Here is a 115,343-nt window from a genome sequence, read left to right as displayed (position 1 = left end):
GCGCCCAGGGTCTCGGCGAGGACCTTGTCCAGGTCGACGCCGGTCAGGTCGCCGACGACCACGGCGGTGGCCGTGGCGGGCCGGACGTACGCCTCGTAGAAGGCGCGGACCGCGGCCGCGTCGATCGCCTTGACGGTCTTCTCGGTGCCCTGGCGCGGCCGCGAGATCCGCGACTCGGCCGGGAAGAGCTCCTTGGAGAGCTGCTTGGCGGCGCGACGGGCCGGATTGGCCGTCTCGTGCGGGATCTCGTCGAGCCGGTTGCGCACCAGGCGCTCGATCTCGGTGTCGAGGAACGCCGGGGCGATCAGGGCCTCGGAGAGCAGCCCGAGCGCCTTGGGCAGCCGGGAGACGGGAACCTCCAGGGAGACCCGTACGCCCGGGTGGTCGGCGTGCGCGTCGAGCGTGGCGCCGCAGCGCTCGAGGTCGGCGGCGAACTCCTCGGCGCTGCGCTGGTCCGTGCCCTCGGAGAGCGCGCGGGCCATGATGGTGGCGACGCCGTCGAGGCCGGCGGGCTCGGCGTCCAGCGGGGCCGGCAGGAACAGCTCCACGGCCACGACCTGCTGGCCGGGACGGTGGCTGGTCAGCAGCGTCAGACCGTTGTCCAGCTTCCCGCGGTCCGGGGCGGGGAAGGCCCAGGGCCTGGCGGCACCGGGCTCCGGCTGCGGGTGGAAGTCCATGCTCGTCAAAGACACGGCAGCGTCGGTCACTGGTCCGCTCCCTCTGCATCGTCATCGCCGTCGGCGGTGTCGTCGTCGCTCTGTTCGGTCGCCAGGGGCTCGTAGACGAGCACCGCGCGGTTGTCGGGGCGCAGCTTGGCCGCGGCGGCCGCCCGCACCTCGTCGGCGGTGATGTCCAGGACCCGGTCGACGGCCGTGAGGGCGAGCTGCGGGTCGCCGAACAGCACGGCGAACCGGCACAGTTCGTCGGCGCGGCCCGCGACGGTGCCGAGACGGTCGAGCCACTCGCGCTCCAACTGGGCCTGCGCGCGCTCCATCTCCTCCGGCGTGGGGCCGTCGGCGGCGAACCGGGCGAGCTCCTCGTCGACGGCCGCCTCGATCTGCGGGACCTCGACGCCGCCGGAGGTCTTGACGTCCAGCCAGCCGAGCGAGGGCGCTCCGGCGAGCCGCAGCAGGCCGAAGCCGGCGGCGACGGCCGTGCGGTCGCGGCGGACCAGACGGTTGTGCAGACGGGACGACTCGCCACCGCCGAGGACCGTCAGGGCCAGGTCGGCGGCGTCGCACTCGCGCGTGCCGTCGTGGGGCAGCCGGTAGGCGGCCATCAGCGCGCGGGCCGGGACCTCCTCCTCGACGACCTCACGGAGCTGCTCGCCGATGACCTCGGGCAGGTCGCCGGGGCGCGGTGCGGGCTTGCCGTCGTGGCCGGGGATGGAGCCGAAGTACTTCTCGACCCAGGCGAGGGTCTGCTCCGGGTCGATGTCGCCGACGACCGAGAGCACCGCGTTGTTCGGGGCGTAGTACGTGCGGAAGAAGTTCCGCGCGTCCTCCAGGGTGGCCGCGTCCAGGTCGGCCATGGAGCCGATCGGCGTGTGGTGGTACGGGTGGCCCTCCGGGTAGGCGAGGGCGGTCAGCTTCTCGAAGGCCGTGCCGTACGGCACGTTGTCGTAGCGCTGACGGCGCTCGTTCTTGACGACGTCCCGCTGGTTCTCCATGGACTCGTCGTCCAGTGCGGCGAGCAGCGAGCCCATGCGGTCGGCCTCCAGCCAGAGCGCGAGCTCCAGCTGGTGCGTGGGCATGGTCTCGAAGTAGTTGGTGCGCTCGAAGCTCGTCGTGCCGTTGAGCGAGCCACCCGCGCCCTGCACCAGCTCGAAGTGCCCGTTGCCGTGGACCTGCTTCGAGCCCTGGAACATCAGGTGCTCGAAGAGGTGGGCGAGGCCCGTGCGGCCCGGGACCTCGTGCCGCGAGCCGACGTCGTACCAGAGGCAGACCGCGGCGACCGGGGTCAGGTGGTCCTCCGAGAGCACCACCCGCAGCCCGTTCGCCAACCGGTGCTCGGTCGCTGTCAGGCCGCCGGAGCCGGCCTCGGCCGTGGCCGTGTGACCCATGGGCATGTACGTCCCTTCGATCGCGATGTGAAAAAGTCCTGCCACTGTATGCAAGCGCGCCGACACCTGGCGAAGTTCCCGCCCCCCGGAGATGTCCCTCTTCCGGGTCGCGGTCGGCGCTGTCGGTGGCACGGTCCACAATGGTCCGCGTCAGATCAACCTTGTTGGTGAAGGAGCCGCAGCCGCGATGGCCCGCCGCAGCACGAAGACACCGCCGCCGGACGACGCGTTCGAGGAGCGAATCCTCGACATCGACGTCGTCGACGAGATGCAGGGCTCCTTCCTCGAGTACGCGTACTCGGTGATCTACTCGCGTGCCCTCCCGGACGCCAGGGACGGCATGAAGCCCGTCCAGCGCCGCATCGTCTACCAGATGGGCGAGATGGGGCTCCGCCCCGACCGCGGCTTCGTCAAGTGCGCCCGCGTCGTCGGCGAGGTGATGGGCAAGCTGCACCCGCACGGCGACGCGTCCATCTACGACGCGATGGTCCGCATGGCGCAGCCGTTCTCCATGCGCCTCCCCCTCGTCGACGGCCACGGCAACTTCGGTTCCCTCGGCAACGACGACCCGCCGGCCGCCATGCGGTACACCGAGTCGCGGATGGCCCCGGCCGCGCTGCTCATGACCGAGTCCATCGACGAGGACACGGTCGACTTCACGCCGAACTACGACGGCCAGGAGCGGGAGCCGGTGGCGCTGCCGGCCGCGTACCCGAACCTGCTGGTCAACGGCGCGTCCGGCATCGCGGTCGGCATGGCGACCAACATGCCCCCGCACAACCTCGGCGAGGTCATCGCCGCCGCCCGCCATCTGATCCGCCACCCGGGCGCCGACCTCGAGACGCTGATGCGTTTCGTGCCCGGACCCGACCTGCCGACCGGCGGCCGGATCGTCGGCCTCTCCGGCATCAAGGACGCGTACGAATCGGGCCGCGGCTCGTTCAAGATCCGCGCCACGACGAGCGTGGAGACCGTGACGGCGCGCCGCAAGGGCATCGTCGTGACCGAGCTGCCCTTCACGGTCGGCCCCGAGAAGGTCATCTCCAAGATCAAGGACCTGGTCGGCTCCAAGAAGCTCCAGGGCATCGCGGACGTCAAGGACCTCACCGACCGCAACCACGGCCTCCGCCTGGTCATCGAGATCAAGAACGGCTTCGTGCCGGAGGCGGTCCTCGAGCAGCTCTACAAGCTGACGCCGATGGAGGAGTCCTTCGGCATCAACAACGTGGCGCTTGTCGACGGCCAGCCGCTCACCCTCGGCCTCAAGGAGCTCCTGGAGGTCTACCTCGACCATCGCTTCGAGGTGGTCCGCCGCCGTTCCGAGTTCCGCAGGACCAAGAAGCGCGACCGGCTCCACCTCGTGCTCGGCCTGCTCATCGCGCTGCTCGACATCGACGAGGTCATCGCCCTCATCCGGGAGAGCGACAACTCCGCGCAGGCCAAGGAGCGCCTGATGGAGCGCTTCTCCCTGAGCGAGATCCAGACGCAGTACATCCTGGACACCCCGCTGCGCCGCCTCACCAGGTTCGACCGGATTGAACTGGAGAGCGAGCGCGACCGGCTCAACGGCGAGATCGACGAGCTGACCGGGATCCTGGACTCCGACGCGGAACTGCGCAAGCTGGTCTCGGCGGAACTGGCCGCGGTCGCCAAGAAGTTCGCGACGGACCGGCGGACCGTGCTGCTCGAGTCGGCGGGCGCGCCCGTCGCGGCCGTGTCCCTGGAGGTCGCGGACGACCCGTGCCGGGTGCTGCTGTCCTCCACCGGGCTCCTCGCCCGTACGGCGACGGGCGAGGTGCCGGAGGCCGACCCGGACGCGAAGCGGGTCAAGCACGACGTGATCCTGTCGGCGGTGGCCGCCACGCAGCGCGGCGACATCGGCGCGGTGACCTCGGAGGGGCGGCTGCTGCGGATCGCGGTGATCGACCTGCCGCAGCTCCCGGACACCGCGAGCGCGCCGAACCTCGCGGGCGGCGCGCCCCTGTCCGAGTTCCTGTCCCTGGAGGACGACGAGACCGTGGTCTGCCTCACCACGCTCGACGAGTCCTCGCCGGGGCTCGCCCTCGGCACGCTCCAGGGCGTGGTGAAGCGCGTGGTGCCGGACTACCCGGCGAACAAGGAGGAGCTGGAGGTCATCACCCTCAAGGACGGTGACCGGATCGTCGGCGCGACCGAACTGCGGACGGGCGAGGAGGACCTGGTCTTCATCACCTCCGACGCCCAGCTGCTCCGCTACCCGGCCTCGCAGGTACGGCCCCAGGGCCGCCCGGCCGGCGGCATGGCGGGCGTCAAGCTGGCGGAGGGCGCCCGGGTGCTCTCGTTCACGGCCGTCGACCCGGCGGCGGACGCCGTCGTCTTCACCGTCGCGGGCTCCACGGGCACCCTGGACTCCTCGGCGGGTACGTCGGCGAAGCTGACGCCCTTCGACCAGTACCCGCGCAAGGGCCGGGCGACCGGCGGCGTGCGCTGCCAGCGCTTCCTGAGGGGCGAGGACGTCCTGATCCTGGCCTGGGCGGGCGCCTCTCCGGCCCACGCCGCCCAGAAGACCGGCACCCCGGTGGAGCTCCCGGAGGTGGACCCGCGCCGCGACGGCTCGGGCGTTCCGCTCCCCCGCCCGGTGGACGTGGTGGCGGGTCCGCCGAGCTAGGAGGCCTCCGGCTCTTCCTCCGTCTGCTGTACGTACCGCAGGACGCCCCACATGCTGTGCTCGTCGGGGGCGTCCTGCGGGCCGTTCTGCTCGCACTGCGCCAGTTCCTTGCGCAGGTTGGCCGGGTCGACGCCGGAACCGATCAGGACGAGCTGGGTGAGCCGCTCCTCGCCCTCGGGCCACCGCTCGGGGTAGAAGCGCAGGAAACGGCCGACCGCGTGGACGGTGTAGCGGTTGTCCGGGTCCGCGGCGCCGAAGTCGACGAAACCCTTGATCCGGTAGAGGCCCTCGGGCCTGGCGTCCAGGAAGGCCATCAGGCGGCGCGGGTGGAGCGGGGTCGTGGCCGTCAGGGACACGGTCTCGTAGGCGGTGTGCGGGTGGGCGTGCGGAGCACCGGCGTCTTCGTCGGCTCCGGCGTCTCCGTCCTCGCCGTACAGGATGTCCTCGATGGACATCTGCCCCTCGATCTCCCCCTCGGGGACCACCCGGTCGAAGAGCAGCTCCGGGTCGATCCGCCCGTGCGTGGCCTCGACCACGACGGCCTTCCCGGCCAGCCCGGCCACCGCCTCGCGGACGGCTCCCAGCTGGTCCCCGGTCACGCGGTCGGCCTTGTTCACGACCACGAGGTCGGCGATCGGCAGATGCCGGTCGGTCTCGGGGTGCCGCTGCCGGGTCGCGGAGAACTCGGCCGCGTCGACGACCTGGACGAGCCCTCCGTACACGATCCGCTCGTTCTCGCTGGCGAGCACCATACGGACGAGCTCCTGCGGCTCGGCGAGGCCGCTCGCCTCGATCACGATCACGTCGAGCCGGGACTCGGGGCGGGTGAGGACCTCCAGGTACTCGTCGAGCTCGCTCGCGTCGACCGCGCAGCAGAGGCAGCCGTTGCCGAGGGAGACGGTGGAGCCGACCTGCCCGGCGACGCTCATCGCGTCGATGCCGATGTCGCCGAAGTCGTTGACCATGACGCCGATACGGGTGCCCCGGGCGCTGCGCAGCAGGTGGTTGAGGAGCGTGGTCTTCCCGGCCCCGAGGAACCCGGCCAGGACGACGACGGGGATCTGCTGCGTGGTCAAGGGACGTGCCTCCGGTTTCCTTCGTGTCCCACGGCCGTGGGAAACCCCCAGGATAGGCACCCGCTCCGTCACCGTTTCCGGTCCCGGAGCGTGGCCCCGTACCTTTTCAGCATGAGCCCCGCACAGACCAGCCCCCCGCGCCCCCTGGCGCGCCGACGGCGGTTCGGTTGGCCCCAGCGGGTGTTCTCGCAGGTCCTGCTGATGCAGCTGGCCATCGCGACCGGTGTGACCGTCCTCGCCACAGGGCTCTTCCTCGCCCCGCTCAGCGCCCAGCTCGACGACCAGGCCATGCGGCGAGCCCTGGCCATCGCCGGGACCACCGCGTCACCTCGGCTGGCCGCGGACCTCACCACGACCCCGCCGACGGCGCGGGGCCCGGTGCAGGCGGAGGCCGAGCGGATCCGGATCTCGACGGGCGCCGAGTACGTGGTGGTCATGGACACGCGAGGGGTGCGCTGGTCGCACACCGATCCCGCCGAGATCGGCAGACGTGTCTCCACGGACCCGAGCACCGCCCTCGCCGGACGCGACGTGATGGAGATCGACAGCGGCACCCTGGGCCGCTCGGCCCGTGGGAAGACGCCGCTGCGAGACGCGGACGGGCGGATCGTCGGCGCGGTCTCGGTCGGCATCGAGTACGACAGCGTCCGCGACCGGCTCCTCGCCGCGATCCCGGGGCTGCTCGCCTACGCGGGCGGGGCGCTCGCGGCCGGGGCCCTCGCCGCGTACCTGATCTCCCGGCGCCTTCAGCGGCAGACCCATGACCTGGCCTTCTCCGACATCTCCGCGCTGCTCGCCGAACGCGAGGCCATGCTGCACGGCATTCGCGAGGGGGTCGTGGCCCTGGACCGCAACGGCTCCGTGCGGCTCATGAACGACGAGGCGCAGCGGCTTCTCGGTCTCGGCCCCGAGGCGGCGGGCCGGCCGCTCGACGAGGTCCTCGGCCGGGGCCGTACCGCCGACGTCCTCGCGGGCCGGGTGACCGGCGAGGACCTGGTCACCGTGCGGGGGCACCGGGTGCTGATCGCCAACCGGATGCCGACCGACGACGGCGGCGCCGTGGCGACCCTCCGCGACCGCACCGAGCTGGAGCGGCTCGGGCGCGAGCTGGACTCCACGCGGGGGCTGATCGACGCCCTCCGCGCCCAGGACCACGAGCACGCGAACCGGCTGCACACCCTCCTCGGGCTCCTGGAGCTGGAGATGCACGAGGAGGCGGTCGAGTTCGTCACCGAGGTGGTCGGCGTGCACCGGGCGACCGCCGAGCAGGTCATGGAGAAGGTCCACGATCCGCTGCTCGCCGCACTCCTGGTCGGCAAGGCCACGGTCGCCGCGGAGCGGGGCGTCTCGCTGCGGATCGCCCCCGCCTCGCTGCTGCCGGACCGGCTCGTCGACCCGCGTGAACTGGTCACCGTCGTCGGGAACCTGGTCGACAACGCCCTGGACGCCGTGGCGGGCACCCCCGGCGCCCGCATCGACGTCTCCTTCCGCGCCGAGGGCCGTACGGTCGTGCTGCGGGTCACGGACAGCGGCCCGGGGGTTCCGGAGGAGAGCCGCGAGCTGATCTTCACCGAGGGCTGGACGACGAAGGTGCTTCCGTCCCACGGAAAGCGTGGCATCGGACTCCCCCTCGTGCGCCGGCTCGCCGAGCGCCGCGGCGGCACCGCCCGCGTCGCCGGGGGTCCGGACGGGGGCGCCGAGTTCACCGTCGTCGTCCCGGACGCCCTGACCGAACCGGAACCCGACCCCGACCTGCCCTCCGCAGTATCCGAAGCACCTGAACCGGCCGAGGGGGCGCGATGATCGATGTCCTCGTCGTCGACGACGACGTGCGGGTGGCCCGGATCAACGCCGCGTACGTCGCCAAGGTGCCCGGCTTCCGGGTCACCGCCACCGCACACTCGACCGCCGAAGCACTCGCCGCCCTGGACGAGCACCCGGTGGATCTGATCCTCCTCGACCACTACCTCCCGGACGAGAACGGGCTCGCGGCCGTACGGGAGCTCCGCGCGCGTGGCCACCAGTGCGACGTGATCATGGTGACGGCCGCCCGGGACGTGGCCACGGTGCAGGCGGCGATGCGGCACGGCGCCCTCCAGTACCTGGTCAAGCCGTTCAACTTCGCCGGGCTGCGCGCGAGACTGGAGGCGTACGCGACGCTCCGCCGCACCCTGGAGAACGGCGGCGAGGCGGAACAGGCCGAGGTGGACCGTATCTTCGGGGCTCTGTCGGCCGGCTCGGTCACCCCCGACCTGCCCAAGGGGCACTCCCCCACCACGGCAGAACTGGTCCGCCAGGTCCTGCTCGCCGCCGATGCGCCGCTGTCCGCGCAGGAGATCGCGGAGCGGGCCGGGGTCAGCCGTCAGACGGCGCAGCGCTATCTCAAGCTTCTCGAACGCACCGGCCGCGTGCGTCTCTCGCTCCGGTACGGCGAGACGGGCCGCCCCGAACACCGCTACGCCTGGGTGAGCTCCCCACCCGGCTCCTGAGTGGCCCGGGGCAGCGGGGGCCGATCGGTTCCGTCGGGGCGGCCCAGGTCTGCCTCCGGCCCGTCAGGCGGCTCCCGCCCCGGTCAGCGCCCGCACCTCGGCCTCGGCGTGCCGCGCCTCGTCGGGCGGCTCGGTCGAGGTGACCGTCCCGATCCAGCCCGCGAGGAAGCCGAGCGGGATGGAGATCACCCCGGGGTTCTGCAGCGGGAAGAGGTGGAAGTCGACGCCGGGGAACAGCGCTTCGGGACTGCCGGACACGACCGGCGAGACCAGCACGAGCAGCACCGCGGGGAGCAGCCCGCCGTACACCGCCCAGACCGCGCCCCGGGTGGTGAACTTCCGCCAGAACAGCGAGTAGAGCAGCACCGGCAGGTTGGCGGAGGCCGCGACCGCGAAGGCGAGGCCGACGAGGAACGCCACATTGAGATCGCGGGCGAGCAGCCCCAGGCCGATCGCGGCCGCGCCGATCACCGCCGCGGCGATCCGCGCCACGGTCACCTCGCTGTACTGCTTCGCGTGCCGCCGGCGCAGCGAGGCGTACAGGTCGTGGGCGACGGAGGCCGAGGAGGCGAGGGTGATCCCGGCGACGACGGCGAGGATGGTCGCGAACGCGACGGCGGCGACGATCGCGAAGAGCACGGTGCCGCCCGTGGAACCCGCTCCCCCGCCGAGGTCGAGGGCGAGCAGCGGTACCGCGGTGTTCCCTGACGCGTTGGAGGAGCGGACCTCGTCGGGGCCGATCAGGGCCGCCGCGCCGAAGCCGAGCACGATGGTCATCAGGTAGAAGCTGCCGATGAGCCCGATGGCCCAGACGACGGAGCGACGTGCGGCCCTGGCGGTCGGCACGGTGTAGAAGCGCGACAGGATGTGGGGCAGTCCGGCGGTTCCGAGGACCAGGGCGAGGCCGAGGCTGATGAAGTCGAGGCGGGCCGTCCAGTCCCCGCCGTAGCGGAGTCCCGGGGCGAGGAATCCCAGTCCGTGGCCGCTGCGTTCGGCCGCGGTGGAGAGCAGGTTGTTCACATCGCCGTGGAAGCGGAGCAGGACGAGGACGGTGAGCGCGATCGTGCCCGCCATGAGCAGGACGGCCTTGACGATCTGGATCCAGGTGGTGGCCCGCATGCCGCCGAGCGAAACGTAGATCACCATCAGCGCGCCCACACCGATCACCGTCCACGAGCGGGCCGCCTCGCTGGTGCCGCCGAGCAGCAGGGCGACCAGGCTTCCGGCGCCCACCATCTGGGCGACGAGGTACAGCACGGAGACGGCCACCGAGGACGTTCCCGCGGCGATCCGCACGGGACGCTCGGCCATCCGCGCGGCCACGACGTCGGCCAGCGTGAACCTGCCGCAGTTGCGGACCAGTTCGGCCACGAGCAGCAGCACGACCAGCCAGGCGACCAGGAACCCCACGGAGTACAACATGCCGTCGTAGCCGTAGAGCGCGATCAGCCCGGAGATCCCGAGGAAGGAGGCCGCGGACATGTAGTCACCGGCGATGGCGAATCCGTTCTCCAGGGGCGAGAACAGCCTGCCTCCGGCGTAGAACTCCTCCGCCGACCCGTGCCGGTTGCGGCTCACCCAGGTGGTGATCCCCAGGGTGACGGCGATGAAGGCGCTGAACAGCAGGAGCGCCAGGGTCTGGTGGTCTCCCGTCACGGCTGCCCCACCCCTCGGGTCATCTCCTGGGTGTCCCAGCGCAGGTCCAGCGCGGCCCGGTCCCTGCGCAGCCGCGCATGGCGCGCGTAGGCCCAGGTCAGCAGGAAGGTGGTGAGGAACTGCCCGAGCCCCGCGACCATCGCCACGTTCACCACTCCGGCGACCGGCCGGGCCATGAGCCCCGGTGCGGCGGTCGCGGCCACGACATAGGCGAGGTACCAGAGGAGGAACGCGAGGGCGGCCGGGAAGACGAACCGGCGGTAGCGCCTGCGCACTTCCTGGAAGGCGGGGCTCCGCTGCACTTCCAGGTAGATCTCCGCCGCACTGTGGACCGCGGTGGGCGCGGCGGGTCGCTGCCGCGGCACCGCGTCAGGGCGGCCGTCGCCGGGCCCCCCGGTCTCGGCCCGCTCGTCGCGGCCGGAGGCCGTCGCGTCGTACCAGGGGTCGCCGACCGGCATCGCCGAAACGTCGAGCCCCTCCTGCTTGTCCACCTGCTCCACCGGCCAACTCTCCTTGTCAGCGAACCGTTTCGGCCGCGTGCCCAAGGATGGACAGAGCGGGAAGATCCCGGACTCTTCTCCTCCTTCTGTTCACCCCATCAGGTGACTCTCCTCCCAGGTGCCCTGACCAACCCGTGCCGATATGCGTACCGCACGGCCTGCGCCCGGTCGCGGCCCCCGTCTTGGCGAAGAGGTTGTTGATGTGGGTCTTCACCGTCGCCGTGGAGATCCGCAGCCGCCCGGCGATCTCCTGGTTCGAGAGCCCGTCGGCCACAAGCACGAGCGCCTCCGGGGCCCCCTCGGCTGGCGGTGGCGGCCCGGAGTCGCGTGTCTCCAGGGAGATCCCTTCGGCCTCGTAGGCGAACCGGATCCAGGTCCGGGCGCCCGGGGCGTGCTTGCGTACGTTCGTCAGGGCTTCCTGCGCGACCCGCCGCACCGCCTGGGACGCCTCGACGGGCAGGTGCCGACGTTCGCCGCTGACGTCGACCTCGGCACGGTCCTCCCGTGCCAGCTCCCGCAGATAGTCCTCGACGGGCAACATGTCGCCACGCAGCGCCGACAACGCGTGCCGGGTCTCGGCAAGTCCCTCTCTGGCCATGACCCTCCCCCTCCGTCATGACGATGCTACGGAGAGTCGGCGGCCATGTGATCGGCCCGTGGGTGAAGCGTCCTGCTCCACCCACGGGTGGAGTGCCTCAGGCGTCGATGCGCGAGCGGTCGAGGGTCGCCGCCGAGCCGGTGATGAACTCCTTGCGGGGAGCCACGTCATTGCCCATGAGGAGGTCGAAGACCTGCTCCGCCGCGTCCAGGTCGCCGATGTTGATCCGGCGCAGCGTGCGGTGACGCGGGTCCATCGTGGTCTCCGCGAGCTGGTCGGCGTCCATCTCGCCCAGACCCTTGTAGCGCTGGATGGCGTCCTTGTAGCGGATCCCCTTGCGCTGGTACTCCAGCAGGGTCTGCCGCAGCTCGTTGTCCGAGTACGTGTAGACGTACTTGTCCTGGCCCTTCTTGGGCTGGACGAGCTCGATCCGGTGCAGCGGCGGCACGGCCGCGAAGACCCGCCCCGCCTCCACCATGGGCCGCATGTAGCGCTGGAAGAGCGTCAGGAGCAGGCAGCGGATGTGCGCGCCGTCGACGTCGGCGTCGACGAGGAGGACGATCTTCCCGTAGCGGGCCGCGTCGATGTCGAAGGTACGGCCCGAGCCCGCTCCTATGACCTGGATGATCGCCCCGCACTCGGCGTTCTTCAGCATGTCCGACACGGACGACTTCTGGACGTTGAGGATCTTGCCGCGGATGGGCAGCAGGGCCTGGAACTCGCTGTTGCGGGCGAGCTTGGCCGTACCGAGGGCCGAGTCGCCCTCGACGATGAAGAGCTCGCTGCGCTCCACGTCGTCGCTGCGGCAGTCGGCCAGCTTGGCCGGCAGCGAGGAGGACTCGAGCGCGGTCTTCCGGCGCTGAGCCTCCTTGTGCTGCCGCGCGGCGATCCGGGTGCGGGCCGCGGCGACGGCCTTCTCCAGTACGGCGCGCGCCTGCGCCTTGTCGTCGCGCTTGGTTGAGGTGAGGAAGGCCTTGAGTTCCTTGGCGACCACGTTCGCGACGATCCGGCGCGCGGCGGACGTGCCGAGGACCTCCTTCGTCTGCCCCTCGAACTGCGGCTCGGCGAGGCGGACCGTCACGACGGCCGTGAGCCCTTCCAGGGCGTCGTCCTTGACGACGTCGTCCTCGGCGACGCGCAGCATCTTCGCCGAGCGCAGCACCTCGTTCACCGTCTTGGTGATGGCCTGCTCGAAGCCCGAGACGTGGGTGCCGCCCTTCGGCGTGGCGATGATGTTGACGAAGGACTTGACCAGGGAGTCGTAGCCGGTGCCCCAGCGCAGCGCGATGTCGACGGCGAGTTCGCGGGTGACCTCGGTCGGGGTCATGTGGCCGCGCTCGTCGAGGACGGGGACGGTCTCCTTGAAGGTGCCCTGGCCGGTGAGGCGCTGGATGTCGCAGACGGCCTTGTCCTGCGCGAGGTACTCGCAGAACTCGCTGATGCCGCCGTCGAAGCGGAAGGTCTCCTCGCTCTTTCCGATGCCCGCCAGGTCGCGCTCGTCGCGCACGACGATGGTGAGACCGGGCACGAGGAAGGCGGTCTGCCGGGCACGCTGGTGCAGCGTATCCAGGGAGAGCTTGGCGTCCTTGAGGAAGATCTGCCGGTCCGCCCAGTAGCGGACGCGGGTGCCGGTGCGGGTCTTGGGGACGCGCTTGCCCTTGAGGAGCCCGTTGGCCGGATCGAAGGGGCTGTCGGGGCCCTGCTCCGTGAAGATGCCCGGGACACCGCGGCGGAAGCTGATCGAGTGCGTGGCGCTGTTCCGGTCGACCTCGACGTCGAGGCGCGCCGACAGGGCGTTGACCACGGAGGCGCCGACGCCGTGGAGACCGCCGGACGCCGCGTACGAGCCGCCGCCGAACTTCCCGCCGGCGTGCAGCTTCGTCATGACGACCTCGACTCCGGAGAGTCCGGTCTTCGGTTCGACGTCGACCGGGATACCGCGGCCGTTGTCCCGGACCTCCACGGATCCGTCGTCGTGGAGGATGACTTCGATGTGGTCGCAGTAGCCACCGAGGGCCTCGTCGACCGAGTTGTCGATGATTTCCCAGATGCAGTGCATCAGGCCGCGGCTGTCGGTGGACCCGATGTACATACCGGGGCGCTTGCGGACCGCTTCGAGCCCTTCGAGTACGAGCAGGTGCCGCGCGGTGTAGTTGGAACCGTCACGGTCTGCGGTCAGCAGCGCACTGGACGGCACGGACGTTTCGGCGGTCACGCGGTTCGCTCCTCGCTGAATTTGAAATCTGGCCCGATGGGGTAAGGCCCGGCGTCGGTCACCGGTCAGAGGGTACCGATGCCTGGTAGAGCCGTTGTAACGCCACCCACCCCGTTTCCTCATGCTAGTCCAGAGTCGTATGGATGTTCGATCCCTCGATGGGGTGACGCGCACATCACGTTCCCTTCCAGGCATGAACCATTTAGGCTCCGGGCACGTCCTCATCAACAACCGGCAAGCACGCCGGGAGGACTGACCTACACAAGCAACGCGAAATCCGTAGAGCGAAGCAATACGGCTCATTCGCCGCCAACCGGCAGCAGACAGCCACCTTGGAAGAAGTTTCAAGAAAAAGCCACGAGCGGGAACGTTTTCGGCCTGGTTGGATGTTGACCCTGGTACGACAGCTCGTCGAGCTAGAGAAGAGGCGACGTGACTACTGTTCTGACCCCCGCGAGCCCCCTGACGGCCGCTGACCGCTGCGACCGCTGCGGCGCCCAGGCATACCTGCGTGTCGTCCTGACCAGCGGAGGTGACTTGCTCTTCTGCGCCCACCACGGACGCAAGTTCGAGCCGGAACTCAAGAAGATCGCCGTTGAGATACAGGATGAGACGGACCGGCTGACGGACGTGCCGGCCCGCACTGTGGGCGACGAGCACTGACGCTTCGCAACCACGACGAGCTCAGATCCGGCCATTGGCCGGACGGCGGGCGGCCACCCCGCGTTCCAAGGGGGGTGGCCGCCCGTTCTCGTATCCCAGCGAGTGTCAGATACGCGTCGGCAGCACCGCCGAGACCCGTGTGTAGACACCCGGGTTCTCCGCCTGCCCGCAGCCGCTGCCCCAGGACACGAGGCCGATGAGAAGCCCCTTGGCCACCAGCGGGCCGCCGCTGTCTCCCTGGCACGCGTCCCTGCCGCCCTGCGGGTCCCCCGCGCACAGCATCGTGTCGCCCCGGTACGGGACGCCGGGTACGCCCGGATACGCCTGCTCGCACGTGTTGTCGGGCAGCACCTGCACGCGCGCCGTCCGTAGCGTGGAAGCGTAGGACCCGTTGCCGGCCGTGTCGCCCCAGCCGTAGACGTCCGCCTCCGTGCCCGGTGTGTGCACCGCGTCGTCTGCGCCGGCGACGCCGATCACGTACGACTGCGGGAGCGCGCTCACCAGCGTCAGCACCGCCAGATCCCCCGAGTTGGTCGTGGGGTCGTAGTCGGGGTTGACCCAGGTGTCCGAGATCCGCACCTCCTGCCCGCCCTGCCCCCGCAGCGCGGCGCGGCCCGCGATGACGGCGAAGTCCCGCACTTCCCACGGCTCGCCGCCGAGCACCTCCCGCCCCAGACAATGGGCGGCCGTGAGGACCTTGGTCGGCGCGACCACCACGCCCCCGCAGAACTGCCCCGCACGCGTACCCCCGAACCGGTCACGGCTGGACAGCGCCACGACCCAGGGCGCGTCCCTGATCTGGGCGGGGCGCCCACCCACCACGACGCTGTCGGCGGCCGCGGGGGCGCCGGTGGCGACCTGCCCCGCCGTTGCGGCGATCAGGCCCAGAGCACCCGCCCATGCCCGGGTGAGAGAACCACGCATGAAGTCTCCTGACTCTCCGGTGATGTCGGTTCACCCAGCGTCCAGCACACGCGCGCGCCATGCACCCCCGCACAGCCGGAGGGCCCGGCTCCCTCTGGGGGAACCGGGCCCTTCCGTCTACTGCTCCGTGCCTCGTGTCCGTGGCGTGTACGGCTCAGTCGAGGTAGTCGCGCAGCACCTGCGAACGCGACGGGTGACGCAGCTTCGACATCGTCTTCGACTCGATCTGACGGATCCGCTCGCGGGTCACGCCGTAGACCTTGCCGATCTCGTCCAGCGTCTTCGGCTGGCCGTCGGTGAGACCGAAGCGCATCGAGACGACGCCCGCCTCACGCTCGGAGAGCGTGTCGAGGACGGAGTGCAGCTGCTCCTGGAGGAGCGTGAAGCTCACCGCGTCGGCCGGGACGACCGCCTCGGAGTCCTCGATCAGGTCGCCGAACTCGCTGTCGCCGTCCTCACCCAGCGGGGTGTGGAGGGAGATCGGCTCACGGCCGTACTTCTGGACCTCGATGACCTTCTCAGGGGTCATGTCGAGTTCCTTGGCCAGCTCCTCCGGGGTGGGCTCACGGCCCAGGTCCTGGAGCATCTGACGCTGCACGCGCGCGAGCTTGTTGATGACCTCGACCATGTGCACCGGGATACGGATGGTGCGGGCCTGGTCGGCCATGGCGCGGGTGATCGCCTGACGGATCCACCAGGTGGCGTACGTGGAGAACTTGTAGCCCTTGGTGTAGTCGAACTTCTCGACCGCGCGGATCAGACCGAGGTTGCCCTCCTGGATCAGGTCCAGGAAGAGCATGCCGCGGCCGGTGTAGCGCTTGGCCAGGGAGACCACCAGACGGAGGTTGGCCTCCAGGAGGTGGTTCTTGGCCCGACGGCCGTCCTCGGCGATGATCTCCAGCTCACGCTTGAGCTTCGGCGCGAGCTTGTCCGAGTTCGCCAGCTTGTCCTCGGCGAACAGGCCGGCCTCGATGCGCTTGGCGAGCTCGACCTCCTGCTCGGCGTTGAGCAGCGGGACCTTGCCGATCTGCTTCAGGTAGTCCTTGACCGGGTCGGCGGTGGCACCGGCGACGGCGACCTGCTGCGCCGGAGCGTCGTCCTCGTCGTCGTCCGACAGGACGAAGCCCTTGCTCTCGCCCTCGGTCTCCTCTTCCTCGCCCTTGCCGGGCGCGACGTCCTCGAGCAGCTCTTCGCCCTCGACGACCTCGTCGGCGTCCTTCTTGGACGTGGTCTTCTTTGCCGCCGTCTTCTTGGCGACGGTCTTCTTCGCCACCGCCTTCTTGGCGACGGTCTTCTTGGCGGCCGCCTTCTTGGCGACGGATCCGGCCTCGTCGGCCGGGTCAGTGCCCTCTGCCGCAGAGGCCGAGGCGGCCGTGACGCTGCTCTTCGTCACGGTCGTCCTGGCAGTGACGGTCTTGGTGGCGGTGCGCTTGGCCGGGCTCTTCGCTGCGACGCTCTTGCGGGCGCGCTTCGGCGACTCCGCTGCACTGACCATCAGCGTCACACCCTCTTCCTCGAGGATCTGATTGAGGCTGCGCAGAACATTCTTCCACTGGGTTGGCGGAATCTGGTCAGCCTCGAAGGCCCGACGCACGTCATCGCCGGCAATCTGCCCATCAGCCTTTCCCCGCTCGATGAGCGCCATCACAGACTCGGACTCGGCGATCTCCGGCGGGAGCGTACGGGATGTGCTGGCCGACACGAACAACCTCTCGGAACGATGGAAACGGCTTCCGGCCCCGCCCTGGATCAGGCTGGAGCCGACGACCGTCGACGGGGAATGTGCCGACGGCGCGGGCTGGACCGGGGAACTGCACAGCGCCTCGATCGGCTGCTGTATTCCTTCCTCGGCTGTCACCTCTTAGGTCATCGCACGGCTCGGAGGAGTGTTACGCCCAATCTTCGTGGCCCGAGTCACACCTCATGCACGACAAAGCGATACAAAGAGGTAGATCAGCGTACATCCGTCCCGCCCGAACCCTGGCGCCGCCCGGGGAATCCCTGCCGGATCCCCCGGGTGGCGCTCGGACCCGGCGGCATGCGATGCCGACGCCTGCGCCCTCCCGACCATGACCCGCGGGTCAGTGTTCGCGGGGGGCGGGGACGACGCGCTCCACCTCGGGGTGGACCATGAGCAGCTGTCGCATGGCCGACTCGGCGCCGAGCGCGTCCCCCTCCGCGAGCGCGTCCACGATCCGGGCGTGGTGCGCGAGGCAGGCCTCGCTCGGTCGGTCGCAGCCCGTGACGGGGCCGCCGGAGACATGGAGCGCGGCACCGACGATGCCGGAGAGGTGCTCCAGCATCCGGTTCCCGGCGAGCTGGATGAGCAGCGAGTGGAACTCGGTGTCGGCCCGGGAGAAGGTGATGCCGTCTCCCTGGGCGAACGCGTGGCCCATGATCTCGACCATGTCGGCGAGACGCTGCTGAACGTCCTCCCGACCGTGTCCGGCGGCGAGGCGGGCGGCCAGGGGCTCGATCGTCCAGCGGAGCTCGTTCAGCTCGCGACGCTGGTCGTCGCGCTGCGGGCCGTAGGCACGCCACTCGATGATGTCGGGGTCCAGGAGGTTCCAGTCACTGACGGGCCTGACCCGCGTGCCGACGTTGGGGCGGGCGCTGACGAGCCCCTTGGCCTCAAGCACGCGCAGCGACTCGCGTACCACCGTGCGCGAGACCTCGAACCGCTGGCCGATCTCTTCGGGGACGAGCGGACGGTCTGCCCCGAGATCGCCGGAGACGATCATCTGGCCGAGCTGCTGGACGAGCTGGCCGTGCAGCCCGCGGCCCCGGTTGCCGGCGCTCCGGCGGCCGACGCGGCCCAGGTCGGTATCCACGCCCTCCCAGGAGGACGGACCCGCGCGGCCGGCGGCGGGCGCCTCCGCGTAGGGGTAGCGGTCGAGATCGCCCGGGGCGCCGAGGCCGGAGTCGACGGAGCGGGCGGCGGTCATCATGGTGTGCGCAAGGGTACTCACGCATCCTTTGTCGGCGTTGCCTCCGTGACCCTTGAGGTCTTTGGTGAAAAGCACACGAAAGGGTGATCGGCGCCCCCTGCACAATTGACGATTTATCGGACATACGTGGCGGATTTCAAGGGAGTTGACCACAAACCGGAGCCATTCGGTCCGAAAGTGATCACCAACGGGCCTTACGGCGAAAGCCAGTGAGCACATAGGCGCAGAGCAACCCGGTCAACATCAGCGCGAGGGCCACCCCCGCAGGCTGCCCGACCACCCGCAGTCCCCCGGTCAACCAGCGGTCCACCGACGGAGACCACTGCGGACCGACGAACTCGCGCAACCGGGCCGGGAATCCGGCGGCCGACCGCACCGACGGCCCTGTCAGCACCTTCTGCAGCAGCGGGACGAAGGCGACCGGTACCGCGAGGACCGCCGCCACACCCGCCGCCGCGGCCCGGAACACCCCTGCGCCGAGCACTCCGGCCCAGGCGCAGCCGACGATCAGCCCGAGCCAACTCGCGCAGAGCGTGGGCCAGTTCTTCGGTACGTTGATCAACTCAGCGCCGTAGACGAACCTCAGGGCCTCCAGGTCGGCCGCGACGACGACCACCCCCAGCACGAGGGCGACAGCCGCCGCCACGGCGAGCTTCGCAAGGAGCAGACCGGGCCTGCGGGGCACAGCACCACGGCCGGAGGTGAGCGCGGGGTAGCGGTACTCCTCGCCGAAGGAGAAGGCACCGAGGAGTCCGGCCCCGAGGGCCGCGGGCGGCAGCGGGGAGATCGCCGGCCAGCCGGCCAGAACGGCGGGCACCGCGACACGGCCGCCTCGCCCGAGGAGCAGGGCGAGCGCCACGGAAGCGAGCAGGACGGCCGCCACGACGAGCGACGTGGACGGCACCCCCAGCAGCCGACGGATCTCGTACCGCAGCGGGCGCAGGGGCGAACGGGCCGGTCTACGGGCACCGCCCGTCGGGGCGCCGCCGCACGCCGCCCCGACGGGCGCCCGGGCAGCATCGGAGGCCGCCGCACCGGACGCCCCCGATCCATGGCTCTGCGGGGTACGCGAGGCAGAACCGATGTCGCCTGAACGGCCCTCCACGGTACGGGGGGCGGGCCCGACGTCGCCGGTCTCGGCGGCGAGCCGGTGGACAGGTACGCCGTGACGGAAGGCCGTGTCCCCGACGGCCGCGCAGTCGCTCCCGTAGACGGACAGGCGACTGCCGCCCTCTGCCACCACCTCGACCGGGCGGCGCGCGGCTCTGGCCTCCTGGGTCACGGCCTCGGCGAGCCTCGCGGCCTGCGGGGTACGGACGGCGACCCGGGGGCGCAGCCGGGTGCGGGAGAACTCGGCGGCGCCCTGGTCGGCGACGAGCCGGCCGCCGTCGAGGGTGACGACCCGGTCGGCGTTGCGGGCCGCGTCCTTGGGGTCCTCCGTGGTGTAGAGCACGGTTCCCCCGTCGGCCGCGTGCGCCCGCAGGAGCTCGTACAGCCATGCGCTCTCGGATACGGAGAGGCGGGCGCCCGGCTCGTCGAGCAGCAGGGTGTGGGGGGCACCCAACAGGGCGCAGGCGAGGCCGAGTCGGCGGTCCGCGCCGATCGGAAGGGTGCCGAGCCGTCGGCGCTCCAGCCCGGTGAGGCCCACGGTCCGCGTCAGGGCTTCGGCCCGCGAGGCGGGGGCCCCCGTGGCGGCGCAGAGCATGCGTAGTTGGCCCCGGAGCGTGCGGGAGGGGTGGCCGGGGACGTCACCGAGGAGGACACCGACCTCACGCGGGGGGTGGGCGATGCGGTGCAGTGGGCGGCCGCGGAAGTAGGTGATCCCCCGGCCCGGCTCGAGTTCGAGCATGAGCCGGAGTGCGGTGGTCTTGCCGGAGCCGGAGGAACCGAGGAGGGCGGTCACGGCGCCCGGCGGGGCCTCGAAGGTCAGATCGTCCACGGCCGGCGGGCGATCACGGCGGGGCATGCTGGTCAGTCCGATTGCCTGGAGCATCGCTTCTCTCGCGGTAGGTGACACCGCTCCGCGGCAGGGCGGCGCTATCGCAGCAAGATAACGCTACATTTCGGACTTTCAGTGCAGGGTTGGCGCCGTGGGGCGCCGGATGTACCGGGCTGTCAGACCTCGGGACGCAGCATCGGCGGATTGAGGAGAGTGGCCCCACCAGCTCTGAAGAGCTGGGCGGGGCGCCCGCCCTGACGGGTCGTGGTGCCGCCGGCGGGAACCAGGAAGCCGGGCGTGCCGGTGACCTTCCGGTGGAAGTTGCGCGGGTCCAGGGACACACCCCAGACGGCCTCGTACACCCGCCGCAGCTCTCCGACCGTGAACTCCGGCGGGCAGAAGGCCGTGGCCAGGGACGAGTACTCGATCTTGGAGCGGGCGCGCTCCACCCCGTCGGCGAGGATCCGGGCGTGATCGAAGGCGAGCGTCTCCGGGCCCCCGCCCTTCTCCTCGTCCTCAGCATCCCCGGCGTCCCCGGCGCTCCCGGCCGCATCCGCGCTCCCGGCCGCCCCGGCGATCACGTCCTCGCCGAGCAGCTCCTCGACGGGGGCCCAACGGGCGCTGTTCGCGTCGCCCCCGGCTCTCGGCGCGGGAAGGTCCGGAGCCAGCGCCAGATGCGCGACGCTGACCACCCGCATGCGCGGGTCGCGGTCGGGCGCTCCGTAGGTCGCGAGCTGCTCCAGGTGCGCGCCGTTGCTCGGCACCGGAGGCGGGGCCGCGGGGTCGTGGGCGCAGAGACCGGTCTCCTCGACCAGCTCGCGCGCGGCCGCGGCACCGAGGTCCTCCTCCGCGCGCACGAAGCCGCCGGGCAGCGCCCAACGCCCTTGGTACGGCGCTTCTCCCCGGCGTACGACCAAGGTGCACAACGCGTGACGGCGCACGGTGAGCACGACCAGATCGACGGTGACTGCGAAAGGCGGAAAGGCCGACGGGTCGTAGGGAGGCATGCCGCGATCATAGTCGTCTTCCTGACGATAAACACGCCCCTCGGGAGCATCGGCGACGACTTCCTCACCGTGCCGCGAAGCTTCCCTCGTGTCTGTGTCCGGCATCCCTCACACCCCCAGCTGAAGGCCCTCTGCGGCCTCCTCGACCATACCGAGACCGAGCCTGCCGACCCGCACGGCGAACGACTCACCGGCGACCACGAGCCCCGAGAACCGAATCGCTCCCAGCGGGGCCGACCTCAGGGGGTGTGTCGACACGGAGCGGCCCGGTGCGTCGGGCCGGATGCCGGCGAGGGCGAGCAGGGCGTGCACGGCTCCGGCGGCCGCGACGGCCGCCGGCCGACACGCTGCAGGGTGCGGCACCGGGAGCCCGCCCGCCGTGCGCTGTTCGCCGGCGTACATCTCGGGCAGCCGATGGTCGAAGGCCACCGACGCGTCCATCAGCCCGCGCAACAGAGCGGTGGCCTCCCTCTCGTGACCGAGGGCGGCGAGCCCGCCCACGGCGACCGCCGTCTCGTGCACCCGCACCGCGCCCGCCCGGTGACCGAACGGGTTGTATCCCGGCTCCTTGGCGCCCAAGCCGCGCAGCCCCCAGCCGGAGTCCAGGGCCGGGGTGCCCACCAGCCTCGCCACCTGCTCGGTCTCCGTCCTGTCCAGCAGGCCCCGCGCGTAGCGGCCGCCGCCGAGCAGCCCTGTGTCGAGCAGATGCGCGGCCCAGCCCCCCAGGTGGGGCAGGCTCCGACCGTCAGGTGTGCGTCCCACCACGGGGCGGCCCCCTGCCCGGTCGTCGAGCCAGAACTCCCGCCGGAAGCGCTCACGCAGAGTCCGTGCCGTTTCCCGCAGTGCGTCTCCCCCGGGCCTCCCGCAGTCGTCGAGGAGGTCCGCTCCGAGCAGGGCCGCGCGGTGGGCGTGCGCCTGCGTCTCGGCCCGCCAGGGTCCGGCGGGTCCCGGGTCCGGCACGAGGCCGTTTCCTCCCGCCGCCCTGCGCAGCCAGTCGAGACAGCGCTCCGCCACGGGAAGCAGCTCCTCCAGGTCCGCCGCCGGGAGCCCCCAGCGGCGGGCTTCGGCGAGAACGGCCGGGAAGGCGAGGGTGGCCTCGATGCCCGTGCAGCGGGGCGGCAGATGCGGGCCCGCGTCCCTGAGAGGGCCGGGGATGCGTCCGGACTCGGGTCCCGCACCGGAGATTTGGGTACGGCCGAGGGCACGCAGGGTGGTGGCGGCGAGCCGGGTGCCGAGGGGAAGAGCCATGCGGGCCGCCCAGAGCGCCTCGGCGGTGACGGGTCCGCAGCGCCAGGGGACGCCGGCCGCGAGATGTACGTCCGCCGGGTGCGCCGGGTCCCGCTGGAGCAGGGCGCGCAGGTCTTCGACCGCCGCACGCAGCAGTTCCCCCGGGCGCGGGTCGTCGCCCTCGGCCTGGGCGTCGGCGAGCACATGGCCTCCGGGCCGTCCGGCGCCCGCAGCCGGGGTGGCCGCGGGACGGGCGGGCGAGTCGTCCCGTACGCGCAGCTGGACCGTGAACGCGCCCCCGGGAGCCAGCTCCGCCTCCCAGCGCAGCACTCCGGCCGCCGCCAGGGAGTCCGTGGGCGGTGGGTCCGCGCTGACGGCGACGGACCGGCCGCCACCGGTCCAGCGCAGGCCCGTGCCGTGGACGCTCGCGGCGAGCTCGGGTCCGGACCGGCCGGACGCCACCGCCCCAAGCTCCGCGAGATCCGTCCCCAGAGCGATTTCCACGGGGAGCCGGAGGGGGCGGGGGGCGGCGCTGCGCAGGGTGATCCGCTCGGTACCGTCGGCGCTCCTCGTGCGTTCGACGGTGAGACCGGGATCGGGACCCATGTCACCCGGTACTCGGAGGACCCCGAGGAACACCGCCCGGTCGGCGGCCGCCATGCGCCCCTGGAGGGCGACGGGCTCCCGCCCCGCCACGCGTAGGACGCAGCGGGAGAGGAGTCGGCGACCCGCCGCGTACACGCCCTCGGGCCCCTCGCCGGTGAGCTGGCCGTGCTCTGCGCAGACGGCGAGGGCGGGCAGGGCCACGCAGAGGAGCGAGCCGTGCACCGAAGGAAGCTCCGCGGGTCGCGCCCTGCGCGGAGGAGACGCACCGGTGCCGGACGGGCGCCCGAGTGTGTGACCGGTCGGTGGGCCGGATGGGCGGCCGGGGGCCGGGGCGGGGCTGAGGGCCATGGCGGGTACGGGGTGCTCTCTCTGCGAACCGGGCAGCCGGCGGAATGACGTCGGGACGGCTCGGACGACTCCGCCAGAGAGCTGAACGCGCCTGTGGGCGGCCGGGTCACGGTCGTCATCCCCCGCTCCTGGAGCCGCGCTGTCCGCCGCGCCTCGGGGCACCGCTCCCCGGCTTCCCCGTGGCGGGCCCGCTGGGCCTGACTCCGGCCGTCGAGCGGCGTTCCACTCCGCCGGTCTGGCGCCCGGGCTTCCGGAGGGTCTGCCGGGTTCCCTGCGGGCGGGTGGTGCGCATCCGGACCCTGCGTGAGGTGGCGGGAACGGACGGTGTGGAAGCCGCGCGGGCGTCCCGCTCGCTCCTCAGACAGGAGCGGAGCGACTCGGGGTCGAGTCCTTCGTTGCACGCCTGGTGGAGCAGTCGGGCGAACACGTAATCGGGGTCGGCGTCGAGTGCGAGCCCGAGGGCGACTCGAGCGGTCGGCTCGTCGCCGGTGGACCAGGCGACCCAGCCGGCAAGGGTGAGGGGCGCGGCGGCGTGCTCCTGATAGGGACTCACGCAGCGTCGGGAGAGGACGCGCCAGAGCCGCAGGGCCGCTGTGCCCTCCCAGCCCTCCATCCATTCGGCGGCCCGGTCCCGGGTGACCCGGTCCTGGAGGCCGATGATCAGCGCGGCCGCTTCGTCCGTCCCGACGAGGGCGTCATCGGCCGCGTCGCCCTCGGTCGTTTCGGTGCCTGCCCCACCCCTGCTCGTCCGGCCTGTCCGGTCCGTCCGGTCCGTCCGGTCGATCCGGCTCTCCTGGCCGGGGCGCTTCGGGTTGACGAACCGGCGGAGGACGTCGCGGGCGAGCCGCAGCGTCGTCTCACGCACCTCCTTCCGTCCCTTGCCCTCGGCGCCTTCGAGGATCCGGGGGACGATCGCCGCGGCGGTCGCGTCGAGCGCCGTGCGCTGTTCTTCCTCCCCAGGGCCGCCGGACGGCTTGAACCGGCCTTCCATGTCCCGCAGGGAGCCCCGTACCTGGACCCCCGCGTACGCGGCGGTCGCCGCCATCACCGAGGTGCCGCTGAGCGCCAGCGGGGTGCCGTCGGGCGGGCAGCAGCGCGCGTCGGGGCAGCAGTAGGAGAAGTACAGGCCGTCGGAGATGCAGAGGGCTTCGTAGACGGGGATGTCGAGGGCACCGCAGGCGGTCCGCAGGTGTTGGGAGAAGGGGCGCAGCCGCTCCATGACCCCGCGTCCCGTCTCGCCTGCCAGGGGGTCCTGGCAGAGGAAGACGACGATGCCGTCCGGTCGGGTGCCGCCCCTGGCTCCCCCGTCGACGAGACACTCGGCGAGGTGGTCGGCGGTGGACTCCCATTCGCGGGGTGAGCGCGGGATGCCGAGCCTGACCCGGCCGCCGAAGCGGCCGCGCTCGCCGTGAAGGGCGACCAGGACGACGGAGTCGGTGGGGTGGAAGCCCAGCATGAACGGCAGGGCGTCGGCCAGTTCCGCCGGGCCTCGCAGGGTGATCTGCTGGGTACGGGTGAGTCCGCTGGATTCATGGTGATTCACGTTCATGGTCAGGACGGTCTCGTGATCTCCCGAAATCCGAAACCCCTGTGGATAACTCCTGGAACGGGGCATCCGCCACCCTTCGGGTTGTCCACAGATTCGGCGGCTCATTCGCGCGATGTCCGAGGCATCGGGTTGCATGGAGGCATGACCCACGCAGATCCACTGGAAGACCGCGCCGCACTGCGGACCGCCGCCGACGCCGTGCTCGCCCGTCTCGTATCGGACCCGACCGGCAGGGCGAGACTGCGCGAGGACCAGTGGCGGGCCATCGAGGCCCTGGTCGCCGACCGGCGCCGGGCCCTGGTGGTGCAGCGGACCGGCTGGGGGAAGTCGGCGGTGTACTTCGTGGCGACCTCGCTGCTCCGTGAGCGCGGAAGCGGCCCGACCGTGATCGTCTCCCCGCTGCTCGCGCTGATGCGCAACCAGGTGGAGGCGGCGGCTCGGGCGGGCATCCGCGCCCGGACGATCAACTCGTCGAACACGGAGGAGTGGGACACGGTCCAGGAGGAGGTGTCCGCCGGTGAGGTGGACGTGCTCCTCGTGAGCCCCGAGCGGCTCAACAATCCCGACTTCCGTGACCAGGTCCTTCCCCGGCTCGCGGCCGCCACCGGGCTGCTCGTGGTCGACGAGGCGCACTGCATCTCGGACTGGGGGCACGACTTCCGGCCTGACTACCGCAGGTTGCGCACGATGCTGGCCGACCTGCCGTCGGGAGTGCCGGTGCTCGCCACCACGGCTACGGCGAACGCCCGGGTGACGGCGGACGTGGCCGAGCAGCTCGGTACGGGCGCAGGCACGGACGCCCTCGTGCTGCGCGGGCCGCTGGACCGGGAGAGCCTGAGTCTGGGCGTGGTCAGACTGGCCGACGCTGCCCACCGGCTGGCCTGGCTGGCCGATCACCTCGGCGAGCTGCCCGGTTCCGGGATCATCTACACGCTGACGGTCGCCGCGGCCGACGAGGTGACGGCCTATCTGCGCCAGTGCGGGCACACGGTCTCGTCGTACACGGGCCGGACGGAGAACGCCGACCGGCAGCAGGCGGAGGACGATCTGCAGGCCAACCGGGTCAAGGCGTTGGTGGCGACGTCGGCGCTCGGTATGGGCTTCGACAAGCCGGACCTGGGGTTCGTGGTGCATCTGGGGTCGCCTTCCTCCCCGATCGCCTACTACCAGCAGGTCGGCAGGGCCGGGCGAGGGGTGGAGCACGCGGAGGTGCTGCTGCTGCCCGGGCAGGAGGACGAGGCGATCTGGCGTTACTTCGCGTCGGTCGCCTTCCCGCCCGAGGAGCAGGTGCGCCGGACGATCGATGTGCTCGCGCAGGCGGGCCGGCCGTTGTCCCTGCCCGCTCTGGAACCGTTGGTGGAGCTGCGCAGGACACGGCTCGAGACGATGCTCAAGGTCCTCGACGTGGACGGCGCGGTGCGGCGGGTGAAGGGCGGCTGGGAGAGCACGGGCCGGCCGTGGGTGTACGACACGGAGCGGTACGCCTGGGTGGCGCGGCAGCGGGCGACCGAGCAGCAGGCGATGCGCGACTACGCGGCGGCGACGGGATGCCGGATGGAGTTCCTTCGGCGCCAGCTGGACGACGAGGAGGCCGCTCCGTGCGGCCGCTGTGACAACTGCGCGGGAAACCGGTTCGACCCGAAGGTGTCGGACGCGGCTCTGGACGCCGCGAAGGGCGAGTTGGGGCGGCCGGGAGTGGAGGTGGAGCCCCGCAAGATGTGGCCGACGGGGCTCGCGGCGGTCGGGGTCGATCTGAAGGGCCGTATCCCGCCCGGCGAGCAGGCCTTCGGTGGCCGGGCCCTGGGGCGGCTTTCGGACATCGGCTGGGGCAACCGGTTGCGTCCGCTGCTGGCCGACACCGCTTCGGACGGGCCCGTGCCGGATGATGTCGTGCAGGCGGTGGTGCATGTCCTCGCCGACTGGGCGAAGGGGCCCGGTGGTTGGGCCTCCGGGGCGCCCGACGCGCCGACCCGGCCTGCCGGGGTGGTCACCGTCGCCTCCCATCGCCGGCCGCGCCTGGTGGGGTCGCTCGGTGAGCGCATCGCCGAGATCGGCAGAATGCCCCTGCTCGGTGCGGTGGAGTACACGCCCGAAGCGGATGGGCTGCGGCTGCCCCGGACCAACAGCGCCCAGCGGGTGGTGGGCTTGCAGCGGACCCTGACGGTCTCCGCCGAGCTGGGCGAGCGCCTGGCCTCGGCGGGTGGGCCGGTTCTTCTCGTGGACGATCTGTCCGACAGCGGCTGGACGTTGGCGGTCGCGGCGCGGCTCCTGCGGAAGGCCGGAGCGGAAGGGGTGTTTCCGCTGGTGCTCGCCGTCCAGGGGTGAAACAGGAGGGGAAACGGGGAGTGAACAATGGGCAACTGGGCAGGGATATGAGTGGCATACCAACTCATTCCCGTCAGCTGCCTCAATTGCTCGTTGCCGCTCGCGCACGGGCCAGCAAGAATTGGGAAACCGCCTCGCACGGCCCGTCAGCGGCCCGGAAGGACTGTGCCGTGGTGCGCCCTCACCCGACCTTGCCCGCCTCGCGGGCGCGTATCCGAAGGGAGGACCGTGACCCTCGGATTCGCTCCGCCCACAGCCGCCTCGCTCAGATCGTCGTCCGAGTCCGCCAGCCGCCTCGCTCGGATACTCGAACCGGCCGAGTGGTCAGCGGCGGGGATCCCGCTGCTGCGCAACCCCCGCGAGGTCGTCAGCGGCCTGCACTCCCGTCACACGCCCACGCCCTCGATGGCCGTCCTGGCGGTTCTGGACCACGAGGAACGGCTCGCCGCCAGCGCGTCGTTCGTCCGGCGCCCCTCCCCGGCGGACGGCTGGGACTTCCGCAACGCGCTCCTCGCGCATCTGCGGCGGGTCATTCCGCACGACCTGCGCAGGCGCACGCCCGTACGGACCGCGGTCCTGTTGTACTGCCGTGACGGCGACGAGCGCTGGACGGAGGAGGACGGAGCCTGGATGTGGGGGCTCCGGGACGCCTGCACCTTGCACGGGCTCCGCTGCGGCGCGTACATCACGCTGACCCGGGGAGGTTGGCAGGTACTCGGCGAAGGCCGGGGCGGTCGTCGTCCGAGCTCCGACTCCCTCCCCCTGCCCCTCGGCGACGGGCCGGCCGAACTCGGCCGGCTCACGCCGAGAACCGCGAGCGGCGCGACCGAGCCCCTACGCAGGGCGGCCGCGCGCTGACCGCACGGACGACGTCGACCTCCGCCGGCCCGGCCCAGTCCGAGCCGGTCCGGTCCGGCGGAGGGGTGGTCGGTCAGACGCCGGCGCCCGCTCCGAGCAGTGCCGAGACGCGCTGCGGGTCACCGCAGACGACGAGCAGCACGCTCGCGCGGGCCATCGCCGACGGCAGGGCCTTCGCGGCCGTCTCGTCGTCCCCGCCGTTGACGGCGACGATCACCACAGGACGGGACTTCGCCTGCTCCACGGCGGCGGCGTGCGCGAAGAACACGTCGTCACCGGCGTCCTGCTGGGCCCAGTAGGCGGCCTCGCCGAAGGACAGCTCGTGCGCGGTCCACGGATGCGGGTCGCCGGTGGTGAGCACGAGGACCTCGCCGGGTGCCCGCCCACTCTCCAGGAGCAGGTCCAGGGCCTCTTCGGCGGCGTCGAGCGCCCCGTCGACGGGGGCCGGGACCAGCTGGAGCTGCGGCGTGGATCGCTGGTCGGAACGATTCTCCGGGGTGTGCGCCGGAGACGGCCCGGCACCGGGGTGCGGACGCGGCGCCGGAGACGCGGGCCTGGCCGGCCCGGGAACGGGGCGTCCGGGCCGCGGAGAGGCGGCGGAACGCGGGCCGGGTACGGGGCGGGGGGTCGTCGCGGGGCGGCCGGCGGCCGCGGTGGCGCGGGGACCCTGGGCGCTCTCGTGAATCTGAGACTCCTCGGGGATGAGAGGCATGGCTGGATGTCTATCAAACGCCGCTGCACAAGGCATCGGCGGGTGGGCACACATGTGCACCCCGGCCGTTGGGGAGGCCCCTCGACAGGGTCCCGCGACCGGAAGTTCAGAAGTCGAAGCCGAGTTGGCCCCCGCTCTCCAGCGCGGCCGCCTCGGCGGAGAGGCGGACCTTCTTGAGGTGGCGCCACCTGGGCATCGCGTCCAGGTACGACCAGGACAGACGGTGGTGAGGGGTGGGCCCCAGCTCCGCGAGCGCCGCTTTGTGGACCGGCGAAGGGTAGCCCGCGTTGGCCCCGAAGGCATACGCCGCGTACTCCTCGGCTCCGGTCTGCAGCTCTGCCATGACGGCGTCCCGGCGGACCTTGGCGATGACGGAGGCGGCGGCCACGGAGATGCAGGACTGGTCGCCCTTGATCACCGTGCGGACCTGCCAGGGGCTTCCGAGGTAGTCGTGCTTGCCGTCGAGGATCACCGCGTCGGGCCGGACGGGGAGGCCTTCGAGGGCCCGGACCGCGGCGAGCCGAAGCGCCGCGGTCATCCCCAGCTCGTCGATCTCCTGCGCAGTGGCGTCGCCCAGCGCGTACGCCGTGACCCACCGCTCCAGTTCCACGGCGAGCGCGGTCCGGCGCTTCAGGGTGAGCAGTTTGGAGTCGGTGAGGCCTTCGGGCGCCCTGCGCAGGCCGGTGACGGCCGCGCACACCGTGACGGGGCCGGCCCAGGCCCCGCGCCCGACCTCGTCGACTCCGGCGACGATCTTGGCGCCGGTGGTGGCTCGGAGCGATCGCTCAACGGTGTGGGTGGGTGGTTCGTACGGCATGGCGCCTGACAGGTTACGCCGCCTGGTGCCCCGCGCGATACCCGGATTCCCCTCGGGCGCCCAAGGGGAATCCGCCCAGGGCCCCGAGACCGCACGAGCCACTTCCGGAAAGCAGCTCCCACCCGCGTCAGGGACGGAGCAGCGGCACCATGATCCTGTCGACCAGTTCGGCGATCTCAGAGTCCGACCATTCGCTCGCGCACACCTTGGATCGGTACATCATCATGGCAGGAATGACATCGAGCACCAGGTCGTCATTCGCGTCGGCCCGCACCTCGCCCCGTGCGATTCCCCGCATCAGGACGGTTCGGAAGAGTCGAGTCGAGGGTTCGACCACCCCTGTGACGATCACGCCATGGAATCTTTCGGCGGCCTCGGCGTCGCATTCGTGAAGCACGGCACGCAGAGCGAAGCCGGGCTTGGAGTACATGACGTCGCGCACTCGGCGGCACAGCTCGTACAGATCGTCACGCACGCCCCCGAGGTCCGGCGCCTCGTCGAGCGTCGGCAGTCCGGCCCGGAGTGCGTCCACGACGAGATCTTCCTTCGACGGCCAGCGCCGGTACACCGCGGCTTTGCCCGTCTGCGCGCCGACCGCGACACCCTCCATCGTCAGACCGTTCCAGCCGACACTTCCCAGCTGGTCGAGCGTGGCCTCCAGAATGGCCCGTTCGAGCACGGGGCCGCGGCGTCGCAGCGACGCCCCTCCCGGCCGGGCGGCGGCCGCGGAGCGCGAAGTAACCATCAGGATCTCTCCGTTGAGGCGATGTCTGTCGGCGGCAGCGCTCAGTGAACGGTTGCGTTCACTGAGGGGGACTCACTACCGTGGTGGACAGTGAACGGGTGCGTTCACTAATTCTTCCGTGGGGGATCCATAGTGACAACTTCTCCGGTGGACACACAGACCAAGGACGGACCTGCGCGCGCCGGAGGCCGGCCGGGTATCGCCCTGACCGTCATCGCCGCCTGTCAGCTGATGGTCGTCCTCGACGCCACCATCGTGAACATCGCGCTTCCGCACATCCAGGACGCGCTCTCCTTCTCGACCACCGACCTGTCGTGGGTGCTCAGCGCCTACACCCTGACCTTCGGCGGTCTGCTGCTCCTCGGCGGACGCGCGGGAGACATCCTGGGGCGCCGCCGGGTGTTCCTGGCCGGCATCCTGCTCTTCACCTTCGCCTCGCTGCTCGGAGGCTTCGCCCAGGAGCCCTGGCATCTCCTCGCCGCCCGGGCCCTGCAGGGAGTGGGCGGCGCCATCGCCTCACCCACCTCGCTCGCGCTGATCACCACGACGTTCCCCGAAGGGCCGGAACGCAACCGGGCGTTCGGCGTGTTCGCCGCGGTCTCCGCCGGTGGCGGCGCCATCGGTCTGCTCGCCGGTGGCATGCTCACGGAGTGGCTGGACTGGCGCTGGGTCCTCTTCGTCAACGTCCCCATCGGCCTGCTGATCGCCTTCCTGACCCCCCGCTACATCGCGGAGTCCGAGCGCCACCCCGGTCGGTTCGACATCGCGGGCGCCACGACGTCCACACTCGGCATGGCCGCTCTGGTCTACGGGTTCATCCGGGCGTCCGAGAAGGGCTGGAAGGACGCGCTGACCATCGGTTCCTTCGTCTCGGCGGTCATCCTCCTCGTGGCGTTCGCCCTCGTGGAGTCACGCGCCAAGGAGCCGATCACCCCGCTCCGGATGTTCGCGGACCGCAACCGCTCGGGCACCTACATCATCATGCTCAGCCTGTCGGCCGCCATGTTCGGCATGTTCTTCTTCATCGTGCTGTGGGTCCAGGGCGTGCTGGGGTACAGCCCGATCCAGTCCGGGCTCGCCTTCCTGCCGGTGACCGTCGCGATCGTCACCGGCGCGGGGCTCGCTCAGCGGCTGCTGCCGGTCCTCGGGCCCAAGCCGTTCATGGTGGCCGGTTCGGCGATCACGGGTGCCGGCCTCTTCTGGCTGACGTTCATCAGCTCGGACAGCAGCTACGCGAGCGGCGTCCTCGGCCCCATGGTCCTGTTCGGCTTCGGCATGGGCCTCAACTTCGTGACGCTCACGCTCACGGCCGTCTCCGGCGTGGCCCAGCACGAGGCGGGCGCCGCGTCGGGCCTGCTCAACGCCACCCAGCAGGTGGGCGGTTCGCTCGGCCTGTCCATTCTGGTCACGGTCTTCGGCACGGCCAGCCGGGAGGAGAGCGAGAAGCAGATGCCGGGCTTCCTGAAGGCCGCGACTCCCGAGCAGCAGGCCGAGGCCCTGAAGAATCAGGAGCTGCCGGCGCCCTGGGGCCACGAAGTGCTGACCTCCGGCATCTCCACGGCCTTCATGGCGGCCGTCGCGATGGTGCTGATCGCGCTGGTCACAGCCGTCCTGATGGTCAGGGTCCGCAAAAGCGATCTGGAAGCGCTCAGCGGCCGCGCGGAGGCCGCCGGACCGGTCGCCTGAGCACACCGACGCCCCCGGACCGGTCGCCTGAGCGCGCACCGATGCCCTGCGGGCCGGTCGCCTGAGCACACCGACGCCCCCCGGGCCCCTGGCTGGGGCTCAGGGGGCATCGCGCCGTTTCAGGCGGCCGTGACCGGAACCCACTCGGGAAGCGCCTCGGTCTGCCGCAGCCATTCCGCCGGCGGCGCACCGGTCGCCGCGGCGGCCACCACACCTCCGGCGATGGCGCAGGTCGTGTCGACGTCGCCCCCGACCTGCGCGGTCGTCCAGAACACCCGCTCGAAATCGCCCAGGCCACGTGCGGCCGACCACAGGGCGAACGGAACCGTGTCGTGCGCGCTCGTCCGCCGGCCGCTGCCGAGCACCGCGGCGACCGTGCCCGCGTCGCCGTAGTCGAGCATGTCGCGGGCCCGGCGCAGGCCGGCGCCGACCGCGCTGCGCGGTACGAGGGCGATGACCCCGTCGAGCAGCGCCTCGGGCGTGGGCGGCCCTGCGGGGTCGGCGGCCAGCGCGGCAGCGGCGGCGACGGCCATCGCGCCCACCACGGCCTCGCGGTGCTGGTGGGTCGTGTACGCGGAGATCTCGGCCTGGTGCGTCGCCTGCTCCGGGTCCTCCGCGTACCAGGCCCCGAGCGGGGCGATCCGCATCGCCGCCCCGTTGCCCCAGGAGCCCTGCCCCTGGAAGAGCGCGGCGGCCAGCTCCCGCCAGTCGCCCCCCTCCCGGATGAGCCGGAGCATCCGGTTGACGGCCGGTCCGTAGCCCCGGTCGAAGTCGTGGTGCTGGGCGAAGGACATGGCCAGGGCGTCCTGGTCGATCCGCTCGTGGCGGGCGAGGACGGCCAGGACGGAGCAGGCCATCTCGGTGTCGTCGGTCCACTGCCAGGGGCCGTCGGGCAGCTCGCGGCGCTTCAGCAGGGGGTAGTGGGCGGGTACGAAGAACTGGGAGCCCAGGGCGTCTCCCACGGACAGCCCGCGCAGGCTGGCCAGGGCGCGGTCGAAGCGCCGGTCGAATGAGGAGTCAGCGGTCATCGGTCTGCCACTCTATCCGGTAGGGCCGTACGGTTCCGGGGTACGCCAGCGTTCGAACGGCCGGTCCAGGCGGTATCTCCCGTCCTCACCGAGCAGGAGAACGCGGGTCTCGCCGTTGCCCGGATTGGAGAGCGACTCGAAGTCCGCGACCGTCCAGTGGAACCAGCGCATGCAGAACAGGCGCATGGTCAGGCCATGGGTCACCAGCAGGACGTTGGGCGGATGGTCGGGTGCCTCGAAGCTGCGGTAGAGGCTTTCCAGGAACGCCCCGACACGGTCGTAGACGTCCGCACCCGATTCCCCCTGCGCGAAGCGGTAGAAAAAGTGTCCGTACGCGTCCCGGTAGGCCTTCTGGAGACGTACGTCGTCCCGCTCCTGCCAGTTGCCCCAGTCCTGCTCCCGGAGGCGTGGCTCCTCCCGCACCCTGACCCTCTCCGAGGGCAGCCGGAAGGCGCGGAGGGTCTCGTGGGTGCGGCGGTACGGCGAGACGTAGACGCTCACCGTCTCGTCCCCGAAGAGCTCCCGCAGCCACTCCCCCGTCCGCTCCGCCTGCCGCAACCCGGCCGCGGTGAGCCGCAGCGCGTGGTCGGGCTCCCGTTCGTACACCGTGTCATCGGCATTGCCCTCGGACTCTCCGTGCCGTACGAGAACGATGCGCCGCGGTCGTGCCATACCCCGACCCTAGATCGCCGGTCGCGGGCGGGCTCAGCCGAGGGGGCGCCCGGAGTCCATCCGGCGTATGTGTCCGGTGAGCGCCCGGCCGGTGCCGTCGCTCGCGCCCAGGGCGGGGAGCCGCCTCAGACCGTCCAGGACGGTTCGAGCTTCACCACGTCCCCGGCCAGCGCCGCCACGTCGGCCGCGGTCCCGGCCCGAAGCCCGAGCCGCTCGATCCGCTCCACCCGGTACTTTCCGTGCTCCGCGGCGGACTTCCACATCGAGAGCACCAGGAACTCACTGCCGGGCGCCTCCCCGAACAGACCCCGCAGCATGCCGGGAGATCCGGCCATCGCCGGGTTCCACACCTTCTCCTGCATCAGTGCGAAGTGCTCGGCGCGGTCCTCATGGACACGACAGTGCGCCACGCGCGCGACGTCGGCGTCGGAGAACCGCGGCTCGAACCCCGTCTTCACGTCGAAACGGTGGTCGAACAGCTTGACCTGGCTGTCCTTGAACGTGCCGGCCTGCGTGGTCGCCAGACGATCGTGCGAGCGCGCCATGAACGAGTCGTAGAACGCCCGGCTCTCCCAGAACGCGAAAACGTGGGCGACGTCCGGCCGACCCCGGCTCCACCCGCCGCCCTGCCCCCGGAAACCCGGCTCACCGAGCAGCCCCGCCCATTTCCGCTGCCCCCGCTCGAACCCTCGACGGTCCACCACGGTGCAGCGAATCCACTTGACCAGCACCGCGCCATCGTACGGGCCCGGCGACCGCCCCGGCAGGCCCCTTCAGACTCTCGCCGGGTGCATTCGCTCCAGACCCGCGCGCTCCTCCTCGTCCAGTTCGATCCCGAATTCGGTCCTCAGGGTGGCTGTCAACTCGTCGGCGCTCACGATCCGTTCCTCGCCGACGCCGTCCGTCCGCACCGCCGAGAGCGTCTCGCGCACCAGCGCCTTGCGCACCTCCGCGCCCGGCCGCTGGGCCACGACCTGGCCGAGGAAACGGGACTGCGGATGGCTGGAGCTGTAGTGGTTCATGACGATGAAGTCACCGGGGTAGAGAGTCTGCGGGGCGAAGGCGTACAGGTCGGTCCAGCCCTGCGGCCGCAGGGAGCGCAGCACATGGATGCCCTCTTCCTCGACCCCGACCGCGAACGTCCAGCCGCTCTGCTCGACCCGCGCCCCGTCGCGCAGGGGCACCGGCTCCAGCGGCCCCTGCCAGCCGAAACCGACGTCGGCCAGCCACTGTTCGCCCTCGATCGTGACGACGAGAAGGGCGTGCGTGATCGGCGGCAGCACCGCACCCCTCGACCGGTTACGGGCTCCGCGCCCGGCCACCACGAAGCCGATCCGTTCGAGAACGGCCGCGAACAGGGAGTTCTGCTCGTAGCAGTAGCCTCCCCGCCGCCTCTCGACAAGCTTGTCCTGAAGGCTCTTCAGGTCCAGGGAAACCGGCTTCCCGAGGGCCACGTCGAGGTTTTCGAACGGTATGGCTCCGACGTGGGCCCGGTGCAGGTACGTCAATGTCCGCAGGTCGGGGACGAGTTCACCGTCCCGCTCAGGCTCGTATCCGATTCGAGCCAGATATGCGTCGAGATCCAGCTCCTCACCGCTCCACACACCGCTCTCCCCCCTCAACCCTCGGTCCACTGTCGTAGCCCCATGACACCATGAGTAATCGGCTTACGACCACGGGCTTTCGAGCGGGTCGACGGTACGACGCGAAGCGTGCGCGGGGGCGTACGCGGAGAGGGGAAGCACCATGAGCGGACTCAACAAGGGAGTGGGAAAGGTCGAGGTGACGCTCAGGTGGGACCCCGCCCCGACCGGCGCGCCGGCCCACGACCTCGATATCGTCGCCGGCGTCTTCGCGGCGGACGATCCGCACGGAGCGCCGGTCCATCTGGTGCACTTCGGCAGCCGTTCCCCCGACGGCACGATCACCCTGCACCGCGACAGCCGTACGGGCCAGGGATTCGGCTATGACGAGGCCATGACCCTGGAGCTGGACAGGCTGGCACCGCGGTACGCGCGCGTGGTCGTGGGCGTCGCCATACAGCAGGGCGGTGGGCGACGGACCTTCGCCGACATAGCGAACACGGGCGTACGGGTCCGCGAGGGCTACACGGACCTGCTGGTCCATGACTTCGCGGACGTGCCGGACGCCCTGTCGGCGACGGTCGTCGAGTTCACCCGCGACGGGGCCGAGGGCTGGACGTACCGCCCGCTCAGCCAGGGCTTCGACGCCGGTCCTCAGGACTTCGCCCAGCTGCTGGGCTCCGCTCGCCCCTGAGGCCGCGGACACGGCGAAGGGGACCGGCCCCAAGGCCGGCCCCCTTCGTGACGCGCTGGTGCGCTGGTCAGCCACCCGCTCGGTCCACGCCGGACATCACGTCCGGCGTGGACCCGTCGGGTGTCAGCTGCAGCCGCTGGTCGAGCCGCAGCCCTCACAGATGTAGCAGGAGCCGGCGCGCTGCATCTTCGTGCCGCAGGAGAAGCAGAGCGGCGCGTCGGCGCTGATGCCGAGCTGCATCTCGACGAGCTCCGCCGAGGTGTGGGGGGCCTGCTTCGGGGCCGGGACCTCGATCTTCGGGGCCGGAGGCGCGACGGCCTTCAGCTCCTGGGTGCGGGGCGCGGACTGGGCCAGGGCCTCGACGTCGACCTCGTCCTCTTCGGACTGCTCGTACGAGCCGGTGTCCAGGTGCCGCTGGCGCTCCTCGGCCGAGTGGATGCCGAGGGCGGAGCGGGTCTCGAAGGGCAGGAAGTCCAGGGCCAGGCGGCGGAAGATGTAGTCGACGATCGACTGCGCCATCCGCACGTCCGGGTCGTCCGTCATGCCGGCCGGCTCGAAGCGCATGTTGGTGAACTTCGAGACGTACGTCTCGAGCGGGACGCCGTACTGCAGACCGACGGAGACGGCGATGGAGAAGGCGTCCATCATGCCGGCGAGCGTCGAACCCTGCTTGGACATCTTGAGGAAGACCTCGCCGAGACCGTCGTCCGGGTAGGAGTTGGCGGTCATGTAGCCCTCGGCGCCACCGACGGTGAAGGAGGTGGTGATCCCCGGGCGGCCCTTGGGCAGACGCTTGCGGACCGGACGGTACTCGACGACCTTCTCGACGGCCTCGCGGATCGTCGCCTCGGACTTCGCGGTGACCTCGGCCTTCTCGCTCTCCTTCTTCTTGGCGGAGAGCGGCTGGCCGACCTTGCAGTTGTCGCGGTAGATCGCGAGCGCCTTGACGCCCATCTTCCAGGCCTCGAAGTAGACCTCCTCGACGTCCTCGACCGTGGCCGTCTCCGGCAGGTTCACGGTCTTGGAGAGGGCGCCCGAGATCCACGGCTGGATGGCGGCCATCATGCGGACGTGGCCCATGGCGGAGATGGAGCGCTCGCCCATGGCGCAGTCGAAGACCTCGTAGTGCTCGGTCTTCAGACCGGGGGCGTCGATCACATTGCCGTGCTCGGCGATGTGGGCGACGATCGCCTCGATCTGCTCCTCCTGGTAGCCCAGGCGACGCAGTGCCTGCGGGACGGTGCCGTTGACGATCTGCATCGAGCCGCCGCCGACGAGCTTCTTGAACTTGACCAGGGCGAGGTCGGGCTCGAGGCCGGTGGTGTCGCAGGACATCGCGAGACCGATGGTGCCGGTGGGGGCGATGACCGAGGCCTGGGCGTTACGGAAGCCGTTCTTGGCGCCGAGGCGGATCACGTCCTGCCAGGCCTCCGTGGCGGCGGCCCAGATCGGCGAGTCGAGGTCGTCCACGCGGACGGCCTTCGTGTTCTCGTCGGCGTGCTGCCGCATGACGCGCTGGTGCGGCTCGGCGTTGCGGGCGTAGCCGTCGTACGCGCCGACGACAGCGGCGAGCTCGGCGGAGCGCTTGTACGAGGTGCCGGTCATCAGGGAGGTGATGGCACCGGCGAGGGCGCGGCCGCCGTCGGAGTCGTACGCGTGGCCGGTCGCCATCAGCAGGGCGCCGAGGTTGGCGTAACCGATGCCGAGCTGGCGGTAGGCGCGGGTGTTCTCACCGATCTTCTGGGTGGGGAAGTCGGCGAAGCAGATGGAGATGTCCATCGCGGTGATGACGAGCTCGACGACCTTGGCGAAGCGCTCGACGTCGAAGGACTGGCTGCCCTTGCCGTCGTCCTTGAGGAACTTCATCAGGTTCAGCGAGGCGAGGTTGCAGGACGTGTTGTCCAGGTGCATGTACTCGCTGCACGGGTTCGAGCCGTTGATCCGGCCCGACTCGGGGCAGGTGTGCCAGTGGTTGATCGTGTCGTCGTACTGGATGCCCGGGTCGGCACAGGCCCACGCGGCCTCGGCCATCTTGCGGAAGAGCGCCTTGGCGTCGACCTCCTCGATGACCTCACCGGTCATGCGGGAGGTGAGCCCGAACTTCTCGCCGGCCTCGACGGCCTTCATGAAGGTGTCGTTCACACGGACGGAGTTGTTGGCGTTCTGGTACTGGACGGACGTGATGTCGTCGCCGCCCAGGTCCATGTCGAAGCCCGCGTCACGGAGGGCGCGGATCTTCTCCTCCTCCTTGACCTTGGTCTCGATGAAGTCCTCGATGTCGGGGTGGTCGACGTCGAGGATGACCATCTTGGCGGCGCGACGGGTCGCGCCACCCGACTTGATCGTTCCCGCGGAGGCGTCGGCACCGCGCATGAAGGAGACCGGGCCGGAGGCGTTGCCGCCGGAGGAGAGCAGCTCCTTGGAGGAGCGGATGCGGGAGAGGTTCAGGCCGGCGCCGGAGCCGCCCTTGAAGATCATGCCCTCTTCCTTGTACCAGTCGAGGATGGACTCCATGGAGTCGTCGACGGACAGGATGAAGCAGGCGGAGACCTGCTGGGGCTGCGGCGTGCCGACGTTGAACCAGACCGGCGAGTTGAAGCTGAAGATCTGGTGCAGGAGGGCGTAGGCCAGCTCGTGCTCGAAGATCTCGGCGTCGGCGGGCGAGGCGAAGTAGTCGTACTCCTCGCCTGCCTTCGTGTACGTCTTCACGATCCGGTCGATGAGCTGCTTGAGACCGGTCTCGCGCTGCGGGGTGCCGACGGCACCCCGGAAGTACTTGCTGGTGACGATGTTGACCGCGTTCACCGACCAGAAGTCGGGGAACTCGACGCCACGCTGCTCGAAGTTGATCGAGCCGTCGCGCCAGTTGGTCATGACGACGTCACGGCGCTCCCAGGCCACCTCGTCGTACGGATGCACGCCGGGGGTGGTGTGGATGCGCTCGATGCGCAGGCCCTTGCTCGTCGCCTTGGTTCCCTTGGAACGAGAACCACGTGCCGGACCGCTCGCCGTCTCTGTCATGCCGCCTCCCATATACGGGCAAAACACACTTTGGCGCCCAGATAGTCCCAGGGCACCGTCTTCTGTACGTCGTTGTTCTGTACTGCCGCCACGAACGTCACGGGGGATCGCTCGGGGCACGTCTGCCGGGCCGCGCGGCGGCCGGCTGCCGGGCGCTGCCGCCCGGACCGCCGGTCAGTCGGCGGCGGTGGCGGGAACGGGGACCCCAGGGGTCGCACCGGCCCCGCGGTTCTCAGCGGGAGGCCGCACGCGGAGTTCCACGATGGCGGCCTCGAAGTCTTCGAGGCTGTCGAAAGCCTTGTAAACGGACGCGAAGCGCAGGTACGCGACGAGGTCGAGCTCCTGCAACGGGCCGAGGATGGCCAGACCCACGTCATGGGTGGTCAGCTCGGCGCTGCCGGTGGCGCGCACCGCCTCCTCGACCCGCTGGCCGAGCTTGGCGAGGGCGTCCTCGGTGACCGGTCGCCCCTGGCACGCTTTGCGGACGCCGGAGATGACCTTGGTACGACTGAAGGGCTCGGTGACTCCGGAGCGCTTCACCACCATGAGCGAGCACGTCTCCACCGTCGTGAAACGACGGGAGCAGTCGGGGCACTGGCGCCGGCGCCGGATCGACGTCCCGTCGTCGGTGGTGCGACTGTCGACGACTCGGCTGTCGGGGTGCCTGCAGAAGGGGCAGTGCATTGGTTCCGACCCTCCCTCACGGCACGACTGGTGAACCTCGCCCGGCCCGGAAAGGCCCTGCGAAGCGACCACCAGCATAGGCGATGCGGGCGCCCCCGGAGGACCGGGGACCACTACCCCTGGGTGGCCGATGCCATCCAACCACTAGATCTTGGGTCGGGGGCGTTTTGAGGCCTCCGCGTGTCGCGGCGCGCCCGCTCCCGGGATTCGACCCCATCGGGTGCGACACTGAAGGGGAGTACCGGCTGCCCGCTGCCCAGCGGCGAAGGCTACCGTAGCGTTCGATTCGGACGGCGGCGCGAGTGCGCTCATACACCCGTATGCGAACAGACATAAGGCAATCTGCGAATTTTCACTCGAACGTGTGTTTGGCGCAACCTTTCGAAAGCCACTACCGTTGTGCCAGCCAGGGAGACCATTCGAGAGGGGCCGACGACGTGACCACCACCGCAGACAGTGCCACCATCACCGCCCAGGACCGCTCCCAGGGCCGACTCGAGCCGGTACACGCCATGAATGAAGTGAGCATGAACGGCGAGGACCCCGGGCGACCTGCCCGCGCCCTCCCCGGGCGACCTCCAGGCATCCGCGCCGACAGCTCCGGTCTCACCGACCGGCAGCGCAGGGTCATCGAAGTCATCCGCGACTCGGTCCAGCGGCGCGGCTACCCGCCGTCGATGCGTGAGATCGGGCAGGCGGTCGGCCTCTCCAGCACCTCTTCGGTGGCGCACCAGCTCATGGCGCTGGAGCGCAAGGGTTTCCTCCGCCGCGACCCGCACCGGCCTCGGGCGTACGAGGTTCGAGGCTCCGATCAGCCGAGCACCCAGCCGACGGACACGACGGGCAAGCCCGCCGCGTCGTACGTGCCTCTCGTCGGCCGGATCGCCGCCGGTGGCCCGATCCTGGCCGAGGAGTCCGTCGAGGACGTCTTCCCCCTCCCCCGGCAGCTGGTCGGTGACGGCGAACTGTTCGTCCTCAAGGTCGTCGGTGACTCGATGATCGAGGCCGCCATCTGTGACGGCGACTGGGTCACCGTGCGCCGCCAGCCCGTCGCGGAGAACGGCGACATCGTCGCCGCCATGCTGGACGGCGAGGCCACGGTCAAGCGCTTCAAGCGCGAGGACGGCCACGTCTGGCTGCTCCCGCACAACGCGGCGTACCAGCCGATCCCCGGCGACGAGGCCACCATCCTCGGCAAGGTCGTGGCGGTACTGCGGCGGGTGTGACACACCACGCCGGCTCTGACCGGGCCCCGGGACCTCCTGCGCCGGTCCCGGGGCCCTGCCGTGTCCGGCGGGGGCCCGGAAGCACGGCCCGAGCCCCGGTGGGGGTAAACGTCAGGTACCTGCGGCCTGCGACGCGGCGTCGATGGCCGCGAGCGACTTCCGGACCTGATTGCGGTCGGTCGTGTACCAGAAGTCCGGCAGCGAGGCCTTCAGATAGCTGCCGTACCTGGCCGTCGCCAGCCGTGGGTCGAGGACGGCCACCACACCCCGGTCTCCCGTCGCCCGCACCAGCCGGCCGGCGCCCTGAGCCATCAGCAGGGCCGCGTGGGTCGCCGCGACCGCCATGAAGCCGTTGCCACCGGCCTCCTCGACGGCCTTCTGACGGGCGCTCATCAGCGGGTCGTCCGGCCGCGGGAACGGGATCTTGTCCATCACGACCAGCTGACAGCTGGCTCCTGGGACGTCCACGCCCTGCCAGAGCGACAGCGTCCCGAACAGACATGTCTTGGGGTCGGCCGCGAAGTTCTTGATCAACTCGCCCAGTGTGTCCTCGCCCTGGAGCAGGATCGGCAGCTCCGGGATCCGGATCCGCAGCTCCTCCGCGGCCTGCTGCGCCGCGCGCATGGACGAGAACAGTCCGAGGGTCCGTCCGCCGGCCGACTGCATCAGCTCGGTCAGCTCGTCCAGCATGTCGCCGCGGTCCCCGTCGCGGGCGGGACGGGAGAGGTGCTTCGCGACGTAGAGAATGCCCTGCTTGGGGTAGTCGAACGGGGAGCCGACGTCGATGCCCTTCCAGACGGGCAGGTCGTCGCCCTTGGTGCCCTCGGGAGAAAGCCCGAGAGAGGCGCCGACCCCGTTGAAGTCGCCGCCCAGCTTGAGCGTGGCCGAGGCCAGGACCACGGACCGCTCCGTGAACAGCTTCTCCCGCAGCAGCCCCGAGACGGACAGCGGCGCGACCCGCACCGAGGCTCCGAAGCGGTCGTGCCGCTCGTACCAGACGACGTCCCACTCCGAACCCTGCGTGATCCGCTCCGCGACGCCGTGGACGCTTTCCACCGAGGCCATGGCCTGCTTGCGTACGGCGTCCTCGTCCTGCACAGACCGGTCGCGGGTGGAACCCAAGGCCGAGATCACCGCGCGGGCCGCGTCCCGCAACGCCATCAGGGCGTACGCGAGGTCTTCCGGAATCTCCTCCAGGCGCCCCGGCAGAGCCAGCTCCATGACCCGCTCGAACCCCTCGGCGGCGGTCTGCAGCTGGTCGGCGACCTTCTCGTCGACGAGCTTCGCGGACCGGCGCACGGCGCGGTTGACCTGGCCGGGAGTGAGCTCGCCCGTGGCCACCCCGGTGACCCGGGAGACCAGCTCGTGCGCCTCGTCGACGATCAGCACCTCGTGCTGCGGGAGCACCGGGGCGCCCTCGATGGCGTCGATGGCGAGCAGGGCGTGGTTGGTGACGACGACGTCGGCGAGCTTGGCACGCTCACGCGCCGCCTCGGCGAAGCACTCCGCCCCGTACGCGCATTTGCTCGCGCCGAGGCACTCCCGGGAGGAGACCGAGACCTGGGCCCAGGCCTTGTCGGAGACGCCCGGGGTCAGATCGTCCCGGTCGCCGGTCTCCGTCTCGTCCGACCAGTCCCGGAGCCGCATCAGGTCCTGGCCCAGCTTGCTCGTGGGGGCCGCCGCCTCGAAGGGGTCGAAGAGGCCGTCCTCCTCGTCCTGCGGGACTCCTTCATGGAGCCGGTGCAGGCACAGGTAGTTCGACCGGCCCTTGAGCATGGCGAACTGCGGGCGGCGCCGCAGCTGCGGATGCAGTGCGTCGACCGTCCGCGGAAGGTCGCGCTCGACGAGCTGGCGCTGCAGCGCCAGGGTGGCCGTGGCCACCACCACCCGCTCTCCCTGCGCCAGTGCCGGCACCAGGTAGCCGAGGGACTTGCCCGTGCCGGTGCCGGCCTGGACGAGGAGGTGGGAGTTGTCTTCGATGGCCTCGGCCACGGCCTCGGCCATGGTGACCTGGCCGGGCCGCTCCGTGCCGCCGACAGCGGTGACGGCGGCGTGGAGGAGGTCGGGGAGGGATGGCTTCGTCATAGCCCTTCCAGCCTACGGGGCGCCACTGACAGCCACGGCACGCGCGCGCCCTACGCGAGCGGGTTGGGGACGGTCCCGTGGACGGCCGCGTGGGGGCGCTCGGGGCGGTCCCGGTAGCCGTCCAGGTGCAGACGGTTCCGGTTGAGGCAGAGCCGCTCGATCCGGGGGGTGAGGAGGTCGAAGAGCTCGAACCGTTCCTTCAGCTCGGGGAAGCGCGTCTGGTGGCGGATGATCTCCGATCGGACGAGGGCCCAGAATTCTTCCTCGGGCACGTCGAGTTGCTCCTCGCAGAGCGGTGCCAGGTAGCGGAAGACGCCGACGAAGAGCCCCGAATGGATGAACTGGACGAGAAAGCCGGGTTCTTCGGTCAGAAGGACGGCGCGCACGTCGTCCGGCAGCGTGTCGTGCTCGGGAAGCGGCTGGGCGCTGATGTTCACGTCGTCGACGAAGTCCTTGATCGCCAGACGTACCGGAACGTCCTCGCCGTCGTAGACGACGATGGCGTTCTCGCCGTGCGGGGAGAAGACCGTGCCGTATCGGTAGAGGAAGTGCAGCAGTGGGGGCAGCAGGGCCCCGAAGAGGTGCTGGAGCCAGACGGCGGGGGCGAGTCCGGAGCGTTCGACGAGTTCCGCGACGAAGGCCCGTCCGTCGGGGTCCGTGTGGAGCAGGGAGGCCAGCGTACGGGCCCGCTCGCCCGGGGGCAGCCGGAGCGGTTCGCGCCAGATCGCGCCGAGGAGTTCCTTGTACTGGTACGGGACTTCGGGCAGCCGGTCGTACAGGGGGTGCTCGACCGTGACGGATGCGACCTCGCCGAGGAGCACCACTCCGCACTCGTCCCGCAGGAACGGATCGGCGTCGCGCAGGCCGTGGACCCAGGCGGTGACGGCCGGGGCGGCGAGGGTCCGTTCGGTGGGCAGGCCGCGCCAGACGAGGGTGTTGAGCACCGACAGCGGAAGTTTGACGGTGTGCCGGCCGGGGCTGCTGGTGTTGAGGAAGGTACGGACCGACTGCTGGGGAAGTCGGAGGTCGCCGTCGGTTCCGAGCGGGACGACGATTCCGGCGGCGACGGCCGGGGCGTAGAGGGGCAGCAGGATCTCGTCCCACTGCCAGGGGTGGACGGGCAGCAGCAGGTAGCCGTCCGGTTGGTGGCCGCGGGCGGTCAGCTCGGCGCGGAAGGCGGCGTGGACCTCGGGGTCGAGCTCCTGGGCGTAGAGGCGGTCCGGGGTCTCGAGGCCGGTCACGCCTCGGTAGGCGGCGATGCGGTTGCTGACGGCGATCCAGGGCAGCCGGGTGGCGCGTCGGGCCTCGGGGGCCCAGCGGGCGGCATCGGTGGCGGAGAAGCCGATGCGCCCCTTGTTGAGGACGAGCCAGGGGTGGCCGGTCTGGTGGCCTTCGAGTTCCGCGTAGGAGAGGTCGGCGAGGCGGGCGGCGGTGAGCGCCGTGTGGTCGAGACGGGCGTCGGCGGCGAGGGTGGCGGAGAGCTCGCGGATGAGATGGCCGAGAGTGGCGCCGTCGAGCTGGAGCAGTCGGCGGGCGCGGACCAGGAAGTCGAGGGGGTCGGTCATGGGCCGCCCCTCGTGGGTGAGGGAGCCGGGGGCGATGTACCAGCTGCCGTAGGCGCCGCGGCGGGCGCGGAAGGTGAGGGTGGAGCCGTCGTCGAGCCGCAGGGCGTGGCTGTCGGGTGCGCCGTCGGCCGCGGGGACGGGTTCGACGATCTCCTCGTAGGCGAACTCGGCGAGGGCCTTGGTGAGGAGGCGGGTCGAGGCCCGGGTCCAGGCTGCGGCGTTCAGCTCGGGGGGCGCTAGCAGCTCGGGGGGCGCGAGCAGGTCGGGGGGCGCGAGCAGGTCGGGTGCGGGCGCCGGTCCGCCCGTGGGGGACGGGGAAGGCGCTGTGGAGTGAGCGGAGTCGTGGGGTGCAGGGGACGTCGACACGAGGACTCCTCGGGGTGGGAACCGCTGTGGGCCGAGCGGTGTATAGAAGACAGAGGGTTGTTCACAGAACGTGACGGAGGGCGCGGTCACGCATCATGAGCGCCGCTCGTTTGTCGGGGAGGTCGACTTCCGCCGCGTAGCGGAAGCCGCCGCTGAGGAAGGCCGAGACGGAGGGGGTGTTACGGATGTCGGGTTCGGCGACGACGCGTGTGCATCGGGGACGGTGGTCGAGGACGAGATCGGCGACGGCGCGCAGAAGGGTGGTGCCCACGCCGCGGCCCCGGTCGGTGACGCCTCCGATCAGTAGATGGATACCGGTGTCGTGGGGGCGCGCCGGATAGTGCCGGGCGAGCGGGTCCAGGTCGGCGCGGTAGATCTCGAAGTAGCTCATGGGCGTGGCGTCGAGCACGCCGAGGCAGGGGACGCTGCGGCCGTCGCCTTCGATCTGGGAACGGAGGTGCTCGGCGGTCACGGTCTCGGGTCCGGCGAGTTCCCAGAAGGCGGCGACGGCGGGGTCGTTCATCCATCGGGTGAGGAGTGGCAGGTCCCTGTCGAGTCGTACGGGGACGAGCCGGAAGGTGCCGACAGGGGTATCGGCCGGGTTCCAGGAAGCGATGGAGTCCAGTAGGTCGCCGTCGAGGACCTCGGCGTCGAGGTGACCGCCTTCGAGGAGGGCGACGAGGTCGTCGAGCCTCAGGTCGAGCGTGTCGTCGCCGGGCGGGTCGGCCGGTGGGCGGGTGGGTGACACGGTGTCGCTCTCCTCTCGGCGGTGCGGTCGGGGCGTGGGCCTCGGTGGGCGGGCTCAGGGGCGGAGGGGGTTGGTGACGGTGACGTAGACGGACTGGGTGTCGACGGGGCCGACGAGTTCGTCCATGCCGTGGAGTCGGGTGAGGAGGTTGGCCTTGCTGCGCAGGGTCGCGGCTTCGAGGAGCCGGTGTGGCAGGGGTGAGCCCAGGCTGGTGGCGGAGGTGAGGAAACTGCGGAAGGCGGCGAGCAGGACGCGTTCGTCGGCGAGGTGCTGGGAGCCGAACGCGCCGATCAGACCGAGGACGTTGTTGATGCCGAGGTAGTAGGCGAAGCGCTCGTCGGTGACCTGGTCGGAGACGAAGGTGTCGCTGTCGGCGCCGATGCCGGGGAGACGGCTCTCCAGCTCTCCCCGGTGGGACTCGCGGAAGTAGTAGCCCTGATTGTCGCGGTAGCGGCCGCCGACGGGCCAGCCGTCGGGGTCGAGGAGTACCAGGGTGTTCTGCTGGTGGGCTTCCAGGGCGATGCCGGCGTGTCCGTCGAGCCAGAGGATCGGGCGGACGACGTGGTCGAGGTAGCGGAGGAACCACTCGGCGGAGACGGCCGTGAGGGGGCGGCCGGTGCGGGCGGCGAGCCGGCCGATGACGTCGGCGAGGCGGGAGTGCATGGTGGTGGCCCCGAGCCAGGGGCGGGGGGTGGTGAGGGAGGCGATGCAGACGGCGTCGTCGCCGGGACCGAAGGGGTTGTGGCGGATCATGACGTCGAGTCCGGGGACGGGGGTGCCGTCCTGGGTGTCGACGCCGAGCCAGGCGGGGTCGCGGACGATGTCGAAGCCCGGGTAGGCGGCCTGCCACTCGTCGACGAGGCCGGTGCGGAGCAGTCGGTGGACCTCGACGCCCCGGTGGAGTTCCTTGCGGAGGTTCTCGCGGCGGGAGTTGGTGATCCGTAGGCCGAGGGAGAGTTTCAGCATGGCCCGTGCGCCGGGGCGGTGCACGGTACGGACGGAGGAGGTGGGGTGCCAGGGGCTGCCGTGGAGACCGAGGTCGTGGAGAAGCCCGGCGTCGAGAAGGGCGTGGATGTCGGGGCGGTGCAGGAGTTCGCGGGCCTGCCAGGGGTGCAGGGGCAGGGGTGCGGTGCCGGCGGGGAGCGTGAGCCCTTCGGCGAGGCCGGTGGCGAGTTGCTCCGCGGTGACGGGACGGCCCTGTTCGGTCCAGGCGGAGTCCGAGGCCAGGACGAAGGGGTCGACGGCGAACCAGTGGAGCGGGAAGGAGCCGTGCAGTTCGGGTGAGTAGAGCCGGGCCTCCGCCTCGGAGAGGCCTTCGCGGCTCTTGGGAGTGGGGTGGAGGGGGTGGCCGAGCAGCAGGGACTGTTCGGCGGCGAGGAAGAGGTCGGCGTCCGGGTGCGGCTGGGGCCGGTGGCGGCGCTCGATGAGGAAGTCGGCGGTGCGGCGGGCCGAGTCGGCGACCCTGCCGACGAGTTCGGTGCCCTCGGGGCGACCGGTCTCCCGGCTCAGCAGGGCCGCCACGGTCACGGCGTCGACGGTCGGAGCCGTGGCCGGGAGTCCTTCGAGGGCGGGGGCGCCGAAGCGGTGCCAGCCGGTGGGCGACCAGTAGCGGACGGGGACGAGGAGGGCGGTGCCGCTGGCGTCGAGGGCGATGCGCAGGGTGGTGGAGCCGGGGGCGGGCAGGTTCTTCTCCCGGACCCAGCAGCGGAGCAGGTTCTCGATGGTGGCCGCGTCGGCGGCGCGCTGCGGGTCCGGGTCGTCCAGCGGGTCGGCGACGGTGACCGGGCGGTGCGGCCGGGTGTCGTGCGGACCGGTGTGCTGGCGCGGGACGGTGGCGTCGGCGCCGACGGACCCGTAGGTGCCGGGCGTGGGGGCGCCGGGCCTGGGGGCGCTGGACCCGTCGGTGCCGGGCCCGTCGGTGCCGGGCGTGGGGGCGCCTGGCCTGGGGGCGCCGGACCCGTCGGTGCTGGACCCGTCAGTGCCGGACCCGTCGGTGCCGGGCGAGGTGGAGGCGGGCCCGTCAGTGCCGGGCGGGGTGGAGGCGGGCCCGTCAGTGCCGGGCGGGGTGGGGCCGGGCCTGGCGGTGATGGGACTCTCGGTGCCGGGCGGGGGCGTAGCGGGGGCGGTGGTGTCGCGGAGGGTGCGGGGGGCCTCGGTCTCGGGCGCCGGGGAGGGGGGCGTGGCGTTCACGGGGGCTTCCTTGGGGTGGGGCCGGGGGCGGTCCGGGTCAGTGGGACGGCCCGGGGGCGGTCCGGGGGGCCGTGGCCCGGCGGACGGCGGGCAGCTGGGGGGTGTGGGCCCGTTCGGCCGCGGCCAGGGCGTCGGCGAAGCGGTCCAGGACGGCGGTGGCCTGCTCGTCGGTGAGGGTGAGCGGGGGCAGGAGCCGGACCACCGCGGAGTGGCGGCCGCCGAGTTCGACGATGAGTCCGCGGGCGAGGCACTCCTGCTGGACGGCGAGGGCCAGGGCGGGGGCGGCGGGCGGGACGGGGTCGTCGGGGCCCGCCGCGTCGGGGTCGACGAGTTCGACGCCGATCATCAGGCCCCGGCCGCGGACGTCGCCGACGCAGGGGTGGGCGGCGGCGAGGCCACGTAGCCGGCCCAGGATGCGGGCGCCGAGGATGCCGGCCCGCTCGGCGAGTTTGTTCTCGCGGACGTACGCGAGGGTGGCCGTGCCCGCGGCCATGGCGAGCTGGTTGCCGCGGAAGGTGCCCGCGTGGGCGCCGGGTTCCCAGGCGTCGAGCTCGGATCTGTAGACGATGACGGCGAGGGGAAGGGAGCCGCCGATGGCCTTGGAGAGCACCATCACGTCGGGCACGACGCCGCTGTGTTCGACGGCCCAGAAGGCGCCGGTGCGGCCGACGCCGGTCTGGACCTCGTCGACGACGAGCGGGATGGAGCGGTCGGCGGTGATCCGGCGCATCCGGCGCAGCCAGTCGTCGGGCGCGGGGATGACCCCGCCTTCGCCCTGGACGGCCTCGACGATCATTCCGGCGGGGGCAGGGACACCGCTCTTGGGGTCGTCGAGGAGGCTCTCGGTCCAGCGGGCGGCCAGTTGGGCGCCGCGGGCGCCGCCGACGCCGAAGGGGCAACGGTACTGCTGGGGGTAGGGCAGCCGGGTGACGCGGACGTCGGTCGCGCCGCCCGAGGCGGCGAGGGCACCGGCCGTCATGCCGTGGTACGCGCCGGTGAAGGCGAGCAGGCCGCTGCGGCCGGTGGCGGTGCGGACGAGCTTGAGGGCCGCCTCGACGGCGTCCGTGCCCGCGGGGCCGCAGAACTGGATACGGGCGTTGTCGGCGAGTTCACCCGGGAGGGTGGCGAACAGTTCGGAGGTGAAGGCGTCCTTGACCGGGGTCGCCAGGTCGAGCACGTGCAGCGGGGCGCCCGAGTCGAGGACCTTCTTGATGGCTTCCAGGACGACGGGGTGGTTGTGCCCGAGGGCGAGGGTCCCGGCGCCGGAGAGACAGTCGAGATAGCGGCGGCCGTCGGCGCCCTCGATGGTCAGCCCCCGGGCCCGTACCGGGACGATGGGCAGGGAGCGGGCGTAGGTACGGGCCGCGGATTCGCGCAGGGACTGCCGGCGCAGGATCGCCTCATATCCGCCACTGCCCTGGTCCGGAACTCCGTGGTCCGGGGTGCCTCGGACCGTCGGGTCGTACGCCCCGGTGCCCGGCGCTCCACTGCCGCGCGCTCCGGTGCCGGGCGGTCCGGGCTGTGCGCCGGCGGGCCCGTCGGGTGTCCGGGTCTGGGTCCGCGCGGCCGGTGGGACGGCCGGAGCTGATTCGGTCACGGCCACGGCTCGGTGTCCTCCCGCTGTAACGGTTGCGTTGCACATCGGGGCGTCGTGGAGCCGCCGCAAGGGCCGCCCTCGGCACCACCGTTGTGTCCCCCGTACGTACCAACGACGCGAACTGCCGGGGATCACGGGCCGGAGCCAAGAACTTGGCGTGTCCCGGATCACGGGACGGCAACAGCCGAACGTTGACCGGAACCGCCGACCGGCCGCGTGCCGTCCCCTCCGGCACCGGCATAGTGGGGGCCGTCGGTCGCTGTCCGTGGGGGCACGGCCGCTGTTCGTCCATGCACAAGTTGACGTAGTCCCAGGGGGATCACGAGATGCGATCGATTCGTCCGCTGCTGACGGTGGCTTCCGCCGTCGCGGCGCTGACGCTCACCGCCACGGCCTGCGGGCCGAGCGAGGAGAACGCGGGAGACAAGCCCAGCGCGCCCGCGACCGCCCAGAACCCGGCCGACAAGATCAAGATTCCGGAGGACCTGAAGGGCCGTCTGAAGGAGCACGGGATCGACGTCGACAAGTGGCGCGACGGCGAGTGGAAGAACTGGGACCGCGACAAGTGGCTGCGTGAGGCCAAGGACTTCGTCAACCCGATCATCGAGGACCTCTGGGACCCGGACCGGATGCGGGACGCCGAGCGCCCCGACCAGCCGGTCGAGGAGGAGGACATCTCGGGTGACGAGGGCGTGACCGACCCGACGCCGGACCCGGTGCGGGCGAAGGCCGTGGCGCCGAAGTACCACGCCAACGCCCCGGAGTCCGGGAAGGTCTTCTTCGACGGCCCCGAGGGCTCGATGGTCTGCTCGGCCACGGTCGTGAAGGACCCCGCGCACCCGGGCAAGTCCAACATGGTGTGGACGGCCGGCCACTGCGTGCACAAGGGCAAGAAGGGCGGCTGGTACCGCAACATCGCCTTCGTGCCCTCCTACAACGACGCCGCGCTGTCGACCGCCGACCTCGAGAAGGCGACGCGGGAGCAGATCGCTCCGTACGGCGTGTGGTGGGCGGACTGGGTCAAGACCTCCGACCAGTGGATCGCCCAGGGCGCGTCCACCGGCGGTGCGGGTGCCCCCTACGACTTCGCGGTCATCCAGGTGACTCCGGAGAAGGGCGGCTCGGACAAGTCCCTTGAGGAGACGGTCGGTTCGGCGCTTCCGGTGGACTTCACCGCGCCGGCGGTGCCGAAGATCGCGAGCCTGGAGGCGACCGGTTACCCGGCGGCGCCGCCGTTCGACGGCCAGAAGATGTTCCAGTGCGAGGACAAGCCGGGCCGGCTGTCGCTGAAGGCGGAGCAGCCGACGATGTACCGCATCGGCTGCACCATGACCGGCGGTTCGTCCGGTGGCGGCTGGGTCGGCCAGGGCCGTGACGGTAAGCCGGCGCTGGTGTCGAACACCTCGATCGGCCCCGCGTCGGCGGGCTGGCTCGCCGGTCCGCGCCTCGGCCCCGAGGCGAAGGCCATCTTCGACGCGGTCAGCAAGAAGTACGCCGGGCAGTAGCGCCCGGTCGACTGGAGGCGGGGTCCACGGGCCCCGCCTCCCCCGCGTCCGGTCCGCCGGCCCGACCGGCATACTGTGCACCGCAAGTGACGCGTCCATGGCAACGTCAAGGCGACAACACGCCACATGAGAACGTGGCCGGTCCCGGACGCGGAATCATCTCAGGGGGAATTCACCACATGCGTTCCGTACGACTCCTGCCGGCCGCCCTCGGCCTGGTCACCGCGCTCGCGCTGACCGCCACCGCCTGCGGTCCCACCGAGACCCCGGCCGCGGACAAGCCGGCCGCCGGAGCCAGCAGCTCCGCACCGGCCACCGACGGCGGGGGAACCGACAGCGGGGGCACCGACCTCCCCAAGGACCTCGCCGACAAGCTCAAGAAGCACGGCGTCGACCCGGACAGGTGGAAGGACGGCGAATGGAAGAACTGGGACACGAAGACCTGGCTCCGTGAGGCCGAGGACTTCGTCAACCCGGTGATCGAGGGACTCTGGGACCCGGCGCGTATGCAGTCGGCGAAGAGCCCGGACCAGACGATCACCACGCAGGCCGGAGGCGGCAGCGACCCCACGCCCCGCACCGTCAGGGCGCAGCGCGAGAAGACGCCGTACCACCGCAACGCGGCCCCGGTCGGAAAGATCTTCTTCGACTCGCCGCAGGGGCACATGGTCTGCTCCGGCACGATCGTGAAGGACCCGCGCCGGCCCGGGAAGTCCAACCTGGTCTGGACGGCCGGCCACTGCGTCCACGCGGGCAAGAAGGGCGGCTGGTACCGCAACATCACCTTCGTCCCTGCCTTCAACGACCTGGGCAAGTCCCCGGCCGCGCTCAACAACGCGAAGCCGCACGAGGTGTACCCGTACGGCCAGTACTGGGCCGACTGGGCCGTGACCTCGGGTGAGTGGATCAAGTCCGGCGGGTCCAACCAGGCCTGGCCGTACGACTACGCCGTGCTGCACGTGAAGCCGCAGCGGGGCGGCAAGTCCCTGGAGGAGACCGTCGGCGCCGCTCTGCCGGTCGACTTCTCCGCTCCGGCCCCCGCGAGTGCGGGGACGGTGGGCGTCTGGGGCTACCCGGCGGCGCCGCCGTACAACGGCATGATCATGCACAAGTGCCTCGACCGGGCGAGCAGGTACATCACGGCCCCGGCCACGCCGACGATGTACCGGATCGGTTGCACGATGACCGCTGGTTCCTCGGGCGGCGGCTGGTTCCGCGTCATGTCGAACGGCAAGACGGCGCTCGTGTCGAACACCTCGATCGGCCCGGCCGGCGGCAACGGCTGGCTCGCCGGACCGCAGTTGGGCCGAGGCGCCAAGTCGGCCCACGAGATGGTCAGCAAGAAGTTCGCCCGCTGACCCTGGGCAAGAAGCCCTGCGGCAAGCCGTACGCACCATGACTGAGGGCGCTGCCCCCCCTTCCCTCACGGGAGGGGGGCAGCGCCCTCGGTCGTTCAGCCGTGGGTCAGTGCGCGGCGGGAACGTACGGCGCGAGCATCGCCGCCAGCTCCTCGTGCACCCGGGCCTTGAGCAGGGTGCCCTCCGGGGTGTGCTCCTCGGACTCGACCTCGCCCTCGGCGTGCACCCGCGAGACGAGTCCGCCCTGCGTGTACGGCACGAGGGCTTCGAGCTCGACCTGCGGTCGGGGAAGCTCGGAGTCGATGAGCGCGAGCAGCTCCTCGATGCCCTGGCCCGATCGGGCCGAGACCACGATGGAGTGCTTCTCCATCCGCAGCAGACGCTGGAGCACCAGCGGGTCCGCCGCGTCCGCCTTGTTGACGACGACGATCTCCTTGACGTTCACCGCGCCGACGTCCCGGAAGACCTCGCGCACGGCGGCCAGCTGCTCCTCCGGGGCGGGGTGCGAGCCGTCCACCACGTGCAGGATGAGGTCGGACTCGCCGACCTCCTCCATGGTGGAACGGAACGCCTCGACCAGGTGGTGCGGCAGGTGCCGGACGAAGCCGACGGTGTCGGCCAGGGTGTAGACCCGGCCGGTGGGCGTCTCGGCCCGGCGTACGGTCGGGTCGAGCGTGGCGAACAGCGAGTTCTCCACGAGCACGCCCGCGCCGGTGAGGCGGTTGAGCAGGGAGGACTTGCCCGCGTTGGTGTAACCGGCGATGGCGACCGACGGCACCTTGTTACGGCGGCGCTCCTGCCGCTTGATGTCGCGGCCGGTCTTCATCTCCGCGATCTCCCGGCGCATCTTCGCCATCTTCTCGCGGATACGACGCCGGTCGGTCTCGATCTTGGTCTCACCGGGACCACGCGTGGCCATACCGCCACCGCCGCCGCCACCCATCTGCCGGGAGAGCGACTGACCCCAGCCGCGCAGGCGCGGCAGCATGTACTGCATCTGCGCGAGCGCGACCTGCGCCTTGCCCTCTCGGGACTTGGCGTGCTGGGCGAAGATGTCGAGGATCAGGGCGGTCCGGTCGACCACCTTGACCTTGACGACGTCTTCGAGGGCGATGAGCTGGCCGGGGCTGAGCTCGCCGTCGCAGACGACGGTGTCGGCTCCGGTCTCGACCACGATGTCGCGCAGTTCGCGCGCCTTGCCGGAACCGATGAAGGTCGCCGGGTCCGGCTTGTCACGGCGCTGGATCACGCCGTCGAGCACGAGGGCGCCCGCCGTCTCGGCGAGGGCCGCGAGTTCCGCGAGGGAGTTCTCCGCGTCCTGGACGGTCCCCGAGGTCCACACACCGACCAGCACGACGCGCTCGAGGCGCAGCTGGCGGTACTCGACCTCGGTGACGTCCTCGAGCTCGGTGGAGAGTCCGACGACACGGCGGAGTGCCGCGCGCTCGGAGCGGTCGAACTGGTCGCCGTCCCGCTCTCCGTCGATCTCGTGGCTCCAGGCGACGTCCTCTTCCATCAGGGCATCGGCCCGAAGGCTCTCGGTTCGGCTCGTCTCCGCGAAGCTCTGCTCGTCCTGGGAAGGGGAAGAAGAGGAGGTCATTTGATCCTTACGTCGATTGCTTCACATCGATTGCCTCGATGAAGCGATGAGTCTTATGCCGTGGCAACGCGTGAGGCCGCCGGAAGATTCCCGGGACCGTCGGCCGCGTCGCCGACCGGACGATGACGATGACGATGGTGACACGGCCCCACCGGGCCCGTCATCCGGGTTTCGGGGCGGTCCTCGCGGCCCCGGCCGGGCGGCTGCGCCAGTCCGGGTGCCCGGGCATCGCCGGGGTCTTCGCCTCGTACAGCCAGGCGCGGAGGAAGGCGGTGAGGTCCCGTCCCGCGACCTCGGAGGCCAGGGCGATGAAGTCGGCGGTCGTGGCGGTGCCGTCGCGGTGGGCGGCGACCCAGCGGCGCTCCACGCTGCGGAAGGCCTCGGTGCCGATCTCCTGGCGGAGCGCGTAGAGGACCAGGGCGCTGCCGTCGTAGACGACGGGCCGGAAGAGGCTGATCTTGTGCGTGGGCGAGGGGGGCTTGGGGGCCGCCGGGGGGCCGCCGTCGGCGCGCCACCCGTCCGAGGCTGCGTAGGCGGCCTTCATACGCGTCTCCAGGGACTTATCGGCGGTCTCCTCGGCGTACAACGCCTCGTACCAGCTCGCATGCCCCTCGTTGAGCCACAGGTCGGACCAGGTCCGGGGCGAGACGCTGTTGCCGAACCACTGGTGGGCCAGCTCGTGCACCATGATCGAGTCGACGTACCACTCCGGGTAGGCCGGCTCGGTGAAGAGGCCGCGCTCGAAGAGCGAGAGGGTCTGGGTCTCCAGCTCGAAGCCCGTTCGGGCGTCCGCGACGAGCACCCCGTACGTCTCGAAGGGGTACGGGCCGACCTGCCGCTCCATCCACTCCAGATGCCCGGGTGTCCGGCGCAGCCAGGGCTCCATCAGCTTCCGGTCGGCGGTGGGCACCACGTCCCGTACGGGCAGGCCGTGGGGCCCGGTCCGGTGCACGACCGTGGAGCGGCCGATGGAGACCTGCGCGAGCTCGGTGGCCATGGGATGGCGGGTGCCGTACGTCCAGGTGGTGGTGGCGCCCCGGGTGACACGGCCGGTGGGGAGCCCGTTGGCGACGGCGGTGAGCTCGCTGGGGGCCGTGATCCGGAAGGTGAAGTACGCCTTGTCCGCCGGGTGGTCGTTCGAGGGGAAGACCCGGTGGGCGGCGTCGGCCTGGTTGGCCATGGCGAGGCCGTCGCCGGTACGGACCCAGCCGCCGGTGTCGGCGGGGCCGCTGGGGTCGCTGGTGTGGGTGACGGTGATCTCGATCGGCTCGCCCGCGTCGATCGGCTCGGCGGGGGTGACGACCAGGTCCTCACCGCGGGTGGTGTAAGCGGCGGGCAGGTCGTCGACGGTGACGGCGGAGACCGTGCCGTGGGTGAAGTCGAGGTTGAGCCGTTCCAGGTCGTCGGTGGCGCGCGCGTCGATCCGGGTCACGGCGGCCAGCGGTTCGGTATTGGCCCCCGGGTAGGTGAGAGCGATGTCGTACGCGAGGACGTCGTAGCCGGGGTTGCCGAGGTGCGGGAAGAGCGGGTCCCCGATGCCGAGGGGAGCCGGGGCGGGCAGGGCGGCGGCGACGAGCCCCGCCGAGGCGGCGACCAGGACGGCGGAGCGGAGCCACCGCGGACGGCGCAGGGGTGTTCGGACGAGCGGCATGGGCCAGGCCTTTCCGGAGGACTGGCCCTACGGCTACCAGGGCTGCGCCCGCTCCCCTGTGCGGCGCGCTCGCCTGCCACCCGAAGGGGGTCACGCGGGGGCCCGGGGGATGGGGGGGATGGGACGCGGGTCGGGTCGGGCACCGGCGCGTGCGCGGGGCGCTGGTACGGCGGTCAGGTCCGGCGTCGTTGCGGGGACGGGCGATGGCGGGCGCGGGTCACGTCGTACACCCCTGGTACGTCCCGCATCGCCCGCATCAGGGCGGCGAGCCGGGCCACATCGGGCAGGTGGAGGGTGTACGTGTGGCGGACCCGCTGCTCGCTGGGCGGCTCGACGGTCGCGGAGACGACGGCGGCCCCGGCGACGGCGATGGCCTCGGTCAGGTCGGCGAGGAGGCCGGGCCGGCCGAAGGACTCCGCTACCAGGGTGACCTTGCCCTGCGCCGTGTCGCCCCAGCGGACGGCGACGGGGTCGCGGCCCAGCCTGCGCATGGTGTCGACGGCCCCGCAGCCCGCGCGGTGGACGGTGACCGACCCTCCGCGCACCCGGAAGCCGGTGATCTCGTCCGGCGGTACGGGGGTGCAGCAGCCCGCGGGGCGGACGGTCGCGCGGGGCTCCCCCTCCAGGTCGGCGTGGAGCTCCGCGCCGTCGCGGCGGTCGGCGGTGAGGTCGGCGGGCGGGCGGGGGCCGGTGGCGGGGGCAGGGGGCGCGGTGTTCTCCGGGTGCGCCTGGAGCCAGCGGGTGATCGCGATCCGGGCGGCGGGGGTACGCGCGTGGTCCAGCCACTCCGGGGACGGCCCGGACACGGCGTCCTGGGCGAGCAGCAACTGGACGGTGTCACCGTCTCCGAGGACGGTGCTCAGCGGCGCGAGGCGCCCGTTGACTCGGGCACCGAGGCAGGCGTGGGCGGCCTCGCCGTGCTGCGCGTAGGCGGCGTCCACGCAGCTGGCTCCGGCCGGCAGGCTGATCGTTCCGGGGGCGCTGCCGTCGGCCCGGAAGACGGTGATCTCGTCGTCCTCGGCGAGGTCGGCGCGGAGCGAGGTCCAGAACGTGTCGGGGTCGGGGGCCGCCTGCTGCCAGTCGAGAAGCCGGGAGAGCCAGCCGGGGCGGGTGGGGTCGACGCGCTCACCGTCCTCGACCGACCGGTCGGGGTCCTCGCACCGCTGCGCGGTGGAGTGCGGCGGAGGGGCGACGTCGGGCTGAGGGGCGGCCGCGGGGCGGGGGGTGGTGCCGGGGTGGGATGTGGGGCCGGGGTGGTCGGGGTGGCCGGGGGTGCCGGGGTGCCCAGGGGTGCCGGGGTGGCCGGGGGTGCCGGGACGGTCGGCGGGGGTGGGGTGGCGCGTCGCGCCGGACTGGTCTGAGGTTCCGGCCTGACGGGCGGCGCCCGACCGGTCGGCGGTGCCAGGGCCGTCGGCCGTGCCTGCCTGGCGCGTCGCGCCAGGCTGATCGGAGGTCCCGAGCCGACGGGTCGTATCGGGGAGGTCGGCGGCGGCTGAACCGTCGGCTGGGCCGGGCTGACGGTTCGCGCCGGGCGCATCGGACGTGCCGGCCAGACCGTCGACGCCCGGCCGGCCGGCGGCGCCGGGACCGTCGGCGGGGGCGGGCTGACGCGTCGCGCCGGACTTGTCGGACGTCCCGGCCAAGTCACCCGGCCGCTCGGCCGTACCGGAACCGTCGGCAGGGGCGGGCCGGCGCGTCGCGCCGGACTCGTCGGACGTCCCGGCCAAGTCGGCGGCACCCAGCCGGTCGACCATGCCTGAACCGTCGGCCGTATCGGGCTGACGCATCGTGCCCGGCGCGTCGGACGGCCCGGCCTGACGGGCGCCGGTGACTTGCCGGGCAGGGGTTCCGGGGCGGCTGGGCGGGCCGGAGCCGTCCGCCGGGCCGGGACGGTCGAACGTTCCGGGCTGGACCGTCGTGCCGCGTCGGTCCGAGGTGCCGGCACGGCTCGTGCCGCTCGTGCGGGTCGAGCTTCCCGGCTCGGTGTCGGGGGCGGGGCCGCCGGAGCCCAGGGCGCCCGGCCGGGTCGTGGTGCCCCCGTCCGCCGTGCCCGACGGCTGCCCGGTGGCCTCCTGGCCGACGTGCGGATTGCCCAGGGCGACGACTCCCGCCTCCGCGACCTTGTGCATCCGGTGGGTCCGGATGAGGACCTCGGCGACGGCGCCGTCCGGGGCGGCGATCGCGGTGTGCAGGGACTGGTAGAGGTTGAACTTGGGGGCCGCGATGAAGTCCTTGAACTCGGAGATCACCGGGGTGAAGCACGTGTGGAGCTCGCCGAGGACCGCGTAACAGTCCGCGTCCTCCGCGACCAGGACGAGAAGCCGTCCGAAGTCGCAGCCGCGCAGCTCGCCCCGCTTGAGGCGGACCCGGTGGACGGAGACGAAGTGCCGTGGGCGGACGACGACTTCGGCACCGATGCCCGCCTCGCGCAGGACCGCGGACACCTGTTCCGCGACGGCGCCCAATGCGTCACCGGCGTGCGGGTTGCCCGCGATGAGCGCGCGGGTGGTCTCGTACTCCTCGGGGTGGAGGATGGCGAAGACGAGATCCTCCAGCTCGGTCTTGAGCGCCTGGACCCCGAGCCGTTCGGCCAGCGGGATGAGGACGTCACGGGTGACCTTGGCGATCCTGGCCTGTTTCTCCGGCCGCATCACCCCGAGGGTGCGCATGTTGTGGAGCCGGTCGGCCAGCTTGATCGACATCACCCGGACGTCGTTACCGGTGGCGACCAGCATCTTGCGGAAGGTCTCGGGTTCCGCGGCGGCGCCGTAGTCGATCTTCTCCACCTTGGTGACGCCGTCGACGAGGTAGGCGACCTCGTCGCCGAACTCCCGGTGCACCTGATCGAGCGTCACCTCGGTGTCCTCGACCGTGTCGTGGAGGAGAGAGGCGGTCAAGGTGGTCGTCTCCGCGCCGAGTTCGGCGAGGATCAGGGTCACCGCCAGCGGATGGGTGATGTACGGCTCGCCGCTCTTGCGGAACTGGCCCCGGTGCGAGGACTCGGCGAGGACGTACGCCCGGCGCAGCACCGTGAGGTCGGCCTCGGGGTGGTGGGCGCGGTGCGCCTCGGCGACATGGCTGATGGCATCGGGCAGCCGGTCACGGGGCGCCGGTCCGGCGGTGGCGCCGAGCAGGGCGGCGCGGCCGAGCCGGCGGAGGTCGATCCTGGCGCGTCCGCGTCTGCGGACGGTCGCATCGGTGACGGCGGCTTCCGCCGCGCTCACAGGGTTGGTGGCCTCTGCGCTCATGGGGCACCTCCGGCAACGTCGACCGGCGGTGGGCGGGCCAGGCGTGCCCTGGGGGCCGGTGCTTGATGCTACCGACCCCACCACGCGGCGCAGTCGCCCTCTCGCTCAGCGTGAATCGGATCACCCATTCGAGCGACAAATCAGTCGTTGACTGTTTCGATTTCGTCGCTTCCTTCGAATCCGGCGATCTGGTCGCCTAGCCGAGCCAGGCCGGGTCCACCGTGCCCTCGGCGACGATCACGGCGGGTCCTGTCATGTCGATCCGGCCGTCGGGGTGCTCGGTGATCACCAGGGTCCCGCCGAGCACGTCGACGGTGTACGTCGCGGGGGTACCGCTCTCCGCCGGGTCGGCGCCGTCCCGGCGGGCGGTGGCGACGGCCACGGCGCACGCGCCCGTGCCGCAGGAGCGCGTCTCGGCCGCGCCGCGCTCGTGGACCCGCATGGCCACGTGACGGGGACCGCGGTCGGCGACGAACTCGATGTTCACCCCGTCCGGGTAGACCGCGGCGGGCTCGTACGGCGGCTCCGTGATCAGGCTGCCGGCGTGGTCGAGGTCCTCGACGAAGGCGACCGCGTGCGGATTGCCCATGTTCACGTTCCGCGCGGGCCAGCTGCGGCCGTCGACGGTCACGGTGACCCCGGCCTCGGGGAGGACCGCGCGGCCCATGGCGACGGTGACGGAGCCGTCCTTGTCCAGGTGGACGCGCTTGACCCCGCCGCGGGTGGCCACGGCCACCTCGCCCGTGGTGACGTGCCCGGCGTGCTCCAGGTAACGGGCGAAGACCCGGACCCCGTTCCCGCACATCTCGGCGACCGACCCGTCGGCGTTCCGGTAGTCCATGAACCACTCGGCCTCTTCGGCCATCTGCCGCGCCTCGGGGTGGGCGGCGCTGCGCACGACGTGCAGCAGCCCGTCGCCGCCGATGCCGGCCCGCCGGTCGCAGAGCCGCGCGACGACCGCGGGGGGCAGGTCGACGGCGTTCTCCGCGTCGGGGACGATCACGAAGTCGTTCTCGGTGCCGTGGCCCTTGAGGAAGGGGAGCGGCGAGGTCTGCGTGCTGGTCACGAGATCAACTGTACGGCGTGGCTCCGACAGGCGGCCCGGTCGTCCACAGGGCGGCCCGCATGAGACGCCCGCGCTGACCGGGGCGACAGTCGCGGTCCCGCGCTCAGCGCAGGCGGGCGACGCGCCAGACCGCGAGGGCGACCAGGGCCGCGATCGTCGACACGTACAGGGCGAGGTACCGCCAGTTCGGCCGCTCGCCCGAACCGCGCTGCGGGAGCCCCGGCCAGGTGTAGCCGACCTTGCGGGCGGCCATCATGCCCCAGCCCGCCGCGCACGAGCTGATCAGCAGCCCGAGCATGGCGAGGACGGCGCCGCCGTCCCCCGAACCGAAGGCGAGCGGGAAGGCGAACATCAGCGAGCCGACGGCGGCCAGACCCACGATCGGGGCGAGCTGCCAGATCCGCAGCCGGCGCTGCGGACGAAGCTCGACCTCGACCTCGTCGGCGTCCACCTCTACGGCGGTGCCCGCCATGTCGTCCGGGCCGTCCGGGGTCAGCCCCGGGGCGCCGACCGGGAGGCCGGTCGGCAGACTGACGGGGAGGCTGACCGGAAGATCGTCGTCCGCCGGACGACGACCCGGCGTGTCACCCGTCGAGTCACCCAACGGGTCCCCGAGAGCCGCTTCGTGCTGTTCTCTGTCGCGAGGGCCGGCCTCCATCGCCACGCGCCCTCCCCACTCGGAACTCCACTTGGTCGATCGATGCTCGATGATGGCACGCTCCTGACCGCCGGAATGCCGGGCAGGGCGTCCCGATGCCATCACGTGATCAGGCTGTAACCGCTCGTTCGACCAACGACAGCGCCTCTCCCGGGAGTTCCCCCCGGTGATCGACGGCCCCGCTGAGCCAGTGGACACGCGGGTCGCGGCGGAACCACGAGTCCTGCCGACGGGCGAAGCGCTTCGTCGCGCGCACGGTCTCCGCGCGCGCCTCGTCCTCGGTGCACTCCCCCGCGAGCGCCGCGAGTACCTGCTGGTAACCGAGTGCGCGGGCCGCCGTACGCCCCTCGCGCAACCCCCGCGCCTCCAGGGCGCGCACCTCGTCGACGAGGCCGGCCTCCCACATCCGGTCCACGCGCGTGGCGATGCGCTCGTCCAGCTCGGGACGGGCCACGTCGACGCCGATCTGAACCGTGTCGTAGACGGAGTCAGGCCCCGGCAGGTTGGCGGTGAAGGGCTTGCCGGTGATCTCGATCACCTCGAGGGCGCGGACGATGCGGCGCCCGTTGCTCGGCAGGATCGCGCGCGCCGCCTCGGGGTCGGAGTCGGCTAGCCGGGCGTGCAGGACGCCGGAGCCGCGCTCGTCGAGCTCGGCTTCGAGGCGGGCCCGGACGGTGGGGTCGGTGCCGGGGAACTCCAGGGCGTCGACGGCCCCGCGTACGTACAGCCCGGAACCGCCGACGAGGACGGGGGTGCGGCCGGCTGCGAGCAGCCGGTCGATCTCGGCGCGGGCGAGCCGCTGGTACTCGGCGACGCTGGCGGCCTCGGTCACGTCCCAGATGTCGAGGAGGTGGTGCGGGATGCCGCCGCGTTCCTCGGGCGTCAGTTTGGCGGTCCCGATGTCCATCCCCCGGTAGAGCTGCATCGAGTCTGCGTTGACGACCTCGCCCCCGAGCTGCTGGGCCAGGAATACACCCAGATCGGACTTTCCGGCCGCTGTGGGGCCGACGACGGCGATGACCCGCGGGGCGGGAGCTGCGCTTTTCACCGCCCCAGTCTCGCAAACCTCCCGGCCCGTCCCCGAATGAGCTACGTGACGGGCCCCATCCGGCTTCGTTGCCTGTTGCGAGGTTCCCGCCGCCGATCGCCACGGAACCCCTCCCATCCGAGTACGCTATGGAGTGAATATGGGCGTTTTTGCAGTGTTTCGCCGTAAGAAGAAGGATGTGGCAGCGGTCTCTCCGGAGTCGGAGGAAGCCGGGGCCGTCGCTCCGGCGGAGGACGGCGACGCGGAGTCCGGGACAGACGCTCCGGAGGCCGCGGCCGTGACCGGGCCGGTGGAGACGGACAGCGCGGTCGAGGTCGCGAACGCCGTCGAGAGCGCGGACGGTGCGGAAGACGCGGACGGCGTCGACGCGGAGGAGGCGGTGGCCGGAGCGGTCGCCGCGGAGGCCGTGGAGATCCCGAAGCAGCAGTCGGCCGAGGCCGCCGCGGACAACGAGGCGGGCGAAGGCGCTCGTCGCTAGGCCCCCGGGGTCCTGGGGGCAGGACACGCAACACGGGCCCCCGAGGGTCCGCGGAGGGAAGGTGCCCCATGGGTCTCCTGGATTCGCTGAAGGCCAAGCTCAGCCCGGCCAAGGACAAGGTCGCCGACCTCGCGCAGCAGCACGGGGAGAAGATCGACCACGGCCTGGACAAGGCGGCGAAACTGGTCGACGAGAAGACCAAGGGCAAGTACAGCGACAAGATCCAGTCCGGCACGGGCAAGGCCAAGGAAGCGCTGGACCGGATCGGTCACAAGGACGACGGCACGCCGGGAACCGGTGGCACCCCGGGGAACGACGCCACGCCGGGGAGCGGTGGTCCCGGAACCGGCGGTACGCCCGGGAGCGGCGGTCCTGGGAGCGGCGGTACGACCGGAACCGGTGGTACGCCCGGCACCGGCGGTACGTCCGGAACCGGTGGTACGACTCCGCCGCCGCCGACCTTCTGACGTCCGGCCTCACCCGACAGTCCCTCCGCACGGCGGACGGCCGCGGAGCATCTCGCTCCGCGGCCGTCCGCCGTTCGCCGTTCTCGCGGCTGGCAGTCGTTACGCCGCGGTTCAGGACCAGGCCGCCACGAAGTACCCCACCCCGTACGGGGCGTCCTCGAAGAGCAGCCGACCGTCGAGCCCCGCCCCCTCCGCGGCGCCCGCGAGGACCTGCCAGGGGGCGCGGCCTGCCGCCTTCAGCTCGTACGCGAGCTCCGGGTCCAGGGCGAGCAGCGCGGCCACGTCAGCCGTGCCGAGAGCGCGGGCGGCCTCCGCGTCGAAGCCGGCCGCACGCTCGTCGAGGTAGCCGGGGGCCTTGACGGTCCGGCAGGCGCTGCCGTCCCCCATCACCAGGAGGGCGACCCGGCCGGCGGAGTCGGCGAGCCCGCGGCCGACCCCGGAGCAGACGCCGGGCGTGGCGCCCTCGTCGACGCCGAGACCCTCGATCGGCGCGTCGGCCCATCCGGCCCGGCCGAGGAGCCAGGCTCCGACGGCGAGGGAGGAGGGGAGGGGCCGGTCGTCGGCGGGCGTGTCACCGGCCGCGGCCCCGTCAGCTCCGCCGAGCCGCACGGCGAGGTCGACGCCCAGTCCGGCGAAGGTGCCCGCCGAACCGGCCGGGAAGACGCCGTGGGCGCCCTCGGGGGCGGGGCCGACGACGTACAGCCGGTCGGGGCGGGCCGCGGCCAGCAGCCCGACGGCGTCCGCGCAGGCCGCTCGCGCGGCGTCCAGCTCGGGGGCGGCGCCGGTCGCGACCTCGGGCACGAGGAGCGGCGGGCAAGGGCAGACGGCGGCGGCGACAAGCATGATCCGCAGCCTACTGCGCCGTGCGGACGGAGCCGGTGCGCGACGGAGCCGGTGTTCGAGGGGACCGATGTCCGACCGGACCGGTGCCCGACCGGACCGGTGCCCGACCGGACCGGTGCCCGACCGGACCGGTGCCCGACCGGACCGGTGTCCCACCGGGCCTGTGCTCGGTGGTGCCGCTGTCCTACGGAACCGGTGTCCGACAGCACCCGGCGGCGCCGGCGTACGACGGAACCGGCGTCCGACAATGCCGGGCGTCCGACGGAACCGGTACTAAACGGCTCCGGCGTCCGACGGCGCGCGGGCCGCCACCCGGCGTCCCCGGCTCAGTGGCTTCCGCAGGCCGGGGTCTCGGCTGCCGGGAGTGGGGCCGGGACGCCGATCTTCGGCAGGCCGAGGAGCACGCCCGCCGGCTTCGCGGCCGGCTCGGCGGTGCGCTTCTCCCAGGCGTCACCCGCGCGGGTACGGCGTACCGACGCGACCGGACCCTCGGCGAGCAGGTGGTGCGGGGCGGCGTACGTGATGTCGACGGTCACCACGTCGCCGGGGCGGACGCCCTCGTCCGGCTTGGTGAAGTGGACGAGCCGGTTGTCGGGGGCGCGGCCCGAGAGGCGGTCCGTGGCGCCGTCCTTGCGGCCCTCGCCCTCGGCGACCATGACCTCGAGGGTGCGGCCGACCTGCTTCTTGTTCTCCTCCCAGGAGATCTCCTCCTGGAGGGCGACGAGCCGCATGTAGCGCTCCTGCACGACCGCCTTGGGGATCTGGTCCTCCATGTCGGCCGCCGGGGTCCCGGGGCGCTTGGAGTACTGGAACGTGAAGGCGTTCGCGAAGCGGGCCTCGCGGACGGTGTGCATCGTCTGCTCGAAGTCCTCCTCGGTCTCGCCGGGGAAGCCCACGATGATGTCGGTGGAGATGGCGGCGTGCGGGATGGACGCGCGCACCTTCTCGATGATCCCGAGGAAACGCTCCTGCCGGTACGAGCGCCGCATCGCCCGGAGGATCGAGTCCGAGCCGGACTGGAGCGGCATGTGCAGCTGCGGCATGACGTTCGGCGTCTCGGCCATCGCCGCGATCACGTCGTCGGTGAAGTCGCGGGGGTGCGGGGAGGTGAAGCGGACCCGCTCCAGGCCGTCGATCTGCCCGCAGGCGCGCAGCAGCTTGGAGAACGCCTCGCGGTCGCCGAGGTCCGAACCGTACGCGTTGACGTTCTGGCCGAGCAGGGTGATCTCGGAGACGCCCTCGGCGACCAGTGCCTCGATCTCGGCGAGGATGTCGCCGGGACGGCGGTCCTCCTCCTTGCCGCGCAGGGCCGGGACGATACAGAAGGTGCAGGTGTTGTTGCAGCCGACGGAGATCGAGACCCAGGCGGCGTACGCGGACTCGCGGCGGGTGGGCAGCGTGGAGGGGAAGGCCTCCAGGGATTCGGCGATCTCGATCTGGGCCTCCTCCTGGACGCGGGCGCGCTCCAGGAGGACCGGCAGCTTGCCGATGTTGTGCGTGCCGAAGACGACGTCGACCCAGGGGGCCTTCGTGACGATGGTGTCCCGGTCCTTCTGGGCGAGGCAGCCGCCGACGGCGATCTGCATGCCGGGGCGCGTGGTCTTCATCGGGGCGAGCCGGCCGAGGTTGCCGTACAGCTTGTTGTCGGCGTTCTCGCGGACCGCGCAGGTGTTGAAGACGACGACGTCGGCGTCTCCGTCGGAGCCCTTCGGGGCCTTGACGTAACCCGCCTCTTCCAGCAGACCGGAGAGCCGCTCGGAGTCGTGGACGTTCATCTGGCACCCGTAGGTGCGGATCTCATAGGTCTTCGTGCCGTCAACGCTCACTGCGGTGCTCCGGTCGCTGCTGCTCGTCATGCGTCCAAGGGTAGGCGGTCGGGGGAGGGCCTCCGCCCGGGTCCGTACCGGCCTGGCCAGGGGCGGCGGGGACCTGGCAGGATCGCCGCATGTTCGCCTCCCTGTCCCGTGCCGCCCGCCGCCGTGTCCTGACGGCCGCAGCCGCGCTGCTCGCGGTGTGCGGGATGCTGGTGTGGTGGCTGATGCCGTTCGGCTCGCCCGTACCGAGTGGGTCGGTCACGTTCAGTACGGGCGTCCCCACCGGCGTCTACGAGCGGTACGGGAAGCTGCTCAAGCAGGCCCTCGCCCAGGACCTTCCCGAGGTCTCGATAACGCTGAAGGACAGCGAGGGCTCCCAGCAGAACCTGGCCCGGGTCGCCTCGGGCGAAGCCGACTTCACCGTCGCGACGGCCGACGCGGTGGCCCAGTACCAGCGCGAGCGCAGGCCCGGCTTCGAGCGGCTGCGCGGCTGCGCGCGCCTCTACGACGACTATGTGCAGCTCGTGGTGCGCAAGGGTTCGTCGCTCCAGAAGGTGCAGGACCTCCGGGGTCTCCGCGTCGGCGTCGGCCAGGACGGCTCCGGTGTGCGGCTGATAGCGGACCGGGTCCTCGCGGCGGCGGGCCTCACCCCCGTACGCGACGTCAAGGCGGTGTCGGCGGGCATCGACACCATGCCCGGGCTCCTGGAGCGGGGCGGCCTCGACGCGTTCTTCTGGTCGGGCGGACTGCCCACGCAGGCGGTGCAGGAACTGTCCGAGCGCTACGAGATCCGGCTGCTCCCGCTGGACACGGCCCTGGTCGACCGGCTCCACGACGTCGGCGACTCGACCCGCCACTACCGGTCGGCGAGGATCCCCGCCGACGCGTACGCCAAGGCGCAGGACGGCCAGCCGATCGACACCCTCGCCGTGGCGAACCTCCTGGTCACCACCGTGGAGGCCGACACGGACCTGGTGGAGGGCTTCACGCGTACGGTGATCAGGAGCCGGGACCGGATCGGCAGCAAGGTCCACCCGGCCCAGCTGGTGGACCTGCGGACCGCGGTCTACACCGAACCGCTCACCCTCCACGAGGGCGCCCGGCGCTACTACCGCTCGGTGAAACCGTAACCACGGGGTGAAACCGTAACCACTCGGTGAAACCGTAGAGCCACAGAGCCGCGCCTCTCCTCCCGCTTCCTACCGCTCGCCGAAGTCCCGCTCCCCCGTGTCCAGCGGCGCGTGCCGCGGCACGGTGACCGTCACCCGCAGCCCGTGCGGCTCGTTCGGGGCGAACGTCAGGCTGCCGCCGCCCGCCGTCAGCAGGACACGCGTGATGGACAGGCCGAGCCCCGACCCCTTGACGTTCTGATGCCGCCCGGAGCGCCAGAAGCGGTCGCCCACGCGGGCCAGCTCGTCCTGCGTCAGGCCGGGCCCCTGGTCGGCGACGACGACGGAGACGGTCGCCCCGCCCGGGGACACCGCGACCGTGACGCCGACCTCCTCCCCCGCCGGGGTGAACTTCAGCGCGTTGTCGATCACCGCGTCCAGCGCGCTGGACAGGGCCACCGGATCGGCCCAGGCCGTGACCGCCCCGCACTCCCCGGTGAGCAGGACGCCCTTGTCCTCGGCGACCGGCCGCCAGGACACGACCCGCTCGGCGGTGAGCGCGCCGACATCGACGAGGTGCAGCTCGGCGGCCGCGTGCTCGGCGAGCGCCAGGTCGAGGAGATCGTCGAGGACCTGCGAGAGGCGCTTGCCCTCGGTCCGTACGGAGGCGATCTCCTCGTTGCCCTCGGGGAGTTCCATGGCGAGCAGCTCGATCCGCAGGAGCAGCGCGGCCAGCGGGTTGCGCAGCTGGTGGGAGGCGTCGGCGACGAACGCCCGCTGCTGTTCGAGCGCCTCCTCGACGTTGTCGGCCATCTCGTTGAAGGAGAGCGCGAGCCGCCGCAGTTCGGGCGGTCCGCCGGTCGCGGCGACCCGTGAGTTCATGCGCCCGGTGGCGATGTCATGGGTGACGGAGTCGAGGACGCGGACGGGCCGGAGGACCCAGCCGGTGAGCCGGAAGGCGGCGCCGACGGCGAGCAGCATGGCGGCGGACTCGCCCGCGAAGATCAGCAGCCAGCCGCGCAGGATGCGGGACCGGAGCTGCCCGGTGGGCGAGTCGGTGACGACGACGGCGACGACGTCCCCGTCCCGGACGACCGGGGAGGCGATGGTGAGCCGTGCGTGCGGCTGCCAGGGCCATACCTGGGGCGGGTCGTGGCTGCGGCGCCCGAGGAGCGCCTCGCGGAAGGCGCGGCGGCCCTCACCCTCGTACGGGACGACCCAGTCCTCGGGTGCGGCGGCCATGGCGCGGTTGTTGCGGTAGAAGATCCCGGCGCGGATGCCGTACACGTCGTGGTAGCTGGCGAGTTCGCCGCCGAGGGTGGTGCGCCGCTCGTCGGTGCCCGGGTCGGTCTCGCTGACGAACTGGGCGAGCGCGGCGAAGCGCGCGGCGTCGTCGAGGCGGTCGACGACGACCCGCTGCTGTTCGGAGGCGGCGAGGCTGGCGGCGAGCGGGAAGCCGAGGGCGAGCAGGACGCCGGCCATCAGGATGATGAGCAGCGGGAGGAGGCGGGTGCGCACGGGAGGGGCCGTCCGGCGGTTACGCGGAGGGGGCGACCAGGCGGTAGCCGACGCCCCGCACGGTCTCGATCAGGGCGGGCATCCGCAGCTTGGAGCGCAGGGAGGCGACGTGCACCTCCAGGGTGCGGCCGGTCCCCTCCCAACTGGTGCGCCAGACCTCGCTGATGATCTGTTCGCGGCGGAAGACGACTCCGGGGCGCTGGGCGAGGAGGGCAAGCAGGTCGAACTCCTTGCGGGTGAGGGGGACGCTCTCGCCGTCGACGCTGACCCGGCGGGTGGGCAGCTCGATGGTGACGGAGCCGAGCCGCAGCTGGGTTCCCTCGGCGGGCGTGCCGGTGCCCGCCGTGTCCTCGGTGCCGGAGTTGCGACGGCTGACGGCGTGGATGCGGGCGAGGAGCTCGCCGGGGTCGTAGGGCTTGACGACGTAGTCGTCGGCGCCGAGGTTGAGCCCGTGGATCCGGGAGCGTACGTCGCCGCGCGCGGTCACCATGATCACCGGGGTGGTGGTGAGCTTCCTGATGCGGCCGCAGACCTGGTAGCCGTCCTGGTCGGGGAGGCCGAGGTCGAGCAGGATCACCCCGTAGGAGGGGCGCTCGCCCTGGGCGGTGGGCAGGACGGCCTGGAGCGCCTCCTCGCCGTTGCGGGCGTGGGTGACCGTGAAGCCGTGCTTGGCGAGGATCGCGGAGAGGGCGGCGGCGACGTGGTCGTCGTCCTCGACGAGCAGCAGTCGCATACGTACCTCCTCCGTGGTGATGTGCCGGCTGCGGCTGTACGCGCCGGTAGCGGCTCTCTGTGTACGAGTCTGTGTACCAGGTGGTACCAGGGCATGAACGCCGATCTTCGGGGTCTCAGTCAAGTGTCCCCCTGTGACGCCCGCGTTTCCGTTATGCAGCCGGTACGGCCCGGGGCGCCCCGTGCACACAGTGTGTCCGGTTGAGGCCCGATCGTTATCCTCAATTTCCGCTCAGATGTGATGACGGTCATCACAGTGGGTCTCTAGTGTCCTCCCCAACCGACGAGGACGGAGCAAGAGCCCGATGAGCGGAGAGTCTGTGTCCCAGCCAGTGCCCGGAGGGCCCGAGGACACCCCGCGCGCCGCGGACGACCTGGTCGTACTGTCCGGCGTGAACAAGCACTTCGGCGCACTGCATGTCCTCCAGGACATCGATCTGACGATCAGCCGCGGCGAGGTCGTGGTCGTCATCGGACCGTCCGGGTCCGGCAAGTCGACGCTGTGCCGCACGATCAACCGGCTGGAGAGCACCGACTCCGGCTCCATCACCATCGACGGCAAGCCGCTGCCCGCGGAGGGCAAGGAGCTGGCCCGGCTGCGGTCGGACGTCGGCATGGTGTTCCAGTCGTTCAACCTCTTCGCGCACAAGACGGTGCTCGAGAACGTGATGCTGGGGCAGATCAAGGTCCGCAAGACGGAGAAGAAGGCCGCCGAGACCAAGGCCCGTGCCCTGCTCGACCGGGTCGGGGTCGGCACCCAGGCGGACAAGTACCCGGCTCAGCTCTCCGGCGGTCAGCAGCAGCGCGTGGCGATCGCCCGCGCGCTCGCCATGGACCCGAAGGTCATGCTCTTCGACGAGCCGACCTCCGCGCTCGACCCCGAGATGATCAACGAGGTCTTGGAGGTCATGCAGCAGCTGGCCCGGGACGGCATGACGATGGTGGTCGTCACCCACGAGATGGGCTTCGCGCGCTCCGCGGCCAACCGGGTCGTCTTCATGGCGGACGGTCGCATCGTCGAACAGGCGACGCCCGAGGAGTTCTTCAGCAACCCGCGCAGTGACCGGGCCAAGGACTTCCTCTCCAAGATCCTTCACCACTGAGCGAGTTCGGGCCTATTCTTCCCAACTCACTTCTAGACCAAGGGACATTCCTCGATGAAGCTTCGCCGCACCCCTGCCGCCGCCGCGGCCGCCGTCGTCCTCGCCCTGACCGCCACCGCCTGTGGCGGCGGCTCCGACTCGGGCAGCAACGGTGACAAGATCAACATCGGCATCAAGTTCGACCAGCCGGGCCTGGGTCTCAAGACCCCGGACGGCAAGTACGCCGGCTTCGACGTGGACGTCGCCCGTTACGTCGCCAAGGAGCTCGGCTTCGCCGAGGACAAGATCAACTGGAAGCAGGCGCCGAGCTCCGAGCGCGAGAACCTGATCAAGAACGGTGACGTCAAGTTCGTCGTCGCCAGCTACTCGATCAGCGAGAAGCGCCTCAAGGAGGTCGACTTCGCCGGCCCGTACTTCGTGACCCACCAGGACCTGCTGGTGCGCGCCGACGACAGCTCGATCACCAAGGTCGAGGACCTCAACTCCAAGAAGCTCTGCTCGGTCACGGGCTCGACCTCCGCGCAGAACGTCAAGGACAAGCTGGCCCCCAAGGCCGACCTCCAGCAGCTCGGCGGCTACTCCGAGTGCCTGACCGGCCTGGAGAACAAGGCCGTCGACGCCCTGACCACGGACGCCTCCATCCTCGCGGGCTACGCCGCGCAGAAGGAGCACCAGGGCAAGTTCAAGCTCGCCGGCCTCTCCATGAGCGACGAGAACTACGGCATCGGCCTCAAGAAGGGCGACGCCGAGCTCAAGGGCAAGATCAACAAGGCCCTGGAGAAGATGGTCTCCGACGGCAGCTGGGACAAGCTCGTCAAGCAGCACTTCGGCCCGTCGGGCTACAAGAACGACCCCGCGCCGAAGATCGCCGGCTGACCCGTCCCACCCGGTCCGTGACGGCCGCCCCGCTCGGCGGCGGCCGTCGCACCGGCACCGGCCGCTGCCCACGCACCGGCCTCCACACCGACCGACCACCAGGGGAGAGCGCGGGGCATCGTGTTCGACTTTCTTGATTCCGGGCAGTACGACCTGCTCGGCGCCTTCTGGGTGACGGCGAAGCTCGCGCTCTACTCGGCGATCGGCTCCCTGATCTGGGGCACCGCCCTCGCCGCCATGCGAGTCAGCCCGGTACCCCTCATGCGGGGCTTCGGCACCACATACGTGAACCTCGTCCGGAACACGCCACTGACCGTCGTCATCGTGGCCTGCTCCTTCGGCCTCAACCAGACCCTCGGCATCAAGCTGGGCGGCGGCAGCTTCGAGGACATCGGCTTCCGGCTCGCGGTCCTCGGACTCATCGCGTACACCGGCACCTTCGTCTGCGAGGCGCTGCGCTCGGGCATCAACACCGTGCCGCCCGGTCAGGCCGAGGCCGCCCGTGCGCTGGGCCTGAACTTCGTCCAGGTCCTGACCCTGATCGTCCTCCCGCAGGCGTTCCGCGCGGCGGTGACCCCGCTCGCCAACGTCCTCATCGCCCTCACGAAGAACACCACCGTGGCGGCTGCCATCGGCGCCGCGGAGGCGGCTGTCCTGATGAAGGCGATGATCGAGAACGAGGCCGACGCGCTCTTCGCCGTCTTCGCCGTCTTCGCCTTCGGGTTCATCGTTCTCACCCTCCCCACCGGCCTGTTCCTCGGCTGGGCGGCCAAGCGACTGGCGGTGAAGCGATGAGTTCCGTCCTGTACGACACCCCGGGACCGCGCGCCAAGCGGCGCAACGTCCTCTTCACGATCGGCTTCCTCGCGGTCCTCGCTCTGGTGGCGTGGTGGGTCCTCGTGGCCCTCAACGACAAGAACCAGCTGGCCGCGGACAAGTGGAGTCCGTTCGTCACCGACGCCCGGGTCTGGACGACCTACCTGCTGCCCGGTCTGACGGAGACCCTCAAGGCCGCCGCGCTGTCCATCCTGATCGCGCTGCCCCTCGGAGCCCTCCTCGGCATCGGCCGACTCTCCGACCACCGCTGGGTGCGGGTCCCCGTGGGCGCGGTCGTGGAGTTCTTCCGCGCCATCCCGGTGCTGCTCCTGATGATGTTCGCGGCCGCCCTGTACCGCGAGTTCACGACCGTCAGCTCCGACTTCCGCCCGCTGTACGCGGTCGTCACCGGCCTGGTGCTCTACAACGCCTCGGTGATCGCCGAGATCGTCCGGGCCGGTGTCCTCTCGCTGCCGCGCGGCCAGGGCGACGCGGCCGAGGCGCTCGGTATGCGCAAGGGCCAGACCATGATGTACGTCCTGCTCCCGCAGGCCGTCACCGTCATGCTCCCCGCCCTGGTCAGCCAGCTCGTCGTGATCGTCAAGGACACCGCACTCGGCGGCGCGCTGCTCGGGTTCCCGGAGCTGCTCAGCCAGAACCGGCAGATCACGGCCAACTACGGCGCCAACACCATCGCCACCTTCACCGTCATCGCGCTGATCTTCATCGCCGTCAACGCGATCGTCACCTGGCTCGCCGCCCGTCTGGAGATGCGCCTCCGCCAGGGCAAGAAGTCCGCCGCGGTGGCCATCCCGGCACAGGGCGGACCCACCGACGTGAAGAGCGACGCCGTCAGCGGCGCCTGACCCCTCCCGGGGTCCGTGGGACAGCAGGGGTGGGCCGGAGCGGTACCGACTTCAGGTCGGCCGCACCGCGCCCACCCCGTCGCTTGACGCAAGCACCCTCAGTGGGTTGCATACGGTCTGTGATCAAGCACCGGGCTCGTGCCACACTCAGCTGTGCTGCCCCCATGACCGTACGGCCTTCAGGAGCCGCGCCGTGGACCCGGTGATCATCGTGGGCGCGGGGCCGGTAGGTCTCGCGCTCTCCCTCGCGCTCGCCGCGCAGGGCGTGCCCAGCGTCGTCCTCGACGAGGGCTCCGGCAAGGACGAGCCGCGCCCCGCCCGGAGCGTCGTCCTGCGCGCCGACATGGCCGCCATGGTCGAGCGGCTCGGCTGCACCACCCTCCGTGACGAGGGTGTCCGCTGGGTCGGCTGGCGCGGTATGCGCCGCCGCCAGCAGGTGCGACACCTCGAACTCGACCTGGGGCTCGGCGGTACGGAGGAGTGGTCCGAGGACCCCGCCTCGCCCTCCGCCCCGGCCGCGCCGCTGCACATCCCCCAGCACGCCCTCGCGCGCGGACTGCGCGACGCCATCGCCCACCAGAAGCTCGTCAAGGTCGTCACCGAGGCCCGGCTCGACACCATCGAGCAGGACCGCGACGGGGTCGTCGCCCACACCCGGGGGCCGGAGGGCACCTGGTGGCGCGGCAGCCACCTCGTCGGCTGCGACGGAGCCCGCTCGACCGTACGCAAGCTCCTCGGGATCCGCTTCCCCGGCCGTACAGCGGTGGAACGGCACGCCGTCGCCGCCCTGCGCACCGAACTTCCCTGGCCCGGCGAGGCCCTGCTGCACCGGCAGCCGCCGTGGCGGGGCGCCGCAGACGAGATCACCGCCCGCCCGCTGCCCGACGGGGTGTGGCGAATCGACTGGCTGCTGCCGCCCCGCGGCGACCTCGTCACCCCGGACGCGCTGGTCGCCCGGATCCGCGAGACCCTGGCCGGCTGGTGCGACGGGGTGACACCTCCGTACGAACTCATCGACACCGGCGTGCACACCCTGCACCACCGGCTGGCCCGCCGCTGGCGGGTCGACCGGGTCCTCCTCGCCGGGGACGCGGCCCATCTGCTCGGCGCGGTCGGCACCCAGGGCCTCGACGAGGGGCTCAGGGACGTCGACAACCTCGCCTGGAAGCTCGCCCACACCTGGCACCACGGCGCCCCGGAGCGGCTGCTCGACAGTTACCAGAGCGAGCGGCGCTCGGCCGTCGCCCATCGGCTGCGGGCGGCGGACCAGTCGCTGCCGGTCCTGCGCGGCGGCGGAGGGCTGCGGACCTACCTCCCCGGCACGGGGCGCGGCCACGACGCCCTGCTGACCGACGGCCATGTGGGGCGCGGCCCGCTCGGCGCGCCCCCCGCCTACCCGCACTCCCCCCTCGCGGCTCCGTACACCGAGGGCCGGGCCCCCGTGGGCACCCCGGTGGGCGCCCCGGTCGAGGACGTCCGCGTGACCGCCCCGGACGGCTCGACCGTACGGCTCAGGGACCGGCTCGGCCAGGGCCGCCTCCTGGTGCTCCTGGTCGCACCCGGCACCGGGGTGTGGGACCGGCGCCACTGGCAAGGGGCGGGGATCATGCCCCGGCTCGACGAGGCGGTCCGCGCGCTCCCGGCGAAGGCGGAGATCCTGGTGACCGAGGCGTACCCGGGCGCTCCGGCCCACGCGGTCCTGCTCGTACGGCCCGACGGGCACCTCGTCGCCGCCTTCTCCGGGGTCCGCCCCGAGGAGCTGTACGCGGCGGCGGACGCGGCCCGCGGCGGTACGGCGACGGACGAGGTGAACGACGAGTCCCCGGGCGACGAGCCGAGTGACGAGTCGGGCACCGGGGTGGAAGCCGAGGTTCCCGCCTCGGTGCCCGCGGCCGCGAAGGGTGACCGCACGGCGGACATGCATTGATTCCCGCGGGCGCGCATGGTGTACTCCGGAGCGTGACCGACACCGATGTGCGCCTGTGGCGGAGGGTCCATATGGACCTCGTCCGCTATGCGGGCTGCGTGTGTCGCCCGTCCCGCTGATCTCGCCTTTCCCTCAGCGCGCCTCGCAGCCGACGTACGCACATCCGTCTCCGCACGTCCGAGTACGTGTCCGCGTACGAGCACATGTACTCGCGCACATACGCGTACACGTACGTATCCGTGTACGTCCGGGTGCCGTCGCGCGCGCTCTCCGCGAACCTCAGGACGGTCATCCGTGTCTCCACGCCCTCCCGCGCCCACCCCGTCGCCCGCCCCGGCTTCTCCCGCCACTCCGACTCCCTCCCACCCGCCGACGGCCGCCGATCTGCTCGACTTCGTCCGGCGTACGGCGGCGAACCAGGAACTGGTCGACTCCCTGCCGCTCGACCCCGAGGGCCGCACCTGGGTGCGGCTCGAAGGCCCCGGCGGCAGCGAGGCCTGGCTCATCGGCTGGCCGCCCGGCACCGGTACCGGCTGGCACGATCACGCCGAGTCCCTGGGCGCCTTCGCCACCGCGCGCGGCACGCTGACCGAGAACGCGCTCGCCGTCCGGTTGCCGGCAAGCGGCTGGAAGACCCTGGAACTCGCCGACGGCCTCGACCGCTCCCGCCGCCTCGGGCAGGGCGGGGGCCGCGCCTTCGGAACCCACCATGTGCACGAGGTGCTCAACGAGTCCCCGGACACCCACGCGGTGTCCGTGCACGCCTACTATCCGCCGCTCCCGCTGATCCGGCGGTTCAGCCGGGCGGGTGCGGTGCTCCGTCTTGAGCAGGTCGAGCGTCCGGAGGACTGGCAGTGAGCGACGAACGCGTGGGCATCGACGAGCTGTTGGAGCGGGTCAGGTCGGGCCTCGACCGGATCGGCGCCCGGGCCGCCCATGAGGCGTACGAGGCGGGTGACGCGCTCCTGGTGGACACGCGCTACGCGGCCCTGCGCGAACGGGACGGGCTGATCCCGGGCGCGCTGGTGGTGGAGCGCAACGAACTGGAGTGGCGGCTCGACCCCCAGGGCAGCCATCGGGCGCCGGATGCGGTCAGCCACGAGCTGCGGGTGGTGGTCCTCTGCAACGAGGGTTACGCCTCCTCCCTCGCGGCCGAATCACTGCGCCGGCTGGGTCTTCACCGGGCGACCGACGTGATCGGCGGCTTCCAGGCATGGAAGGCCGAGGGTCTCCCGGTACTTCCCCCGACCACGGGCGACTGAGACACGGCGCCGGCCCGAGCCAACGGACGCGCCGGCAGGCAGGCAGGCAGGCAGGACCGCAACGGACGGAAGGATCGAACCGGACGCCTGGAGCCGAACCGGACGAGCAGGACCGCGTCGGACACCCGGGCCGCGCCGGACACCCCGGACGCCCCGGACACTCCGGACCCCGCCGGGCACCCCGAGCCGAACCGGCCGCCCCGGCCGCCCCGGACCGGACGACGGACCCCTCCTGACCCCTCCCCCCCGAGGGGGGTCAGAAGGACTCCTCGCCCAGCCCGTCCGTGTCCTCGCCCTCGGCCTCCAGCGCCTGGCGGACGACGCGGAGGGCCATGCCCTCGGGATACCCCTTGCGGGCGAGCATCCCGGCGAGCCGGCGCAGTCGGCGGTCGCGGTCGAGACCGCGGGTGGCGCGCAGCTTGCGGGCCACGAGCTCCCGCGCCGTGGCCTCCTCCCGCTCGGAGTCGAGCTGCTCAACCGCCTCCTGGATGAGGGTCGGCTCGACGCCCTTGGTCCGCAGCTCGCGGGCGAGGGCCCGGCGGGCGAGGCCCCGGCCGTGGTGGCGGGACTCCACCCAGGCCCCCGCGAAGGCGGCGTCGTCGATGAGCCCGACGTCCTCGAAGCGGGAGAGGACCTCCTCCGCCACCTCGTCGGGGATCTCCCGCTTGCGCAGCGCGTCGGCGAGCTGCTTGCGCGTGCGGGGGGTCCCGGTGAGCAGGCGCAGACAGATCGCCCGCGCCCGCTCAGCCGGATCCTGGGGCGACAGCTCCTTCTCGGCCCTCGACGAGTCGGGGCTGTCACCCGGCCATTCGGTGCGACCGGTCACCGGTTCAGCTCTTGACCGCGGTGGCCTTGGTCGCCTTCGCGGTCTTGCTCGCGGGTGCCGGGACGCTCTTGGCGGCGTCGTCCGCACCGGCCGCGTCCGCGGCGGGCGCCGCGTCCGTCGCCGGCTCGGTCTTCGCGGCCTCGGGCCGGACGCCGACGCCCAGCTTCTCCTTGATCTTCTTCTCGATCTCGTCGGCGAGGTCGGGGTTGTCCTTCAGGAAGTTACGGGCGTTCTCCTTGCCCTGGCCGAGCTGGTCGCCCTCGTACGTGTACCAGGCGCCGGCCTTGCGCACGAAGCCGTGCTCCACGCCCATGTCGATCAGACCGCCCTCGCGGCTGATGCCCTGGCCGTAGAGGATGTCGAACTCGGCCTGCTTGAACGGGGGCGCGACCTTGTTCTTGACGACCTTGACGCGGGTGCGGTTGCCGACCGCGTCCGTGCCGTCCTTGAGGGTCTCGATACGACGGATGTCGAGGCGCACCGAGGCGTAGAACTTCAGGGCGCGGCCACCGGTCGTGGTCTCCGGCGAGCCGAACATCACGCCGATCTTCTCTCGGAGCTGGTTGATGAAGATCGCGGTGGTCTTGGACTGGTTGAGCGCGCTGGTGATCTTCCGGAGCGCCTGGCTCATCAGACGGGCCTGGAGACCGACGTGCGAGTCGCCCATCTCACCCTCGATCTCCGCACGCGGGACGAGCGCGGCGACGGAGTCGATGACGATCAGGTCGAGGGCGCCGGAGCGGACCAGCATGTCGACGATCTCGAGGGCCTGCTCGCCGTTGTCCGGCTGGGACAGGATGAGGTTGTCGATGTCGACGCCGAGCTTCTTGGCGTACTCGGGGTCGAGCGCGTGCTCGGCGTCCACGAAGGCCACCTGGCCGCCGGCCTTCTGGGCGTTGGCGACGGCGTGCAGGGTCAGGGTCGTCTTGCCGGAGGACTCCGGTCCGTAGACCTCCACGACACGGCCGCGCGGCAGGCCACCGACGCCGAGGGCGATGTCGAGCGCGGTCGACCCGGTGGAGATCACCTCGATCGGCTCCATGGTGCGGTCGCCCATGCGCATCACGGCGCCCTTGCCGAATTGGCGTTCAATCTGTGCGAGCGCGGCGTCGAGCGCCTTCTCGCGGTCGGTTCCTGCCATGGGTTCCACCCGGTTTGCTTGAGTCGATCGCTTCATGTGAAAGACGCTAACCCCTGCCACTGACAATGGGCCCCGACGTCCCCTCCAGCCTGTGGACAACTCGCCGGCAAGCCGACGACGAGCCCGCGATTCCAGGGGCCGGACTTCCATGAGAATGGATGTTCGATTTCACTGTCAAGCGAGCCCCGCCGTCCACTCCCCGAGCAGGCGACCCCGGCCGCGACCGGGGTCCCGACGGGGACCGACTGCACATCAAGAGGCGTGGTGAGCCTGGGGGCGCCGGTGGCGTCGCGCGCCGTCCTCTCCGTTGTCGCGCGCGGCGGGTAACCGTCCCGCCACCCAGAGTGGCAGACGGTTGTGACGCCCTGCCGCAAAACGCGGAGAGCCAGGCGCCGAGCGCATGAAACCCGTACGTGGCCCAGGACAGCGGGCCGCAGTCACTCTCGACGCGCCGCAGGCACTCCGCCATGGTGGTCGACGACCGAGTCCCACGCGCCGGTCGCGATGGGCGGGGCGGACCGAGGAGTGTCATGACGACGCCGGAGAACACCGCGGAGAAGTTGGGCTTCAAGGCCGGGCAGGTGGTGTACGAACTCGGCTGGGACAACGACGCGCACGACGACCTGCGGGACGGCATCCGGCAGGTGACGGGACGCGAGGTGCTCGACGAGGACGCGGGCGAGATCGCCGACATGGTCGTCCTGTGGTGGCGCGAAGCTGACGGTTACCTGCCCGATGTCCTGACGGACGCCATCGCTCCGACGACGGACGACGGGGTGATCTGGATCCTCACCCCGATGACCGGCAAGCCCGGCCACGTCGAACCCGACGAGATCGGCGAGGCCGTCGCGATGGCGGGACTCGCCCTCACGTCGAGCTCGGACGCCGTCGGCGGCTGGAGGGGGTACCGACTGACGCGACCCCACACGGCCCACGCCGAGTCGGTCGGGGGTGAGCACCACGCCCCGTGATCGCGGCAGTGGTCGGCGGAATCCCGGCCATCCCCGCTTTGCCGGAACGGCAAGAACAATTGCCCCTCCCGGTGCGGGAGTTGCAACCTGGTCCGGTCAAGGCGACCGCAACCGGGAGGTACACGATGACGACCCATGAAGGCTCCGGACCCGCGCCGGGCTCCGGTGCTCGCACGCCGGTCAACAACCGCGTCCACCGCGTCGGCTCCGGCGATCTTGACGGATTCGCCGCCATCAGCGGAGGCACGGTCGGCTCGAAGAGGCTCTGGATGGGGTTGGTGGAGAACCCGCCGCTGAGCTCCACGGACAACCACCACCACGGCGATTCGGAGGCCGGGATCTACGTGGTCAGCGGTCACCCCGTGTTCGTCTTCCACGACGGCACACAGGAGGTACGGCTCCCCGGCGGCCCGGGTGACTTCTTCCTCGTCCCCCCGTTCGTCCCGCACCGGGAGGAGAACCCCGACCCGAACGAGCCCGCGGTCGTCGTGATCGCTCGGACCACCCAGGAGCCGGTCAAGGTCTCCGTACCCGCGCTGTACCGCCTCGAAGAGACGGCGGGCACACCGTCGAACCGGTCGACGCCGTAGGGACCGAAGGGCGCCTCCCGGTCCTCACGATCGCCTCGCCGGCGCGGGGTGCGGAAGTGCCGTCCACAGGTCCCCGCCGCCATCCGGGTCCGGGTCAAGTCGCATCAGGGTGAGCGCCTTCGCCGGGAGCGGCTCCGTCCGCAGGACGTGCAGGTCCGGGGTGGGGGCGAGGTCCCGGGTGGCCGCCTCCAGGACGGCGCCGAGGGTCGGCGCGTCGCCGGCCAGCGGGCCGAGCGCCCCCGTGACCAGACTGCCGAGGACCTTGCGGCGCAGCGCGGCCGGGTCGTCGTTCAGGAGTCGGCCGCTCAGCGGCGGGGCCGGGATGCCGTGCCGGGCCAGGCGGGCGGGGCTGATGCGGATGTCGGCGAGGTCCCGGTAGACGAGACGCTTCGTCCGGCCGTCGGCGTCGACGACGGCGAGCAGGTTCTGACCGTGCGCCTCCAGAGCCACGCCGAGGTCGAGCAGGTCCAGGCAGGCACCGAGGGCGAGGCGCGCGAACTCCACGACCCGGCCGAGCCGTTCGTCCGGCGCGTGGTGCGCGAGGAGCGCGGGAAGGACGGCGGCCGGTACGACCCGCTCCCCGGCCGCCGTATCCGCGTGGACGTGCGGTGACTCGCGCAGGAGCGCCGCCAGGTCGGCGTTTCCCGCCCCCGCCACCGCGAGCGTCCGCGCGATGCGCAGCCGCCCGTCGAGTCGGCGTACGAGATGCTCGACGAAGCCGGACGTCGCCACGGCGTGGGTGACGGTGTACGCCGAGATGTCCCGCACGGTCGAGGTGAGCCGCGTGCTCAGCGACGTCTTGACGTGCGTGTCCCCGCCGATGTCGAGCGTACGCAGCGACAGGAGCGGGTGCGCGGAAGGGCCGGGTCGCAGCGGCAGGCCGGTCAGGACGTGCTCGGCCTGCCAGGGGTGGACGGGGATCAGCACGGCGGTGCCGTCGCGCAGCTCTCCGGGCCACTCCCCCGACACCGCCGCGCCCTCCACCGCGGCCAGCCGCAGGTCGACCACGGGCCGGTGCTCGGGTGCGTACGCCAGCTGCTCGGCGGCGGAGAAACCGGGCCGGGAGCGGCAGCCCGGGTGGTACGGATGCCCGTCGGTCTCCGTCTGCTCCCACTCCCAGGGGTGGGCCGGCGGGGCCGCTCGCCGGGGCGCCGTGCGCGAGAGGGCCAGCGACGCGACGCTGTGATCGAGTTCGGCGGCCAGTCGACCGCCTCTCGGCACGGCCAGGGCGGCCACCAGTTCAGCCGGATGGTCGTACCGGACCCCGTCCAGGTCGAGCCCGGTCACCGAGGCCGCCGTCGCCCACGGATCGGAGAGCGGACCGCGCAGCCGCCGCCCGTCGTCCAGGCGGAGGGTGACGCCTTCGCGGTCGGTCGTGCGCGCGGCGACCCAGGGCAGCGGCTCGTGGACGAGGCCGCGCCACAGCCGGGTCAGCACGGCCGCCCGGGCGCCGGGAAGCCCCGCGGCGTACGCGTCCGTGAGCCCGGGCCGGACCGGCTCAAGCTCGGCGGCGAGGGTCCGCTCCGCGGCGGTTCGGCACATGCGGATGTTCTATCGCAGTCGCCTGCCATCCACACATAACGCGATCCTCACCTACCGATCCGCACATACTGATATCGATGGACACACTCACGCGGACCGCGGACGCGCTGGCGGTGACACCCCTGCTCAACTGCCTGCTCCGCGAGGCCACGGCTCCGGCGACGGACCCGGACCCGGTGACGGCCGCGACCACGGAGCCGGCCACGGACCCAGCGACCGGTCCCGCCTCGCCCCCCTCCCCCGAGTACACCGTCCACCGCCTCCGCAGCAGCGGCCGGCTCCTCCGTGTCCGCCCCGGTCACCGCCCCTCCGGCGCCGAGCTGTGGACGGGGCGCACCTGGCGGCCTCTGCGCCATGCCGGGCTCGTCGACCTCGCCGTCCAGGAGATGCACGCCTCCACCGGCCGCCCCAACCCCGCCCTGGCCGCCGAGATGGCCGCCAGCCGTACGGCGGTCAGGGCCGTGCTCGCTGCGCGCGCGCGTACGGCCCCGCCCGAGGACCCCTGGCTCCGCTCCGAACAGGCACTGGTCATGGGCCACCCGTGCCACCCGGCCCCCAAGGCACGCACCTGCGACGGCCCCCCTGCCGCCTGGCTGCGCTACGCGCCCGAGGCGTACGCCCAGTTCCCGCTCGTGCTGCTCGGCGTACGCGACGACGCGGTCGTCGAGGACGGCGACACCGCGGCCCTGGACGCCCTCGGCGAGGCTCCCCCCGGCTACCGCCTGCTGCCCGCCCACCCCTGGCAGCTCGAACTGTCCGGCCGGACCACGCGCGTGCGTGCCGCGTTCGCCGAGGGCCTCCTCATCCGGCTGGGCGTCACGCCCCGGCCCGCGCGGCCGACAGCCTCGGTGCGCACGCTGCACCTGCCGGGCGACGGTTCACGGGACGGCGGGGACCTGTTCCTGAAGTTCAGCCTGGACGTCCGGATCACCAACGACATCCGCCGCATGCGCCGCCACGAACTGCTCCACGTGCGCCGCACGGACCCGCTGGTCGCCGCCGCCTTCGCCGCCCTGGACGGCCCGGCGGCCTGGCTGAGCGACCGCGGTTACCGCACGGTGGACGGCCTCTTCGAGACCTGTGCCGTCGTCGTCCGGGACGGTCTCGACCAGCATCTGGCCCCGGGCTCGACCGCCGTCCTCGCCGCCGCGCTCGCCGAGGGCTTCCACGGCAACCCCCTCGACCGGATCGACGATCCCCTGCCCTGGTGGTCGGCGTATCTGCGGTGTGTCGTGGCCCCCGTCCTCGAGGCGTTCGCCCGCTTCGGCGTCGTCGTGGAGTGCCACCTGCAGAACACGCTGATCGCCGTGGACGCGCACGGCATCCCCGTCCAGTCCGTCTTCCGTGACGCGGAGGGCGCGAAAACGATCCCTCAGACGCCCCGCGCCGCCGCCTGGCGGAGACTCGTCTACTGCCTCGTCGTCAACAACCTCTCCGAGATCGCCGGCGCCCTCACCCACCGCTTCCCGGGATCCGCCCCGGCCCTGTGGGCCCTGGCCCGCGCCGAGTTCGAGCGGGTCGGGCGGCTACCGGCGCTCCCCGACGTCAAGGAACTGCTCGACTCCCCCACCCTCCCCGGCAAGGCCAACCTGCTCTCCCGCTGGATCGGCGCGGAGGCGACCGCCCCCCACTACCTCCCCGTGCCCAACCCGCTCATGGAACGGGCCCACGCCTAGGGTTCCGTACGCGCCCGGGGCCCCGGACCGCGCCGGCGCGCGGCCTGCCACGAAGTACCCGGCCTTCGTACCTCTGAGCCGTGGACTCAGGAATCCTCGGGCCCGCCGATCTCCTTCTTGTGGTGCAGGGCCTTCTGCAACCGGGCCACCACCGCCTCGCCGTATCTGCGATGGCCGTGGACGCGGGGGTCGTCCGTCACGTCGTACCGCTTCACATAGGCGCCGAGGAAGGCCTGGAGGGTGGCGACGGCCGGGATGGCGATCAGCGCGCCGACGGCGCCGAGCAGCGCCGTACCCGCGATGACCGAGCCGAACGCCACCGCCGGGTGGATGTCCACCGTCTTGGAGGTGAGCTTCGGCTGGAGCACGTAGTTCTCGAACTGCTGGTAGACCACGACGAAGCAGAGCACCCACAGCGCGTACCAGGGGTTGACGGTGAAGGCGATCAGCATCGGCAGCGCGCCGGCCAGATAGGTGCCGATGGTCGGGATGAACTGGGAGACCAGGCCGACCCACACCGCGAGCGCGGGCGCGTACGGCACGTCCAGGATCTCGAAGAGCACGAAGTGCGCGAAGCCCGAGATGAGGGCCATGAGACCGCGCGAGTAGAGGTAGCCGCCCGTCTTGTCGACCGCGATCTCCCAGGCCCGCAGCACCTCGGTCTGCCGGGCGGGCGGCAGGACGGAGCAGAGCGCGCGCCGCAGCCGGGGCCCGTCGGCCGCGAAGTAGAACGAGAACAGGAAGATCATCAGGAGGCGGAACAGGCCGCCGAGGACGGTGGCGGAGACGTCGAGCACGCCGGCCGCGCTGTTCTGCACGTACTTCTGCAGCCAGTCGGAGCTCAGGACGCTGTCCTGGACCTCGACCCGCGACAGGTCCGTGTGGAAGCTCTGGTTGATCCACTTGATCACCGAGTCGAGGTACTTGGGGAAGTTCTCGACCATGTCCACGATCTGGCCGGCGAGCATCGACCCCAGCAGGACGACGAATCCGACGCTGAAGACCAGGACGGCGAGGAAGACGAGGAAGGTGGCGAGGCCGCGGCGCATCCCCCGGGCCGCCATGCGCCCGACCGCCGGTTCGATGGCGAGGGCGAGGAAGAAGGCGAGCAGGATGTTGACGAGGAGGCCGACGAGCTGGTGGAACGCCCAGCTGCCCAGCTGGAAGCAGGCGTAGAGCGCGAAGGCGAGGACGAGCGCGCGGGGCAGCCAGCGGGGCATCCTGGCGGCCGGAGCGGCGGGCGCGGACGTCGGACCGCCGCCGTCGCCCCCACCACCGTCGCCGCCGCCGCTTCTGCCGGCCGAGGCCACGGGAGCGGTCGACGCGGTGGAAACAGTCGAGCCGGTGGAAAGGGTCGACCCGCTGGAAGCCGTCGAAGCGGTCGACCCGGTGGAAGCGGTCGAAGCCATCGGTGCCGTCGAAGCGGTCGCTGCCGTCGGGTCGGTCGGTCCGGTCGGTCCGGTCGGTCCGGTCGGTCCGGTCGGTCCGGTCGGTTCAGTCGGTTCGGTGTCGTCAGTCGGGGCCACCCCGCCAGTCTCGCGCACCGCACGGACATTCCACCCGTGACCCCGTACATCCCCGCCGGACACCCACACCGCGCCGAGTAGCCGCAGTGCCGCTCGGGGGGCGGGTCGGCCCGCCCCCCGGCGAGCCGTCAGCGCTTGTCGGCCGGCACGTCGACGGCCGCGCAGACGGCCCGCCACACGTCCTTCGCCTCCCAGCCGGCGTCCAGCGCCTCGCGTACCGTCCGGCCCCCGAGCTCCGCCATCACATGGTCCCGCGCGAAGGACTCGGCATAGGACGCACCGAAGTGGTCGGCCATCCGCTCCCAGAAAATCGTCAACCGCATGACCCCAGTATCCCGCTCCCAAGAGTGCAGCCCGCTCCGTAGGCCTTGTCACCGTGCCTTTCCGCCCTACGGTCGGAGCATGTCCGAAAAACCCCTCTCCTCCTCCCCGCCCGCGACCCCCTTGGCCCGCGCCGAGCATTTCGTCTGGCTGACGGCCCGAGTCCTCGAACAGCGCAGGTTCGCCTACCACTTCCTGCGCGGCGGCGCGGATCAGGTGGAGACGGCCCTCGCCGCGTACCTCAACGAGGACGGCGGGTACGGTCACGCGCTCGAACCCGATCTGCGCGGGCCGGTCAGCCAGCCCCTGCACACCGCGCACGCGCTGCGGGTCCTGGAATCCATCGGCCGCTGCGGCGGGCTGCGCGTGGAGCGGATCTGCCGCTACCTCACGGAGGTCTCCACCCACGAGGGCGCGCTCCCGGCGATCCATCCGTCGCAGCGCGACTACCCGTCCGCGCCGTTCGTCCCTGTCGTCGACCTGCCGCCGAGCGCGCTGCTCTCGACCGGCCCGGTGGTCGGGCTCCTGCACCGCAACCAGGTGTGGCACGCGTGGCTGTTCCGGGCCACCGAGTTCTGCTGGACGGCCGTGGAGTCGCTGGAGAAGTCCCACCCGTACGAGATCGAGGCCGCCGTCGCCTTCCTGGACGGGGCCCCGGACCGCTCGCGCGCGGAAGCGGCCGCCGACCGCCTCGGCCGTCTGGTCCGCGAGCAGCGGCTCGCCGTCCTGGACCCCGACCGGCAAGAGGACTACCCCCTGCCCGACGGCTACGCGCCCGGCGAGCACCACTTCCCGCACGACTACGCGCGCGTGCCGGACTCGCTGGCCGCTCGCTGGTTCACGGAGGAGGAGATGGCCCGTTCGCTCGACCGGCTCGCCGCCGACCAGGAGGAGGACGGCGGCTGGCCGATCCGCTGGCGCGCCTGGGCCCCCGGCTCGGCCCTGGAGTGGCGGCCGATCGTCACCGTCGAGGCCCTGCGCACCCTGCGCGCCCACGGCCGCCCGGTCGGCTGACCCGGGGGCGAAGCCGCGGTCGCCCTACCCTTCCGGGGCATCGCGCAGCAGGAGGGCCGCGAGGGCGGTGGCCGTGCCCCTCGGTGTCGCCAGATCGATGCCGGTCCGTTCGGCGGTCCGGGCGAGCCGGTTGTCGACGGTGTTGGGGTGCAGCCCGAGCGCGGCGGCCGTGGCGCGCCGGTCCTGCCCGTGGGCGAGGTGGACGCGGAGGGTCTCCAGGAGCTCCGGGCGGTCGGCGACAGGATCGAGGAGGGCGGCGATCCGCCGGCCGCTCTCCCCGGGCCGGGACAGGTGGTACTCCAGGAGCACGTCGTCGAGCCGGTGCAGTCCTGGCGGCAGTCCGCAGCCGGCGGCGACCCGCAGGACCTCCCCAGCGGTACGGGCGGCCCCCGGCACCTCGCCCGGGCCCCCGGCGGCCACGACGGCGACCCGCAGCGCGGTCCCCGCGGCCAGGGAGAGCCGCCGCGCCAGGTCCTCCGGCGGTTCCGCGGCACCGGGCACGATCGCCCGCCCCGGCTCCGTACCGCTGTCGAGGAGGGCCGGCACCTCCACGCCGAAGCAGTGGTCGAGCGCGGTCTGGACGCGGCGCAGCCGCCGCCGGGCCGCCACCTCGCCCTCGTCGGGCGCGGCGACGGCACCGACGGCGAGCACGAGGCAGGGCCCGTCGAGGCCGAACGGAGCGGTCGCGAGCCCGGCCACGGGAAGCGTCCCGTCGAGGAGCCCGCGCAGCAGGGAACGGCGCTGGGCCCACCGTTCCGCCTCCAGGGCCGAACGCTCGTCGAGGTACCTCTCCGCGACACCGCCGACGACAGCCGGCTGGGACGCGAAGAGCAGGTCGGCGAGTTCGACGAGGGCCGCCTCCTCCCCGGGGCCTGCCACCTCGCGCAGGGCCTGCCACAGCATGTACGCGCCGAGACTGTGGCTGCGCAGGAGCAGGTGCAGCGGCATCCCCTCCTCGGCGCGCTGCGCGGCCCGCTCGCGGAACAGCCGCATGGCGCCGGGTTCACCGGCCCCCTGCGCGAGGGCGTAGCGCAGGAAAAGCCGTACGCCGTGGCGTACGGTCGCCGCGATCTCCACGTCCTTCATCTCGTCGGGCAGCCGGTCGTAGCCGGGAAGCCGGGCGAAGGAGTCCCTGGTCATCCTGCGCGCGAGCTCGTTCACCCGGGCCTCGCAGCGCAGTGCGAGCGCCCGGGCCGCCTCGGAGACCTCCGGCACGACCGTTCCTCCTGTCCTCCCACCCCCGAGTGTGATGGGTCACAGTACCCGGCCCCGAAAGCTGTGACGCCGCGGGATGTCGCCGCTCACCTGACAGGCCGAAACTCGGTGCCCAGGCGTTCCGCCGCACCGCACCGAAGGAGCTGCTGGTATGACCGAGCACAACCCCCGCACGTATCTCGACTACACCGACCGGGTGTGGCGGGGCGAGGAGACCCTGCTGCCGCATCTGACGGGCGCGTTCACCTCGGAGGAGCTGGTCCGGGTCCGCGACCGGATCGGGTTCTTCCCCGCCTTCGCCAACGTGGCCGTCTTCGACACCGGCTCGGGTCTGGTCCTGGTGGACTCGGGCGACGTGCGCACGGCCGAGCTGCTGCACACGGCGGTGCGCTCGTTCAGCCAGGACCCGGTGCGGGCGGTCGTCTTCACGCACGGCCATGTCGACCACGTCTTCGGCACCGCGCACTTCGACGCCGAGCGGGTCCGCCCCGAGGTGATCGCGCACGAGGCGGTGGCCGCCCGCTTCGACCGGTACGTGGCGACCTCGGGCTACAACACCTGGATCAACCGGCGCCAGTTCGGCGTACCGGGCCTTGAGTGGCCCACCGAGTACCGCTACCCGGACACGACGTTCCGCGACCGGCTGACCATGCGTCACGGCGAGTTGACGTTCGAGCTGATCCACGCGCGCGGGGAGACCGACGACCACACCTACGTATGGGTCCCGGAGCTCAAGACCCTCTGCACGGGCGACCTCTTCATCTGGAACTCCCCCAACGCCGGCAACCCGCAGAAGGCGCAGCGCTACCCGGAGGAGTGGGCGCGGGCGCTGCGGGCCATGGGCGAGCTGGGCGCCGAGGTGCTGCTGCCGGGCCACGGCATCCCGATCGTCGGCGCGGACCGGGTGGCGCGGGCGCTCGACGACACGGCGAGCCTGCTCGAGTCGCTGTGCACGCAGACCCGGGACCTGATGAACGCGGGGCTGCGCCTCGACGCGGTCATCCACGGGGTGAAGGTCCCGCAGGAGCTGCTCGCGAAGCCGTACCTCCACCCCGCGTACGACGAGCCGGAGTTCGTCGTACGGAACCTGTGGCGGCTGTGGGGCGGCTGGTACGACCAGAATCCGGCCCACCTGAAGCCGGCGCCCGAGGCGGCCGTCGCGGCGGAGTTCGCGGACGCGGCGGGCGGGGCGCTCGCCCTCGCCGAGCGGGCGGCCCGGCTCCTCGCGGAGGGCGATCTGCGGCTGGCCTCGCACCTGGCGGAGACGGCCGCCCTCGCGGCCCCCGAGGACGTCGAGGTCGCCCGGATCAGGGTCCGGGTGTACGGGACGCGGGCGGGCCGCGAGACGTCGACGATGGCCCGCGGGGTCTTCCACTGGGCGGCGGCGGAGTCCGCGGCGGTGGCGGAGGGCACCGACGTCACGACGGAGCTGACCCGCACCGCCGAGGGCCGCGACCGGGCCGCGGGCGCGATCAGCGTGGGGGTCGTCGCCGACGAGGACCAGTGCTGCGGGTGAGCGGGACACCGACACCGGACGGGGCGGCGACGGGCGGGGCGGCACGCAGCAGCCCCTGGGGCACGACGTGGCTGCTGCTCGGGTTCATGCTGGTCAACTTCGCGGACAAGGCGGTCCTCGGTCTCGCCGGACCGGGCATCATGCGCGAGTTCGGCATCTCCCGGCAGGAGTTCGGGGCCGCGCAGGCCGCGTTCTTCGCGCTGTTCTCGGTGTCGGCGCTGGCCGTGTCGGCCCTGACCCGGAAGGTGCGGACGTCCGTCCTGCTGCTCGGGATGGCGCTGCTGTGGTCGGTGGCCCAGCTGCCGATGGTGTGGGCGGCCGCCGGGTTCGGCACGCTGGTGCTGACCCGGGTGCTGCTCGGCGCGGCGGAGGGCCCGGCGGCCCCTGTGGCGGTCCACCACCTGCACGGCTGGTTCGGTCAGCGGGACCGCAACCTGCCCACGGCGGTCCTGATGGTCGGCGCCGCGGCGGGGGTCGCGGTCGCCGCGCCCGTCCTGTCGGCGGTGATCTCCGGGTGGGGCTGGCGCTGGGCCTTCGGGACGGTCGGCGTGATCGGCCTGGTGTGGGCGGCGATCTGGCGCCGGTACGGCTCCGAGGGCCCGCTCGCGCCCCCGGTGGGCGCACGCGGGCGGGAGGACACGGGTGTTCCGGAGGTGCCACTGCGGCGGGTCCTGCTGAGCGGCACGTTCCTGACGGCGTGCGCGGGCTCGTTCGCCGCGTACTGGCTGATGAGTTCGAAGCTGACCTGGCTGCCGGACTACCTGGAGACGGTACTCGGCTGGGACGCGCACCGGGCCGGTCTGATGGTGGGCGCGGGAGCCGTCGCCAACGGCGTCGTCCTGCTGGTCCACGGCGTGGTCGCGCAGCGGGCGGCCCGGCGCGGTCGGCCGGGGCGGCTGCCCGCGGGCTCGGGCGCGGGGGTGCTGCTCCTGCTGTCGGCCGCCGCCGTGACGGTCTTCGCGATGGCGGACGCGGACTGGTTGCGGGTGCCGATGATGTTCGGCCCGATGGCGCTCGCGCTGCCGATGATGACCGTGAGCCAGACGGCGGTCGCCCGGATCACCCCGCCCTCGCAGCGGGGTGTGGTGCTCGGGGCGGTGGTGTGCGTCTTCGCCCTGGGCGGTGTCCTCGCGCCGCTGGTCCTCGGCGGGATCGTGGACGCGGGCGCGACGGCGGCCCAGGGCTACGAGAACGGCTGGCTGTTCACCGCCGGTCTGCTGGCGGTCGCGGGCGCTGTGACGGCCCTGTTCCTGCGCCCCGAGCGGGACGCGGAGCGGCTGGGGGTCCCGGAGACGCCGTCGGTGGGGGTGCCGGTGGCGCACTGAGGGAGGGCCGTACGGGTACGGGGGCCGCACTCGCCCCCGTACCCGGCGGTGTCACCAGCCCAGGGCGCGTACCCCCGCCGTGACGGCGACGGCCGCACCGACGACCACGAGGAACGGGGCGCGCAGGACGAGCGCGACGGCCGCCGCGGCGAGTCCGGCGGCGCGGGCGTCGAGGACGACCGCGCTGCCCGCCCCGAACGTCTGCTGGGCGGTGAGCGCGGCGAGCAGCGCCACGGGCAGCAGGGCGGCGAGCCGCTGCACGAGCGGTCGCTCAAGAGCTCCGGCGGGGACGAGCAGGCCGACCAGTTTGACCAGGTAGCACCCGGCGGCGGTCAGGGCGATCGCGATCCAGACGGTCATCGGGGGTCCTTCTCTCGTGCGGCCGGGGCCATGCGGCGGCCCTGGAACCAGAGCACCAGGGGCGCGGCCAGGGCCGCGGCGAGGACCGGGACTCCGGCGGGCAGGACGGGCAGCAGCCCGAGGCCGAGCAGGACGGCGATCCCGGCGGTGGCCCGCTCGGTCGCGGACTTCAGCATGGGGGCGAGCAGGGCGAGGAAGACGGCCGGGCCGGCCGCGTCGAGCCCCCAGGCGGCGGTGTCGCCGATCGCCTCGGCGCCGAGCGCCCCGAGGAGCGTGGTCGCGTTCCACAGGACGTACAGCGTGAGACCGGTGGCGGTGAAGCCGATCCGGGCGGCCCGGCGGGACGGCTGGGCGAGGGCGACCGCCGTGGTCTCGTCGATCACCCAGTGCGCGGCGAACGGCCTGACGGCCTTCGGCAGGGCGAGGAGCTGGGAGAGCCGCAGTCCGTAGAAGGCGTTACGGGTGCCCAGGAAGAAGGCGCCGGCGGCGGCCGTGAAGGGGTTTCCGCCCGCGGCGAGCGCCCCGACGAGGGCGAACTGCGAGGCGCCCGTGAAGACGAGCAGGCTGAGTACGCAGGTCTGGAGGACGCTGAGTCCCGAGCCCGCCGAGGTCACGCCGAAGGCGAAGCCGGAGAGGCCGACGGCGACGCCGACACCGAGGGCGTCGCGGACGACGGCCGCGTCGGGTTTGGGCGGTGTGCTGTCGCGTATGACGGGGGGTGCTGTCTGTTCTGCCACGTCAGGGACGTTACGGGGGCGTCGGCGGCCCGGTCTTGTACGTTCTTGCGGCGAAGCCGGAGGCGTTTCCGCCGCCGCCACGCGCGCGCTGGTACGCCCCCGGCGGCACCCCGACACTGCGGGTGAAGTGCCGGTTGAGGTGCGACTGGTCGGTGAAGCCGACGGCGGCGGCCGCGGCCGCCGGGGCCGTACCGGTGTCCAGGAGCTGCCTGGCCCTCCGTACGCGCGCGTCGGTGAGCCAGGTGTGCGGCGGCATCCCGTACGCGTCCCGGAAGGCCCGGAGGAGGGCGAAGGGGCTGGTGCCGAGCTCTCCGGCGAGCCGTTCCAGGGTCGGCGGTTCGACCATGCGGTCCTCCAGGACGGCACGCGCGCGGGCCGCGTTCCGGGCGCCCGCCGAGAGCGCCGGGAGCGGGGTGACGAGTCCGCCGTGACTGCGGAGCATGCGGGCCGTGACGAGCCGGAGCAGGCTGTCGGCCGCGAGCGCGTTGCCCTCTTCCGCGGCCCGGTGGACGCCGACGACGAGCCGGGCGGCGTACGGGTCGTCGACGACGGGCGCGGTGAAGCCGACGGAGCCGCGCAGGGCGAGGGTGTCGGCGGCGATGGACCGGACGATCTCCGCGTCGGGGTAGATCGTGCGGTACGTCCAGCCCTCGGGCACGCCCGCGTGCCCGGTGTGCGGGGTGTCGGGGTTGACCAGGGCGATCTGTCCGGGGGCCGCGTGGACGAGCTCGTCGCGGTAGTGGAAGGCCTCGACGCCTTCGGTGATCGCGGCGAAGACGAAGGTCTCGTGGGTGTGCCGGGCGAAGGCCTTGCGGATGTAGTGGGCGTGCAGCAGGTCGACCCCGGGCAGCTCGGCGTACTGCCAGTACCGTGCCCGCTCCCCGCTCGCCATGCCTCCATTCTGCGCCAGGGCCCCTGGCGTCGCCGCCGCCGGACCGGCTTTCCCCCAGGTCCGGGCGGTTGTCAGGGGCAGGTTTCTCCCCAGGTCCGGGCGGTTGTCAGTGGCCGGGTGCACGATGGGGGGCATGGTCAGGTCCGCGCTCGACTCGTTCTCCCCCGCGACCCGTGGTTGGTTCACCGGGGCCTTCACCGCGCCCACGGCGGCGCAGGAGGGCGCCTGGCAGGCCATCGGCGCCGGCTCCGACGTGCTCGTCGTCGCGCCGACCGGATCCGGCAAGACACTGGCCGCGTTCCTGGCCTCCCTGGACCGGCTCGCCTCCTCGCCTCCTCCGGCCGAGCCGAAGAAGCGCTGCCGCGTGCTGTACGTGTCCCCCCTCAAGGCGCTCGCCGTGGACGTCGAGCGGAACCTGCGCTCGCCCCTGACCGGTATCCGGCAGGAGTCGGTCCGGCTCGGACTGCCCGAGCCGGACGTGCGGGTCGGCATCCGGTCCGGCGACACCCCGCCCGCCGAGCGCCGGTCGCTCGCGACCCGGCCGCCGGACATCCTGATCACCACGCCCGAGTCGCTGTTCCTGATGCTGACCTCCGCCACCCGCGAGGCCCTCGCGGGCGTGGAGACGGTCATCCTGGACGAGGTCCACGCGGTCGCGAGCACGAAGCGGGGCGCGCACCTGGCCCTGTCCCTCGAGCGGCTCGACGAGCTGCTGCCCCGCCCCGCGCGCCGGATCGGCCTGTCGGCCACCGTCCGCCCGGTGGACGAGGTGGCCCGCTATCTGTCACCGGGACGCGCCGTGGAGATCGTCCAGCCGCCGTCGGGAAAGGAGTTCGACCTCTCCGTCGTCGTCCCCGTCGAGGACATGGGCGAGCTGGGCGGCTCCCCCGCGTCCGAGGGCAAGGACGGCGGCGACAAGCCGTCGATCTGGCCGCACGTCGAGGAGCGGATCGCCGACCTCGTGCAGGCCCACCGCTCCACGATCGTCTTCGCCAACTCCCGCCGTCTCGCCGAGCGCCTGTGCAACCGGCTCAACGAGATCGCGTACGAGCGGGCTACCGGCGAGCCCCTCCCGGACACGGGCTCCCCGGCCGAGATCATGGCCCAGTCGGGGGCGGCACAGGGCACCCCGGCGCTGCTCGCCCGCGCCCACCACGGCTCGGTGTCGAAGGAGCAGCGCGCCCAGGTGGAGGAGGACCTGAAGGCGGGCCGGCTGCCCGCCGTGGTGGCCACCTCCAGTCTGGAGCTGGGCATCGACATGGGCGCGGTCGACCTCGTCGTGCAGGTCGAGTCGCCGCCGTCGGTGGCCTCCGGACTCCAGCGCGTGGGCCGTGCCGGGCACCAGGTCGGCGCGGTGTCGACCGGCGTGGTCTTCCCCAAGTACCGGGGCGACCTGGTGCAGGCGGCCGTGGTCACCGAGCGGATGCGTTCGGGCGCCATCGAGTCGATGCGGATCCCCACCAACCCCCTGGACGTCCTCGCCCAGCAGATCGTCGCGATCGTCGCGCTCGACACCTGGCAGGTGGACGACCTCCTCGCCCTGGTGCGCCGGGCGGCGCCGTTCTCGTCGCTTCCCGAGTCGGCGTTCACGGCCGTGCTCGACATGCTCGCGGGCCGCTATCCGTCGGACGCGTTCGCCGAGCTGCGCCCGCGCGTGGTCTGGGACCGGGTCGCCGGGACGGTCACGGGGCGGCCGGGCGCGCAGCGGCTCGCCGTCACCTCGGGCGGCACGATCCCCGACCGCGGCCTGTTCGGCGTGTTCCTCGCGGGCTCCGACCCGAAGAAGGGCGGCGGCCGGGTCGGTGAGCTCGACGAGGAGATGGTGTACGAGTCGCGGGTCGGCGACGTGTTCACGCTGGGCACGACCTCCTGGCGGATCGAGGACATCACCCGGGACCGGGTACTCGTCTCCCCCGCGCCCGGCGTGCCGGGCAGGCTGCCGTTCTGGAAGGGCGACCAGCTGGGCCGCCCGCTCGAACTGGGCCGGGCGCTCGGCGCGTTCCTCCGCGAGGTCGGCGCCCTCGCGGACGAGGACGCCCGGCTGCGGCTGCTCGCCGCGGGCCTGGACGCCTGGGCGGCGGACAACGTCCTGGCGTATCTGAAGGAGCAGCGCGAGGCCTGCGGCCATGTGCCGGACGACCGGACGATCCTCGTCGAGCGCTTCCGGGACGAGCTCGGGGACTGGCGGGTCGTCATCCACTCCCCCTTCGGCGCGCAGGTGCACGCCCCGTGGGCGCTGGCGCTCGGCGCCCGGCTCGCCGAGCGGTACGGAATGGACGCGCAGGTGATGCACGCGGACGACGGCATCGTGCTGCGTCTCCCGGACGCCGACCTGATGGGCCTGGACATGGGTCTGGACCTCCTCGACCACGAACCGGTCGACCCCGGCCGGCATCTCGACACCACCTACGACGCCGACAAGGCGCCCGTCGGGGCGGCCGACGCCCTCTTCGACAAAGGCGAGATCGAGCAGATCGTCACCGACCAGGTCGGCGGCTCCGCGCTGTTCGCGTCCCGCTTCCGCGAGTGCGCCGCGCGCGCCCTGCTGCTGCCCAAGCGGAACCCCGGCAAGCGCACCCCGCTCTGGCAGCAGCGGCAGCGCGCGGCCCAGCTCCTCCAGGTGGCGAGCGAGTTCGGCTCGTTCCCGATCGTCCTTGAAGCCGTCCGCGAGTGCCTCCAGGACGTCTTCGACCTGCCGGGTCTCAAGGAGCTGATGGGGGACATCGAGGCCCGCCGGGTCCGCCTGGTCGAAGTCACCACGCCCGAGCCGTCCCCGTTCGCCCGCTCCCTGCTCTTCGGCTACGTGGCGCAGTTCCTGTACGAGGGCGACTCCCCGCTCGCCGAGCGTCGGGCGGCCGCGCTCTCCCTGGACTCCCGGCTGCTCGCGGAGCTGCTCGGCCAGGCGGAGCTGCGCGAGCTCCTCGACGCGGACGTCCTGACCGAGCTGGAGCGGGAGCTCCAGTGGCTGACGGACGACCGGCGGATCAAGGACGTCGAGGGCGTCGCCGACCTGCTGCGGGTCCTGGGCCCGCTCACCGACGCCGAACTGGTCGAGCGGGGCGCCGAGGCGGGCTGGGCGCCCGACCTCGCGGCCGCGCGCCGGGCGATCCGGGTGCGGATCGGGGGCCGGGAGCACTGGGCCGCGATCGAGGACGCCGGCCGGCTCAGGGACGCCCTGGGCACAGCTCTGCCGGTCGGCGTACCCGAAGCCTTCACCGAACCGGTCAAGGACCCGCTGGGCGACCTCCTCGCGCGGTACGCGCGGACGCACGGCCCGTTCACCTCCTCCCAGGCCGCGACCCGCTTCGGCCTGGGCGCGGCCGTCACCGACGGCGCCCTCCAGCGGCTCGCCGCCTCGGGCCGGGCGGTCCAGGGCGAGTTCCACCCTTCCGGCATCGGCCAGGAGTGGTGCGACGCGACCGTCCTGCGCCGGCTGCGCCGCCGCTCCCTCGCGGCCCTGCGCCACGAGCTGGAGCCGGTGCCCCCGGCGGCACTCGCCACCTTCCTGCCGCAGTGGCAGCACCTGGGAAGCAACAGCCTGCGCGGTATCGACGGCCTCGCCCGCGCGATCGAGCAGCTCCAGGGCGCGCCCGTGCCCGCGTCGGCCCTGGAGAAGCTGATCCTGCCGTCCCGGGTCCTGGGCTACGCCCCGGGGCTCCTCGACGAGCTGACGACCACCGGCGAGGTGGTCTGGGCGGGAGCGGGCTCGCTGCCCGGCAAGGACGGATGGGTCTCGTTGTACCTCGCGGACGCGGCGCCGCTGCTCCTCCCGCCGGCGCATCCGCTGGAGCTGTCCGCGCTCCACGAGTCGGTGCTCACGACCCTCTCCGGCGGGTACGGTCTGTTCTTCCGCCAGATCGCCGACCAGATCCGGGCCACCACCCATCCGGACGCGACCGACCCCCAGCTCGCCGACGCCGTCTGGGACCTGGCCTGGTCGGGCCGGCTCACCAACGACACCCTGGCGCCGCTGCGCGCGCTCCTCGGCTCGGGCCGTACGGCCGGATCGACCGCCCACCGCGCGCGGCGCACGGTCCCGCGTGGCCGGTACGGCACGCTGACGGCGGCCGCCCGCCCCGCCTCCCGCACGGGGCCGCCCACAGTCTCCGGCCGCTGGTCGCTGCTGCCCCCGCTGGAACCGGAGCCGACCCATCGGGCGCACGCCCTGGCCCGTACCCTCCTGGACCGGCACGGGGTGGTCACCCGGGGCGCGGTGGCCGCCGAGGGTGTGGAGGGCGGTTTCTCGGCCACGTACCGGATCCTGGCCGCCTTCGAGGACAGCGGCCAGGCCCGGCGCGGCTATGTCGTGGAGGGCCTCGGCGCGGCCCAGTTCGCGATGGACGGCGCGGTGGACCGGCTGCGGGCCGCGGCGACGGCCCGCGACCGGGGCGCCGAGGCGGCGGCCGGTCCCCGGGCCCTGGTCCTCGCCGCGGCCGATCCGGCGAACGCGTACGGGGCGGCCCTGTCCTGGCCCGAGCCGCCGACCGGCGCCGGGCACAAGCCGGGGCGCAAGGCGGGCGCGCTGGTGGTCCTGGTCGACGGTGAGCTCACGCTCTACATGGAGCGCGGCGGCAAGACGCTGCTGTGCTGGGCGACCGAGCCGGACGATCCCGCCCTGGCGGCGGCGGCGGAGGCGCTGGCGGCGCCGGCGCGTGCGGGAACTCTGGGCACGGTCACGGTGGAAAGAATCAACGGCACGACGTCCCTGACGTCCCCCCTGTCCCGCCCCCTGGAAACAGCCGGCTTCCGCCCCACCCCAAAAGGCCTCCGCCTCCGCGCCTAACCCCCACGACGCCCCCCTCGCAAGCTGCGCCCGGAGCCGGCACGACCCCCCTCACCCCCGTCGCGGGCGCCCACCCGCACCCCGCCCCCCGTCATGGGCCGCGCCCAGAGCCGCCCCCGTATCCCCGCCACCCCCCGTTGTGGGCATTCGTTCCGCTGGGGCGGAACGGGTGGGCACACGGCGGGCGGCGGGGGCGGCCGCGCCCCCGACCCGGCAAAATGGCCCCGTGCCCGAAGGAGACACCATCTGGCAGGCCGCCCACCGCCTGCACACCGCACTCGCCGGCCGCGTCCTGACCCGCTCAGACCTCCGCGTGCCCCGCTTCGCCACCGCCGACCTCACCGGCCGGACACTCCTCGACGTCACCCCCCGCGGCAAACACCTGCTCGCCCGGATCGAGGGCGGCCTCACCCTCCACTCCCACCTCCGGATGGACGGCGCATGGCGGGTGTACGCCACGGGGGAGCGCCCGCGCGGCGGCCCCGACCACCAGATCCGGGCGATCCTCGGAAACGCGGAGTCCACCGCGTACGGCTACCGGCTGCCGGTCCTCGAACTGATCCGCACCACGGAGGAGTCCCGCGTCGTGGGCCATCTCGGCCCGGACCTGCTCGGCCCGGACTGGGACCCGGACGAGGCCGTGCGCCGACTGACGGCCGACCCCGCCCGCACGCTCGGCGAGGCCCTGCTCGACCAGCGGAACCTGGCCGGCATCGGCAACGTGTACAAGTCGGAGCTGGCCTTCCTCGCCGGCGTCACGCCCTGGCTGCCGGTCGGCGAGCTGGCTCCCGATGTCCCGGCCCGCCTCGTCGTGACCGCCCACCGCCTCCTGGAGGCGAACAAGGACCGCCCCGACCGCCGCACCACGACCACCCGCCACGCCGCCGGCACCCCGCTGCACGTCTACGGCCGCGGGGGCCACCCGTGTCTGCGCTGCGGGACCCCGATCCGCAAGGCGGAGCTGGGCGACCGGGTCACGTACTGGTGCCCCGGCTGCCAGCACGGCCCGGACAACAAACCGACCGACAACCGAACCGACAACTCGACCGACAACTCAACCGACCCCACCAATTGACGGTCCGTCAGTTCCAATCGTACGGTCCGACCATGACGCCCCCGGCCCTACCGGCATACGACCTCACCCACCGCACCGCCTTCGTCACCGGCGCCGCGAGCGGTATCGGCCGCGCGACGGCCCTCCTCCTCGCCCAGGCCGGTGCCACAACGCACTGCGCGGACCGGGACGGGCAGGGCGTCGAGGAGACCGCAGCCCTGATCGCCCGCGCGGGAGGCATCGCGCACCCGCACATCCTCGACGTCACCGACCGGCCCGCCCTGGCCGGCGCCGTCACCGCGGCGGGTCCGCTCCACGTCATGGCCGCGATCGCCGGCGTCATGCACACGAGCTCGGCCCTGGAGACCCGCGAAGAGGACCTCGACCGCGTCCTCGCGGTCAATTTCAAGGGCGTGCTGTACGCGTGCCAGGAGGCGGCCCGCTCGATGATCGCGGCCGGCACCCCGGGCTCGATCGTCACGATGGCCTCGGGCGCGATGGACACCGCAAGCCCCGGCCTGCTCTGCTACAGCGTCACCAAGGCGGCCGTCGTCCAGCTGACGAAGACCTTGGCGACAGAAGTCGGCCGGCACGGCATCCGGGTCAACGCGGTCGCGCCGGGCTGGATCCGTACCCCCATGACGGACCGCCACGAGCCGGCCGCGCAGCAGCAGGCGGAAGCGGCGATGATCCGTCACTCACCGCTGGGGCGGGTCGGGGAGGCCGAGGACATCGCGCACGCGGTCCTGCACCTGGCCTCCGACGCCTCCGCGTTCACGACGGGTCAGATCCTGCGCCCCAACGGCGGCGTCGCGATGCCCTGGTGAGGCGTCGGGCCAGCGCGCCCGGCCGCCCGGACGAGGCGGCCACGTGCACCGGCAGCAGGCTCAGGCCCCAGCCACTGGCGGCCACCGCCCCTTCGACCGGCCCGGCCTCACCCGGTGCGAGCACCAGGCGTAGCACCGCCCACCACCAGAGCCCCCCGGCCGCCAGCCCGATCGCGACCAGCGCGAGCGTCACCGGCGGTATCCGTCGCCGTACCATGGCCGCCTCCTGCCGCCGACGCTAGACCGGCAGGATCACCCTGCGGGAGAGCGCACCGGGGTGAGACCCAGCGCACACCGCACATATCGCCCCAACAGGCGCCATCACCGAAAGCGTCACCGGCCCGCCCGCCCCCGCCCTAGACGCTCTCGGCCTGGAACATCCACGCGTGCTTCTCGAGTTCACCCGTCAGAGTGATCAGGATGTCCTGGCTGACCGGGTCGGGGTCGCCGGTCGCGTCGACGCGCTCCCGCATCCGGGTGATCACAGCACCGAGCGCGGCGACGAGGATCTGGACCGCCTCCTCGTCCTTGATCCAGCCTTCCGGCACCGTTCCGATCGCGCTGGAGGAAGCGACGGTCGCCGAGCGTCCGTCCGGGCTGACGCCGAGGGCCGAGGCACGCTCGGCCACGGTGTCGGAGTGCAGCCGGGCGGTGTCGACCACCTCGTCCAGCTGGAGGTGGACGGAGCGGAAGCGCGGCCCGACGACGTTCCAGTGCACCTGCTTGGCGACCAGGGCGAGATCGACCAGGTCGACCAGCGCCCCCTGGAGCGCGTTGCCGACCGTCTTGAGGTCGGTCTCGGACAGCGGACTCTTCACGACAGACATTGCGAAATCTCCAACCAGTCGAACGTTCCCCCACCATGGCACGCCTGACCGGAACCCGGCATCTCAAACAATTCATCCCAAAGACAGCGGGAGAAACAAGAGAAGCCCCGGTCGGCACCCCACCAGGGGGTACCGACCGGGGCTTCTCCCCGTTTCGGTTCAGGCAGCGACGACGTCGACCGCTTCCGCGGGCGCCTTGATGGTCACCCGCTCGGTGGGCACACGTGCCACCGACGTCACCGACACCGAATTGAGCCTCGGGCGTACCGGCGTCGGCACCGGTTCGCTCGCCGCCGCCGACTCGGCCAGTTCGGCCAGTGACAGCTCGTCGCTCACTTCACGCATGAGCTCGGACATCCGTACGTCCAACGCGTCGCAGATCGCGGAGAGCAGCTCGGAGGAAGCCTCCTTCTGCCCCCGCTCCACCTCGGAGAGATAGCCGAGCGAGACTCGGGCGGACGAGGAGACTTCGCGCAGAGTACGGCCCTGACGCTGGCGCTGCCGACGCAGCACGTCACCCAACAGGCGACGGAGCAGAATCATCGGTGGCTCCCTCCTCGGACCGCGTAGCCGCATCCTTCATGCCCCACCGTACCGCCTCGCGCTGCGGCCGTGCGGGGAGCGATGTCGTGTTCACTCAGGGCTGCAAACATCCATTCCCCCCGTTGTGTTCCGTATCCTGTGCCCGCGCATTTCCCGAGAGTTCCTCATGGAGCAGTTCCAGCACGCTCCGTACACTCTCTCTACGGATGTCCGCCCGGTCGCCGTTCAACCGCAGCGAGACCACTTTCCCGGCGCGGGCGCCGGTCGCGGCCGGTCCCGCGACTGCCACGTAGACGGTTCCGACGGCCTGTCCGTCCTGCGGGTCGGGCCCCGCGACCCCGGTCGTCGAGACACCCCAGTCGGTGCCGAGCCGGTCCCGTACACCGGCCGCCATCTGCAGCGCGACCTCGGGGTCCACCGCTCCGCGCTCCGCGAGAAGGGCCCCGTCGACCCCGAGCAGCTCGTGCTTGAGGGGTGTCGCGTACGCCGTGACGGACCCCCGGAAGGAGGCCGAGGCCCCGGGCACCCCGGTGAGTTCCGCGGCCACCAGACCACCCGTGAGCGACTCCGCGACGGCCAGCGTGTGACCACGCTCCGCGAGCAGCGCCAGCACCCGGGCGGCCACGGTCATCGCGTCGCCGTCTCCGACCGCGTGGCCGCCCGCTCCTCCGCGAGCCCCTGGCGGCGCAGCACGACCGCCTGCCGTACGTAGTCCAGGCCGGTGACGACCGTCAGGACGACGGCCACCGTCATCACCCAGAACCGCAGGGTGGCCAGCGGCCCGGTGAGCATCAGCACGTACATGCCGACCGCCGTGCCCTGGGCGAGCGTCTTCATCTTGCCGCCACGGCTGGCCGGGATGACCCCGTGCCGGATGACCCAGAACCGCATCAGGGTGATCCCCAGCTCGCGGGCCAGGATGACCCCGGTCACCCACCAGGGCAGATCCCCGAGCGAGGACAGGCAGATCAGTCCGGCCGCCATGATCGCCTTGTCGGCGATCGGGTCGGCGATCTTCCCGAAGTCCGTGACCAGGTTGTACGTACGGGCGAGGTGCCCGTCGAAGATGTCCGTGATCATGGCGACGGCGAACGCCGCCCACGCCCAGGCGCGCCATGCGGGGTCGTGTCCGCCGTCCTGGAGGAGCAGCAGCACGAAGCCCGGCACGAGCACGAGCCGCATCATGGTCAGGATGTTGGCGATGTTCCACAGGCTGGCCTGGTTGACGGCCGCCGAGCCCAGCTTGCCGCGGGGCGCCGGCCTACCGGTCCCGCCCGTCGCGGATGCCGGGACTCCGGTCATCTGGCTGCCTCCTCGAAAAGACACTCGGCCACCAGGTCGACGCCTTCCGTGCCGACGACCTTCGCCCTGACCATACGGCCCGGGGCCAGGTCGGGGCTCGTACCGTCGGCCGTGGTGAGGACCACCTGTCCGTCGGTCTCGGGGGCCTGGTGGGCGGCGCGGCCGATCACGCCGTCCTCGTCGTCCAGGGACTCGACCAGTACTTCAAGGGTCTCTCCGATCCGCTCTTCCGCGCGCTGCGCGGTGAGCTCCTCGGCGAGCCGGGAGAGATGGGCGAGCCGCGCGTCGACGACGTCCTGGTCGAGCTTGTGCTCGTACGTGGCGGCCTCGGTGCCGTCCTCGTCGGAGTAGCCGAAGACGCCGATGGCGTCGAGCCGCGCGTGGGTGATGAAGCGTTCCAGCTCGGCGAAGTCCGCCTCGGTCTCGCCGGGGAAGCCGACGATGAAGTTGGAGCGGGCACCGGCCGTGGGGGCCTTGGCCCGGATGGTCTCCAGGAGCTCCAGGAAGCGGTCGGTGTCGCCGAAGCGGCGCATGGCCCGCAGCACGTCCGGGGCGCTGTGCTGGAAGGACAGGTCGAAGTACGGCGCGACCTTCTCGGTCGAGGTGAGGACGTCGATCAGGCCTGGGCGCATCTCGGCGGGCTGGAGATAGCTCACACGGACGCGCTCGATGCCGTCCACCGCGGCCAGCTCGGGCAGCAGTCCCTCCAGGAGCCGGATGTCCCCGAGGTCCTTGCCGTAGGAGGTGTTGTTCTCGGAGACCAGCATGATCTCCTTCACCCCCTGCTCGGCGAGCCAGCGCGTCTCGTTCAGCACGTCCGAGGGACGGCGCGAGACGAAGGAGCCGCGGAAGGAGGGGATGGCGCAGAAGGTGCAGCGGCGGTCGCAGCCGGAGGCGAGCTTCACGGAGGCGACGGGGCTGGTGTCCAGGCGTCGGCGGAGCGGCGCGCGCGGCCCCGAGGCGGGCGCGAGACCGTCCGGCAGGTCGCTCGGCACGTTCTCGGGGGTGTCCACGACGCCATGGCCGGGGAGGGCCACGGCCGCGGCGGCCTCCTGGCGCTCCACGGGCGAGAGCGGCAGCAGCTTGCGCCGGTCACGGGGGGTGTGGGCCTCGACACTGCCACCGCTGAGGATGGTCTGGAGGCGGTTGGAGATGTCGGAGTAGTCGTCGAAGCCGAGGACGCCGTCGGCCTCCGGGAGGGCCTCGGCGAGCTCCTTGCCGTACCGCTCGGCCATACAGCCGACGGCGACCACGGCCTGGGTCTTGCCGTGGTCCTTCAGATCATTGGCTTCGAGCAGGGCGTCGACGGAGTCCTTCTTGGCGGCCTCGACGAATCCACAGGTGTTGACGACGGCGACATCCGCGTCCTCGGCGTTCTCGACGAGCTCCCAGCCGTCCGCTGCCAAGCGGCCTGCGAGCTCCTCCGAGTCCACCTCGTTACGGGCGCAGCCAAGAGTGACAAGGGCGACGGTACGGCGTTCGGGCATGGACTCAAGACTACTTCGTCCCGGCCGTTCCCCCGTCGCGCAGGGTTCACCCGCGCGACAGAGGTCACATCGGGGGTCACCTCACGAGGCTCATCCGGCCTCGGGGTCACCCTTGGTGTACGTGAGCCGCTCCACCTGGCCGGATTCGAACTTGTCCTGGAGCTTCTTGCCGTTCACGTGGAGCTCGATCGCTCCGGCGTTGCCGAGGACCAGGTCGATGCGCTCGTCGTCCTGGAAGGTCTTGGACTCGCCCTCCAGGAGGAGACCGTCGAAGAGCAGCTTGCCGTTGTGGTCCTTGGCCGAGATCCAGCTCTTGTCGTCGATCGCGGAGAGCTTGACCGTGACCTTGTCCCGCGGGACGGCGGCGATCGCGCTCTCGGTGGGCTTCGGGGCGGGCTTGACCGGCTTCGGCTTGGCGGCGGCCGTGGCCTTCTCCGGCGCGGGCGCCGGTCCACCCTCGGCCGTGGAGCCCTTCGGCGGCTCGTTCCCGTCGAACATCGTGAAGCCGACGAAACCGACGACGGCGACGATGGCCGCGACCATCGCGGCGGTCCAGTTGGGCCGGCGACGCTCGGGGCGGATACGTTCCGCCTCGAACAGCGGGGCGGCGGGGGTGGGCGCGGGACGGCCGCCGTGCTCGCCGTCGTACTGCTCGATCAGCGGAGCGGGATCGAGGCCGACGGCGCGCGCGAGGGTACGGATGTGCCCGCGGGCGTAGACGTCGCCGCCGCAGCGCGAGAAGTCGTCCTCCTCGATCGCGTGCACGATCGGGATCCGGACACGGGTGGAGGCACTGACCTCTTCGACGGTGAGACCGGCGGCGATGCGGGCCTGCTGGAGAGCACGACCGATCGAGTCCCGGTCGTCTGCCGGGAAGGTCCGGTCGTCTTCGGGGGAGTTGCCGATGGACACGAGAGCGCCTTTCGAGCGTGTAGCCACCTGCTGGACGTTCAGTCTATGGGTGGTACGAAAGGGTGGGGCAACCGGGCGGGTGCTGTTTGTACGCCATGAGGCTGGGACATCCTTCTGTCCCTCCGTCCAACTTGACGTACGGCCAGGGGAAACGGTTGCCCATCGTTCCCTTACGAGTGAGTCTCGGCCCGGTCTCGATCGGGTACCCCGCTCCCCCGCCGCCACTCCCCCACTCCCGCGCCGTCACTCCACCGGCCCTGCCCGAACGGCGCGCGCCACTCCCCCGCCGCCACGCCTCCCGCTTCCGCTACGCCCCCGACTCCCCCCGGATGACGGCCAGCACGCCGTCCAGCTCGTCCGGCTTGACGAGCACGTCGCGCGCCTTGGACCCCTCGCTCGGCCCGACGATGTTCCGGGACTCCATCAGGTCCATCAGCCGCCCGGCCTTCGCGAAGCCGACGCGCAGCTTCCGCTGGAGCATCGACGTGGAGCCGAACTGGGTGGAGACGACCAGCTCGGCGGCCTGGCACAGCAGATCGAGGTCGTCGCCGATGTCCTCGTCGATCTCCTTCTTCTGCCGGGTGCCGACGGTGACGTCCTCCCGGAAGACCGGGGTCATCTGGTCCTTGCAGTGCTGCACGACGGCCGCGACCTCGTGCTCGGTGACGAAGGCGCCCTGCATCCGGACGGGCTTGTTGGCACCCATCGGCAGGAACAGACCGTCACCCTTTCCGATGAGCTTCTCGGCGCCGGGCTGGTCGAGGATGACGCGGCTGTCGGCGAGCGAGGAGGTCGCGAAGGCGAGCCGGGACGGCACGTTCGCCTTGATGAGACCGGTGACGACGTCCACGGACGGCCGCTGGGTGGCGAGCACCAGATGGATGCCGGCGGCGCGAGCGAGCTGCGTGATGCGCACGATCGAGTCCTCGACGTCCCGCGGCGCCACCATCATCAGGTCGGCGAGCTCGTCGACGATGACGAGCAGGTACGGGTACGGCTTGAGCTCGCGCTCGCTGCCCTCGGGCAGCTTGATCTTGTCGTCCCGGACCGCCTGGTTGAAGTCGTCGATGTGCCGGTAGCCGTAGGCCGCGAGATCGTCGTACCGGAGGTCCATCTCCTTCACCACCCACTGGAGGGCCTCGGCGGCCCGCTTGGGGTTGGTGATGATCGGGGTGATCAGGTGCGGGATGCCCTCGTACGCGGTGAGTTCGACCCGCTTGGGGTCGACCAGGACCATCCGGACGTCCTCGGGGGTCGCTCTTATCATGATCGAAGTGATCAGGCAGTTGATGCACGAGGACTTGCCGGAGCCGGTGGCCCCCGCCACCAGGACGTGCGGCATCTTCGCCAGGTTGGCCATCTCGTAGCCGCCCTCGACGTTCTTGCCGAGCGCCACCAGCATCGGATGGTCGTCCTCGGCGGCGGCGGCGAGCCGCAGCACGTCCCCGAGGTTGACCATTTCCCGGTCGCTGTTGGGAATCTCGATGCCGACCGCGGACTTGCCGGGGATCGGCGAGATGATCCGTACGTCGGGGGAGGCCACGGCGTACGCGATGTTCTTGGTGAGGGCCGTGATCTTCTCGACCTTCACGGCCGGGCCGAGCTCGACCTCGTACCGTGTGACCGTCGGCCCCCGGGTGAAACCGGTGACGGCCGCGTCGACCTTGAACTCGGTGAAGACGTTGGACAGCGCGTCCACGACGGCGTCGTTGGCGGCGCTGCGCGTCTTGCCCGGCCCGCCCCGCTCCAGGAGGTCGAGCGACGGCAGGGAGTACGTGATGTCGCCGGACAGCTGGAGCTGCTCGGCCCGGGACGGCAGGTCGGTCGGCTCGGGCGCGGGCTTCGTCAGATCCGGTACGCCCCCGCCGGAACGATCCGGCACGCCTCCACCGGAACGATCCTGTACGCCCCCGCCGGAGCGCTGGTCCCCACCCCGCGCCGGCGGTACGGGTGAGGCCGACGCCCCCCGCTCGGGTGCCTCGGCGGTGGAGGCCTCCACGGCGGCCTTCCGCTCCGCGGTGACGTCCCTGGTGAGGTCGGCGACGATCGGGGAGGGCGGCATGCCGTTGAGCACCGCGCCGTCGAGCGCGGCGGCGGCCGCCGCCGCGACGTCCACCGGGTCGAGACCGTGGTCGAACGCGGGCCGCTCGGAGGTGCGGCGCGCCGGGCGGCCGCGCCGCTCCAGCATCTCCGCCTCGGCACGGTCCACGTCGTACGGCTCCGCCGGGCCGCCGCCCCGGCGCCGGACGGGCCGAGCGGGCCGGAGCTGCGGGCGGGCCTCCCGCCACTCCTCGCCGTACCCCTCCTGGTCCTCGCCGTAGGCCTCCGCCGGGTCATACGCGGGTTCGACGAGGCCGAGCCTGACACCGAGGGCGCGCAGCCGCTGCGGGATCGCGTTCACCGGGGTGGCGGTGACGACGAGCAGCCCGAAGATCGTGAGCAGCACCAGCATCGGTACGGCCAGGACCTCGCCCATCATGAAGACGAGCGGCTGGGACGCGGCCCAGCCGATCAGGCCGCCGGCGTCCTGCATGGCCTCGCTGCCGTCACCGCGCCCCGGCGAACCGCAGGCGATGTGGACCTGGCCGAGGACACCGATGACGAGCGCGGAGAGGCCGATGCTGATCCGGCCGTTGGCCTCGGGCTTCTCCGGATAGAGGATCAGCCGCACGGCCATCGCGCCGAGCAGCAGCGGCACCAGCAGATCGAGCCGGCCGAAGGACCCGGTGACCAGCATCTCGACGAGGTCGCCGACAGGCCCCCGGAGGTTGGACCAGGTACCAGCCGCGACGATCAGCGCGAGGCCGAGGAGGAGCAGCGCGAGCCCGTCCTTGCGGTGGGCCGGGTCGAGGCCCTTGGCTCCACGCCCTATCCCCCGGAACAGCGCCCCCACCCCGTGGGCGAGGCCGAGCCAGGCGCCGCGCGCGAGCCGGTAGACGCCTCCGGTGGGGGACGGCGCGGGCCGGGGCGGGGCTTTCTTCGCGGCCGTCTTCCGCGCGGGCGCGCGCTTGGCGGGTGCGGCCTTCTTGGCCGGTGCCTTCTTCGCGGGCGGTTTGGCGGGGGACTTCGCGGCCGCCGCCTTCTTCGCGGCGCCCGTCGTACGGCCGGCGCGCGGCTTTGCGGTGCCCGCTGTGCCCTGGGAGCCCTTGCCGGACGTACGTGAAGCCATGATGCCGAGGTTACCGGTGTGGGGACCGGCTGTCCGCCTCACCCGTTCGTGTCGCCCCTGCCGCGGCGCGAAGCTGACACCACATCACACCGGTGCACGCCCGGCCATGTCGGCTACGGGCTGCCGGTGACGGTACGTCAGCCCTGGGCGGGCAGGTTCGGTGCGGCTCCGGTCCCCGGCTCCAGCGCGTCAAGGGCCCGGCGCAAGCCGGTGAGCTTGCGCTCCAGATGCGCGGCGGTGGCGACCGCCGCCGCGTCCGCGGAGTCGTCGTCGAGCTGCTTGGACAGTGCCTCGGCCTGCTCCTCGACGGCCGCGAGCCGCGCGGAGAGTTCGGCGAGCAGACCGGCGGACTCCTTGCCGTGACTGCCCTCGCCGCCGCCCTCCAACTGCAGCCGCAACAGGGCGGCCTGCTCGCGCAGCTTGCAGTTCTTCATGTACAGCTCGACGAAGACGGAGACCTTGGCGCGCAGCACCCACGGGTCGAACGGCTTCGAGATGTAGTCGACCGCGCCGGCCGCGTACCCCCGGAAGGTGTGGTGAGGGCCGTGGTTGATGGCGGTGAGGAAGATGATCGGGATGTCCCGGGTCCGCTCGCGCCGCTTGATGTGCGCGGCGGTCTCGAAACCGTCCATCCCCGGCATCTGGACGTCGAGCAGGATGACCGCGAAGTCGTCCGTCAACAGCGCCTTGAGCGCTTCCTCCCCGGACGATGCCCGCACCAGCGTCTGATCGAGCGCGGAGAGAATGGCCTCCAGCGCCAGCAGATTCTCCGGCCGGTCATCGACCAGGAGGATCTTGGCCTTCTGCACCATGCCCCGTCCTCCTCGCCCCGGCAACGGCTCTCCCCGGCTCCCCGAACCGGGGGAAGCACCGGGCGCCGCCCCTGAAGACGACTCCCTAACGCCGTCCGTCCTTGTGCCGGTCATCGTAGCCGCACCCCGCCCGTCGCCACACCCTGTCACCGCGATGTCACTGTGCACGTACCTGAAACGCGGTGGGAGACCAGAAGGTTCCCCGTATCCAGCCCTCTCACACCCCTCTGGCGACAGTCCGTCAGCGGAGGCCGGGGGCCCGCGCGGCGCACCGCACGGGCCCCCGGCGCGGAGTCACGCGCCCCGCATCCACTGCTCCATCACCGACAACAGATGATCGGGGTCGACCGGCTTGGTCACGTAGTCGGAGGCCCCCGACTCGATCGCCTTCTCCCGGTCGCCCTTCATCGCCTTCGCCGTCAGCGCGATGATCGGCAGCCCGGCGAACTGGGGCATCCGCCGGATCGCGGTCGTCGTCGCGTATCCGTCCATCTCCGGCATCATGATGTCCATCAGGACGATCGTCACGTCGTCGTGCTGCTCCAGGACTTCGATGCCCTCCCGCCCGTTCTCCGCGTAGAGCACCGCGAGCCCGTGCTGCTCCAGGACGCTGGTGAGCGCGAAGACGTTACGGATGTCGTCGTCGACGATGAGCACCTTCTCGCCGGAGAAGCTGAACGTACGCCGCGGCTCGGGTGCCTCCATCTCCGGTTCCACCCGGTCGGCCCCGGCCTCCTTGCCGGACTGCCCCGGCACCGCCGTCCGCGCCCCGGTCGCCTCCGCCGCCGCCTTCCGCCGGTGCCGGAACAGCGCACCGGCCCCCGACCGCGCCTCCGTCCGTACGGGCGGCGGCGGGAAGTGCGGGAACGGGTGGACGCCACCGGCCGTCCCCTCCTCGGCGCCCTGCTGCGGATCGTCCATGTCCTGGGGCCCCTGCCCGTAGGCCCCCGTCGGCAGCTCCGTCGGACTCAGCGGCAGATAGAGCGTGAACGTCGAACCACGGCCCGGCTCGCTCGCGGCGAAGATCTCGCCGCCGAGCAGCCGCGCGATCTCCCGGCTGATGGAGAGCCCCAGACCCGTACCGCCGTACTTCCGGCTGGTCGTGCCGTCGGCCTGCTTGAACGCCTCGAAGATGACCCGCATCTTGCTCGCCGCGATCCCGATGCCCGTGTCGGTGACCGAGAACGCGATCAGGTCGGCCTCCGGGTCGCGCAGCGAACCGGCCTCGAGGAGCTGCTCGCGGATCGACTGCGGCACGTCCGCGCCGGACGGCCGGATCACCAGCTCCACCGCGCCCGTGTCGGTGAACTTCACCGCGTTGGAGAGCAGGTTGCGCAGCACCTGGAGCAGACGCTGCTCGTCGGTGTGGAGCGTCGCCGGCAGCTCGGGCGAGACCCGCACCGAGAAGTCGAGCCCCTTCTCCGCCGTGAGGGGCCGGAAGGTCGCCTCCACGTAGTCGACGAGCTGGACGAGCGCGATCCGGGTCGGCGAGACGTCCATCTTGCCCGCCTCGACCTTGGACAGGTCGAGGATGTCGTTGATCAGCTGGAGCAGGTCGGAACCCGCTCCGTGGATGGTCTCCGCGAACTCGACCTGCTTGGGCGTCAGGTTCGTCTCGGCGTTGTCCGCGAGCAACTTGGCCAGGATGAGCAGCGAGTTGAGCGGGGTGCGCAGCTCGTGCGACATGTTGGCGAGGAACTCGGACTTGTACCGCATGGAGACGGCGAGCTGTTCGGCCCGCTCCTCCAGGACCTGCCGGGCCTCCTCGATCTCGGTGTTCTTCACCTCGATGTCGCGGTTCTGCCGGGCGAGCAGCTCGGCCTTCTCCTCCAGCTCCAGGTTGGAGCCCTGGAGCTCCTTCTGCCGGTGCTCCAGCTCGGCCGAACGCTCCTTGAGCTGCTCCGTGAGCTCCTGCGACTGCTGGAGCAGCACCTCGGTCTTGGTGTTGACGCTGATGGTGTTGACCGTGGTGGCGATCAGCTCGGCGATCTGGTTGAGGAAGTCCCGCTGGATCTGGGTGAACGGCTGGAAGGAGGCCAGCTCGATCACACCGAGGACCTTCCCCTCGAAGAGGACCGGAAGGACGATCACATGCGCCGGCGAGGCCTCGCCGAGCCCGGAGGAGATCTTCAGATAGCCGGGCGGTACGTGGAGCTGGATGGTCCGCTTCTCGTCCGCCGCCGTGCCGATGAGCGTCTCGCCGGGCCGGAACGAGGTCGGCATGGACCCCGGGGAGTACCCGTAACTCCCGCGCATCCTCAGCTCGTACGAGCCGTCGCCCTCACCGACGAGTTCGGCGTCGCTGTGGGCGGAACCCGTCGGCATGGCCACGAAGAAGGCGCCGTGCTGGGCCGAGACCACCGGCGTCAGCTCGCTCATGATGAGCGAGGCCACGTCGTCGAGGTCCCGGCGGCCCTGCATGAGGCCGGAGATGCGGGCCAGGTTGCTCTTGAGCCAGTCCTGCTCGTCGTTGGCGAGGGTGGTGTCGCGCAGGTTGGCGATCATCGTGTTGATGTTGTCCTGGAGCGCCTGGATCTCGCCGGCCGCGTCCACACCGTCGATCTTGACGTTGAGGTCGCCGCGGGTCACCGCGGTGGCGACGGCCGCGATGGCCCGCACCTGCCGGGTGAGGTTCCCGGCCATCTCGTTCACGGACTCGGTGAGATCGCTCCAGGTGCCCTCCACGTCCCGGACCCGGGCCTGGCCGCCGAGCTGCCCGTCGGTGCCCACCTCGCGGGCCACGCGGGTGACCTCCTCGGCGAAGTTCGACAGCTGGTCGACCATCGTGTTGATGGTGTTCTTCAGCTCCTGGATCTCACCGCGCGCGTCGATGTCGATCTTCTTGGTGAGGTCGCCCTTGGCGATGGCGGTGGTGACGGCGGCGATCTGCCGCACCTGACCGGTGAGGTTGTCGGCCATCGAGTTCACCGACTCGGTGAGGTCCTTCCAGGTGCCCGAGACACCCGGCACCCGCGCCTGGCCACCCAGTTCGCCCTCCGTGCCCACCTCGCGGGCCACCCGCGTGACCTCGTCCGCGAAGGACGACAGGGTCGTCACCATGGTGTTGACGGTCTCGGCGAGCTCGGCGACCTCGCCCCGCGCCTCGACCGTCACCTTCTTCGTCAGGTCACCGTTGGCGACGGCCGCCGAGACCCGGGAGATGTTCCGCACCTGACTGGTCAGGTTGTTGGCCATCAGGTTGACGTTGTCGCTGAGGTCCTTCCAGGTGCCGGTGACCCCGCGCACCCGCGCCTGACCGCCGAGGATGCCCTCCGTGCCCACCTCGCGGGCCACCCGCGTGACCTCGTCCGCGAAGTTCGACAGCTGGTCGACCATCGTGTTGACGGTCGTCACCAGCTCCAGGATCTCGCCCCGGGCGTCGACCGTGATCTTCTTCGACAGGTCGCCCTTGGCGACGGCCGTCGTCACCTCGGCGATGTTCCGCACCTGGATGGTGAGGTTGTTCGCCATGAAGTTCACCGACTGGGTGAGGTCCTTCCAGGTGCCGGAGACACCCTGCACCTCGGCCTGACCGCCCAGGATGCCCTCGGTGCCCACCTCGCGGGCCACCCGGGTCACCTGCTCGGCGAAGTTCGAGAGCTGGTCCACCATCGTGTTGAGGGTGTTCTTCAGCTCCAGGATCTCGCCCCGCGCGTCCACGTCGATCTTCTGCGACAGGTCACCCCGGGCCACGGCCGTGGCGACCTGCGCGATGTTACGGACCTGGGTGGTGAGGTTCCCGGCCATGCCGTTCACCGAATCCGTCAGATCACGCCACACCCCGGCCACACCCGGCACCTGCGCCTGACCGCCGAGCCGCCCGTCCGTGCCCACCTCGCGGGCCACCCGGGTCACCTGGTCGGCGAAGGCGGACAGCTGGTCGACCATCGTGTTGATGGTGTTCTTCAGCTCCAGGATCTCGCCCCGCGCGTCCACGTCGATCTTCTGCGACAGGTCACCGCGGGCCACGGCCGTCGTCACCTGCGCGATCTGCCGCACCTGCGAGGTCAGGTTGCCGGCCATGAAGTTCACCGAGTCGGTGAGCTCCCGCCAGCGCCCGGAGACGCCGTCCACCCGCGCCTGACCGCCGAGCCGGCCCTCGGTGCCCACGTCCCGTGCCATCCGGGTCACCTGGTCCGCGAACGACGACAGCTGCGACACCATCGTGTTGACGGTGTTCTTCAGCTCCAGCATCTCGCCGGCCACGTCCACCGTGACCTTCTGCGACAGGTCACCATTGGCGACCGCCGTCGTCACCTGCGCGATGTCACGCACCTGACCGGTCAGGTTACGGAAGGCCGTGTTCACCGAGTCGGTGAGGTCCTTCCAGGTCCCCGCCGCCCCCGGCACCTCGGCCTGGCCGCCGAGGAGGCCCTCGACACCGACCTCCCGGGCCACCCGGGTCACCTCGGAACCGAAGGCCGACAGCTGGTCCACCATCGTGTTGACGGTGTTCTTCAGCTCCAGCATCTCGCCGGCCACATCGACCGTGACCTTCTGCGACAGGTCACCGTTGGCCACCGCCGTCGTCACCTGCGCGATGTCACGCACCTGCGTGGTGATGTTCCGGAAGACCGTGTTGACCGAGTCCGTGAGGTCCTTCCACGTCCCCGCCGCCCCCGGCACCTGCGCCTGCCCGCCCAGCAGACCCTCGGCACCTACCTCACCCGACACCCGGGTCACCTCGTCGGCGAACGTCCGCAGCGTCTTCGTCATCTGGTTGATGGTGTCCGCCAACTGCGCGATCTCCCCGCGCGCCGACACCCGCACCTTCTGCGACAGGTCGCCGTTCGCGACCGCCGTCGTCACCTCGGCGATGCCCCGCACCTGGTTCGTCAGGTTGCCCGCCATGGTGTTGACGGAGTCCGTGAGGTCCTTCCACACACCGGCGACCCCGGCCACCTCGGCCTGACCGCCGAGCTCACCCTCCGTACCCACCTCACGGGCGACGCGGGTCACCTCCGAGGAGAACGACGACAGCTGGTCCACCATCCGGTTGACGGTGTTCTTCAGCTCCAGCATCTCGCCGGCGACGTTCGCCGTGACCTTCTGCGACAGATCACCGTCGGCGACCGCCGTCGTCACCAGCGCGATGTCACGCACCTGCGCCGTGAGCCGGTTCGCCATCGTGTTGACCGAGTCCGTGAGGTCCTTCCACGATCCCGACACCCCACGCACCTGCGCCTGACCGCCCAGCTTGCCGTCGGTCCCCACCTCGACGGCGACCCGGGTCACCTCCGAGGCGAACACCGACAGCTGGTCGACCAGGTTGTTGGCGGTACGCGCGACCTTCAGGAACTCCCCACGCAGCGGCCGTACCGCCCCGTCGGCACCCTCCGAACGCAGGTCCATCCGCTGGTCGAGGTCACCCTCGGCCACCGCCGACAGCACCCGCCCCACCTCGGACACCGGCCGGGCCAGATCGTCGACGAGCGCGTTCGCGGCCTCGATCGCCGCCGCCCACGCCCCCTCACTGGCTCCCGCCTCAAGACGTTCGGACAGCTTGCCCTCGCGCCCCACCACCCGGCGGACCCGCGACAGCTCTCCCGTCACATGCATCTGCCGGTCCGCGACCTCGTTGAACACGGCGGAGATCTCCGCCATGACCCCGTCGCCGGACACCGTGAGCCGCCTGCGGAAATTCCCGTCCCGCATCGACACCAGCGCGGCCAGCAACCGCTCCAGTGCCGCCGCGTCCACCTGCACCGTCCCCCCACGGGAACGCCCGCCCCTCGCGCGCGTGCCACTGCCTCCGCCGCGCCGCGCCGCCGTGCCAGGTTCCACCGTGTCCCTCCCGAAAGGGGTCGACCGTACCGCTCCGGCTCCCGCCGGTAGCCTGCCCAGTGTTTCACCGCCACCGAACCAGGCGATAACAGTTCGGCAGCTTCGCACATGCGTCCCTACCCCCGGGGGACGGAATCAGCGTGACCGGCATCCGCTGGGACAGTGAAGGTAAGTAACCTGGCTTCCGGCTGTCCAACCGCCCCGGTCAGCCCGGCGGGGGCGGTGAGCCGCGCGTACGACCACCGGGCAGCGGGAGGGACAGACCGAGCATGGCAGAGCCGGGCGTCGAGACGCGTACGAGGAGTGCTGTGATCACCGCGCGGGCGACTGCGAGTTTCGAGCCCGTCGGGCGGTCGGTCGCGGCCGCCCGCGCCTTCGTCCGGGACACCCTCCAGGGCTGGGGACACCCCGAGCTCGTCGACGACGCCGTCGTCCTCACCAGCGAACTCGTCACCAACGCCGTCATCCACGCCGGCACCTCCGCCGAAGTCCTCTGTCTCCGCGCCGACGACAGCATCCGCGTCGAGGTCGCCGACCGCTACCCCGAGCGCGAGATTCCCGTCCAGAGCGGCCGGACCCTCGGCAGCCCCGACCGCGAGAACGGCCGGGGCCTGCTGCTCTGCGCCGCCCTCGCCCACCGCTGGGGCGTCGACTACTCCCCCACCCGCAAGCACGTCTGGTTCCACCTCGACCTCCCCAGGCGCCCGGTCGGCACCCGCTCCGCGGGCCCCGTCCTGCCCGACGCGCTCCTCCCGGTCACCGACAGCCGCGTCCGCGTCGCCGTCGCCCAGATCGACCGCGGCGGAGCCATCACCGCCTGGAACGAGCACGCCGAGGAACTCTTCGGTTACGCCTCCGAGCAGGTCACCGGCAAACCCCTCGGCGACCTCGCCGCCTGGCCCCACACCCCCGGCATCGGCACCGGCCTCGCCGAAGCCCTGCGCCTCTCCCGCTGGGAGGGCAGCTACGGCATCCGCTGCGCCGACGGCCGCGTCATCCCCGTCTACGCCTCACACCTCCGGGTCCGCGACGCCCAGGGCGAACCCTCCACGGTCTGCCTCCTGGTACGCGAGCACGAGCGGGCCGTCCTCCAGACGCCGCAGCGCCCCACCGCCGAGCCGGGCGCCGAGAGCCGTGCCGCCGACCCCTTCGAGGTCTTCATCGGCTCCCCCGCCCCCGACGACCTCGACGGCCTGCTCCAGCGCACGGTCGAACGCGCCCGGGACATGCTCGAAGGCGACGCCGCCTTCCTCCTCCTCGCCACCGACGACGAGACGGAACTGGAGGTACGGGCGACCACCGGCCTCCCGGCCGCCCGCCAGCGCTTCGCCCGCGTCCCCGTCGAGACCGGCGCCAGCCGCTACGGCTCCGCCCGCATGCCCGCCGTCCACGAGGACCTGGCCGCCGTCCCCGGCGCCGTCCCGCTCCTCGAAGGCACCGGCATGCGCTCGGTGGTCACCGTCCCGCTCAAGGTCGAGGGCCGGCTCACCGGCTCCCTGGGTGTGGCCGCCGAGAGCGCGAACCGCTACTCCAACGAGGAGGCACTCCGCCTCCAGTTCGCGGCCGACCGCATCGCCCTGGCCGTGGAGTCCGCCCGCCTCGGCGAGCTGGAGCGTCTGCGCCGCGGCTCCCTCAGCTTCCTCGTCGAGGCCTCCGACCTCCTGGCCGGCACCCTCGACCGCGACCAGACGCTGGCCCTGATGGCCCAGATGACGGTCCCGACCCTCGCCACCTGGTGCGCGGTCTACACGATCGCCGACCAGACCTCCGATCCGTACCTCTCCTACGTTCTGCACGAGGACGAGGACCGCATCGACGGCCTCAAGGACCTGCTCTCCTCCATCGCCCCGCCCGACCCGGTGCCGACCCCCGGCGCTCGCGTCTGGACCGCGCCGGGCGACGCCGCCCACCGGGCCGCGCTCAGCGCCTCGGTCCGCGCCCTCGACCACCCCACGAGCCCGCTGTCCTCCGGCATCGACACCACCCTGGCCACCGCGAGCACGGTTGCCGGCGAGACGGTCGTCCTGCCGCTGGTCGCCCGGAACCGCGTGATCGGCATGCTGACGCTCGGCAGGCCGTCGGACGACCACTTCCGCCAGGAGATCCTGGAGCTCGCCGAGGACCTCTCCCGCCGGGCCGCCCTCGCCCTGGACAACGCCCGTCTGTACTCGGAGCGGGTGGCCATCAGCCAGTCCCTCCAGCGCAGCCTCCTGCCGCCCGGCCTCCCCGACATTCCGGGCGTCGAGGTGGACGTCATCTACCGCGCCGCCGGCGAGGGCAACGAGGTGGGCGGCGACTTCTACGACCTCTTCCCGATCCGCGACGGCGCCTACGGCTTCGCCATCGGCGACGTCTGCGGTACGGGCCCCGAGGCCGCCGCCGTCACGGGCCTGGCCCGCCACGCCCTGCGTCTCCTGGCCCGCGAGGGCTTCGGCGGCCCGGCCGTCCTGGAGCGCCTCAACGCGGCGATCCTCGACGAGGGCGCCCGCAGCCGCTTCCTGACCCTGCTGTACGGCGAGATGCGCCCGCAGGAGGACGGCTCGGCGATCCTCAAGGTCGTCTGCGCCGGGCATCCCCTCCCGCTGCGCCTCCGCCCGGACGGCACGGTAGAGCCGTCGGCCGAGCCCCAGCCGCTCCTCGGCGTCATGGAGGACCTGGAGCTGTACGAGCAGACGATCACGCTCGACCCGGGTGACGTCCTCCTCTGCGTCACGGACGGCGTGACGGAACGCCGCGAGGGCACCCGCATGCTGGGCGACGACGGCCTGGCCGAGGTCCTCAAGACCTGCACGGGCCTCACGGCCGGCGCGGTCGCCTCCCGAGTCCTCCGCGCCGTGGAGCGCTTCGCCCAGGCCCCCGCCTCCGACGACATGGCCATCCTGGCGATGCGCCTCCGAGAGCCCGACGACCGCTGACGAAAGCCGGCGATCCCTCGCAAGGGGATCGCCGGCCACAGCTGTGCATGCTGTACGGGAACGCAAAAAGGCCCCCGCCACGAGGCGGGGGCCTTTTTCTATGGAGCCCTTTAACGGAATCGAACCGTTGACCTTCTCCTTACCATGGAGACGCTCTACCGACTGAGCTAAAAGGGCGGGTGTTCGGCGGCGTCCTACTCTCCCACAGGGTCCCCCCTGCAGTACCATCGGCGCTGAAAGGCTTAGCTTCCGGGTTCGGAATGTAACCGGGCGTT

The 115,343-nt window shown here is 71.9% G+C and carries 89 protein-coding genes, 1 tRNA gene, 1 rRNA gene and 2 pseudogenes (1 of these 93 running past the window's edge); 33 read left to right on the top strand and 60 right to left on the bottom strand.

Annotated features, from left to right (window positions below):
• Both ACIRB7_RS31125 and ACIRB7_RS31120 read right to left on the bottom strand, forming a co-directional pair.
• Nucleotides 1-707 carry the 5' portion of a M16 family metallopeptidase gene (locus ACIRB7_RS31125; RefSeq protein WP_403605332.1) on the bottom strand. It extends 691 nt beyond the left edge of the window, so only the first 707 of its 1,398 coding nucleotides appear in the window; the start codon lies at nt 705-707; its stop codon lies off the left edge, out of view.
• Nucleotides 704-2,068 carry a M16 family metallopeptidase gene (locus ACIRB7_RS31120; RefSeq protein WP_403605329.1) on the bottom strand — a complete coding sequence of 455 codons (1,365 nt, stop codon included), beginning with the start codon at nt 2,066-2,068 and terminating at the stop codon, nt 704-706. Before ACIRB7_RS31120 ends, ACIRB7_RS31125 begins: the two co-directional genes overlap by 4 nt.
• A 181-nt stretch (nt 2,069-2,249) precedes the next feature.
• On the opposite strand from ACIRB7_RS31120, the gene ACIRB7_RS31115 reads away from it, so the two are divergent.
• Complete coding sequence (locus ACIRB7_RS31115; protein ID WP_403605326.1) at nt 2,250-4,709, top strand: DNA topoisomerase (ATP-hydrolyzing) subunit A; 2,460 nt, start codon at nt 2,250-2,252, stop codon at nt 4,707-4,709.
• On the opposite strand, the gene ACIRB7_RS31110 is transcribed toward ACIRB7_RS31115, so the two are convergent.
• On the bottom strand, nt 4,706-5,785 hold the full coding sequence (locus tag ACIRB7_RS31110) for a CobW family GTP-binding protein (RefSeq protein WP_403605323.1): 1,080 nt from the start codon (nt 5,783-5,785) through the stop codon (nt 4,706-4,708). The two genes, ACIRB7_RS31115 and ACIRB7_RS31110, sit on opposite strands and share 4 nt — an antisense overlap.
• Nucleotides 5,786-5,896: 111 nt before the next feature.
• On the opposite strand from ACIRB7_RS31110, the gene ACIRB7_RS31105 reads away from it, so the two are divergent.
• On the top strand, nt 5,897-7,588 hold the full coding sequence (locus ACIRB7_RS31105) for an ATP-binding protein (RefSeq protein WP_403605320.1): 1,692 nt from the start codon (nt 5,897-5,899) through the stop codon (nt 7,586-7,588).
• Complete coding sequence (locus ACIRB7_RS31100; RefSeq protein ID WP_403605317.1) at nt 7,585-8,274, top strand: response regulator; 690 nt, start codon at nt 7,585-7,587, stop codon at nt 8,272-8,274. The genes ACIRB7_RS31105 and ACIRB7_RS31100 overlap by 4 nt, the downstream gene beginning before the upstream one ends.
• A gap of 63 nt (nt 8,275-8,337) precedes the next feature.
• On the opposite strand, the gene ACIRB7_RS31095 is transcribed toward ACIRB7_RS31100, so the two are convergent.
• The 5 genes and pseudogenes from ACIRB7_RS31095 to ACIRB7_RS31075 all read right to left on the bottom strand — a co-directional run bounded on the left by ACIRB7_RS31095 (nt 8,338) and on the right by ACIRB7_RS31075 (nt 13,243).
• Entirely contained in the window at nt 8,338-9,930 is a 1,593-nt protein-coding gene (locus ACIRB7_RS31095) for a cation acetate symporter (RefSeq protein WP_403605314.1), read from the bottom strand.
• Nucleotides 9,927-10,430: a DUF485 domain-containing protein gene (locus ACIRB7_RS31090; RefSeq protein ID WP_403605311.1), complete on the bottom strand. Its 504-nt coding sequence runs from the start codon at nt 10,428-10,430 to the stop codon at nt 9,927-9,929. Before ACIRB7_RS31090 ends, ACIRB7_RS31095 begins: the two co-directional genes overlap by 4 nt.
• Before the next feature lie 98 nt (nt 10,431-10,528).
• Nucleotides 10,529-10,764, bottom strand: a pseudogene (locus tag ACIRB7_RS31085) (response regulator transcription factor); the annotation flags it as partial.
• Nucleotides 10,738-11,034 (bottom strand): annotated as a pseudogene (locus tag ACIRB7_RS31080) (sensor histidine kinase); the annotation flags it as partial. The pseudogenes ACIRB7_RS31085 and ACIRB7_RS31080, both read right to left, overlap by 27 nt.
• Before the next feature lie 91 nt (nt 11,035-11,125).
• Nucleotides 11,126-13,243 carry a type IIA DNA topoisomerase subunit B gene (locus ACIRB7_RS31075; protein ID WP_403605308.1) on the bottom strand — a complete coding sequence of 706 codons (2,118 nt, stop codon included), beginning with the start codon at nt 13,241-13,243 and terminating at the stop codon, nt 11,126-11,128.
• Between the two features lie 432 nt (nt 13,244-13,675).
• Between ACIRB7_RS31075 and ACIRB7_RS31070 the strand changes: the two genes are divergently transcribed.
• Complete coding sequence (locus tag ACIRB7_RS31070) at nt 13,676-13,906, top strand: hypothetical protein (protein ID WP_030211728.1); 231 nt, start codon at nt 13,676-13,678, stop codon at nt 13,904-13,906.
• A gap of 105 nt (nt 13,907-14,011) precedes the next feature.
• Here the strand turns inward: ACIRB7_RS31070 and ACIRB7_RS31065 are convergent, their stop codons facing one another.
• The 7 genes from ACIRB7_RS31065 to ACIRB7_RS31035 all read right to left on the bottom strand — a co-directional run bounded on the left by ACIRB7_RS31065 (nt 14,012) and on the right by ACIRB7_RS31035 (nt 24,454).
• Nucleotides 14,012-14,830 carry a serine protease gene (locus tag ACIRB7_RS31065; protein WP_403605305.1) on the bottom strand — a complete coding sequence of 273 codons (819 nt, stop codon included), beginning with the start codon at nt 14,828-14,830 and terminating at the stop codon, nt 14,012-14,014.
• Between the two features lie 154 nt (nt 14,831-14,984).
• A complete protein-coding gene (locus ACIRB7_RS31060; RefSeq protein ID WP_403605493.1) occupies nt 14,985-16,532 on the bottom strand; it encodes an RNA polymerase sigma factor in 1,548 nt (515 codons plus the stop codon).
• Between the two features lie 379 nt (nt 16,533-16,911).
• Nucleotides 16,912-17,799, bottom strand: a complete 888-nt coding sequence (locus ACIRB7_RS31055) for a FadR/GntR family transcriptional regulator (RefSeq protein ID WP_403605302.1) — start codon at nt 17,797-17,799, stop codon at nt 16,912-16,914.
• 160 nt (nt 17,800-17,959) lie between these two features.
• Nucleotides 17,960-19,771 (bottom strand): ATP-binding cassette domain-containing protein, encoded by a 1,812-nt coding sequence (locus ACIRB7_RS31050; RefSeq protein ID WP_403605299.1) that lies wholly within the window; start codon nt 19,769-19,771, stop codon nt 17,960-17,962.
• Between the two features lie 122 nt (nt 19,772-19,893).
• Nucleotides 19,894-20,724 (bottom strand): NUDIX domain-containing protein, encoded by an 831-nt coding sequence (locus ACIRB7_RS31045; protein WP_403605297.1) that lies wholly within the window; start codon nt 20,722-20,724, stop codon nt 19,894-19,896.
• Nucleotides 20,725-20,832: 108 nt separating this feature from the next.
• Nucleotides 20,833-22,905, bottom strand: coding sequence for a glycogen debranching N-terminal domain-containing protein (locus ACIRB7_RS31040; protein ID WP_403605294.1), 2,073 nt, complete (start codon nt 22,903-22,905; stop codon nt 20,833-20,835).
• A gap of 115 nt (nt 22,906-23,020) precedes the next feature.
• Nucleotides 23,021-24,454 (bottom strand): DUF4192 domain-containing protein, encoded by a 1,434-nt coding sequence (locus tag ACIRB7_RS31035; protein WP_403605291.1) that lies wholly within the window; start codon nt 24,452-24,454, stop codon nt 23,021-23,023.
• 141 nt (nt 24,455-24,595) lie between these two features.
• On the opposite strand from ACIRB7_RS31035, the gene ACIRB7_RS31030 reads away from it, so the two are divergent.
• Together ACIRB7_RS31030 and ACIRB7_RS31025 are read left to right on the top strand one after the other, a co-directional pair.
• A complete protein-coding gene (locus ACIRB7_RS31030) occupies nt 24,596-26,779 on the top strand; it encodes a RecQ family ATP-dependent DNA helicase (protein ID WP_403605288.1) in 2,184 nt (727 codons plus the stop codon).
• 228 nt (nt 26,780-27,007) lie between these two features.
• Nucleotides 27,008-27,637, top strand: coding sequence for a hypothetical protein (locus tag ACIRB7_RS31025; protein ID WP_403605285.1), 630 nt, complete (start codon nt 27,008-27,010; stop codon nt 27,635-27,637).
• Nucleotides 27,638-27,710: 73 nt separating this feature from the next.
• On the opposite strand, the gene ACIRB7_RS31020 is transcribed toward ACIRB7_RS31025, so the two are convergent.
• The 3 genes from ACIRB7_RS31020 to ACIRB7_RS31010 all read right to left on the bottom strand — a co-directional run bounded on the left by ACIRB7_RS31020 (nt 27,711) and on the right by ACIRB7_RS31010 (nt 29,911).
• Nucleotides 27,711-28,349: a hypothetical protein gene (locus ACIRB7_RS31020; RefSeq protein ID WP_403605283.1), complete on the bottom strand. Its 639-nt coding sequence runs from the start codon at nt 28,347-28,349 to the stop codon at nt 27,711-27,713.
• 106 nt (nt 28,350-28,455) lie between these two features.
• The gene (locus ACIRB7_RS31015; RefSeq protein WP_403605280.1) at nt 28,456-29,166 is read right to left on the bottom strand and encodes a ribonuclease HII; all 711 of its coding nucleotides are present in this window, start codon (nt 29,164-29,166) and stop codon (nt 28,456-28,458) included.
• 127 nt (nt 29,167-29,293) lie between these two features.
• Nucleotides 29,294-29,911: a TetR/AcrR family transcriptional regulator gene (locus tag ACIRB7_RS31010; protein WP_403605277.1), complete on the bottom strand. Its 618-nt coding sequence runs from the start codon at nt 29,909-29,911 to the stop codon at nt 29,294-29,296.
• Nucleotides 29,912-30,043: 132 nt separating this feature from the next.
• Between ACIRB7_RS31010 and ACIRB7_RS31005 the strand changes: the two genes are divergently transcribed.
• The gene (locus tag ACIRB7_RS31005) at nt 30,044-31,597 is read left to right on the top strand and encodes an MFS transporter (RefSeq protein WP_403605274.1); all 1,554 of its coding nucleotides are present in this window, start codon (nt 30,044-30,046) and stop codon (nt 31,595-31,597) included.
• A gap of 119 nt (nt 31,598-31,716) precedes the next feature.
• Here the strand turns inward: ACIRB7_RS31005 and ACIRB7_RS31000 are convergent, their stop codons facing one another.
• From ACIRB7_RS31000 to ACIRB7_RS30985, 4 genes are all read right to left on the bottom strand, one after another.
• A complete protein-coding gene (locus tag ACIRB7_RS31000) occupies nt 31,717-32,625 on the bottom strand; it encodes an ADP-ribosylglycohydrolase family protein (protein WP_403605271.1) in 909 nt (302 codons plus the stop codon).
• 12 nt (nt 32,626-32,637) lie between these two features.
• Nucleotides 32,638-33,297, bottom strand: coding sequence for a histidine phosphatase family protein (locus ACIRB7_RS30995; RefSeq protein WP_403605268.1), 660 nt, complete (start codon nt 33,295-33,297; stop codon nt 32,638-32,640).
• A gap of 125 nt (nt 33,298-33,422) precedes the next feature.
• A complete protein-coding gene (locus ACIRB7_RS30990) occupies nt 33,423-34,028 on the bottom strand; it encodes a YdbC family protein (protein ID WP_403605265.1) in 606 nt (201 codons plus the stop codon).
• 42 nt (nt 34,029-34,070) lie between these two features.
• Nucleotides 34,071-34,901 carry an arylamine N-acetyltransferase gene (locus ACIRB7_RS30985; protein WP_403605262.1) on the bottom strand — a complete coding sequence of 277 codons (831 nt, stop codon included), beginning with the start codon at nt 34,899-34,901 and terminating at the stop codon, nt 34,071-34,073.
• Between the two features lie 142 nt (nt 34,902-35,043).
• On the opposite strand from ACIRB7_RS30985, the gene ACIRB7_RS30980 reads away from it, so the two are divergent.
• On the top strand, nt 35,044-35,574 hold the full coding sequence (locus ACIRB7_RS30980) for a TerD family protein (RefSeq protein WP_403605259.1): 531 nt from the start codon (nt 35,044-35,046) through the stop codon (nt 35,572-35,574).
• 123 nt (nt 35,575-35,697) lie between these two features.
• On the opposite strand, the gene ACIRB7_RS30975 is transcribed toward ACIRB7_RS30980, so the two are convergent.
• Nucleotides 35,698-38,595 (bottom strand): vitamin B12-dependent ribonucleotide reductase, encoded by a 2,898-nt coding sequence (locus ACIRB7_RS30975; RefSeq protein ID WP_403605256.1) that lies wholly within the window; start codon nt 38,593-38,595, stop codon nt 35,698-35,700.
• Between the two features lie 174 nt (nt 38,596-38,769).
• Entirely contained in the window at nt 38,770-39,279 is a 510-nt protein-coding gene (gene nrdR, locus ACIRB7_RS30970; RefSeq protein ID WP_403605253.1) for a transcriptional regulator NrdR, read from the bottom strand.
• A gap of 437 nt (nt 39,280-39,716) precedes the next feature.
• Here nrdR and lexA point away from each other — a divergent pair, with 437 nt between their 5' ends.
• Nucleotides 39,717-40,505 (top strand): transcriptional repressor LexA, encoded by a 789-nt coding sequence (gene lexA, locus ACIRB7_RS30965; protein ID WP_384112108.1) that lies wholly within the window; start codon nt 39,717-39,719, stop codon nt 40,503-40,505.
• 111 nt (nt 40,506-40,616) lie between these two features.
• Here the strand turns inward: lexA and ACIRB7_RS30960 are convergent, their stop codons facing one another.
• From ACIRB7_RS30960 to ACIRB7_RS30940, 5 genes are all read right to left on the bottom strand, one after another.
• A complete protein-coding gene (locus ACIRB7_RS30960) occupies nt 40,617-42,590 on the bottom strand; it encodes an ATP-dependent DNA helicase (RefSeq protein ID WP_403605249.1) in 1,974 nt (657 codons plus the stop codon).
• A 50-nt stretch (nt 42,591-42,640) separates the two neighbouring features.
• Nucleotides 42,641-44,521, bottom strand: a complete 1,881-nt coding sequence (locus ACIRB7_RS30955) for an IucA/IucC family protein (RefSeq protein ID WP_403605246.1) — start codon at nt 44,519-44,521, stop codon at nt 42,641-42,643.
• Nucleotides 44,522-44,582: 61 nt separating this feature from the next.
• On the bottom strand, nt 44,583-45,269 hold the full coding sequence (locus tag ACIRB7_RS30950) for a GNAT family N-acetyltransferase (protein ID WP_403605243.1): 687 nt from the start codon (nt 45,267-45,269) through the stop codon (nt 44,583-44,585).
• Nucleotides 45,270-45,323: 54 nt separating this feature from the next.
• Entirely contained in the window at nt 45,324-47,459 is a 2,136-nt protein-coding gene (locus ACIRB7_RS30945; protein ID WP_403605240.1) for an IucA/IucC family protein, read from the bottom strand.
• A 37-nt stretch (nt 47,460-47,496) separates the two neighbouring features.
• Nucleotides 47,497-49,062 (bottom strand): diaminobutyrate--2-oxoglutarate transaminase family protein, encoded by a 1,566-nt coding sequence (locus ACIRB7_RS30940; RefSeq protein WP_403605237.1) that lies wholly within the window; start codon nt 49,060-49,062, stop codon nt 47,497-47,499.
• Between the two features lie 320 nt (nt 49,063-49,382).
• Between ACIRB7_RS30940 and ACIRB7_RS30935 the strand changes: the two genes are divergently transcribed.
• Both ACIRB7_RS30935 and ACIRB7_RS30930 read left to right on the top strand, forming a co-directional pair.
• The gene (locus ACIRB7_RS30935; RefSeq protein WP_403605234.1) at nt 49,383-50,561 is read left to right on the top strand and encodes a trypsin-like serine peptidase; all 1,179 of its coding nucleotides are present in this window, start codon (nt 49,383-49,385) and stop codon (nt 50,559-50,561) included.
• A 179-nt stretch (nt 50,562-50,740) separates the two neighbouring features.
• Complete coding sequence (locus ACIRB7_RS30930; protein ID WP_403605231.1) at nt 50,741-51,919, top strand: trypsin-like serine peptidase; 1,179 nt, start codon at nt 50,741-50,743, stop codon at nt 51,917-51,919.
• A 106-nt stretch (nt 51,920-52,025) separates the two neighbouring features.
• Here ACIRB7_RS30930 and hflX read toward each other — a convergent pair whose 3' ends face one another.
• The 6 genes from hflX to miaA all read right to left on the bottom strand — a co-directional run bounded on the left by hflX (nt 52,026) and on the right by miaA (nt 61,190).
• Nucleotides 52,026-53,519 carry a GTPase HflX gene (gene hflX / locus ACIRB7_RS30925; RefSeq protein ID WP_403605228.1) on the bottom strand — a complete coding sequence of 498 codons (1,494 nt, stop codon included), beginning with the start codon at nt 53,517-53,519 and terminating at the stop codon, nt 52,026-52,028.
• Between the two features lie 160 nt (nt 53,520-53,679).
• Nucleotides 53,680-55,170 carry a M1 family metallopeptidase gene (locus ACIRB7_RS30920; RefSeq protein ID WP_403605225.1) on the bottom strand — a complete coding sequence of 497 codons (1,491 nt, stop codon included), beginning with the start codon at nt 55,168-55,170 and terminating at the stop codon, nt 53,680-53,682.
• A gap of 173 nt (nt 55,171-55,343) precedes the next feature.
• On the bottom strand, nt 55,344-58,418 hold the full coding sequence (locus ACIRB7_RS30915) for an HD domain-containing protein (RefSeq protein WP_403605222.1): 3,075 nt from the start codon (nt 58,416-58,418) through the stop codon (nt 55,344-55,346).
• A 196-nt stretch (nt 58,419-58,614) separates the two neighbouring features.
• Entirely contained in the window at nt 58,615-59,484 is an 870-nt protein-coding gene (dapF, locus tag ACIRB7_RS30910; RefSeq protein ID WP_403605219.1) for a diaminopimelate epimerase, read from the bottom strand.
• Between the two features lie 103 nt (nt 59,485-59,587).
• Complete coding sequence (locus ACIRB7_RS30905; protein WP_403605490.1) at nt 59,588-60,142, bottom strand: hypothetical protein; 555 nt, start codon at nt 60,140-60,142, stop codon at nt 59,588-59,590.
• A 109-nt stretch (nt 60,143-60,251) separates the two neighbouring features.
• Nucleotides 60,252-61,190, bottom strand: coding sequence for a tRNA (adenosine(37)-N6)-dimethylallyltransferase MiaA (gene miaA, locus ACIRB7_RS30900; RefSeq protein WP_403605216.1), 939 nt, complete (start codon nt 61,188-61,190; stop codon nt 60,252-60,254).
• 178 nt (nt 61,191-61,368) lie between these two features.
• On the opposite strand from miaA, the gene ACIRB7_RS30895 reads away from it, so the two are divergent.
• Together ACIRB7_RS30895 and ACIRB7_RS30890 are read left to right on the top strand one after the other, a co-directional pair.
• Nucleotides 61,369-61,668, top strand: a complete 300-nt coding sequence (locus ACIRB7_RS30895) for a hypothetical protein (RefSeq protein WP_403605213.1) — start codon at nt 61,369-61,371, stop codon at nt 61,666-61,668.
• A 68-nt stretch (nt 61,669-61,736) separates the two neighbouring features.
• Complete coding sequence (locus tag ACIRB7_RS30890) at nt 61,737-62,135, top strand: antitoxin (protein ID WP_403605210.1); 399 nt, start codon at nt 61,737-61,739, stop codon at nt 62,133-62,135.
• A gap of 111 nt (nt 62,136-62,246) precedes the next feature.
• Here the strand turns inward: ACIRB7_RS30890 and ACIRB7_RS30885 are convergent, their stop codons facing one another.
• The gene (locus tag ACIRB7_RS30885) at nt 62,247-62,978 is read right to left on the bottom strand and encodes a class III extradiol dioxygenase subunit B-like domain-containing protein (protein WP_403605207.1); all 732 of its coding nucleotides are present in this window, start codon (nt 62,976-62,978) and stop codon (nt 62,247-62,249) included.
• Between the two features lie 326 nt (nt 62,979-63,304).
• Complete coding sequence (gene miaB / locus ACIRB7_RS30880; protein ID WP_403605205.1) at nt 63,305-64,834, bottom strand: tRNA (N6-isopentenyl adenosine(37)-C2)-methylthiotransferase MiaB; 1,530 nt, start codon at nt 64,832-64,834, stop codon at nt 63,305-63,307.
• Between the two features lie 89 nt (nt 64,835-64,923).
• Here miaB and ACIRB7_RS30875 point away from each other — a divergent pair, with 89 nt between their 5' ends.
• Nucleotides 64,924-65,922, top strand: a complete 999-nt coding sequence (locus ACIRB7_RS30875; RefSeq protein WP_403605202.1) for a TAXI family TRAP transporter solute-binding subunit — start codon at nt 64,924-64,926, stop codon at nt 65,920-65,922.
• A gap of 69 nt (nt 65,923-65,991) precedes the next feature.
• On the opposite strand, the gene ACIRB7_RS30870 is transcribed toward ACIRB7_RS30875, so the two are convergent.
• Both ACIRB7_RS30870 and ACIRB7_RS30865 read right to left on the bottom strand, forming a co-directional pair.
• Complete coding sequence (locus ACIRB7_RS30870; RefSeq protein WP_403605199.1) at nt 65,992-67,419, bottom strand: ATP-binding protein; 1,428 nt, start codon at nt 67,417-67,419, stop codon at nt 65,992-65,994.
• 19 nt (nt 67,420-67,438) lie between these two features.
• Nucleotides 67,439-68,152: a response regulator transcription factor gene (locus ACIRB7_RS30865; RefSeq protein ID WP_403605196.1), complete on the bottom strand. Its 714-nt coding sequence runs from the start codon at nt 68,150-68,152 to the stop codon at nt 67,439-67,441.
• A 304-nt stretch (nt 68,153-68,456) separates the two neighbouring features.
• Here ACIRB7_RS30865 and ACIRB7_RS30860 point away from each other — a divergent pair, with 304 nt between their 5' ends.
• The 8 genes from ACIRB7_RS30860 (at nt 68,457) to ACIRB7_RS30825 (ending at nt 75,001) form a co-directional block, all read left to right on the top strand.
• Complete coding sequence (locus tag ACIRB7_RS30860; protein ID WP_403605193.1) at nt 68,457-69,254, top strand: amino acid ABC transporter ATP-binding protein; 798 nt, start codon at nt 68,457-68,459, stop codon at nt 69,252-69,254.
• A 54-nt stretch (nt 69,255-69,308) separates the two neighbouring features.
• Nucleotides 69,309-70,130 carry a glutamate ABC transporter substrate-binding protein gene (locus ACIRB7_RS30855; protein ID WP_403605190.1) on the top strand — a complete coding sequence of 274 codons (822 nt, stop codon included), beginning with the start codon at nt 69,309-69,311 and terminating at the stop codon, nt 70,128-70,130.
• Between the two features lie 120 nt (nt 70,131-70,250).
• Nucleotides 70,251-70,925 (top strand): amino acid ABC transporter permease, encoded by a 675-nt coding sequence (locus ACIRB7_RS30850; RefSeq protein ID WP_403605187.1) that lies wholly within the window; start codon nt 70,251-70,253, stop codon nt 70,923-70,925.
• Nucleotides 70,922-71,812 carry an amino acid ABC transporter permease gene (locus ACIRB7_RS30845; RefSeq protein ID WP_403605184.1) on the top strand — a complete coding sequence of 297 codons (891 nt, stop codon included), beginning with the start codon at nt 70,922-70,924 and terminating at the stop codon, nt 71,810-71,812. Before ACIRB7_RS30850 ends, ACIRB7_RS30845 begins: the two co-directional genes overlap by 4 nt.
• Before the next feature lie 193 nt (nt 71,813-72,005).
• On the top strand, nt 72,006-73,739 hold the full coding sequence (locus ACIRB7_RS30840; protein WP_403605181.1) for an FAD-dependent monooxygenase: 1,734 nt from the start codon (nt 72,006-72,008) through the stop codon (nt 73,737-73,739).
• A gap of 32 nt (nt 73,740-73,771) precedes the next feature.
• Complete coding sequence (locus ACIRB7_RS30835; RefSeq protein ID WP_341874680.1) at nt 73,772-73,858, top strand: putative leader peptide; 87 nt, start codon at nt 73,772-73,774, stop codon at nt 73,856-73,858.
• A gap of 175 nt (nt 73,859-74,033) precedes the next feature.
• Nucleotides 74,034-74,597 carry a cysteine dioxygenase gene (locus ACIRB7_RS30830; RefSeq protein ID WP_403605178.1) on the top strand — a complete coding sequence of 188 codons (564 nt, stop codon included), beginning with the start codon at nt 74,034-74,036 and terminating at the stop codon, nt 74,595-74,597.
• Entirely contained in the window at nt 74,594-75,001 is a 408-nt protein-coding gene (locus ACIRB7_RS30825; protein WP_403605175.1) for a rhodanese-like domain-containing protein, read from the top strand. The genes ACIRB7_RS30830 and ACIRB7_RS30825 overlap by 4 nt, the downstream gene beginning before the upstream one ends.
• Before the next feature lie 256 nt (nt 75,002-75,257).
• Here ACIRB7_RS30825 and recX read toward each other — a convergent pair whose 3' ends face one another.
• Nucleotides 75,258-75,914 carry a recombination regulator RecX gene (gene recX / locus ACIRB7_RS30820; RefSeq protein WP_403605172.1) on the bottom strand — a complete coding sequence of 219 codons (657 nt, stop codon included), beginning with the start codon at nt 75,912-75,914 and terminating at the stop codon, nt 75,258-75,260.
• The gene (recA, locus tag ACIRB7_RS30815) at nt 75,832-76,968 is read right to left on the bottom strand and encodes a recombinase RecA (protein ID WP_403605169.1); all 1,137 of its coding nucleotides are present in this window, start codon (nt 76,966-76,968) and stop codon (nt 75,832-75,834) included. The genes recX and recA overlap by 83 nt, the downstream gene beginning before the upstream one ends.
• A gap of 530 nt (nt 76,969-77,498) precedes the next feature.
• Between recA and ACIRB7_RS30810 the strand changes: the two genes are divergently transcribed.
• Together ACIRB7_RS30810 and ACIRB7_RS30805 are read left to right on the top strand one after the other, a co-directional pair.
• The gene (locus ACIRB7_RS30810; protein ID WP_403605166.1) at nt 77,499-77,939 is read left to right on the top strand and encodes a DUF3052 domain-containing protein; all 441 of its coding nucleotides are present in this window, start codon (nt 77,499-77,501) and stop codon (nt 77,937-77,939) included.
• 125 nt (nt 77,940-78,064) lie between these two features.
• A complete protein-coding gene (locus tag ACIRB7_RS30805) occupies nt 78,065-78,529 on the top strand; it encodes a cupin domain-containing protein (RefSeq protein ID WP_403605163.1) in 465 nt (154 codons plus the stop codon).
• Between the two features lie 24 nt (nt 78,530-78,553).
• On the opposite strand, the gene ACIRB7_RS30800 is transcribed toward ACIRB7_RS30805, so the two are convergent.
• A complete protein-coding gene (locus tag ACIRB7_RS30800) occupies nt 78,554-80,071 on the bottom strand; it encodes an IucA/IucC family protein (RefSeq protein ID WP_403605160.1) in 1,518 nt (505 codons plus the stop codon).
• Between the two features lie 77 nt (nt 80,072-80,148).
• Here ACIRB7_RS30800 and ACIRB7_RS30795 point away from each other — a divergent pair, with 77 nt between their 5' ends.
• The gene (locus tag ACIRB7_RS30795; RefSeq protein ID WP_403605158.1) at nt 80,149-81,747 is read left to right on the top strand and encodes an IucA/IucC family protein; all 1,599 of its coding nucleotides are present in this window, start codon (nt 80,149-80,151) and stop codon (nt 81,745-81,747) included.
• An 86-nt stretch (nt 81,748-81,833) separates the two neighbouring features.
• Here the strand turns inward: ACIRB7_RS30795 and ACIRB7_RS30790 are convergent, their stop codons facing one another.
• On the bottom strand, nt 81,834-82,967 hold the full coding sequence (locus tag ACIRB7_RS30790; protein ID WP_403605485.1) for an AI-2E family transporter: 1,134 nt from the start codon (nt 82,965-82,967) through the stop codon (nt 81,834-81,836).
• 106 nt (nt 82,968-83,073) lie between these two features.
• Between ACIRB7_RS30790 and ACIRB7_RS30785 the strand changes: the two genes are divergently transcribed.
• Complete coding sequence (locus ACIRB7_RS30785; RefSeq protein ID WP_403605156.1) at nt 83,074-83,313, top strand: hypothetical protein; 240 nt, start codon at nt 83,074-83,076, stop codon at nt 83,311-83,313.
• An 88-nt stretch (nt 83,314-83,401) separates the two neighbouring features.
• On the opposite strand, the gene ACIRB7_RS30780 is transcribed toward ACIRB7_RS30785, so the two are convergent.
• Nucleotides 83,402-83,596: a DUF3046 domain-containing protein gene (locus tag ACIRB7_RS30780; RefSeq protein WP_041662943.1), complete on the bottom strand. Its 195-nt coding sequence runs from the start codon at nt 83,594-83,596 to the stop codon at nt 83,402-83,404.
• Nucleotides 83,597-83,675: 79 nt separating this feature from the next.
• On the opposite strand from ACIRB7_RS30780, the gene ACIRB7_RS30775 reads away from it, so the two are divergent.
• Complete coding sequence (locus tag ACIRB7_RS30775) at nt 83,676-84,608, top strand: hypothetical protein (RefSeq protein WP_403605153.1); 933 nt, start codon at nt 83,676-83,678, stop codon at nt 84,606-84,608.
• A 24-nt stretch (nt 84,609-84,632) separates the two neighbouring features.
• On the opposite strand, the gene ACIRB7_RS30770 is transcribed toward ACIRB7_RS30775, so the two are convergent.
• Nucleotides 84,633-85,823, bottom strand: a complete 1,191-nt coding sequence (locus tag ACIRB7_RS30770; protein ID WP_403605150.1) for a PucR family transcriptional regulator — start codon at nt 85,821-85,823, stop codon at nt 84,633-84,635.
• Between the two features lie 151 nt (nt 85,824-85,974).
• Here ACIRB7_RS30770 and ACIRB7_RS30765 point away from each other — a divergent pair, with 151 nt between their 5' ends.
• A complete protein-coding gene (locus ACIRB7_RS30765) occupies nt 85,975-87,339 on the top strand; it encodes an alkyl sulfatase dimerization domain-containing protein (protein WP_403605147.1) in 1,365 nt (454 codons plus the stop codon).
• Nucleotides 87,336-88,664, top strand: coding sequence for an MFS transporter (locus ACIRB7_RS30760; protein WP_403605145.1), 1,329 nt, complete (start codon nt 87,336-87,338; stop codon nt 88,662-88,664). Before ACIRB7_RS30765 ends, ACIRB7_RS30760 begins: the two co-directional genes overlap by 4 nt.
• A 51-nt stretch (nt 88,665-88,715) precedes the next feature.
• Here the strand turns inward: ACIRB7_RS30760 and ACIRB7_RS30755 are convergent, their stop codons facing one another.
• The 3 genes from ACIRB7_RS30755 to ACIRB7_RS30745 are packed head-to-tail and all read right to left on the bottom strand — an operon-like array spanning nt 88,716 to nt 90,653.
• Nucleotides 88,716-89,024, bottom strand: coding sequence for an AzlD domain-containing protein (locus ACIRB7_RS30755; RefSeq protein ID WP_403605142.1), 309 nt, complete (start codon nt 89,022-89,024; stop codon nt 88,716-88,718).
• On the bottom strand, nt 89,021-89,761 hold the full coding sequence (locus ACIRB7_RS30750; protein WP_403605139.1) for an AzlC family ABC transporter permease: 741 nt from the start codon (nt 89,759-89,761) through the stop codon (nt 89,021-89,023). Before ACIRB7_RS30750 ends, ACIRB7_RS30755 begins: the two co-directional genes overlap by 4 nt.
• 10 nt (nt 89,762-89,771) lie before the next feature.
• Nucleotides 89,772-90,653: an AraC family transcriptional regulator gene (locus tag ACIRB7_RS30745; protein WP_403605136.1), complete on the bottom strand. Its 882-nt coding sequence runs from the start codon at nt 90,651-90,653 to the stop codon at nt 89,772-89,774.
• Between the two features lie 133 nt (nt 90,654-90,786).
• Between ACIRB7_RS30745 and ACIRB7_RS30740 the strand changes: the two genes are divergently transcribed.
• The 3 genes from ACIRB7_RS30740 to ACIRB7_RS30730 all read left to right on the top strand — a co-directional run bounded on the left by ACIRB7_RS30740 (nt 90,787) and on the right by ACIRB7_RS30730 (nt 97,317).
• Nucleotides 90,787-95,436 carry a DEAD/DEAH box helicase gene (locus ACIRB7_RS30740; RefSeq protein ID WP_403605133.1) on the top strand — a complete coding sequence of 1,550 codons (4,650 nt, stop codon included), beginning with the start codon at nt 90,787-90,789 and terminating at the stop codon, nt 95,434-95,436.
• Between the two features lie 226 nt (nt 95,437-95,662).
• Entirely contained in the window at nt 95,663-96,511 is an 849-nt protein-coding gene (locus ACIRB7_RS30735) for an Fpg/Nei family DNA glycosylase (RefSeq protein ID WP_403605130.1), read from the top strand.
• 32 nt (nt 96,512-96,543) lie between these two features.
• The gene (locus tag ACIRB7_RS30730) at nt 96,544-97,317 is read left to right on the top strand and encodes an SDR family NAD(P)-dependent oxidoreductase (RefSeq protein ID WP_403605127.1); all 774 of its coding nucleotides are present in this window, start codon (nt 96,544-96,546) and stop codon (nt 97,315-97,317) included.
• On the opposite strand, the gene ACIRB7_RS30725 is transcribed toward ACIRB7_RS30730, so the two are convergent.
• The 10 genes from ACIRB7_RS30725 to ACIRB7_RS30680 form a co-directional block, all read right to left on the bottom strand.
• Nucleotides 97,265-97,534 (bottom strand): hypothetical protein, encoded by a 270-nt coding sequence (locus ACIRB7_RS30725; RefSeq protein WP_403605124.1) that lies wholly within the window; start codon nt 97,532-97,534, stop codon nt 97,265-97,267. The genes ACIRB7_RS30730 and ACIRB7_RS30725 overlap by 53 nt on opposite strands.
• Nucleotides 97,535-97,673: 139 nt before the next feature.
• The gene (locus ACIRB7_RS30720; protein ID WP_403605121.1) at nt 97,674-98,144 is read right to left on the bottom strand and encodes a Dps family protein; all 471 of its coding nucleotides are present in this window, start codon (nt 98,142-98,144) and stop codon (nt 97,674-97,676) included.
• Nucleotides 98,145-98,303: 159 nt separating this feature from the next.
• Nucleotides 98,304-98,687: a helix-turn-helix transcriptional regulator gene (locus ACIRB7_RS30715; protein ID WP_351216002.1), complete on the bottom strand. Its 384-nt coding sequence runs from the start codon at nt 98,685-98,687 to the stop codon at nt 98,304-98,306.
• A 94-nt stretch (nt 98,688-98,781) separates the two neighbouring features.
• A complete protein-coding gene (locus ACIRB7_RS30710; protein WP_403605117.1) occupies nt 98,782-99,318 on the bottom strand; it encodes a CinA family protein in 537 nt (178 codons plus the stop codon).
• The gene (gene pgsA, locus ACIRB7_RS30705; RefSeq protein ID WP_403605114.1) at nt 99,315-99,989 is read right to left on the bottom strand and encodes a CDP-diacylglycerol--glycerol-3-phosphate 3-phosphatidyltransferase; all 675 of its coding nucleotides are present in this window, start codon (nt 99,987-99,989) and stop codon (nt 99,315-99,317) included. The genes ACIRB7_RS30710 and pgsA overlap by 4 nt, the downstream gene beginning before the upstream one ends.
• Nucleotides 99,986-101,476 (bottom strand): 30S ribosomal protein S12 methylthiotransferase RimO, encoded by a 1,491-nt coding sequence (rimO, locus tag ACIRB7_RS30700; RefSeq protein WP_403605111.1) that lies wholly within the window; start codon nt 101,474-101,476, stop codon nt 99,986-99,988. Before rimO ends, pgsA begins: the two co-directional genes overlap by 4 nt.
• Before the next feature lie 90 nt (nt 101,477-101,566).
• A complete protein-coding gene (locus ACIRB7_RS30695) occupies nt 101,567-102,388 on the bottom strand; it encodes a helix-turn-helix domain-containing protein (protein ID WP_403605108.1) in 822 nt (273 codons plus the stop codon).
• 307 nt (nt 102,389-102,695) lie between these two features.
• Nucleotides 102,696-105,557 carry a DNA translocase FtsK gene (locus ACIRB7_RS30690; protein ID WP_403605105.1) on the bottom strand — a complete coding sequence of 954 codons (2,862 nt, stop codon included), beginning with the start codon at nt 105,555-105,557 and terminating at the stop codon, nt 102,696-102,698.
• Nucleotides 105,558-105,694: 137 nt separating this feature from the next.
• A complete protein-coding gene (locus tag ACIRB7_RS30685) occupies nt 105,695-106,369 on the bottom strand; it encodes a two-component system response regulator (protein ID WP_403605102.1) in 675 nt (224 codons plus the stop codon).
• A 294-nt stretch (nt 106,370-106,663) separates the two neighbouring features.
• Nucleotides 106,664-112,153 (bottom strand): HAMP domain-containing protein, encoded by a 5,490-nt coding sequence (locus ACIRB7_RS30680; RefSeq protein WP_403605099.1) that lies wholly within the window; start codon nt 112,151-112,153, stop codon nt 106,664-106,666.
• Between the two features lie 269 nt (nt 112,154-112,422).
• Between ACIRB7_RS30680 and ACIRB7_RS30675 the strand changes: the two genes are divergently transcribed.
• Nucleotides 112,423-115,068, top strand: coding sequence for a SpoIIE family protein phosphatase (locus ACIRB7_RS30675; protein WP_403605096.1), 2,646 nt, complete (start codon nt 112,423-112,425; stop codon nt 115,066-115,068).
• 101 nt (nt 115,069-115,169) lie between these two features.
• Here ACIRB7_RS30675 and ACIRB7_RS30670 read toward each other — a convergent pair.
• Together ACIRB7_RS30670 and rrf are read right to left on the bottom strand one after the other, a co-directional pair.
• Nucleotides 115,170-115,245 (bottom strand) — tRNA-Thr (locus ACIRB7_RS30670).
• Between the two features lie 4 nt (nt 115,246-115,249).
• Nucleotides 115,250-115,343: ribosomal RNA gene (gene rrf / locus ACIRB7_RS30665) — 5S ribosomal RNA — on the bottom strand; the annotation flags it as partial.

This window comes from Streptomyces sp. NPDC093795, assembly GCF_044764665.1.
In the GTDB taxonomy this organism is placed as follows: domain Bacteria; phylum Actinomycetota; class Actinomycetes; order Streptomycetales; family Streptomycetaceae; genus Streptomyces.
Note: the sequence above shows the minus strand (reverse complement) of the source record. Positions and strands in the feature narration are given on the sequence as shown.

Excerpts from the sequence above, each read along its gene's own strand:
- ACIRB7_RS31120 (WP_403605329.1), bottom strand. The coding sequence starts at position 2,068 with ATGCCCATGGGTCACACGGCCACGGCCGAGGCCGGCTCCGGCGGCCTG.
- ACIRB7_RS31115 (WP_403605326.1), top strand. The coding sequence starts at position 2,250 with ATGGCCCGCCGCAGCACGAAGACACCGCCGCCGGACGACGCGTTCGAG.
- ACIRB7_RS31105 (WP_403605320.1), top strand. The coding sequence starts at position 5,897 with ATGAGCCCCGCACAGACCAGCCCCCCGCGCCCCCTGGCGCGCCGACGG.
- ACIRB7_RS31100 (WP_403605317.1), top strand. The coding sequence starts at position 7,585 with ATGATCGATGTCCTCGTCGTCGACGACGACGTGCGGGTGGCCCGGATC.
- ACIRB7_RS31065 (WP_403605305.1), bottom strand. The coding sequence starts at position 14,830 with ATGCGTGGTTCTCTCACCCGGGCATGGGCGGGTGCTCTGGGCCTGATC.
- ACIRB7_RS31050 (WP_403605299.1), bottom strand. The coding sequence starts at position 19,771 with ATGCTCCAGGCAATCGGACTGACCAGCATGCCCCGCCGTGATCGCCCG.
- ACIRB7_RS31045 (WP_403605297.1), bottom strand. The coding sequence starts at position 20,724 with ATGCCTCCCTACGACCCGTCGGCCTTTCCGCCTTTCGCAGTCACCGTC.
- ACIRB7_RS31040 (WP_403605294.1), bottom strand. The coding sequence starts at position 22,905 with ATGGCCCTCAGCCCCGCCCCGGCCCCCGGCCGCCCATCCGGCCCACCG.
- ACIRB7_RS31035 (WP_403605291.1), bottom strand. The coding sequence starts at position 24,454 with ATGAACGTGAATCACCATGAATCCAGCGGACTCACCCGTACCCAGCAG.
- ACIRB7_RS31030 (WP_403605288.1), top strand. The coding sequence starts at position 24,596 with ATGACCCACGCAGATCCACTGGAAGACCGCGCCGCACTGCGGACCGCC.
- ACIRB7_RS31020 (WP_403605283.1), bottom strand. The coding sequence starts at position 28,349 with ATGCCTCTCATCCCCGAGGAGTCTCAGATTCACGAGAGCGCCCAGGGT.
- ACIRB7_RS31015 (WP_403605280.1), bottom strand. The coding sequence starts at position 29,166 with ATGCCGTACGAACCACCCACCCACACCGTTGAGCGATCGCTCCGAGCC.
- ACIRB7_RS31010 (WP_403605277.1), bottom strand. The coding sequence starts at position 29,911 with ATGGTTACTTCGCGCTCCGCGGCCGCCGCCCGGCCGGGAGGGGCGTCG.
- ACIRB7_RS31000 (WP_403605271.1), bottom strand. The coding sequence starts at position 32,625 with ATGACCGCTGACTCCTCATTCGACCGGCGCTTCGACCGCGCCCTGGCC.
- ACIRB7_RS30995 (WP_403605268.1), bottom strand. The coding sequence starts at position 33,297 with ATGGCACGACCGCGGCGCATCGTTCTCGTACGGCACGGAGAGTCCGAG.
- ACIRB7_RS30980 (WP_403605259.1), top strand. The coding sequence starts at position 35,044 with ATGAGCGGACTCAACAAGGGAGTGGGAAAGGTCGAGGTGACGCTCAGG.
- ACIRB7_RS30975 (WP_403605256.1), bottom strand. The coding sequence starts at position 38,595 with ATGACAGAGACGGCGAGCGGTCCGGCACGTGGTTCTCGTTCCAAGGGA.
- nrdR (WP_403605253.1), bottom strand. The coding sequence starts at position 39,279 with ATGCACTGCCCCTTCTGCAGGCACCCCGACAGCCGAGTCGTCGACAGT.
- ACIRB7_RS30960 (WP_403605249.1), bottom strand. The coding sequence starts at position 42,590 with ATGACGAAGCCATCCCTCCCCGACCTCCTCCACGCCGCCGTCACCGCT.
- ACIRB7_RS30935 (WP_403605234.1), top strand. The coding sequence starts at position 49,383 with ATGCGATCGATTCGTCCGCTGCTGACGGTGGCTTCCGCCGTCGCGGCG.
- ACIRB7_RS30930 (WP_403605231.1), top strand. The coding sequence starts at position 50,741 with ATGCGTTCCGTACGACTCCTGCCGGCCGCCCTCGGCCTGGTCACCGCG.
- hflX (WP_403605228.1), bottom strand. The coding sequence starts at position 53,519 with ATGACCTCCTCTTCTTCCCCTTCCCAGGACGAGCAGAGCTTCGCGGAG.
- ACIRB7_RS30920 (WP_403605225.1), bottom strand. The coding sequence starts at position 55,170 with ATGCCGCTCGTCCGAACACCCCTGCGCCGTCCGCGGTGGCTCCGCTCC.
- ACIRB7_RS30915 (WP_403605222.1), bottom strand. The coding sequence starts at position 58,418 with ATGAGCGCAGAGGCCACCAACCCTGTGAGCGCGGCGGAAGCCGCCGTC.
- ACIRB7_RS30905 (WP_403605490.1), bottom strand. The coding sequence starts at position 60,142 with ATGGAGGCCGGCCCTCGCGACAGAGAACAGCACGAAGCGGCTCTCGGG.
- ACIRB7_RS30890 (WP_403605210.1), top strand. The coding sequence starts at position 61,737 with ATGGGTCTCCTGGATTCGCTGAAGGCCAAGCTCAGCCCGGCCAAGGAC.
- ACIRB7_RS30885 (WP_403605207.1), bottom strand. The coding sequence starts at position 62,978 with ATGCTTGTCGCCGCCGCCGTCTGCCCTTGCCCGCCGCTCCTCGTGCCC.
- miaB (WP_403605205.1), bottom strand. The coding sequence starts at position 64,834 with ATGACGAGCAGCAGCGACCGGAGCACCGCAGTGAGCGTTGACGGCACG.
- ACIRB7_RS30875 (WP_403605202.1), top strand. The coding sequence starts at position 64,924 with ATGTTCGCCTCCCTGTCCCGTGCCGCCCGCCGCCGTGTCCTGACGGCC.
- ACIRB7_RS30865 (WP_403605196.1), bottom strand. The coding sequence starts at position 68,152 with ATGCGACTGCTGCTCGTCGAGGACGACGACCACGTCGCCGCCGCCCTC.
- ACIRB7_RS30860 (WP_403605193.1), top strand. The coding sequence starts at position 68,457 with ATGAGCGGAGAGTCTGTGTCCCAGCCAGTGCCCGGAGGGCCCGAGGAC.
- ACIRB7_RS30855 (WP_403605190.1), top strand. The coding sequence starts at position 69,309 with ATGAAGCTTCGCCGCACCCCTGCCGCCGCCGCGGCCGCCGTCGTCCTC.
- ACIRB7_RS30845 (WP_403605184.1), top strand. The coding sequence starts at position 70,922 with ATGAGTTCCGTCCTGTACGACACCCCGGGACCGCGCGCCAAGCGGCGC.
- recA (WP_403605169.1), bottom strand. The coding sequence starts at position 76,968 with ATGGCAGGAACCGACCGCGAGAAGGCGCTCGACGCCGCGCTCGCACAG.
- ACIRB7_RS30810 (WP_403605166.1), top strand. The coding sequence starts at position 77,499 with ATGACGACGCCGGAGAACACCGCGGAGAAGTTGGGCTTCAAGGCCGGG.
- ACIRB7_RS30805 (WP_403605163.1), top strand. The coding sequence starts at position 78,065 with ATGACGACCCATGAAGGCTCCGGACCCGCGCCGGGCTCCGGTGCTCGC.
- ACIRB7_RS30800 (WP_403605160.1), bottom strand. The coding sequence starts at position 80,071 with ATGTGCCGAACCGCCGCGGAGCGGACCCTCGCCGCCGAGCTTGAGCCG.
- ACIRB7_RS30795 (WP_403605158.1), top strand. The coding sequence starts at position 80,149 with ATGGACACACTCACGCGGACCGCGGACGCGCTGGCGGTGACACCCCTG.
- ACIRB7_RS30790 (WP_403605485.1), bottom strand. The coding sequence starts at position 82,967 with ATGCCCCGCTGGCTGCCCCGCGCGCTCGTCCTCGCCTTCGCGCTCTAC.
- ACIRB7_RS30780 (WP_041662943.1), bottom strand. The coding sequence starts at position 83,596 with ATGCGGTTGACGATTTTCTGGGAGCGGATGGCCGACCACTTCGGTGCG.
- ACIRB7_RS30775 (WP_403605153.1), top strand. The coding sequence starts at position 83,676 with ATGTCCGAAAAACCCCTCTCCTCCTCCCCGCCCGCGACCCCCTTGGCC.
- ACIRB7_RS30765 (WP_403605147.1), top strand. The coding sequence starts at position 85,975 with ATGACCGAGCACAACCCCCGCACGTATCTCGACTACACCGACCGGGTG.
- ACIRB7_RS30755 (WP_403605142.1), bottom strand. The coding sequence starts at position 89,024 with ATGACCGTCTGGATCGCGATCGCCCTGACCGCCGCCGGGTGCTACCTG.
- ACIRB7_RS30745 (WP_403605136.1), bottom strand. The coding sequence starts at position 90,653 with ATGGCGAGCGGGGAGCGGGCACGGTACTGGCAGTACGCCGAGCTGCCC.
- ACIRB7_RS30740 (WP_403605133.1), top strand. The coding sequence starts at position 90,787 with ATGGTCAGGTCCGCGCTCGACTCGTTCTCCCCCGCGACCCGTGGTTGG.
- ACIRB7_RS30730 (WP_403605127.1), top strand. The coding sequence starts at position 96,544 with ATGACGCCCCCGGCCCTACCGGCATACGACCTCACCCACCGCACCGCC.
- ACIRB7_RS30725 (WP_403605124.1), bottom strand. The coding sequence starts at position 97,534 with ATGGTACGGCGACGGATACCGCCGGTGACGCTCGCGCTGGTCGCGATC.
- ACIRB7_RS30720 (WP_403605121.1), bottom strand. The coding sequence starts at position 98,144 with ATGTCTGTCGTGAAGAGTCCGCTGTCCGAGACCGACCTCAAGACGGTC.
- ACIRB7_RS30715 (WP_351216002.1), bottom strand. The coding sequence starts at position 98,687 with ATGATTCTGCTCCGTCGCCTGTTGGGTGACGTGCTGCGTCGGCAGCGC.
- ACIRB7_RS30710 (WP_403605117.1), bottom strand. The coding sequence starts at position 99,318 with ATGACCGTGGCCGCCCGGGTGCTGGCGCTGCTCGCGGAGCGTGGTCAC.
- pgsA (WP_403605114.1), bottom strand. The coding sequence starts at position 99,989 with ATGACCGGAGTCCCGGCATCCGCGACGGGCGGGACCGGTAGGCCGGCG.
- rimO (WP_403605111.1), bottom strand. The coding sequence starts at position 101,476 with ATGCCCGAACGCCGTACCGTCGCCCTTGTCACTCTTGGCTGCGCCCGT.
- ACIRB7_RS30690 (WP_403605105.1), bottom strand. The coding sequence starts at position 105,557 with ATGGCTTCACGTACGTCCGGCAAGGGCTCCCAGGGCACAGCGGGCACC.
- ACIRB7_RS30685 (WP_403605102.1), bottom strand. The coding sequence starts at position 106,369 with ATGGTGCAGAAGGCCAAGATCCTCCTGGTCGATGACCGGCCGGAGAAT.
- ACIRB7_RS30675 (WP_403605096.1), top strand. The coding sequence starts at position 112,423 with ATGGCAGAGCCGGGCGTCGAGACGCGTACGAGGAGTGCTGTGATCACC.